The sequence below is a fragment of the Thalassospira alkalitolerans genome (genome assembly GCF_002115745.1).
Lineage (GTDB): Bacteria > Pseudomonadota > Alphaproteobacteria > Rhodospirillales > Thalassospiraceae > Thalassospira > Thalassospira alkalitolerans.
The window spans coordinates 1-115,343 of sequence record NZ_JFKB01000010.1; the positions used below are offsets into that span (position 1 = coordinate 1).

The following is a 115,343-nucleotide window of genomic DNA, read 5'->3' on the forward strand; positions in this document are numbered from 1 at the left end:
CACACCGGTAACGTCAACCGTGAGTTCCTCAACCACAACGGCGGTATCAGTACCGTCCGTTGTGGACACAGAGACTGTCAGATCGAAACTACCGCTAAAGTTTTCGCCCGGCGTGACGGTAAGACCATCCAGATCGCCAGTTTGCAGGGTCCAGGTTCCATCACCGTTATTCGTCCCAGCCGACAGCGTCGCGCCGTCGGGAACACCGGAAATGGTAATCGAGAGGGTTTCGCTGGAATCAAGTAATTCGGTATCGATTGACAGTGCAATCGCGCTGTCTTCAGCGCCACTGGCATTTGAAACATCAAGCGTCGCGCCATCAGAGACGGCATCAACATCCACGGTCAGAGTCGTGGTAGCCGAAGATCGGCTGCCATTGGCCTCTGCGCTGGTTGCTGTCACCGAAAGATCGAAACTGCCGTTATAGTTTTCACCCGGCGTTACGGTCAGGCCCGCAAGCTGATCCGGTCTTAGGGTCCAGGTCCCATTACCATTACTGGTTCCGGCAGACAGGATCGCACCATCCGGAACCCCCGAAATCGTGATCGAGAGGGTTTCATTGCCCCCATCGAGATCACGAAGGGCCGCAGAAATATCAAGCGAGATCGCGCTGTCTTCAGCGCCTGTCGCATTGCCGGCCTGAAGGACCGGCGCATTAGCGATTTTCGGCGCATCGTCTGTTGTGTCAGACACCGCAACATCATCGTCGTCCGCAGAAGCTTCTTCGTTGGCAGCTTCGGCAGAAACAGCGCCAGCCGAGCTGTCTTCAAGCCCACCATCAGAGCCACGGTCAACGTTTAGTTCACGACCGACATCTCCGATATCGCCTTCGCCTGTGCGCGCACCGGGCCCAGTTCTGGCTTGGATATCATAACCTGTCTGAAGGTCCTGAAGAGTGATGTCGTCGCTGCGAAGCGAGAGCGGTTCGCGCTCAATATTGGCCCGAGTCGGATCGACGCTTTCAGAAACCGTATCGATATTTGTCTGGGTTTCAGCCCTTTCGGCTTCGGCCAGGGACTGTTTCTGGACCGCATCGTGTTCAATCGCGTGTTCTTCACGCTGGTCCGATGCGTTACGACGACGGAATTCACGCTGCTGTTCACCCTCCGGATTTTCTGTACGGGTGCCATAGTGAACGGAACTGTACTGTTCATTAGGACGCGGCGCATCATCTACCTGTTCACGATGGAGCTCTACGAGTTCGTCGGAATCATCGGTATTGCTGCCATCACGCAACAGATCATTGTCAGCACCACCAGTCTCGGACTGTTTGCTACCAAGATTGTTCTGTTCGTGTTCCGAGTCGCGTAAATTGTCCGCCATCTAACCCATTCTCCGTGAAATGCGGACAGGGAACCCTGAATCCGCATCTCTATACAAATGTATAGAATTCTCTGAATTACCAGAGAAAAGTGCGGCCAGGCAGTAGAAATGACGATGTCATAACCAGCGGGACCATTATAAAATCAGCGTTCGCTAAATGCCTGATCAAGCGAGACATAAACCGGCTTGAGCAGATATTGCAGCAACGTCCTTTCCCCGGTTTGAATGTCGGCTTGAACCGTCATACCGGGGATAATCGGCTGAGCACGGGCGCCGTCACCAACCAAGTCAGAATCGAGAGCAACACGCCCTTTGTAATACGGACGTCCATCTTCATCAACAAAAGTAGATGCCGATATCGATACCAATTCGCCACTTATACTACCATATCGTATATAGTCAAAGGCACTAACTTTGACCGTGACAGGCTGCCCAAGGTGAACATGGCCGATATCCTCGGTGGAAATCCGAGTTTCCGCGACCAAAACATCATCAGTCGGCACCAGTTCCATCACGACCTGCGCAGGCGCAATGACCCCACCGATGGTGGTAAATTGCAGTCCCTTGATATAGCCTCTGGACGGTGCATGAATTTCAAGGCGTGCCACACGATCCTTGAGCTTGCGTAATGTCTCGCTCGTTTGAGCAATCTCGCCACCAAGACGGCCAAGTTCGCTGAAAGCCTCTTCGCGCTGACTGTTATGCAATTCATTCAGGCGAAGGTTAGCTTCGGCAATGGTTTCACGCGCGCGCGCCATTTCGGCAACAACCCCGGACAAATTCCCCTGTGCCTCGTTCAATTCGCGCTGAATATTCAAGAATAGAACCTTGGAATTCAGCCCCTGTTCGTAGAGCGACCGCCGCATGGTGACTTCCTGATTCAACAGATCGACCGATCGGCGTAACGTGCCTTCCTGCTGCTGTAGTTGGGCCAGTTCCGCATTCCGTTCCTTGATCTGGACCAGAAGGATGGCACGCTGGCTGATATCAAGATCGGTTTTAATCCGATAGATTTCCTGCTGATTTTGCGCCAGTTCCGGATAACGATCCATCAATGCACTAAAATCGGGATCACGCGATTCGGCAAGCGCACGATAACGTTCAGCCTCAAGCCGCAAGCTGGCAAGTCTGGTTTCGACCTGCGACAATTCCGCCTGCGATGCCTCGGGTTTGAGGCGCATCAATACCTGGTTCTTGTCAACCAAATCACCATCACGCACCATGATTTCGGAAATAATACCACCTTCAAGATGCTGGATCTTATTGACTGCACCGGTTGGGATAACCTGACCAAACGTGGTTGCCGTTTCCTTGATCTGTGTTGTCGCGGCCCATGCCACCAATGCAACGAAGCCAACCGACAACATCACCATGGCCGACCGGACAAAGATCGAAATACCGCCTTCTTCAAGCAGGACGGCATGCGACAAATAGCGCGCCATACGACGTGATTGACGAAACCGTTCAATCGCTGTGTTCTGAACTGTGTCACTCATAGGAAACCTCCGTCGATCACTTGTTGCTTGATGCGTGCCGGCGGTGCATCGGCGCGCAACTGCCCGGCTTCAAGAACAATGATGCGATCGGCCAGATCAAGATGACTGGGCCGATGGGTAATTAGAAAAATGGTTGATCCGCCACGCAAACGATTGATCGTATCCTGGAACGCACGGTCCGCCTTTTGATCAAGGCCATTGGTCGGTTCATCAAACAAGATAATTGGTGCCTCGCGAACAAAGGCACGCGCCAGCGCCAATCGCTGTAAGAAACTCGCCGAGAAACGTAACGAATGCTGATCGCCAATACGGGTTTCAAAACCGCTGGGCAGGGCTTCGATGTCGTTCAGAATGCCTGCAGACATACAGGCCATCCGCAATTCATCAGGGGATGCCACCGGATTTGCCAAACGCAAATTCTGGGCAATCGAGCCCCGGAAAAATTCGATATCCTGCGGGACATAGGAAATCGACTGGCGCAAAGTCTGTGGGTCCATCTGGCGGATATCAGCCCCATCAATCAAAACCGCACCGGCCTGTGGTTGATACATGCCGGCAATCAGTTTGATCAGGGATGATTTACCCGCCCCATTCGATCCAACAACGGCAATCACTTGCCCGGCTTTAATATCAAAATTCACCCCTACCAGCGCCGGATCGGAATCCGGGCTATAGCGGAAACTGACGCGCGAGAAGGTTACATTTCCCTCGAACCGGCGTTGCCCGACGGTACGCGGCACAAGATCGCGTTCAGGCGCCAGGGTCATCAAACGGTTAATCTGGTTCACACTGCCACGCAACTGGGCCAAACGCGGCATCCCGACGAACGCCTGGTTGATCGGACCCAGAACGCGCCATGCCAGCATCATCGATGCCACAAGCGCACCGACAGTCATGTTGCCTGCCATCACCTGAGTTGCCCCGACGGCAAGCACCAACGCACCAGCCGAAATCATCAGAATCTGGGCAGATGTATTGATAACGTTATTTACCATCGCCACCCGGAACCCGGCATAAGCGGTATCGGCCGAAATATCGCGGAATCGCGATAACCAGCGATGCTCGGCACCAGTATATTTTAACGCCTGCATCTTGGCGACGGTTTCGACAAGAAATTCCTGCCGGTTAGCGCCATTACGCCCAAGTTCCGAAACCCGGCGAGACACAACAGGAAAGGATACCAGACCGATCAGGGCAAACACCACAATCAACCCGATCGGAATCAGCGCCAGCCAACCGCCAAGGAGTGCCATCGCAATCAGGAAAATCGGCATAAACGGCATTTCCATGATCACAAGTGCCATCGGCCCGGTAAAGAATTCACGCACACTTTCGAAATCGCGAATACGCGAAATCTGCACCCCGACCGGAGCCCGTTCGGTAAAGGCAGGGGGCAAGGACAAAAGCCGTTCGAAGATTGCGCTGCTGACCAGCGTATCAAGCCGTGCGCCAAAATGACTGACCATCTGACTGCGCAGATTACGCAGCACCCAATCCATAATCAGGACAATGCTGATCCCTATGCCAAACTGGATCAGCATGGGAATGGATCGCGTGCCAATCACACGGTCATAAATGCCCATGACAAAGATCGGGCTGGCAAGCGCCATCAGGTTCAGCATTAGCGTGATCAGCAGAAGCTGCCCACCAAGGGCCGAAAACCGGGCGGTTATCCCGCCAAACCAACCACGCTTGTCTTCTTCAAAATACCGCTCGCTACGATCAGCTTGGGTAAACTGGAACAAACGACCAGGCAGATTGCCTGGTTTAATGACCCGTTCACTGCTGGTGCCACCATCAAATACCCGAATACCGATATTTTCCGGCCGGATCACAACCAATGCCGTGCCATTATCAGGCACAAACAGGCAGGGCATCAAACGATCATCAATCTGATCGAACGTGGTATCGATTTCACGCGACCGGTAATTCAGATTGGCCAGGACATTACGGAAATCAGTCAGGTCGAGTGCATCGCTCATATGAGGCAGTGCCTCGGCAACCTGTCGCGGCAAACCGCGCCAGCCAAGCGCCTGCAACAAGGGCCACAGACAGGCATCAAAATCCGACAGGGCATCATTGCTGGCAAGGCCCATACGATAGTTCAGCGCAAAGTCCATATTTTCGATGCTCATGACCGGGCCTCCAGACGCTGTACTTCTTCGGCCTCGATCACCGGTTGAGTTCCGCCGCGCCGCAAAACAGGCACAAGACGTTTCTCGATCAGGCGATATTGCTTATCCGCCAATGCGATCAATGACGGACGATGCGATACCATCACCAAGGTGCAATGTTTGCGTAATTCGATCAGAAGACCGGCCAGAATATTATCGCCCGCAATATCAAGCGAACTGTTGGCTTCATCAAACAAGACAATTCGCGGGTAATCGATCAGAGCACGCGCAATCGCAATGCGCTGTTTGACCCCGCGCGGGAGTGTCTCTGATGCCTGTCCGCCAACCTCGGTATCGTAACCATGCGGCATGCGCATCACAATTTCGTCCAGCCCCAGGCGCTTGGAAATCTCGACCACCCGTTCGCTACCAATTTCCTTACGAAAAGAGGTGATGTTTTCAATGATGGTGCCCTTAAACATCACCCCGTGCTGCGGCAGATAAGCAATCTGGCGGCGAATGGATTCGGACGCGTATTTTTTTGGATCACGACCATCAAGACGCACCGATCCGCTATCGGGACGAAGTGCCCCCATCAAAAGCCACAAAAGCGTGGTTTTACCGGTTCCGTTATCACCGGTAATTGCAACCGATTCACCCGGCTGAATTGCAAGAGTCAGGTTTTCAAATACCGTATCTCCATCCAGATGCGAGAAACTGACATCCTCAAGCTCGATCCGGCCTTCAAGCGGGGGCATCTCGGGGGCATCGTCAGCATCTTCGGGGGGCAAACGGAAAAGTTCGCGGCAACGATCCCGTGCCACGCGGATATTCTGGAATTGAGTCCACAGCCCCATCGCGCGTTGAAGTGGCTGGATCGAGCGCCCGGCCAGCATGGTACAAGCCGCAAGGCCACCAACCGTCAGTTCAGCATTAATCACCAGCAAACTGCCGACACCGGCAACAAGGATCATCGTAAGCATCGAAAAACTGGCGCTGGAATTGATTGCGGCATGAGCACAACGGGCCGCAATCAAATCATCCTCGGAACACTGGATCTGAAGCTGATCATGGCGACGGATCATCATATTTTCCATCGCCATCGCCTTGATGGTGTGAATCCCCGTAAGGGTTTCAATGATGAAGTTGTATCGCCGTTCGTCAGCCTGACTGCGTTCGTCCAGCGCGTGGCGTAACCGACGCCCCAACAGCAGTGCGGTCAACATGAAAGCAACCAAAATACCCAAGGGCACAATCACCAGCTTACCACCAATGATTGCAATCAAGCCAAGGAACAAAACAATGAACGGCAAATCAATAACCGCGCCAATCGCCTGACCAGCATAGAAATCGCGCAGGACATTAAGGCTGTTTAGCCGTTGCAGGTGCAGACCCGGAGCTGTTTTTTCATAATCGGACAGACTGGTCGACAGTAAATGGCCAACCGCCGTCTGAGAGCTTCGATGTTCGAATTTGGCCGCCGATAGCGCAGAAATATAAGCCCGTCCCAAACGCAAAGTCGCCTCAAGCGCCAGCGCACCAAACACACCGAGCACCAAAAGCGTCAAAGTCGAAACCGCATTGTGCGGCAGAACGCGATCATATACCTGCAGCAACGTCACCGGCAGCGCCAGTGACAGCAAATTGATCACAAGCGCCGCAAGCAGGATGGCAAAACGACCAGCACGTAGATGCGACAACGTCCCGATATTCAGGACAGGCTTGCGTTTCATAACGCCATCAATCTCCTAGGCCACACCAAAGTATGGGAACATATACATTGAGATAGTATCAATAGTCCATGCCCATAACATACGCAAGAACAAGCTGAAGATATTACAACCTGTTATTTGGCTATGCGATGTCAGAGATCAATTCAAAGAAACAACTATATTTTAGAAACTATTCATCACTGCGCAACCGATCCGTTGCGCGCCTTTCGGCTTTGGTCGGACGCCCGCTTCCGGAGGAACGCTCTGCAACCGGGGCTGTTCGAATATCTGAAGCTACTTCTTTTTTCGCCATGCGCGGCGGTGAATGATCCGCGTAGAGCAATTGTGCTTCGGGTGCCGGACCACGCCGTTCACCAAGCACAAGAACCTCTACAACGCGCAAATGCGGCCCCTGAAAAAACTGTAACCGGTCACCGGTGACGACCATCACGCTGGCTTTGGATACGGATTTTCCGTTCAGTATAATATGCCCCGCCTGGCAGGCTTTGCTCGCCAAGGAGCGCGTTTTATAGAACCGCGCATACCACAACCATTTATCCATGCGGATCTTGCCGCCAGGCAATTCTTTCGTCATGTATTTATTTTACCATCCAAAACGCAAAACGGCGACCCTGTAAAGGATCGCCGCCGTGCTAAAAATCAGTCGAAATCAACCTTTGGCTGCCAGCATTTCTTTCAGCTTGGCAAACGGTGAATCTTCGTTGATTTGGTTATTCTTGGCTGGATTAGCCGGACGTGCCTGTCCGTTACCCTGACGGTCGCCGCCCTTATTCGGCCCCCCCCGGTTCGGACGTTGACCACCCTTGCCTTTCGGGGCCCCCTTGCCACGTGCTTCCTGACGCGGACCGCGTTGGCCCTTGCCAGCATTACCGCCACCACGTTTGCGACGATCAACACGCACAAAGTATTTGATCTCGACAAATTCCGACTCGGCCTCCCCGTCAGCAGCAGCTTCTGCCGGAGCATCAGCAGCCGCATCAACAGCAACGGCCTCGGCAATGCCTCCTTGCTCCGCCTCTTCTTTAAGAGGGGAAACTTCCGAAGAAGCAGAGGCCACTTCGTCTGTTGCTTTTGCAACTGGCGTAGCAACCGTTTCTGCCGGGGTTTCCACCGAAGTTTCGGCTGGCGCATCAGCAGTCGCCGCAACTTCAGAAGTTACGGCAGCTTCCGGAGCAGGAGCTGCAACAGGTGCATCAGCTGTTTTTACAGCTTCCTTGGCGTCGAGTTCAGCCTTGCTGACCTTGACGACTTCGGCACGCCAGCCAAGGGCGGTAAATACGCCTTCGGCCTGTTCGACCGTGCAGCCCAAAAGCGACAACAGATCAGGGTCCGGTTTTACCTTACCGTCATTTTCACGCGCTTTTTGGCGCAAAAGAGCAGCAAAGCGTTCCAGCATGTCAACACGGGCAGCCAACGGTCCAACCGGCATATAACCGGCCGCCAGATAGAAGCCCTTTGAATTGCTGCGATCATTGGGGACCGAAGTCCGGCCTGCCGGCGGCAGCTCCGGAAGCGCTTCAAGATCGCGGGCAACAGCCCACAAAATGCCGCGCAATTCAACCGGATCAGGTTTCAGCGCGTCAAGCACATGAACCGTTTCAACGCCCAAACGCACACCCAGCTTGGCCAACGCCTTACGATCTTCGTCGCCCAGATCCTTGATCAGACTTTCGAGATCGGAACGGGGTACACAGCCGAGTCCTTCGTTCAACTGGAACAAAAGACCGCGAATCGGACCAGGAAGTTGACAATCGCGCAAGCGAGTCAGCATTTTCAGGCGCGCTTCGATATGGGCATTGATGAAATTCTGAAGCCGGGTCCGCACACGTTCACGAGCTGGACCGTCAAAAAATTCGCTGTCAATGACCTGAATATCGGGGCTAAGGACGGTGTCGCCCTTTTTAAGTCCCCCGACAACTGAACTGTTCCAAAGAACTTCCAGTTGGCCATTCACCGCGAATTTATCGTCTTCATCGGTTTCCAGTTGTTTTACCCGCTGGGCAATCTCGCCAGTCAGCGCACGACGCGCAGCACTGGCAATTGCCTTGCCTTCAAACGCGGCATCCGTTTCATCAGCGATGAAACGGAACCCTTCCAGTCGGCCGACGTATTCACCTTCGACCTGGACTTCACCATTCGCAGTGATGGTAGACATGAGTTCAGACTTGTCCTTGAGACTTTTCAATAAAACCGAGGTTCGTCTATCGACAAACCTTTGGGTCAGGCGTTCGTGTAGCACATCAGAGAGCTTATCCTCAATGGCGCGCGTACGGTCCTGCCAGTGATTGGCATCTTCGAGCCAGTGATGTTTGTGCGATACATATGTCCAGACGCGAATACCCGCCAATCGTGATGATAACTGATCAATATCACCATCATAACGGTCCATGCGCAAGACTTGTTCGCCCAACCAATCAACTGGCAACTTGCTGTTCGGCTTCGCAAGAAAGCGATAGATAGATGTTAGCAGTCTTGGGTGCGTATCGGTATGGATATTTCTAAAGTCCGGAATCTGGCAGACTTCCCACAATAATTGCACCCGATCCGGGGCTGAAGCGATGCGCGCGACGTCCTCGTTTTGGGATAAATGGTCCAGCATCACCTCGTCGACCGGTTCGCGCGTCAAAACAAGCGTTGGATTATCCGAACGTCGGCGCAGCGATTTTTGCAATGCTTCCACCGACCTGAAATCAAGTCGCGCATTACGCCAGAAAACTTTTGCGAGCGGTTCGAACTCGTGGGCTTCGATCTGTTCGATGATATCGGGATCAATGCCCGAAAGATTTCCCGTGACCCCAAAGGTACCGTCATTCATGTGACGCCCGGCTCGTCCGGCGATTTGCGCCATTTCGGCAGCAGAAAGTCCACGATTGAACTGACCATCAAACTTGTGAAGAGCGGCAAAGGCCACATGGTTCAGGTCAAGATTAAGCCCCATACCAATCGCATCGGTCGCAATCAGATGTTCAACTTCGCCATTCTGAAACATTTCGACCTGGGCATTGCGTGTCCGCGGACTTAATGCACCAAGCACCACAGCCGCCCCGCCTTTTTGACGGCGCACCAATTCAGCGACGGCATAAACTTCCTGAGCGGAAAACGTCACGATCGCCGATTGCCCCGGCAGGCGTTGAATCTTTTTCGATCCGTTATAGGCCAGAGTCGAAAATCGTGCGCGCGTGTCAAATTCGACATTATCGATCAGCTTACGGATCACCGGACGGATGGTTTCCGCCCCCATAAACATGGTTTCGCTTAGTCCACGGGCATGCAGCAACCGATCCGTAAACACATGACCACGTTCCGGGTCGGCACACATCTGGATTTCATCAATGCCAAGAAAATCGACCTGTTTGCTAACCGGCATGGCTTCGACCGTACACAGAAAATAACGTGCCGATTTCGGAACAATGCGTTCCTCGCCGGTAATCAGGGCCACAGCCCCCTTGCCAACACGTGCTACGGCACGATCATAGTTTTCGCGCGCCAGAAGACGCAGCGGAAAACCAATCATACCCGATGTATGTGCCAACATCCGTTCCATCGCCAGATGGGTCTTGCCGGTGTTGGTCGGCCCCAATATGGCAAGTATACGGGGACCGGATCGGGTTGAAATCTGCATCAAACTTTTCCATCAGGCATCACGGATGATCTCGCATGCCCATTCATTGCGCCTTTCAACACGCCGCACTGCGCAATGTCAAGCATTCTGCCATATCAACGCCCATGCTCCGGACGCAGTCCTGATGGTTTATGACGTCTTGATTTTACAGTCGTGATCCTGAAATTCGTCAAGTTCAAGCAATCGAGCCCCCGCCCCTTCGACGGCCAGTTGATCTGCCGGATTGCGCAGCGGACAGTCGTCCATGGAGAGGCAGCCGCACCCGATACATTTGCCCAACTGGTTACGCAACAGGGTCAATTGTTCTATCCGCGCATCCAAATCATCACGCCACCGCGACGAAAGCTTTTCCCAATCTTTTGAATTCGGCGCCTTGCTGTGTGGCAAGCTGGCCAAAGCATCGCCGATTTCAGCCAATGGAATGCCAGTGCGCTGTGCCACCTTGATGATCGACACCCGACGCAGCACATCACGATGAAAACGCCGCTGATTGCCATCCGTCCGGATTGATCTGATCAGCCCCTTGCGCTCATAAAAATGGATCGCCGACACTGCAAGGCCGCTTCGTTTCGCAACTTCACCAACGCTGAGATAACGATGCAACACACCGGATTTTGACATTCTCATGCTCTTTCTGTCGCCCCGCACGAACGCTCTGACGTGCCGGAACTTCATTCAAACCTAAACTAATGTTAAGATTTTACAGAATTACCCTTTGTCGCAAAATTATCAAGAAGACAAACAGAAACGGGACGGTCAAATGACCGTCCCGTCGTTTAAATTTCTTGCTTTTACAAACAAGAACTCTAGTGATTTCGCATCCGTTCAGCATATTCCTTAAGCTGGCGGCGCGCAGCCTGATAGCTATTTTTAAGTGCGATATACACATCCTCGTGGGCGTGATCGGCACTATCGCGTTTCACCATGATTTCCTTGCCCGGCACATTGATCCCGAAATGAACTGCAAAGCGATTTTTCGGGGCATGGTGGGATTGGGGCCGTTCAATAATGACATGACAACTTGTCATGCGATCAAAGGTTTCTTCCAGCTTTTCAACCTTGTAGTGAATACGCTCGTCCAGCGCATCCGACTGGTCAACATCACGATAAGTGATAGTAACGGGAACCTTCATAATACGGCCTCCTGGTTTTGCATTTGTCACACACAGGGCATTGCACCCCGCGATTGCCGGAACGATTGCCGCCCCGGAATTCCTTTTGTGAAACCGGTCCTTTGGCCCGAACATTCACATCATTTCAAAACCGTCTTTCTCTATACTTAGGATACAGGGCTTGCGCTGCAAGATGCGTTGACGCATATCAAGCAGGCCTTATGGGTTATCGTTCAATTTGCCGATGATCGGGAATTGGACTTACTGCATTGATACAGAGGAGAAAACAGAGGTCATGACGGAAGAAAAAATGCGGTTCGAGGCCGAAGTCAGCCGCTTGCTCGATATCGTTGTCCATTCGCTTTATTCGAATAAGGATATCTTCCTGCGCGAGCTCATTTCGAATGCGTCGGATGCCTGCGACAAGTTGCGCTATGAAGCCATCGCAAAGCCGGAATTGCTTGCAGGTGATGCCGAATTCAAAGTTCGGCTGTTAACCGATAATGTTCGAAATGTTCTGACGATTGCCGATAACGGGATCGGGATGAACAAGGCCGATCTGATCGAGAATCTGGGCACGATTGCCAATTCGGGCACCGCCAAATTTGTCGAGGCACTGACAAAATCTGACAAAGGCAAGGATGTCGACCTGATTGGCCAGTTTGGTGTCGGGTTCTATTCCGCCTTCATGGTCGCCAACAAAGTCGAGGTCATCACCAAAAAGGCAGGCGAAGATCAGGCGTGGAAATGGTCATCGGACGGCAAGGGTGAATACACGATTGGCGAAGCCGAAATGGAAGGCCGCGGTACGCAGATCACCCTGCATCTAAGCGACGATTTCAAGGAATTCACCGAAGAACAGCGTTTGCGTCACATCGTCAAAACCTATTCCGATCATATCGGCATTCCGGTTGTCCTGATGAAGGCAGATGGCAATGACGAGACATTGAACGAGGCATCAGCGCTTTGGACCCGTTCGAAGTCGGAAATCACCGACGAACAATACAATGAATTCTACAAACACAATTCGCATGCTTTTGATGATCCGTGGAAAACCATTCATTATCGGGCCGAAGGCGCGATTGAATATACTGGCCTGCTTTATCTGCCGACCATGCGCCCGTTCGATCTTTATGATCCGGCCCGCAAGGGGCATCTGAAGCTTTATGTTCGCAAGGTCTTCATTACCGAAGGTGCAGACGAATTGCTGCCGCCTTGGTTGCGCTTTGTATCCGGTGTCGTCGACAGTCAGGATTTGCCGTTAAACATTTCGCGTGAAATGCTGCAGCACAATCCGGTCCTGACCAAAATCAAGAATGGCCTGACCAAAAAAGTGCTGTCGGAACTTGAAACAGCATCGAAGAAGGACAGCAAAGGCTTTGACACCTTCTGGGAAGCCTTTGGTTCAGTGGTCAAGGAGGGCCTGTATGAAGATTACACCAATCGCGACCGTATCCTGAAACTGGCACGTTTCCGGTCAACCCATTCGGATGACTGGACCAGCCTTGCCGATTACATCGAGCGCATGAAGGATGGCCAAAAGGCGATTTATTACATCAGCGGCGAAGATATTGATGCGCTGAAACGCAGCCCGCAACTTGAAGGCTTTGCTGCCAAGGGCATTGAAGTCCTGCTTTTGACCGATCCGGTTGATGAATTCTGGCTGCCGTCTGTTGGCCAGTTCGAGGAAAAAGACTTCAAATCCGTCACCCGTGGCGGTGCCGATCTGAACGACATAAAGTCGGACGACAAGGACGATACCAAGGATGATAAAAAAGACGACGCCGCATCGGATGCATCACTAGATGCCCTCATTGCGTCGATCAAGATCGCCCTTGGGACCAATATCAAGGATGTCCGTGAATCTGATCGCCTGACCAGTTCGGCCTGCTGCCTGATTGCCGATGAAACCGGCATGGATTTGCGGATGGAACGCCTGATGAAACAACACAATCGCGTTGACGAAATCAGCCCGCGCATCCTTGAAATCAATCCAAAGCACAGCCTGATCAAGAAACTTTCCGATGTTGCCATCAAGGATGCCAAGGCACCAATCCTGAACGATGCCGCCCTGTTGCTGCTTGATCAGGCCCGCATCCTCGAAGGTGAAGCCCTGCCCGATCCGGTCAGCTTTGCCCGACGCCTTGATCTGGTGATGGAAAAAGGTTTAGGCAGCTAAACCAAATCTGTTGATCTCCAAATCAAACGGCGCGTCTTCGGATGCGCCGTTTTCTTTTGAAAATCTTGAGAAACTTGCAAATTTAAAACGCTTATTTACCTCCACCCGCCATATTACCACCTTATGCATCAAACCGACTTTGGAAACGGGAAGCCCGAACCGATGATGAACTGGCAAAAACTGCTGTCACCCGCACGCTTGGGAACACAACATTCAAGCATCGGTGCCTTTGGCCGGTCCGATTTCCACAAAGATTACGACCGCATCATCTTTTCGAGCGCATTCCGACGATTACAACGCAAGACCCAGGTCCACCCCCTTCCGGAAAACGACAATGTCCATACCCGCCTGACCCATAGCTTGGAAGTATCGTGTGTTGCGCGCTCGATGGGGTTGATGGTTGGCCACCGCTTGGCCGAAAAAGACCACCTGCCCGCCGGTATTGAACCCGATCATCTGGCCGCCATCGTACAGGCCGCCGCCCTTGCCCATGATATCGGCAACCCACCATTTGGCCATGCCGGGGAATATGCCGTTCGCCAATGGTTCATGGATGCCGATCCAAAATATCTGGCTCCGCTTTCGGATGCCGAACGCGCCGATCTGATCACATTTGAAGGCAATGCACAGGGCTTTCGCCTTTTGACCAACAAGCGCAGCGGCCTTTATGACGGCGGCATGCGCCTGACCTATGCGACGCTGGCAAGTTTTGTGAAATATCCATGGTCCGCAATCGGCAGCCCCTATCCCGAGAAAATGAAATTCGGGGCGTTTCAGCACGAAATGGATTTATTGACCGAAGTCGCCGATGCCACCGGATTGATCCGGACCGGCGCACAGTCATTTTGCCGTCATCCACTGGTTTATCTGGTCGAGGCAGCGGATGATGTTTGTTATGCGCTGATCGATATTGAAGACGGGATCGAGCTGGAGCTGGTTGATTTCAGTGTATTTGAAGACCTTTTAAGGCCATGCATCGCCGATGAACTTCCCGGCGAATATCACCGTGAAACCAATATTCGTCGCAAAATGACTTTCTTGCGCGGCAAGATCATAACCGGAATTCTTGATGCCCTGACGGATACCTTTGTTGACCATGAACACCAATTTCTGGCGGGCGAGGTCCAAAACGACCTTTTGTCCTGTGTCGGAGGCCCGTTCAACGACATGATCGCAACGGCCAAACAGTTCTCGGAAAAACAAATCATCCTGAACCGTCGCAAGGTTCAGATAGAAGTCGGTGCTTTTGCCTGCCTTGAAACCCTGCTGGATACTTTTTGCAGAACCGCGCTGGAAATTCATCAAGCCACAGATGACGCCGCATTGTCCTATCGCACTGGACGGGTCCGTGAATTGGTTGGTAATGATTCGATGCCGGTCGGAGCACCGCTTTACGATCTGTATCTGACGATCCTGGATTATATTTCTGGCATGACGGATGACTTTGCGGCCCGCCTGGCACGCGACATCGGCGGCGGACAACATTAATGTCTGACCATCTGTACCGATTGCTGATTTCGGCGCATTAGGGATCAAACACGATGTGGTTGCTTGCCCCTTTTATCGGTCGATATCGCAGACGCGTCGCCTTTTTGGCCGGTGCGGGTATCGCGGCCGTGATTTATGGCTTGGTCGAACAAAGTACACGTCCCGAAGTCGATGCATGGTATTGGCCCGGTGTTGCCGGTTTTGTGGCCTTTATCATCACACGTTTCACCATATCGCGCCTGATCACACGGTTTGTCGGTGGTGTACGCCGCCACATGCACTGACTAGTCGCCCAACAAAAAAAGACAGGCCCGAAGGCCTGCCTTTCAGATGCAATACGGTTAAACCGCCAATGCGATCAGCACGGATTGGGCATCGCCAGGAATTATTCCTGACCACCGCCCATGGCGTTGCTGATCTTTTTGTCGGTGTTGTATTGGCTCAGCGCATAAGCCGCCCAGATCGCCGCCGGAATCCAGCCCAGAAGCGTAATCTGCAGGATTAGACAGATGATCCCGGCAATTGGCCGCCCGATGGTAAAGAACAACAACCACGGCAACAGAAGTGCGATGAGTAACCGCATATATTCATCCTCTTTGTTATTTCGGCTTACATGCCGTCTTCAAATTTAACCGTCACAACACGGTTGCCCTGTTCGGCCACACCATCAGCAGTCGCGACCGGTACATTGGCCTCGCCACTGATGCTGATGGCAAGCTTGCTTGCCGCAACCCCATGTTCACGCAATACCTTAACCACCGCATCAACACGCGATTTGGCAAGGATGTCGTTATACATCGGATTGCCAGAACGGTCAGCATAGGCGGTCAGGCTGATCATTTTCGGATCATATTTTTCATAGGCAGCAACGATGCCGTCAACCACGGTCATTGCCTTGTCGCTGACAACGGCACTGTCGAACCCAAAATAGATATTCATCGGGTCGGGCATCATCATCGGCATGGCTTTGGCCATCGGTTTTTCTTCAAGTTCGGCCTGAACAATCGCCAGCGCCTGATAGAATGCGGCACGGCAATTGTCTATGTCTGACTGCTGAATGTTTTCTTCAAGTTCCTGCATCCAGCAATCAAAACTTGTCTGGGCACGGGCTGCTGCACTTGCTGCCTTGTCACGGCCACCAGCATCAAAAGCGGACATAAGGTCGGCCCGGGCAACGCTGATTTCCGAAATGCTACCTTCTGGCAAATTACGATCCACCAATGGCTGAGGACCGGCATCCTGACCCATCGCTGCCATTTTGGCACGGTTGGTGAAATAACGCGCATCCGTCCAATCGGCTTCGTCATATTCGGCCTGAGCCAGGTCGGAATAACCCTGATGAAGCCCGGCGTCGAATGCCGAACCTTCGTCGGTCATCCCGCGAACGCCCGGAATATTCATATTCGCACAAGCGCCAAGAAGGGCGGCTGCAGAAATTACGCAAAGCAATTTTACTGTCATTGGTGTTCACTCCGTGTCTGGATGACGACAATCATAATCCCAGTCCCAATCAATCCAGTTTCCGGAAAATCCCCAACACTTTAACCATGACAGGAATTTTCCATTACGGCCGTTCTTTATCTGACGGCCTCAATTATCAGTGACGACGCCCCAATGAAAACAAGACCGGAATGACCCGACCCCGAAACTCATTCCCGATTCAAACAATCCTCTAGAACAGAGACTGCCCCAAGACGACACCTGCCGATCAATAGAATTTTTTCATACCCGCAAGTATATGGAAATAAAATTCCCGAAAAAAAGCAGCACGATAGAGAAAATCACACTTTGGTAATGCATCAAATGACGTTGCTACGGCGCGCACACAACAATTCAGGGCACGCCAAAATAAAAAAAAGAGGGAACGGCAACCGTTCCCTCTGCCAACCCTTTGATCGGGTTGAAACTATCAAAAAATATCTTTTCCAGGCCCGAGTCCCTATTTTGTGGGCGTCGCGCCAAACAGACCTTTTACTGCACCTTCAAGTGCGCCTGCACCGTTCTTAACCGCACCACCTGTACCGACCGCAGCACCACCGATAAGGCCGGTGACACCCTTGCTCAGATCACCAACCCCCTGCAACAGACCATCGACATTCAGGCTGGAAACCGATTTGAAAACAGCAGCATTAAGGGCGGTAATAACTTCTTCGGCCACTTTGGCCGGCGTCGCACCACCTTCAGCCTTGCCGATGTCTTTCAGATGGATTTCCGGCAAACTCGAGGACAGCTTTTTACCCTGAAGCATCGCAGCAGAAACACTAACCTGACCATTGCGGACATAAAGATTGTCGATCACAACCTTGGTACCGGAGCCATCATCAGCAGCGGTATCACCACTATCGCCATCTGCCCCACCGGCACCGGTCGGCCCCGACACACGCTGGACAAAACTTTCGACATTGCGCTGGATAGTTGCGATATTTGATGATCCCTGGCCCAATTCATAAGTCACGCTTGGGGCATCAACAATCACCTCGATCACACGGATGGTGTCACTGGTCAGGGTCGATCCATCCAGCCGAACTGAAATATTGCCCAGCGAGAATGCATAATCGGTTGTAAACCCATCCGGGTTCCCCACAACAAGACCACCAATTGACGCGGTATTCTGGGTCGTTTCGATTTTGACATTATCGACCGTGACATCGGCCAACGTCACACGCGTACCTGCTTCTTCGATGGTGGCTTTGATAATGTTGTCAAGATTGACATAGACATACACAAGACCAGCTACGATCAGCAAAACGATTGCTGTCAACGCGATAAGGATCTTTTTCATTGCCCGTATCCTGCTTTATGTTTCACCGGGGTCAAATTACGTAAGCCCATAGACCTTCTCCCCGGCAGGCTGTTCTATCAAGTCATTTTAGATGAAAAAACAGCAGACCGGATAGTGCCAGCCCGCTGTTCGATCTCAAACCATAACGCGATCACATATTAAATTCGACAATCACTGGTGCGTGGTCGGATGGCTTTTCCCAATCCCGTGCAAGGTCATAGACCGATGCACTTCGAACGGTTCCAGCCATATTCGGGGTCGCCCAGACATGGTCCAGACGGCGGCCCTTGTTGCTTTCACGCCAGTCACGTGAACGGTAGCTCCACCAACTGAACAGTTTTTCCGGCTCTTCAACAATTTCACGAACCGAATCCACGAAATCGCCAGATTTGCGGAATGCCTCAAGCATTTCGACCTCGATCGGGGTGTGGCTAATCACTTTCAGAAGTTTTTTATGCGACCAGACGTCATTTTCCGATGGCGCAATATTGAAATCGCCAACCAAAACCGCCTTGCGATCCGGATCGCTGATGCGGCGGTCCGCCCACCACGCCGTCATTTCATCAAGAAAAGACAGCTTATGGGCAAACTTTTCATTGATGGTGACATCGGGTTCATCCCCCCCGGCCGGAATATAGAAATTGTGCAATTCAACGCCATTTTCGAATTTCGTCATGCAATGACGACGATCTTCCTTGCCGCAGAAATGTTTGATATCGGTTTCAATAAACGGCAAACGCGAAACAATGGCGACACCGTTATACCCCTTCATGCCATGGTTATGGCGATGGGTATAACCGGCGGCCTCAAATGCTTCGTGGGGGAAATGCTCGTCCGGGCATTTCAGTTCCTGCAGGCACAGCGCATCTGGCTGTTGTTCTTGAAGAAAGCGCACCACCTGTTCGATGCGCAAACGCACGGAATTGATATTCCAGCTAACGATTTTCAAAACGGGCTCCGTTTCCTGATCGGGTGAATTGGGTCCTGCCCCTTCATTCCCTGCATGTGAATTCTTAGGTATTATTTCAACGTGACCGACAGGTCCGCAACACCGGCAATCGCCACATCCATCCGATCCCCGCGCACAACCTGCCCGACACCTTCGGGGGTTCCGGTAAACAGCAAATCGCCGGGCTTAAGTTCGATCAGGGTCGACAGATGCACCAGTGCATCGACCATAGGCCAGATCATTTTGGCGGTGGTGTCATCCTGCTTGACCGTACCATTAACCGACAGTTTAAGGTTGGTCGCCTGCGGGTTTCCGGCATTGGCCTTGGGACGGATTGCCGAAATCGCGGCACAATCATCAAACGATTTTGCCATATCCCATGGAAGACGACGGTCTTTAAGGCCCGCCTGCACATCACGGCGCGTCATATCAAGACCGCAGGCATAGCCGAAAATGGCTGCCTCGACGGCAGCGCGATCAAGGTTCTTACCCCCGGCACCAAGGGCAACAACAAGTTCACCCTCGTAATGCAAATCGTCAGTGCCCGACGGATAAGCAAGATCACCATTTCCGACCTTTAAACAATCGGTCGGCTTCATGAAGACACAGGGCGGCGTATCAGCCGGATCGGATCCCATTTCGCGGACATGATCGGCATAATTTTTGCCAATGCAAAAGATGCGATTAACCGGGAAAAGCTGATCGGAATTATGAACCGGAACGGCAACCGGCTCGGCTGCCGGAAAAATGAAACGCATGGTGCCCCCTATGGGAAAATTCTAAAGCTGATGTTGGTAATACTGATACCCAAGCTGTTGATAAATTGAAATGGTCTGCGTTCATAATTCGTGCCCATCCCTGTCAGAAGCTGTCAGGAGGTTTCCGGAACACCAATAAGGATATCAATACAGTCGCATGCTTGACCGCCGATGGAATTAGCGACCTAATTGGCTTTTATCATCGTGTCTTATCGTTACAGGTTACAGAGGTTTCCGTATGTCCGCCCACCATATTCAGCCGATCACGGAAATCCTTGAACATCTGGCGGTTGATCCCGACAAGGGGCTTGCCGAAGCAAAGATCACCGAACGCCGCAAGCAATACGGCAAAAATAGTCTCAGAGACCAAAAGCATGTCTCGTTCTGGTCCATTCTGATCCGGCAATTTACCGGATTGATTGTCTATTTACTGGCCGGTGCCGCAGCCCTGTCTTTTTACTTTGGTGACCTGACCGAAGGCGGCGCCATCGTCGTGGTCCTAATCATCAATGCCGCAATCGGCTTTACATCCGAATTTCGCGCGATCCGATCGATGGAGGCCCTTCGAAAGCTTTCAAGCGTTCAGGCCAAAGTCAAACGGGATGGTCAATTCAACATCGTCGCAGCTCAGGATATCGTGCCGGGCGATATTGTACTGTGTGAAGCTGGCGATATTATTCCCGCTGATGTCCGGTTAATCGAATGCACTAATTTGCAAGCTGATGAATCCACTTTGACGGGGGAATCCGTCCCAACGGACAAAACCATCGAAATACCGACCAATGCGGATGAAGATCTGCCACTTGGCGACCGCACGAACATGATGTTCAAAGGAACCGCAATCACCCGCGGGGACGGTTTGGGCATCTGTGTTGCAACCGGTATGACAACCGAGCTTGGCCACATCGCCGCATTAACAGAAATGGCCGATGCCGAGGCATCCCCCCTTGAAAAACGCCTTGATACACTAGCAGGTCAACTTATCTGGGCCACTCTGGCACTGACTATTTTCATTGCGGTTATTGGCATCTATGTCGGCAAGGACATGGTGATGATGCTTAAGACCGGGATCGCACTTGCGATTGCGGCCGTGCCCGAAGGATTGCCGATTGTCGCAACGGTTGCCTTGGCCCGCGGGATGTGGCGCATGGCCCGGCGCAATGCTTTGATCAAGAATTTGTCGGCGGTGGAAACACTTGGTGCAACAACGATCATCATGACCGATAAAACCGGCACACTTACCGAAAACAAGATGACGGCCGTTGCACTCAGAACATCCGAGACCGCCATTGATCTCAGTGCATCGCCACCCGCCGTACCGCTGCTGCCAAACAGCCCGGAAGAACTGGCAATACGGGTCGCCGTCTTGTGCAATGACGCAATATTGCCTGCCCCAAATAGCACGGACAAACGCATTGGCGATCCGATGGAACTGGCACTTCTGCAAGCTGCACGGCATGTCGGTGTTGAACAGACCGACCAACAAAACGCCTATCATGAAGTTCACAAAGAAGCGTTTAGCGCCCAAACCCGCATGATGGCGACATTTCACCGTCAAAAGGATGATCCCGATACCCTGTTTGTCGCGGTTAAAGGCGCACCTGAACCCGTTATCGAAAACAGTACATATTTCCTTGGTCCTGATGGCCCATGCGACATGGACGCAAAAGCCCGGCAGAACTGGGCCGGTTTTAATGATGAAATGACGCAAAAAGGCCTGCGTGTTCTGGCCCTTGCAATGAAAAACACGCGATCACCTGATGATGCCCCCTATCAAGACCTTACGCTGATTGCGTTAATCGCCCTTTTGGACCCACCGCGCAAAGACGTCCCTGCAGCAATGCAAGCCTGTCACACGGCCGGGGTGCGGGTCATCATGGTGACCGGTGACCATATTGGTACCGCCAGAAACATCGCCGAACAGGTTGGGCTTTGCGATACAAACGCAGCTGCACTTGAAGGAAAAATGCTTCAGGCGATCGACCTGACAGATCAGACTGAGCGTGATCGCATTCTTGCAACCCCGGTTTTTGCCCGGGTCAGTCCCGAGGCCAAGCTTGATCTGGTAGCCCTTCATCAGAAAGCCGGTGCGATTGTTGCCATGACCGGCGACGGTGTGAACGATGCCCCCGCCCTGAAAAAAGCCGATATCGGGATTGCCATGGGCAAAAGGGGCACCGATGTTGCCCGCGAGGCCGCAGACATGGTTCTGCGCGACGACGCCTTTCCATCAATCGTCATGGCAATGCATCAGGGCCGGGTAATTTTTGCCAATATACGGACCTTTGTCCTGTATCTAATGTCCTGCAATCTAAGCGAAATACTTGTAATCGGCCTTGCCGTTCTAAGCGGGCTTCCACTACCGCTTTTACCGTTGCAGATTTTATACCTTAACCTTGTGACTGACGTTTTTCCGGCATTTGCACTTGGTATAGGCGAAGGCGACCGGCATGTTATGGAAAGGCCCCCGCGCAACCCCAAATCCCCGGTTCTGACCAAACAAGACTGGGCCCGTATCTTCTTCTATGGCGCATTAATCACGGTCGGAACTCTTGGTGCTTTCAGCATGGCACTTTATGTCTATGATCTTGGTGATCAGGAAGCATTATCAGTATCGTTCCTGACACTTGCGACCGGGCAATTATTGCATGTATTTAACATGCGTGCCGCGTCTTCCGGATGGATTTCAAATGATGTGACACGCAACCGGTTTGTCTGGATTGCCTTGGCGATTTGTGTGGTTCTAATCGGTCTGACAATTTATATCCCGGCGTTTTCCCGATTGCTAATGATTGCACCGCCAAGTGCTACGGGCTGGTTACTGGTGCTGGGCGGCAGTCTGGTGCCACTGGTTCTGGGGCAAGTGGCAAAGATATTTACAAAGCCCGTTGATCAAAGTGTTTCGTCATAAGGCAAACACGCTTTGAAACGCAATGTGCCGGGCAACATAGCGCCCGGCACAAGAATTCCCAAACAGGTATCAAACCCCATAAAGCACCATCAAGGGGCTTAAAGCAGACCTTCGATGACGCGGTCAGGCGGTGTATGACCATCAACAAAGGTTTTGATGTTAATCAGCACCTTTTCGCCCATATCAACACGGCCTTCAAGTGTTGCCGATCCCATATGGGGCAGCAGAACCGCATTTTGCAATTCCAGAAGTTTCGGGTTTACCGCCGGTTCATGTTCGAACACGTCAAGGCCTGCCCCGGCGATCTCGCGGTCGGCTAACATACGTGTCAGTGCCGGTTCATCAACAATTTCGCCGCGTGCGGTATTAACCAGAATGGCATGTGGCTGCATCAGTTTAAGACGACGTGCAGATAACAAATGGTAGGTCGCTGGTGTATGCGGGCAATTGACTGAAATAACATCCACATGGGCCAGCATCTGATCCAGGCTTTCCCAATAGGTGGCATCAAGCTCTTCCTCGCTATCAGGATGGATGCGTCGGCGGTTATGGTAATGCACCGAAAGCCCAAAACCCTTAGCCCGGCGGGCCAAGGCCCGACCGATGCGCCCCATGCCGACAATGCCAAGCCGTTTGCCCCAAATACGATGCCCCAACATGGAAGTCGGTGCCCATCCGCCCCAATCACCACTGCGGATCATGCGCTCGCCCTCGGCCAGACGGCGAGAAACAGCAAGAATTAACGCCATGGTCATATCAGCGGTGTCCTCGGTCAGGACATCAGGGGTGTTGGTCACGGTGATGCCGCGTGATCGTGCGGTTTGCAGATCAACATGATCCACGCCGGTCCCAAAATTGGCAATCAGGCGCAAATTCTCGCCCGCATGGGCCAAAACGGAAGTATCGATCCGGTCCGTCACTGTTGGAACAAGGACATCTGCCTGTTTGACCGCTTCGATCAGCTCGGCCTTGGACATCGGGATATCGTCGATGTTCAGGCGCGCGTCAAACAGTTCCATCATGCGGGTTTCAATCGCTTCCGGCAGCTTGCGGGTCACGATGACGAGCGGTTTTTTCTTGGTCATCTGCCGTTCCTATCGGTCTTTTAACTCTTTTGCTGACAAGATAGGGTGGATGCGCCAAATGCGCTCTTGCCGCAATGCAGTGATGCCACGGCACAGAGTATTAAAGCAAGTATTTTGACGTCATTTTTGTAATTTTATTTCTTGTAGACTGGGGTTCGCCGGGTTCCGGCAGCAAAAGAAAGAACAGGGAAAACCGTCACAATGCCGCGGATCGTCCGTAAATTCCTTCATTCTTTGATCGCCATGCTGATCCTTGGCAGCATTAGCGCACCGATTGTTGCCAATGCCCAGGAATCCGGTTTGCCAATTCCGCGCTTTGTTGCGTTGCGGTCAGACAAGGTGCATCTGCGTTCTGGCCCGGGTCTGCGGTATCCCAAGGTTTGGATCTATCAACGACGCAATATGCCGATGGAAGTCATTTCGGAATTCGAAACCTGGCGCAAGGTTCGCGATTGGGAAGGCAGCGAAGGCTGGGTCCATCAAAGCCTTTTGATCGGTTCACGTCATGTCATTGTAACAGCCGATACCATCACGCTTTATTCTGCCGCCGATGAAAATGCTCGCAAGATCGCCCTTATTTCCAACAGCGTAATCGGCCGGATTGAAAGTTGTCCCCGCGCTGTCGATTGGTGCCAGTTGCAATTCTCTGATTTCGAAGGCTGGGCACCGCGTCAGGGATATTGGGGTGTCTATGACGGGGAATATATCGAATAACCCAAAGAAAATTCTGGCACCGGATCCGTTACCAAATTTGGTATTCTTATCGATCGACCTGCCATAACGGCAACTTTGGCAATGTCGACGATATCGCCCCTAAATCACGCCTCTATCGAAACGCTCCCCCCGCTACCAGATCTGCTGGACGATCCGGCACCAGACGATGATCCACCAATACCGGTACCACCACCATTGTGATTATATCCGCCAAAGCCGGTGGTGGTCGTCGGCGGGGTATAAGCCGAATTTTGATCATTGGCCGTGAAGTATTCCGGTTCGCTTTGACCGAACGGGTCATTATTGCTCGGGTAATCATTTGGATCATAGGCAAACGGATCGTCACGTTCGGTGACCGGATCGGATTGCTGTTCAGGTCGTGGTTCTGGCAAGCTGATACCGCCCACCGTTATCGTCTGATCCTGCAGACGGGCTGAAACCTCGCCTAGATACCCTTGGAGTGCTTCGGTGATTTGACTGCGCAACTGATCATTGCCATCAGGCTCACTGGCAGCAAGTTGTGCCTGTAAGATATTATCACTGGCTATTTGCGCAACACGGCTGCGATCCGTCGCCCCGGCAATACTTTCCCGATCTGCACGCAGCGATGTTTCACGACTTGATAACGCCCCGCGTGCCGCATCGACAAGATCGCGTGCATTTGTGACAGCCGTATCATCGGACACATCAATCGCCGATAACCCGGTCGCCAAATCATCTGCACCCGATGCATAAAGTTCGACGTTCAACCGGTCACTTGATGTTGTGCGCGTGCCGGTCTGCAAGACAATGGTCTGATCGCTATCAAGCAGATTGCGGCCGTCATAATTGCTATTGGCAGCAATATCGTCGATCTGTTCCAGATAATCCTGAATTTGCGATGAGATAAAGCCGCGCTCGGTCCGCGACAGAGACGGGTTTTCCTCGACACTGGTGACCAGCACATCGATTTCATCAAGTACCGATCCAATCTTTGAAAGATCGTCGACTGCCGTTTTCAAAAGATCGTCTGCACCACCAAGCGACCCACGCAGATTTTGCGAGGCGGAGTTGCTGCTACGCAATGCATCATTGCTGCGTGAAAATGTCGTGGAATTGTTGTTCTGGATGCTGTCGACAGACGCAAGCAAACGGGTCTGCGGCGCAATTGCGCGCGCAGTGTTGGTATAGACCGGAAATGGGCTGCCAACTGCCTGCAATGTCGTTTCCGCACAAACAAGCCGGTAATGCAGCTACTTGCCACGCACCGGTCCAGATCGGTATTGATCCGGAGCCGGGCAAACCATCCTGGACGTCCGGCGGAAAAACCAGACATAAGTATAGCGCATTCTGGATTAAATATTAAGCCAAAACAAACAACTGAAGCGTTTCATCACTCCATTGCATTTCAGGATACTGATTTCAGTCAGACCGCAGGACTTCTGCGCCGCAGCACTGCAAACATTTCCAGATGCGTTGACCACAGGAACTGATCAACCGGCATAACTTCCTGCACTTCGTAACCGCCATTACGCAACATCCGTATATCGCGAGCAAAGGTTGCCGGGTTACAGGATACTGCAAGAACCCATTCAGGCCCATCCACCGCAAGGTTTTCACATTGCGCCAGCGCACCGGCACGCGGCGGATCAAAAAGGACAAGGTCAAGCCCCGAAAGTTCGGATCGATCAAGAGGACGCCGGAACAGATCGCGGTCTACAACCTTGATCGGGCTGGCTGATTGACCAACCGCGTATTGCAAACTGCGAACTGCCCGTGGATCACTTTCAACCGCCAGCACATTGCGCCGATCCCCGCCAAGGGCCAAGGCAAAGGTAAAGCTTCCTATCCCGCAAAACAGGTCTGCAACATGACGGGCTGGAATCTGTTGCAAGGCCGTTTTGATCGCATTGGCCAGAGTTACCTCGCCCGTATGCGTCGCCTGAAGGAACCCCCCCGGCGGCACAGGAACGACAACGCCTTCGAAGGTTACAGTCGGGGTCCGCCGAGCGGCAACCGGTTCATCAATCGCATCGCCAACCTTCCAGCTTAGCCGCGCCAGATCCTGATCTTGGGCAAGCTCGGCCAGATCCTGGCGCATATCAAGCCCCGGTTCTGCACTGGCGTGGATCACCACATCAAGGCCGTTATCAACAAGGGTAACGAAAAGCTCGTTCACGACCTTTGCCGCAGCCAGATCACAGGCACGTAGAAAAGTCGCAAACGCATCGCGAAATGCCATCAGACCTGGATGGAGAACGGCACAATCGGTAATATCAATCACCGTGTGACTGAAACGACCATGAAAACCGACATGCACCCCCGATCCACTGACGTGCACCGCAAACCCGGCTCGGCGGCGCGTGGCCGGTGGCGATATTTCGACCGCCCCGACAAGATTTTCCGCATCATCAGGCTCAATCCCGGCACGTTGCAGGGCGATGACCGCCTTTTGACGTTTCCAGTCACGATATGCCGCGTCATCAAGATGCTGAAGCGCACAGCCACCGCAGCTTTGAAAATGGCTACATCGCGGTTCACTTGCCGGTGCGCTTCGGGTGATAAGCTCGATCAGTTCTGCGCCATATCCGTCGCCGCGCTTCTGGCGCAATGCGACGCGCACTTCGTCACCGGGCAACACACAATCGACATAGGCAATAATATTGGCACCATTTGGTACGGTTACGCTGGCAATCCCATCACCGCGTGCGCCGATTTCGCGAATTGTTGCCGTTGTTTCAAAACCGATCAACGGATCACGACGAGGCGCGGCCTTGCGGCGCCCACCGCGGGCACGGGAATTACGGGGATGTTGTTTCATAAACTCTCTCTTTGGTCGGGCATTTCGGGCGCGCATTGCGGGATGCCGCACCGGGCATCGACATACACCAAATAGACGCTCAGGAACAGACCCGCACGAAGGTACAGATGACAGATCGCTTGAAATCAGCACCTTTGGGCAGAAACTATTCTTCTGAGCAGGTCCTATTTGAAATTTATTCATATTTGGCTGCACGCAAGCCCTTAAAATTGTGCAAGAATACCCACATAAACAACCTAGCGGATTAATTTTGGAATCATGATCCACAGGCGTGCTATTTTTTATCTTTGCAGAAAAGTCGTCTGGTCAAAGTGATGGGTGCTATAGATACTGCTTGGTGCAAGCCTTGCTAACGATCTGAAATGAAAAACAAAATACACGGTGCAACGTTGACGTCGTGCTTGGGGAATATATGGCAGAAGACATCCAGCAATCAGAAGACTCCGCTGTCCGGCGGAAAACCGGCATTCGCAAACAGGCGCTGCTTGCCGGTTTTGCGATAGGCATTGTTCTGGCGCTGGCGACCTTCCTGCTCTGGAGCAACGCGCGGCAGAACCGCGACACCATGTTACTGTCCTCGGCCCGGATCATGTCGACAGGCATCGCACGTCAGATCAAACAGCTTGTCGATAGTAACCTGCATGTCATCGAGAATTTTGCTGATAACTGGCAAAATGGCCCCCCGGTCGAAGAACGCGATTATCTAAGCCTTGCGACCCCATTACAGGCCCGTTTCCCGGCTCTTCAGGCAATCAACTGGGTCACGCCCAACTATATTATCCTGTATGTTGCCCCGATCAAAGGCAATGTCCCGGCAATGGGGGCCGATCTTAAACGCCACCCGATTGCCGGTCCCGTTCTTGATATCGCCCTTGATCAGCGCCGCACCCAGATAACCCCGACCCTTGAATTGCTTCAAGGCGGTCGAGGCTTTGCCGTCTATACCCCGGTGCTTGACCATGAAGGTCAGATTGTCGGCATCATCAATGGCGTGGTTCGAATCCGAACTATGCTGACCTCGGTCATCGATGACGATGGAATCGTCGGATATTCCGTTCGCGTCCGCGAAGGCGATACCGTTCTGTTTGACCTTCAGGGCGAAGGCGACACACTAAATCTGCAACAAACAGCCAATATCGATATCGCCGGTCGCCAATGGCAGATTGATGTGATCGCAGATCCGACCCTGGCCAATCAGGCGATGTTCAGCCCGGAACTGGTTCTGTTCATCGGGGCTGCCATCACCATCATCATGACATTGATCGTGTTTGTTTTGACCAACCGGCAGCCGCGCATGTCAAACCGCATCATTCATCACATGCGCACGCCTGATGATATCAACGACCTGTCGCTGGCGATTACACGTCTGGATGGTCACCTGAAATCAATGACGCCGGAAACTGCGGATTTCTTTGATTTGCGCGAAGAGGATTACGGCTTTATCCGGTTCTATAATCTTGCACCCGAATTCCAGTCAGATGGCACGGCATCACGCCGTGCACAGGAAAAAATGTTGCTCGCGATCAATCGCGGTGATGAAGAGTTTCGCCGCGAATGGGTCGTGCGCAGCGCCGAGGGTGTACATGTCGTCTGCGATCTGTCGATGAAGCCATCCATCGACCACGAAGACAGCGTCGATATCACGCTACATCACAACCCGGCGGCCAATGCTTCGGTCAACCGTCTGCGTTACCTTGCCACCCACGATCCGATGACGGGTCTGCCCAACCGCGCTCTTTTTGACGACCGTCTAAATCAGGCCGTTGCCCACGCCAAGCGCTATGAAAAGCTTTTATCCGTTCTGGTCGTCGACATTGATAATTTCCGGGCCATCAATGACCGGTTCGGATCAGAAATCGGCGATGAAACACTGCGCACGGTTTCAGGTCGCCTGCGGGCGACGGTGCGGGAAAAAGACACCTGCGCACGTTTTTCGGGCGATATGTTTGCCGTCATCGCAACCGATTTATCCGAGGCTGAAGGTGCTGCACTCGTTGCGGAACGCATCGTCGAAGCCATGTCCCAACCGATCCAAAGCGGTGGCAGTGAAGAAATCCGTCTGCATGTCAGTGTCGGTGTTGCCCTTTATCCCAACGATGCCCGTGCACCGTCACAATTGCTGGCCAATGCCGATGCCGCGATGTATCGCGCCCAGAAATCAGCAGAATCGTCTTATTGCTTCTTTGTCGAGACGATGAACAGCGTGATGCATGCGCGTCTGTCGATGGAAACCCAACTGCGCAGGGCCGTAGACGAAAAACGCTTTATTCTGGAATTCCAGCCGCGCTTTCGCACATCAGATCGTGTGCTTACCGGGTTCGAGGCCCTTTTGCGCTGGATCGATGAAAGCGGCAAACGGCGCCTGCCGCCCGACTTCATCGCAGTTGCCGACCGTACCGGATTGTTATCGCCACTTGGGCGATGGATCATTGAAACCGTCTGTGCCCAAATCGCCGCCTGGCGTGACGACGGCTATACCCCGGTTCCAGTGGCATTAAACGTTTCAAGCCGCCAGTTCATTCAGGCCGATCTGATCAAGAACATTGTCGAACTGACCAATGCGCATGAAATCGATCCGGCCATGATTGAAGTCGAAGTGTCCGAGGAAATTGCCATGCGCGATCCCGAACGCGCCCTTGGTCAATTTTACCGCTTTGCCGAGGCAGGCATTGGTTTGACCCTGGATCACTTTGCCGCTGCCAATACGTCGCTGCGTTACCTTAAACGGTTCCCGGTTCAGCGCATCAAGCTGTCAAAAGCCTTGTTTAGCATCGCACTTGATGAACAGCCCGAAAACAGCATCCTTCAACCGGCAATTCGCCTGTGCAAAAGCCTGAACCGCAAGGTTGTCGCCGTCGGAGTCGAGACCGAGGATCAACTTGCGGTCCTGCAAGCTGCCGATTGTGACGAATTGCAGGGCTTCCTGCTTTTGCCGCCGGTTGATGCCTCGGAAACGGCCGCGTTGCTCAACCGCCGAACCCCGGCTGAAAAGCCAATCGTTCACAACTGAGCCCTCAGGAATTTCAGGCTAACGGGTTCCAGGTTCAGAACGAAACATCAAACAAAAAAGCAGGGCACGAACGCCCTGCTTTTTTACATATTACCTGCTTATCTGCGATTACAGCAGAATTACTGCCGCCAATCCCAGAAAGGCAAAGAACCCAACCACATCGGTGATCGTTGTCAAAAATACAGCCGACGATACTGCGGGATCAATTCCGGCCCGTTCCAATCCCAACGGGATCAACGCCCCAAAAAAACCGGCAAACAACAGATTGATCACCATCGCAATACCAATAACACTGCCCAGCAGCACGTCGCCGAACCAGAACCATGTAACCCCGCCTGCCAGAACAGCAAAGGCAACGCCGTTAAGACCACATACCGCCACTTCCTTGCGGACAACACGCCAGGCATTTGTACTGGTCAATTCACGGGTCGCAATCGCACGTACAGCAACCGTCAGGGTCTGGGTGCCCGCATTTCCGCCCATCGAGGCGACAATCGGCATCAGCACAGCCAAGGCAACAAGTTGCTGAATGGTCCCTTCAAAAGCGCCAATTACCATCGATGCCGCAATCGCAGTGCCAAGATTGACCAGCAACCAGGTAAAGCGTGATCGCGTGGTATCAAAAATGGCACTTGAAAGGTCATCTTCCTCGCCGACACCAGCAAGGCGCATCATATCTTCTTCGTATTCTTCATCGATAACATCGACGACGTCATCGACCGTGATGACACCGACCAACCGACCGCTGTCGTCAACCACAGGTGCCGAAATAAGGTCGCGCTGACGGAACAGATGGGCGACATTTTCCTGTTCTTCCGTCACAGCAACGGTGCGCATATTTTCCGCATCCATCACATCACGGATCAGAACCGGACGGTTGGTACGGATTGCACGTGACAGCGGCACAATGCCGACCGGGCTATAGCGCGGATCAACAACGATGATATCGTAAAAATCATCCGGAAGGTTTTTTGCTGAACGCAGGAAATCGATCGTCTGACCAACAGACCAGTAATCCGGGATCGCCACCAGCTCGCGCTGCATAATACGACCGGCGGTATATTCCGGATAGGACAGAGCTTCTTCAACGCGCGCACGTTCAATATCGGAAAGCCCGCCCAGAATTTCCTTCTGGTCTTCTGCTTCCAGATATTCGACGACCTCGACCACGTCATCCGAATCGAGTTCGGAAATCGCTTCGGCCACGGCTTCGGTACCGAGCAGCGAAATGACTTCTTCACGCAGGTCGTCATCAAGTTCGGTCAGAAGTTCCGGATCAAAATCCGGACGGATCAGTTCAACAAGTTTCGCGCGCTGATTGCTGCTTGCCCACCCCAAAAGGTCGGCAATATCGGCAAAGTGCAGCTCGGAAATCAGTTCGTCGGCACGCGCGAAATCATCATCGCCAAGTGCATCAATAATCTCGCGGGCATATTCAGGAGTAAGATCGACATATTCATCGCCAGACGAAGCGTTTTCTGCCGGGCGTTCCAGTTCTTCGACCTGGTCTGTCATTTGCCCCTCCCTGATTTATGTGCTGCGTTACAACCGTACCTGAATTTGACTTAAAAATGCCGTGCCGGACCTGACGCCCGACACGGCTGTTTCTGCGCTATCATCCTTGCCCGGTCAAGGGCCAGGACCACAACACCGACCGCAATCTGCGGTTATTTGTTGTCTTGACTGCGATTAATTGCATCGACCACGGCAACGGCGCTCATATTGACAATACCGCGCACCGTAATCGACGGGCTGACCACATGGGCCGGTTTTGCCGCCCCGACCAAGATCGGACCGACCGGCAAACCATCCCCAAGCATCTTGACCATATTGTATGAGATGTTCGCCGCATCAAGGGTTGGCATCACTAATAGATTGGCCGAACCTTTCAGCATCGAATTTGGGAAAATACGTGCCCGGATTTCTTCGGAAATCGCGGCATCCGCATGCATCTCACCCTCAATCTCAAGATCGGGGGCCAATGTTCGGATCAATTGCAACGCATCACGCATCTTGCAGGCTGATTTGTTTTCATGGCTGCCGAAGTTCGAATGCGAAATCAGGGCGGCTTTTGGCGTGATACCAAAACGTTTGACCACATCAGCGGCCATAATGGCCGTTTCCGCGACATGTTCCGGGGTCGGATCGACCGAAACATAGGTATCGGTCAGGAAGAACGTCCCCTGTTTCATGATCATCATGTTGACGGTCGAGAAATCAGTCACCCCTTTCTGCACGCCAACAAGATTACGCACATAGCGCAGATGACGCAGGAAACCGCCCTGACAACCGCATAGCATTGCATCCACTTCCCCACGACGCAGCATAAGGGCTGCGATCACGGTCGGACGGGTCCGTACGATTGAACGGGCATATTCCGGGTTAATCCCGCGACGCCCCATGATGTTGTGGAAATCCTGCCAGTCCTGTTCGAAATGCGGATTGTCCTCTGGATCATGGATTTCAACCTGTTCGTCCGGAATCAGACGCAAGCCAATCTCGGCAATCCGTTCAAGGATTACATCGCGACGCCCGATCAGAACCGGATGACAAACACCGTCATCAACCAGAACCTGACAGGCCTGAAGAACACGGCGCGATTCACCCTCGGGATAGACAACGCGCTTTTTGTGGGCACGCGCCATATCAAAGACCGGCTTCATCACCAGCCCCGACCGGAAGACGAAACCTTCAAGTTGCTGGCGATAGGCATCGAAATCAGTGATCGGACGTTTGGCAACACCGCTATCCATGGCTGCCTTTGCCACACGTGGCGGGATTTCAAGCATCAGGCGCGGATCAAACGGTTTCGGAATTAAGTATTCCGGTCCGAAACGAAGCTCCTGCCCGCCATAAGCGGCCGCCACGATGTCGGAAACCTCGGCAGTTGCCAAATCGGCAATCGCCTCGACCGCGGCAATTTTCATTTCTTCGTTGATCTCGGTCGCGGCAACATCAAGCGCCCCACGGAACAGGAACGGGAAACACAGGACATTGTTGACCTGGTTCGGATAATCCGTACGCCCAGTCGCCATGACGGCATCCGGGCGGATTTTCTTCACCAGTTCCGGGGAAACTTCCGGGGTTGGGTTAGCCAGCGCCATAATGATCGGACGTTCGCCCATCTTGCGCAACTCTTCCTCGCCCATGATATTTGGTGCGGAAAGCCCCAGGAACACATCAGCCCCTTCGATCACATCACTTAAGGTCCGGGCATTCGTATCGATGGCATATTCCGCTTTCCACGGGTCCATCTCTTCCTTGCGGCCCTTATAAGCCACACCGAAACGGTCCGTGACCGTGATGTTTTCGCGCGGCAGCCCCATCGACACCAAAAGGTTCAGACAGGCAAGTGCCGCCGCACCGGCACCAGACGTCACCAAGCGAACCTTGGTGATGTCCTTGCCAACAACGCGAAGAGCATTTCGAACGGCCGCGGCCACACAAATTGCGGTTCCGTGCTGATCATCATGGAAAATCGGAATGCTACAGCGTTCGCGCAGCGCTTTCTCGATGATGAAGCATTCTGGCGCCTTAATGTCTTCTAGGTTAATACCCCCAAAAGTCGGCTCAAGCGCCGCAACGAGATCGATAAATTTCTGCGGATCCGTTTGATCAACCTCAAGATCGAAGACATCGATATTGGCGAATTTCTTAAACAGAACCGCCTTGCCTTCCATCACCGGCTTGGAAGCCAGCGGGCCAATTGCACCAAGGCCCAGAACGGCTGTACCATTGGTAATCACACCAACCAAATTGCCGCGCGCAGTATATTCGGCTACGGTTTCGGGGTCTTTGACGATTTCTTCACAGGCGAATGCAACGCCCGGCGAATATGCCAGCGCAAGATCACGCTGGTTCGCAAGTGTTGTGGTCGCCGTAACCGACAGCTTTCCCGGGGTGGGATACCGGTGATAGTCCAAAGCTGCTTCGCGCAGCTTGTCATTTCCGTTTTCCATTATAATACCTTTTAATTTCAGGTATTTGAACAAATTTAACCGATTTACGGTTAAGTCCTGAATGTTTTGTCTTTAAGTGGGGCACACAACGTAGAGCACTTTTAGGTTGGTTTGAAGCATTCTGTTCAAATCATTGCTACGGCACAGCATTGCATAAATTTCAAGGCCGCACCGCAACTTTCCACGTTTCATATGGGGATGATCACAAACGAAAAAACCCGCCATCACTGGCGGGTTCTTTTTCGTGACCTTTCCCGAAGGATCAGTCCAGATAATGGTGCGGTCGAGAAGACTCGAACTTCCACGGGGGTTAGCCCACAGCGACCTCAACGCTGCGCGTCTACCAATTCCGCCACGACCGCATATGTCTTGTCGACAAGCCCTTGAGGTAATTTTGTGGGCTTGCTTTGGTGCGGAAAGGGAGATAGCAAAAAGGTTCACCCTGATCAAGGGCTCATTTCACTTATTTGACAGGAAAAATGCAAACCAACGCCCCATCCGCGCAAATCCCCGAATGGCGCACCGCCCCCGGGTTGGTCCCTTATCCCGAAGCACTGGCTGAAATGGAAGCCCGCGCCGAGGCCATACATGATGGCAAAGCCACGGAACTCGTATGGTTTTTGGAACATCCACCGCTTTATACCGCGGGCACCAGCGCCCATATCGAGGATCTCGTCGATCCCGATCGCTTTCCTGTCTATGACGCGGGACGTGGTGGACAATATACCTATCACGGCCCCGGCCAGCGCACAGTTTACCTGATGATGGACCTTAAAAAGCGTGGTCGCGATGTTCGCGCCTATGTTCACAGCCTTGAAGAATGGGTGATTCGCACCTTGGCCGTGCTTGGCATTGCCGGTGAACGCCGCGACGGTCGCGTTGGCATCTGGGTCGTCCGCGATGGTGGACGCGAAGAAAAAATCGCTGCCATCGGCGTCCGCATCCGGCGCTGGGTGACATTTCATGGTATCGCAATCAACGTTAATCCGGACTTAGGCCATTTTGGCGGCATCATCCCCTGTGGCATTTCCGATCACGGGGTGACAAGCCTCGCCGATCTTGGCGTCGATATTTCTATGGTGGAACTCGATAGGCTGCTAAAACAGACCTTTGTCGATGTATTTCCCGGATTCGTTAATGACCGAGAGCCCGAAAAAAGTTGCCACGAATAGCAAATCACCCACCGGAAAAATCCGGAAAATGGGTGAAAGCATCGCCGAGGTTGGTATGGCCGATGCGGAACGCGATATTCTGGCCGAACTCGACAAGGCATTAAGCGAGCATATTTCCCTTATGCTCGGTTGGTGCCGCCATTTGGTCCTGCCCGCAGGAAAACCCGAAACAAGCGTCCATGATCATACCGAAGACCACGATTGCGACTTTGGGGCGTGGTATGCGCTTAATCGCCATAACAGGCTGATCGACCAACCTGCTGTTCATGCACTGGCGGCAACCCATGAACAGCTTCATGCATCAGCCAAGCGGCTTCTGGACGGCTATGACATTGATGGTGATGTCGACGAGGCCGAGTTTGAAATGATGTCGTTGCGCGCTGAATCGTTCTTTGCGCAATTGCGTCGCCTTGAACGTGCCTTTCGCACCGCCCGGTCTGATGTTGATCCGCTTACCGGCACCTATAACCGGCAAACCATGCTGGGCGATCTTAGTAACGAACGCGAACGCTCTGTGCGCACAGATACACCAACCGCCATTGCACTGGTCGATCTGGATCACTTTAAGCTGGTTAATGATACTTATGGCCATCAATCGGGCGATCTTGTGCTGCAATCGGTCGCGGGCATCCTGCAATCGCATGTCCGGCCTTTTGACAAGGTTTATCGTTATGGTGGCGAAGAATTCCTGATCTGCCTGCCCAATGCCGATATGAAACAATGCGCCCGCGTTCTTGAACGCCTGCGCCGCGTGATCGAAGCATCCCCGGTCACACTGACCGATGGCTCCATCCTGCCCGTCACGGCATCTATTGGGGCCGCCCCGATGACCAAAACCCGAACCATAGAACAGATCATCGAAAAAGCGGACCAGGCGCTTTATGCGGCCAAAGAAGGCGGACGCAACAAAATCCGCGTCTGGCGCAATCCGGATAGCAACAAAGCAGTCAAAAGCGATAACGACACGCCAAAGGCCTGAATTGAATTGGGATCCTCGTTATTGCACCAAATCCACTCGTAGGTTGCTGCGCATTGCAAGCCTTTCCCGCCTGAGAACACAAAAAATTTTCCGTACTGCAATCTTGTCTTCACAAGTTGGAAACATATCTACAAACTATAATAATAAAAGGCAGCAAGGTCCGGAGACGGTCCTGAAAAGAGAGAGAAAAAGCGCTGCCCCTGGGAGGGAATTCGGTTCGGACAGAACGGAGGACCCTGATGTCCACTGCAACGGATTTCGTGCCTGGCGATCCCGCCTTGATGCTAACGGTGCTACGCGGCGCCGAAGGCAATCTTGACCATGACGTCTTGCTTGAACGCATTTTATCCCTGTTTTGCACTGATGATGTCGGCAATCAGATCATTGTCGAAGACACGCCGGATCTGCGGCGACGAATCAACAGTGCAGTTTCCCATTTGGAAATTGCCGGTCTGGTGCACAAAACCGCCGATGCCCCCCTGACGATCACATCCCTTGGCCGAGCCATGATGATGGCCTATCCACTGGGGATTGATGACGGGGTATTGTGCTCGTTACCAGCATTTCGCAATCAAATTTATGATGCCAATGCCCCGGTGGTGCATGAACGCCATCTTCCCAACCCGGCCTATGGCTCTGGCTTTTCGGCAGGGCTTGGTGCCCATCGGCTAACCGAAAACCCCTATCCATCCGATAGCCGCGACCATGAAGACTGGCTGATGGGGTGGGACGAGGCGCTTGATCAAAGCAAGCGCGAAGCGGAAACGCTTCTGTCCTAAAAGACCTTGGGGATATCATTCCAACCGTTCAGAACGGTTCGGTATGAATGATTTGCGACCGGCACCATTTGGGGGAACCAGGGCGGTGCCGGGAATTGACCAAACCGGCAACAATGCTGGTCGGCCCGGTTGCCCGCTGATGGCCAAAGACTTGCCCGCCTGTTGTGTTTGGGTACGACCCCGTATCACTTTCACACCAAATGCCGGGCAACGCCCCCTTATCATCCGATTCCCAAAGATAGCCAATATTCCTGCGAACGGCACCCTGTCGCTTAGTCGCACAAGCACGCGTGCTATCAAATTCACATTCGGTGCATCTGCTGTTCCGAATCAAAGCGGTGGCCAAGACGCTTTATTTCAAACAGAACTCAATGAATTAATAGGTCCTGCCCTTAGTCGTTATCAGGTTCTGAATTCGGATTTGCCGCCCGGAAAAAAGACACCACATTACTGGCGTCCGGCTTGACCGCCTTTGATGTCACAGGTTTTGCATCCTTAACTTGATCTACTTCAGGCTTTGGAACTGTGGGGTTTTCCGTCTCGGAACTGTCGGCATTGGGATGTTCGACCTCGGAAGATTTTGATCCAACGGTTTCCGCATCCGGGGCTTCAACATCCACATCCTCCCGAAAATGGCCTTCATGTTCCTTGTCGGCCTTGTGGTCCTCTGCATCCTTTTTGGTGCGTTCACCGCGCGTGCGCCCATGCAGGGACCGATTGGCATCGGCCTGCCTTTCCTTGGCATCGCGTTTTTTCTTTTTGCGTGCCTGACGCAAATTGACGAGATCGCCCACCCGGGCTTCCCCCTGTGATGACGCCCCGAAAAACCGGGCCGTGGAATCGGGTGATGGATTAAGCATAAACACCATCGCCCAAACGATAAACGGGTGCCCTGATCAATCAGGGCACCCGTTCACAACCGTTGATAAAACCGTATGCCGATCACGCCCTAGCGGACGAAGACATGTACCTCGTTGGCCGATACCGAGGCACTGGTCGCATCAGAAACGCGCACCCGTGTGCTTGGCATGCCCATGTCGGTCAGGGAACGTAGAACCGACTGCGCATTACGTTTGGATTTATTGCTGTTCAGCGCAACCTGCGCCGGGGTACCGCGATTGGGCGTCACCGCAACAACGTCAAAGCTGGCCTGCGGGCGACGCTCAAGAACGCGGTTAACCGCGTTATAAAGCGCCTGCTCGTATTTCACGCTAGGACTGTCGAAACGAATCACCACCAACGGGCGATCATTACTCGATGACATGCTGCTTGCCGGAGCAGGGGCAGCCTGCGACTGGAAGACACGCTTGGACAGAGCATCGCCAAAGATCTCGCCATTTTTAACCGCCAGTGCCAGCGCATTGAGGTTTGCACGCTCGTTGCTAACATAGGAAGTCTGACGGGCAAGACCTTCGCTGATTTCATTCAGAAGACGATCAATCAACACCGTCGTGCGATTGGTTTCATCTTCGAGAAGGGCAAGCTGACGATGGTCTTCATCAACTGCGCCGGAAACCTGATAGGCTGAACGAACCGATTCTAACAGGAAAGTCGACAGGGTCGAATCCGCGGCCACATTGTTGGCCAGTGAATTCATCGCCGCAATGTCGTCATTCACACGATCAAGTTCCTGTTGCGCGGTATTCCACTGTTGCACCAGTACCGGGTTGCCCGGAGTGGTGCCAACCTGAAGGCGCGCACTGATTGCTGCCACGGTCCCGTGATATGCCTGCGAGTTCCGCACGGTCTGTGCACGCAACTGCTGCAACTCGTTGTTATGCTCGTTCAATGCCACTTTCAGACGATTGAGTTCCGCCTGCATGTTTTCGACCCTGGAACCAACAAAGGTCCCGGTCTGTGACATGCCAGTCAGCGGCTGGGTGCTGCGTGCGACATCTGATGATGTCGTTGCATCGGCACCACTTGTATCAGCCATCATCGCCGAACTTTCGGTGGCGTCGTTACCTTCGCCAGCCAATGTCGGCCACAGGGCCTCTGAAGAAAAAGAACATCCCCCCAGCAAAAGGGCGGCGCCAATTACGGCGAGATAGGTTTTACGAACGGCCATTTCGATCTAATACCTAAGTAGGAATAAGCGAATCTCCCTGAGCTTGCTTTTTTATGAATTGAAACAAGCCCCTGCTCCCCCGGGATTGAATGCATCTTAGTCCACGACCAATTGTGGAACAAGACGCTTTTGCCCCTTTTTTAGCCATAGTTCACCATAACTGCGTCAAACGCAACAAACCGGGGCAGAACAACGCCCTAGCAGCGTGAAAAAACCTGCTTCTGGAAAAAATACGTTTTTTTGAAATTTACCGCTTGCAATGCCCCGCTCGTTTGCATAAGTTCCGCTCCGCCGACGGGGAGCACTCAACGCAAACCGCCGGAAACCAAGGCAAAGCGCCCGTAGCTCAGCTGGATAGAGTATCTGACTACGAATCAGAGGGCCGGAGGTTCGAATCCTTCCGGGCGCACCATTGAAAGGTCCGACGTTATCGCGTCGGGCCTTTGCCTTTTCCGGACCTTTTTTATAAACGGCACCATCACCACAATAACACTGTGACACCCCTCACAGTCACGGGCGCGCACATTCTGTGTTTTACGCTGAGACCTGAATACCGATGGCATCAGCAGAATCGCCTTAAAAATCACATGCATCCCAACCATGCCCGATGCTATGCTTTGGGCTCTGAACCTGTTGCGGATGCATGATGGAGCCCCAAGGATGAACGCCAATACGCGCATCACCATTTCCTGCACCGACCGTGTCGGTCTGGTTTCCGATATTTCCGGCCGCCTTTTTGATATCGGCACCAATCTTGGCCCGACCAGTTTCGCCCTTGATCAGGGCCGCGCGATTTTCGTCACAACCTGCGAATTGCCCGACACTTGCCCGATCACCGAATGCGAAGCCGCGCTATGCGAATTGCCGATGGAACAAGCCGAAATAGCGGTCGAAGCCATTTATCCTGCTCCGCTTCTAAACCATGCACCGGGCGCAACCCACATCATTGAATGTTCGGGAATCGACCAACCGGGCCTGATCGCACGCTTGTCTGAAATTTTTATCGAATACAGCGCCAATATCGTCCAGCTTGCAGCGTCGGCAACCGACGAAAAAGATGCCCGCATTTATACCACGCGCTTTGCCGTCGCCATCCCGACTGACCGCGCCAGCACCTGCCTTGCAACCCTTGCCAATACAGCCGGATCCATGCGGTTGCTGTTCAAATTCGAAGAACTTTGATCTTTAGGCCCCAAACTGATTAATCCGGGCCGGGCTGGACTAGATTGAGCCGGCTCGGATTAAATCACGACCCGGTTACGTCCTGCCTGTTTGGCGGCATAAAGCTTTTCATCTGCCTGTTTTAAGATCGCCCACGGATCGGTAATGTCATCATTACGTTCTGACAGGCCGACCGAAATCGTCACCGATACGGCCTTGTTCTTATCAGGCGGTGTAATTTTGATTGCAGCAATACGTTCCCGAAGCGCTTCGAGCGGTTCATACGCTTTGTCTACATTCCGCCCGGCAAAAACAACGGTAAATTCTTCACCACCATAGCGGAATGCCTTACCGCCCCCGCCAACACGTGCCAATTCGCGCGATACGCGTCTAAGAACGATATCCCCAACATCATGACCATAGGTATCGTTGAATTTCTTAAAGTGATCGACGTCAAGCATGGCAATCGCATATTGGCTGCCAAGTTCCGCGAGGGCATGTCCAAGCGCACGACGCCCCGGAAGACCGGTCAAGTCATCAACAAAAGCCATCCGCCAGGCTTCTTGCGCCAAGCCGGCCAGAACCACACCTGTCGCCGCCAGATATCCGTATTTGATAAAGCCCGGCCCCATCACAGTCGCCACGGCAATGGCGATGATTGCGGCGGCAAAACTGGTTTCAAGCGGCCGATGCAATATCAGTAAAACACCAACCGAGATGATCGAAAGGATCAGGGCAGGTTGCGGCATATCGGCCATGAAACTGCCAGTATCAATCACTTGGTAATTCAGCACATCAAACAGTGCCGCACCGACATCCGCCTTGCCCGCCAGCATCAACATGACAAAAAGCTGCAACCCCAACACCAGCATCCGCGCGATGCCGCGCGAGTTAAGAACACCGCGTTCTGCAGTAAAACCCAGAACCAGCAGATTGACCGGAATCAGATAAAGGGTGGCAATACGCAGAAATGCCAAACCTTCTGGCGAAAAGCCGCCACCATTCCCCACCAATAACCAGTAACAGACCAAAAGCAGGATCATGACAAAAACCGCGCGCCCGCGGTTGAACCACCAACCGATTGCACTGCCCAATACCGCAAGGATAAAAGGACCATATCGCACAAGCCCCGCCAACTCGCCGGGCACCAGTCCGGGCGACAGGGCAAGCACAAGACAAGCGCCTAAAATCAGAAAGGGCGCCAAACCGGCAGAGACAAATATGGAATAAGCGCGACGCATGGGCGGTTTGGTTCTGCCTGAAAATTCCCCCAAGGACACGGTAACGGGCACGCCCGATCCGCAATATTGCGTGCAATCTAACCTCTGCCTTCTTAAGGGGCCATCGCTTTATGCACAGTTTTTGCGTTTTCCAGACATCAAACAGGATCAAATGCCTGAAATAGCGCCCCCGTTTGGCCAATATAAATGTCTGGTATTCTTTTCTGGTCTCAGTCGATGGTCTTGTCCGCAAAAGGGCTTGCATCTGTTAGCATGCGCACCATAAGTTGGATCAACATCATGTTTTCTCACTGCGACGCACAAGGATCGCAGACCTGAATTTCTGTCACGGCGGCCACGGTACGATCCCGAAAACGGGACAACAGCATTTAACGCCGGAAGCCTGAACCTTATTTCGTTCAAGGCTTCCAAAATGACAGGCTTTGGAGAGACGTTACCATGAGTTTCACTATCCCGACCCCGGCCCCGGCACGCCTGAACCGTTCCGAATTGGCCGTTCCGGGCAGCCGCATCGAACTGTTTGAAAAGGCTGCCAAGTCCAAGGCCGATGCAATCTTCCTCGATCTTGAAGATGCCGTCGCACCAAGTGACAAGGAACAGGCCCGCAAGAACATTATCGCCGCCATCAATGACATTGATTGGGGGAACAAAGTGCTTTCGGTTCGTATCAACGGCCTTGATACACATTATATGTATCGCGATGTTGTTGATGTGCTTGAACAAGCAGGCGACCGTCTTGATCTGATCATGATCCCAAAGGTCGGCACGGCATCTGATGTCTATGCGCTTGATATGATGGCAACCCAGATCGAAGCCGCCAAAGGCCGCAAAAAGCGCATCGGGTTTGAGCTGATCATTGAAACCGCACTCGGCATGCAAAATATCCACGAAATTGCTGCGGCGTCGAAACGCAATGAAAGCCTGCATTTCGGTGTTGCCGATTACGCGGCCTCGACCAAGGCAATGACCACCGGCATTGGCGGACCAAACCCGCATTACGGCGTTCTGACCGACAAGGACGGCGACAATCCTCGCGATTATCACTGGGGTGATATGTGGCACTATGCCATTGCCCGCATGGTGGTGGCAGCACGCGCCAATGGATTGCGCCCAATTGATGGCCCGTTTGGCGACTTCTCCGATCCAGAAGGCTACCGCGCACAGGCCGCGCGCGCCATGGTACTAGGCTGCGAAGGTAAATGGGCGATCCATCCCAGCCAGATCGGCCTTGCCAATGATGTCTATTCCCCGTCGGACGCCGAAGTCACCAAGGCCAAACGCATCCTAGAAGCCATGGCCAAGGCCCAAACCGAAGGGGCCGGTGCAGTGGCACTTGATGGTCGTTTGATCGATATTGCCTCGATCAAACAGGCCGAAGTCATGGTCCGTCAGGCCGAAGTGATTGCAGCGCTTAACGCGGGCTAAAACACCGAACTGTTCGACAGCAAAAGGGGCACCCGACGATGCCCCTTTTGCATTTCATCTCAGATCAGTTCAAACCAGATCAGCCCGGAATACCGTCAAAAGTGATTTTACCAATTGCTTTGCCCGTTTCCAAAAGAGCATGCGCCTTACGCAGGCTTTCAGGCGTCAACGGACCGAAGCTTTCATTGGCGGTGTTCTTTAAGGTTCCAGCATCAATCAAACCGGCAACCGTCGCCAAAATTTTGTGCTGTTCGATCATGTCCGGCGTCTGGAACATCGAGCGGGTGAACATGAATTCATAGGCAAAGCTCGCCGATTTTGCCTTAAGCAAATCGACATTATGATTGTCTTTGGCTTCGGTGATCGTGGCAATACGGCCCTGTGGGGCAATGATTTCAGCCATGACATCGAAATACTGATCGGTTTCCGATGTGCACAGGATGTAATCAACGTTGGCAATATCGATGGCTTTCAACTCTTCATCCAATGGATTGCGATGGTTGATGACCTGATCCGCACCAAGATTTTTGACCCAATCAATCGTTTCCGGGCGTGAAGCAGTTGCGATCACGCGCAAGCCGGCAAGCTTGCCAAGCTGAATAGCAATGGAACCAACGCCACCAGCCCCCCCAATGACCAACAACGTTTTATTGGCGTTGGCGGCGATGTCTTCACGATTGATCATCATGCGATCAAACAGGGCTTCCCACGCGGTAATCGTGGTCAGCGGCAAAGCCGCCGCATCGGCGAAACCAAGCGATTTCGGCTTTTTCGCAACAATGCGTTCATCGACAAGCTGCAATTGGGTGTTTGAACCGGACCGGGTGACATCCCCGGCATACCAAACCTCGTCACCGGGCTGAAACAGGGTGACGTCGTCACCAACGGCTTCGACAACACCGGCCGCATCCCAGCCAAGAATTTTAAAAGTACCATCATCGGCTTTACCCTGACGAACCTTGAAATCGACGGGATTAACCGCAACGCCCTTAACCCGAACCAGAATATCGTGCCCGGTGGCCTGCGGAGTCTCAAGCTCGGCCTGGGCAAACAGACCGTTGGTTTCGACCGAAGCCGCTTTGTAAAGTCCAATAGCTTTCATTGTCAGCATCCTTTGCAAAAAGGTTTGATTTGTGAATGCACTGAACTTAGCTCATAATACCAATATAAGTAAGTACGCACAATTTTGGCATATAGTAACATTTTGTATACTAATGCTGATTTCTGCGGTATTTCGAGAACACAGGAAACAACACAATGGAAAATTGCCTGCCAAATCGCAGTCCCGGCTGCCCGGTTGAAGGGACACTTGGCGTCATTGGTGGTAAATGGAAAGGCGTCGTGCTGTATCATTTGCTGGATGGCAAAAAACGGTTTAACGAATTACGCCGTTTAATGCCGGGCGTGACCCAGCGCATGGTGACCCGGCAATTGCGTGAAATGGAAGCCGATGGCCTGATTCATCGCCAAGTCTATGCCGAAGTCCCGCCGCGCGTGGAATACAGCCTGACCACCAAGGGGGAAACCCTGCGCCCGATTATTCTTGCACTCAAGGATTGGGGTGAAATCCATGTCCCCTATTATGTGATCAAACCAACCACTGACGTCGCCTGATCATCCTGATCTTATTTCATAGAACCAGAAACGATCAATCTGGTCACGAGCCACTTAATCGCCGCGCCATTTTCCAGAATGTAGTGCGTTCAAAACCATCATGGATACCTTCACCTGCAACTTCAAACCCGCGCGATTCAAAAAAGGCAACATTACCGACCAGCTCAATCCGCACATGAAGGCGCATGTTATCCTTACCTGCCTTTTTGGCATAATCGCAGGCTGTTTCGACGAGCAACTTGCCAATCCCGCCCCCCTTTAAGGCCGGATCAACCGCCAGCTTGTAAAGATAGGCATCTTTCCCGACATCTTCGACCCAGATCTGACCAACCACACGCGCCGCAGCATCCTGTGCCAGAAACAGTTGATCGCGGGAAAATCGCCATTTAAGTTCGACAACATCCACCAACTTAGCCGAACTTGGTGGATCGACGATGTCGTCCTGATCGGCAAAGGCCGCTTGAAGAATATCGACAAGACGACCAAATGGCACAAGTGTGGGATCGGAAGGCGTGGTAATCTTGATATTGGTCGCCATGGATTTCCATTTACAAATCTGTCACTGTGCGATGCGATAAAGATGATATTAAACCGTGCAAGGATCGAATTTCTATCCTCTAAGGTCCTCAGCCCTTGACGTAGCAGGTCGATCAACTATGTTCCGCCAAATTGTTTCCCAGCCGGATATGATGCCCTGATGCATAACTTCCTGGATTTTGAAAAGCCGATCGCCGAACTCGAAGGCAAGATCGAAGAATTGCGCCACCTGACCGGCGATGATGAAGTCAACATCACCGATGAAGTGGCACGTCTGCAGGATAAGCTGACCAAACTGCTGCAAGGCACCTATGGCAAGCTGACCGCATGGCAAAAAACGCAGGTCGCCCGTCATCCGGACCGACCACATTTCATCGACTATGTCGAACATCTGTTTGATGACTTTACCCCGCTTGCCGGTGATCGCCTTTTTGGCGAGGACGAAGCCATCATTGGTGGTTTGGCACGTCTGCAAGGTCGCAGCGTGATGGTGATTGGTCATGAAAAGGGCCGCGACACCGAATCCCGTGTGAAACACAATTTCGGCATGGCAAAGCCTGAAGGCTATCGCAAGTCGATCCGCCTGATGCGCATGGCTGAACGTTTTGGCATTCCTGTCGTAACGCTGGTGGATACCGCCGGTGCTTTCCCGGGTGCCGATGCCGAGGCCCGCGGACAATCCGAAGCCATTGCACGGTCGATCGAAACCTGCCTTGATATCAAGGTCCCGCTGATTTCGGTCATCATTGGCGAAGGTGGCTCTGGCGGGGCGATTGCTCTGGCGGTTGCCAATACGGTCCTGATGCTTGAAAACTCGATCTATTCAGTTATCTCGCCGGAAGGCTGTGCCTCTATCCTGTGGCGCTCTGGCGATGAAGCCAAAACAGCCGCCGAAGCATTGCGCCTTACAGCGCAGGATCTTCAGCAGCTTGGCGTGATCGATGATATCATCACAGAACCGCTTGGTGGTGCCCAGCGCGCGCCGGTTGATACCTGCAAACGCGTTGGCGATGCGATCATCAAGGCCCTGCAAGGCATGGATAATATCGAAGGTGGCGTCCTTAAAGCGCGCCGTCGCGACAAATTCCTTGATATGGGCCGCCACGGCCTGAACTGATTTATTTTGCGGGGCGCATTTGCCAGATTGGCTAATTGCGCCCCGTTTGTTTTACCAGCACAAAATGCCCCGTCGTTTTCCACTGGCGCCTCGTTTCCGCAATCAATGGAAACCCGGGATACATACGCTAGACAGGGAAAGTCATTTGACTCAGGAAGCCACAATTAAGCGATCCTCTCTGATCGCAGTTTCCAACTGAATTCAATCATCCATTGATACCAAATCGCAAATGAGAATCGCTGCCCCCGTTTCCCGTCTTGATGCATGACCACGGTCGTTTTCGGCATAATCCGACCTGATGCAATCGTTATCCTGTGGAACCTTGCCCGCCCCTTTATATTTGGGATTATATCGTCTGCATCAAATTTAAAGAAACCACAGACTCGCAGTATGCTCGACTTCGCCTCTGCTGAAATCCTGCGGAATTTATAGGGTTTGTGCATCAAAGCCAGACGATTGGAATATGATTAACGAGATCCCCCATCGTGATGCAAATTCGGCAAACCGCCCCACATGCCTTGTTGAACCAAAGGTCAGATCATTCCTTTAGACGTGAAAATTAGCCTTTTCCACTCAAAGGGGGTGGCTCTTTGGCACAAATCTCGTCTAATCTTTTGACAAAATGTCGGGAGATCGGGGAATGAAGCTTACTTTTGCGGGGACAGGTTCGGCATTCTGCATGGCGGCTGACAACTTTCAGAGCAATATGGTTCTGGAAGTCGAACAGCCCGGCAGCGACCAACCGGCGCGCTTGTTGATTGACTGCGGTTCAGATGCACGGCACTCGCTGCGCAATCTGGGCCACATGCCCAATGACTTTGATGCCGTCTATATCAGCCATCTGCATTCAGACCATATCGGTGGACTCGAATGGATGGCATTTGCCAATTATTTCATTTTCGAAGGCCATCGCGTAAAGCTTCTGGCAGTTCATGAACTGATAGATCCATTATGGGAACACAGCCTGCGCGGCGGATTGGAAATCAGCGACAAGGGCAATAGTTGCCTGTCGTCCTATTTCGATGTTCAATCCCTAACTCCAAAAGACGGTTTCGACTGGCAGGAAATGCATTTCGATGTGATACCTGTTGAACATGTTGTGACGACACAAAACACCATGATGTCCTATGCTTTGTTTGGGCATGGAAAAAATAAAAGCTTTTTCCTGACAACGGATGCGATCTTCAATCGTGATGCCCATATGCCATTGTATCGTAAGGCGGATATCATTTTTCAGGATTGCGAACTTGGCCCACGCCATTCCGGCGTGCATGCCCATTACGAACAACTTGTGACCCTGCCTGCCGAAATCAAAGCCAAAATGTGGCTCTATCACTATCAGGCTTATGCCAAGCCGGATGCGGTTGCCGATGGCTTTTGCGGTTTTATCGAACCGGGCCAAAGTTTCGACCTTGGCTAGGGCAAGACAAGCCGGGTAAGGTTCACGTCAAAACGAGCAATCGGGGTCACAATCATGTGCGCCCGAAAAAAAACGGGACCAGTGAATGCCGAATTCGGTTTTTGCCTATATCTGGCGCCACAGCAGCACCCAGCAAATCATCCTGACCGCAATCACGATGCTTTCATTTCCATTTCTGTACTATTCGCTGGATTTGCCGAAACTGATTGTCAACGAAGCCATCGGTGGCGCGGGCGAACCTTATGACATTCTTGGCATAGAACTGAACCAAATCGAATATCTGTTCACCTTGTCGGGCATTTTTCTGGCATTGGTGTTCGTAAATGGCGGGTTCAAATATTTCATCAACGTCTATGTCGGCGTGATGTCTGAACGGCTGTTGCGTCGGTTGCGCTATACCCTGTTTGAACGAGTTCTGCGTTTTCCATTGCCGCATTTCCGCAAAACCAGCCAAGGCGAAATCGTTTCCATGATCACGGCCGAAGCCGAACCGCTGGGCGGTTTCTTTGGCGAAGCCTTTTCACTGCCTTTGTATCAGGGCGGTATGCTGATCACGATCACGGCCTTTATCTTTATTCAGGACCCATTGATGGGGTTGGCCGCCATTTCATTCTATCCGCTGCAAGGGTATCTGATCCCGAAATTGCAACGCCGAGTTAACCTTCTGGGCAAACAACGCGTTCAGAATGTACGTCGCATGTCCGAACATATCGGCGAAATCGTTGCCGGGGCGACCGACATTCGAGCCCACGAAACCCAAGGATTTGAACTTACCCACTTCACCCAACGTCTGGGCCGGGTGTTTGAAATCCGCAAGGAAATCTATTTCCGCAAATTCTTTATCAAATTTCTGAACAACTTCATCGCCCAGATCACACCATTCTTCTTCTATTCAATTGGTGGCTATCTGGTGATCATTGGCGACCTTAGCTTTGGGGCACTTGTTGCTGCTCTTGCCGCCTACAAGGATATGTCCGCCCCATGGAAAGAACTGCTGGCCTATTATCAGCGTCTTGCCGATGCACGGATCAAATATGACCAATTATACGAACAATTCGAATTACCCGATCTTGATCACGAACATCAACTTTTAGCCCCGCTATCTGATCCGCTAAGCGGTCCGCTGGACGTTGCAGCCCTGTCCTGGGTCGACGACGATGGCACGCGCGTTGTCGAGAACGTATCTTTCAATATGCCATTACCCGGCACGGCCCTTTTGACCGGATCCGCTGACAGTGGGAAATCCCAGCTTGCCCGTTTAATCGCGCGTATCCTGATCCCGACGAATGGGCGCATCCAGTTCCGTGATGCCAATGCCGCTGAAATACCAGCCCCGGTCATTGGTCAGCGCCTCGCCTATATTGGCAGTGACGCCTATCTGTTTAACGGCACCATCGCTGATAACCTGTTTTATGGCCTTAAACATCGCCCGATCATTATTGATCAGACCGATGAACAGAAAGCCGACAAAAAAGACACCGATGGAAAAGACAGTGACGACAGCCAGACATCAAAAGAACTGACCTTGCCGTTACCGAAATTTGTCGAAACCATTGAAATTACCGACCCGACCGAACTGCCCTGGCGCCTGACCCGTGACATGTATGACGAAATCAACCTGTCCGGAAACATCCCGCATGATCCAGCCGCTGAATGGATTGATTACCTGGGTCCGGGATTCCAGTCGATAGACGAGCTTAAGGTCGAATTGATGCAGTTACTCGGTGTTGTGCATCTGGACCGCGACATTTACCGCATCGGCCTGCAGCGCCGGATCAATCCCAAGGAACGTCCGGATCTGGTCGAAGCCGTTCTGGCCGCCCGTCCGAAACTGAAAGAAATTCTGGCCCAGCGCGGTCTGTCCGATCTGGTCGAGCCCTATGACATTGATCGCTATAACGACAATGCACCAGTCGGCGTCAACCTTCTTTTTGGTGCGCCGACCCGGACCGATTTTGAACGAACCGAATTCCTTGCCCATCCCTATATGCAGCAAACTCTGCGCGACACCGGCCTTTATGACGTCATGATCCGTATCGGGCGCGATACGCTTGATCTGATGATCGAACTGTTTACCGGTTTGCCGCCCGGGCATGAATTTTTTGATCGCTACAGCTTTGTCTCGGCAGATGAACTACCTGACGTCAAGGCCATGCTTAAACGTACCGAAGGTCTTTCAGTCGATGACATTCGACAAGAAGATCGCCTGCGCCTGCTTGATATTGCAATGAACTTGACCCCGGCGCGGCACCGTTTGCGGGTGATCGATGATGAATTCCGCCAACTGGTCCTGAAAGCCCGTCCGAAATTCCATGAACGCCTACCCGACGATATTTCCGGCCTCATCGACTTCTTTAAAGTCGATGAATATGCCGCGGCGGCACCTGTGCTGGACAACCTTTTGTTTGGTCGATTTGCCTATGGCCGCGCAAATTCCGAAGAACGCGTTGGCGAAGTCCTGTTTGAAATTGCCCATGACGGTGGATTATACGAAGCCCTTGTCGCACTGGGCCTTGAAAGTCAGGTCGGAGTTGGCGGCAGCCGTATTTCGCAAAGCCTGCGTCAGAAAATCGCACTGGTCCGTGCTCTGATTAAAAACCCGGACCTTGTGATCGTGGACGAAGCCTTATCGGCACTTGACCGTGAGACACGTGAACAAGTGTTGTCCTATCTGACCGAACACGCTGAACAACGCAGCGTCATCTGGGTTGACGATGATAACAGTCATAGCGAACGGTTTGGCACCTACCTGCATATGTCAAATGGCAAGCTGGTCAAACGCCAAAGCCATACCGCAGACGACACCGTCACCGAGGAAATCGAAGAAATCGCAGCTGATTCCAATGAAGTCAGCGATGGTAGCATCGAACAAGAAGTTCGTTTGTTGCGCACCATTCCGCTATTTGCCGGACTGGATGCCAGCGTGGTCAAATTGCTTGCCTTTACCAGCCCGCGTTTGACCTTCAAACGTGGCGAGGTTCTCGTCAAGCAAGGTGATCCGGGGGATGCGGCTTATATCGTGATTTCCGGTCGCGGAGAAATCTGGCTAACCACCGAAGAGGCCAAAACCATTAAACTGCGTGACGTTGAACCCAAGGAAGTCATCGGTGAAATCGCCCTTTTGGTCGATGCACCACGTTCTGCCACCATTCGCGCAGTAGAAGAAATGACGGTTCTTAAACTCGACAAAAACGAATTCCTTGGCCTTGTCCGACAGGATCAGGCGGTTGCCGTTCAGCTGATACGCGTCCTGGCACAACGTGTTGATGCCACAACCAAACAACTTACCAACCGCAATGGCTGATCAATTGAATGTCTCGGACCCGCTATGAATAAAATTGCCTCGATCATTATTGCCGCTGTCTTTGCCATTATCGTACTTGGCGGATTAGCGGCATTGATCGGGGGCGGATTGTTGGGCGCAATTGCGTTTATCATCGGCATTCCGGTTGCCTTCCCGATGTCGACCAGCATTGTTATCCTGTTCTTTGCTGTGGTCATTGTTCGGACCATGATCGAAAAACGTCGCGAACTCCGGGAAATGCGCGCATTTCTGCGCGATGGCGACGATAATTAATCATGTGACCATCCCTATCCGGTATCCGGTGCAGAAGAAATATCCGCTTTTATGCGGCTCCCGCCAAAAAAAACGCATCAAATAGCTCCGAGTTCGGAGACCTCCTCTGCCACCTTGTTGATAGCCTCCTTGCAGTTCAACAAGCGGGCTGACGCCAATCGTGCGGCCCGGTTTCAAGGAGGTTTCCATGACGGCACAACTTAAGGAACAGCGTTGCGTGTCGTTAAGTCAGCTTTCCGATTTACGATTGCTGCGCGAATACGCCTATATCGATGGTCGCTGGTGTTCGGCCGATAATCGTCAGATTATCGAAGTCACCAACCCGTTTGATGGTGCGTTTCTGGGAACCGTTCCCAATATGGGCGCTTCTGAAACCCGTCAGGCCGTTGATGCCGCAAAGGCCGCATTCCCGGCATGGGCCGCCCTTTTGCCACAGGATCGTGCCACACGCCTTCACCGCTGGCATGACCTGTTGATTGAAAACAAAGAAGACCTTGCTCTTCTGATGACGCTTGAACAGGGCAAACCAATTTCGGAATCCCGCGGCGAGATTGATTACGCGGCAAGCTTTGTTGCGTTCTTTGCCGAAGAAGCAAAGCGGATGAATGTCGAAAACATTTCATCCCACCTGCCCAACCGGAACATGAGCCTAAAACGTGAGCCAATTGGCGTGACCGCCGCCGTAACCCCGTGGAACTTCCCCTGTGCAATGATCACGCGCAAAGCAACCGCCGCCCTTGCCGCGGGTTGCACCATGATTGTCCGCCCGGCATCTGAAACACCATTTTCCGCCACGGCCCTGGCCGAACTTGCGGAACGTGCTGGTATTCCGGCCGGGGTCTTTAACGTTGTGACCGGCGACCCTGCCCCGGTGGTTGGCGAACTATGCCGCAACCCAATTGTCCGTGCGCTTTCCTTTACCGGTTCGACAGAGGTAGGACGTTTGCTTTTGTCGCAGGGCGCACAGACGATCAAAAAGATGTCGATGGAATTGGGTGGCCACGCACCGTTCATCCTGTTCCCGGATATCGATCTGGACCAGGCCGTTGAACATGCGGTTGGCGCCAAATTCGCTACCAGCGGACAAGATTGTCTGGCCGCAAACCGCATTTTTGTTCATCGCGATATCTATGATGCCTTTCTGGATAAATATGCCAAAGCGATTAGCGAATTGCATGTCGGAAACGGCTTGGACGAAGGCACTGAAATTGGTCCGCTGATGCATGATCGTGCCGTTGCCAAATGTGCCGAACATGTCGAAGACGCCCGCGCCAAAGGTGCACGTGTTCTAATCGGCGGTACGAAAATGGGTGGATTGTTCTATGCCCCGACCCTTCTTGCAGATGTCACCGAAGACATGAAAATCTATCGCGAGGAAACATTTGGCCCGGTCGCACCAGTCATTCCGTTCGATACCGAAGAAGAAGTCATCAACCGCGCCAATGATAGCGAATATGGCCTTGCTGCTTATGTCTATACCAGCAACCATGATCGCGCAGCGCGGGTATCAAACGCGCTTGAATATGGCATGATCGCGCTGAACTGCGTGAAGATCACCGGTGCCCCGGTCCCGTTTGGCGGGGTCAAACAGTCCGGTCTTGGCCGCGAAGGATCGCGCCACGGCCTCGAAGAATTTACCGAACTTAAATATGTCTGCGCGGCTTTTGCACCCCAGGCCTAGGGCCACCAGGCATTGCCGCGCATCCGACCACCGCATTCAAATGGGAGAAGAAAAATGAATGTCATCAAAAACACCACCGCCGATCTGCAAGAAATGGATCGTGCGCATTTCATGCACCCGTCAACCCATATGCGCCAGCATGCAGCAGGCGAAACGCCAAACCGCATCATCAATGGCGGCAAGGGTATCTATATCCATGACACCGAAGGCAAACAGTCGCTTGATGCCTTTGCGGGCCTGTATTGCGTGAATGTCGGCTATGGCCGTACCGAGATTGCCGATGCAATCTACGCCCAAGCCAAAGAACTGGCCTATTACCATACCTATGTCGGGCATGGTAACGAGCCGATCATCCGTCTGTCGGACCGCATCATCAAATCGGCCCCCGAAGGCATGCAGCGCGTCTATTACGGCATGTCAGGGTCAGATGCGAATGAAACCAACATCAAGCTGATCTGGTACTACAACAATATTCGCGGCCTGCCGCAGAAGAAAAAGATCATCTCGCGCTGGCGCGGATATCATGGTTCAGGGATCATGACCGGCAGCCTGACCGGCTTGGCTGCCTTCCACAACGCGTTTGATCTTCCACGCGCACCGATCCTTCATACCACTTGCCCGCATCATTACTGGAATGCCGAAGCCGGCGAAACCGAGGCCGAATTTGCCAAACGTTGCGCGGATGACCTTGAAAAAATGATCCTGCGCGAAGGCCCGGAAACCGTTGCGGCCTTTATCGGCGAACCGGTCATGGGTACGGGCGGCATCATCACCCCGCCAGAAGGATATTGGGAAGCCATCCAAAACGTCCTTAACAAATATGATGTGCTTTTGGTTGCGGATGAAGTTGTCACCGCGTTTGGCCGTACCGGCAGCTATTTCGGTTCCCAGCATTACGGCATCAAACCGGATCTGATCACGATTGCCAAAGGTGTCACATCCGGTTATCTGCCGCTGTCAGGTGTGATCATCGGTGAACGCGTCTGGAAAGTTCTGGAACAGGGCTCGGACAAAATGGGCCCGATCGGCCATGGCTGGACCTATTCGGCCCACCCGGTCTGTGCCGCGGCGGCAAACGCCAATCTGGATATCGTCGATGGTGAAAACCTGACCGGTAATTCAGCTGAAACCGGTGGCTATTTCCAGAAACGCCTGCGCGAAACCTTTAACGATCATCCGCTGGTTGGCGAAGCACGTGGGGTTGGCCTGATGGCAGCACTGGAATTCGTTGCCGACAAAACCAAAAAAGAGCGTTTTGATCCGAACGCAAAAATCGGTCCGCGCGTTTCCGCGGCCTGCTTTGAACGTGGCATGATCGCACGTGCCATGCCGCATGGCGATATCCTGGGCTTTGCGCCGCCGCTTTGCATCAACAAAGTCGAAATCGACAAGATCATCGACATTGCCAAACAAGCTGTTGATGCCGTTGCAGATGAAGTTGCCGCAGGCAAGTAATTCGACGTCTTTATCCCTTAAAATGACAAAGGCCGGTTTTTGACCGGCCTTTGTTTTTATAACCTCGCAAGAGCGAGATCACGTTTATTGACAGTTGGTTTCGTATTTACCATCTGTGCCTTTGGCCGAGGACACCGTACAACTGGCGGTAACACTGCCAGATGCCGAAACGATATTAAGCTTGATTTCGGCACTGTCCGCGCCATTGGACCACCAGATCGTTCCGGCGGAATCCGAACCTGAAAGGTTCAGATACGGGGTCGCCCCCTTCACTGCGGCAACAATCTGATCATTATCAGCATTGGTAAGGGCAGTCCGTACCGTCACCGCCGCTGTGTCAGGCGACTTTTCGTTCCATTGGGAAGATGACAGCGGCACATCACTTGGGCCCATGACTTCGGCCTGTGCGATGTGGGTTCCACCAATCATCAACACACCAAGAACAAGAATGGAAAGCAGACCATGACATGCTCTGCCCGTCCATCCGGATAGTTTAGAAGTCTTCACGGGAATCTCCTTCTTCAAGAGAGTATCGAAAACGCCAACCAACCAGGCTTTACAGATGCAAAAACACCCGCTGTTTCACAAGGTTGATTGGCTTCCAAATTGACGCCCTGTTCTGTGTGTTGTGATATGCATGACCCAACCGCATCAAGGCTTCCCGCCCAAAAGAAAACCCCGGCAAGGCACACCTTGCAGGGGTTTTCTGTCTCTCACATGCCCAAAAGCACGCAATCTAAAATTACATCGAAGTCCCGAACTCTTTACGCAAAGCTTTCAGCACCTCAGCCGTATCACCACCGACTTCTTTGATAAGGCTATCACCAATACCAGCCGATGCCTTTTTAAACGCGGCACGCTGTTCGTCGCTCAAACGGATGACTTTGATATCCGGTTTGGCTTCCTGAATCCGTGCAAGGGCGGCGGAATTTGCTTTTTCCTGGGCTTCATAAATGAAACCATCCAGCTCGGCTTTCACATCCGCCAACAGTTTTTTACGATCATCTGACAGGCCGTCATAGAACCCGGCATTTGATACGATCGTGGTAGTGTATTGCTGCTGACCGGCATAAATCAGGTAATCGGTAACTTCGTAGAATTTTGCACTTTCAATGAAGAAGATCGGGTTGACCTGTGCGTCAATCACGCTGGTCTGAAGGCCCGAATAAACTTCACCCCATGGCAAGGCCACCGGATCCGCACCGAAAGCCTCATAGCTTTCAATCAGGATCGGCGAGGTCATCACACGGAATTTCACACCATCAAATTCGGACGGTTGGGTAACCGGTTTTTTGGTCGTCCAAACCATCTCGCCTTCTGGATACATGGTATAAAGTTTAAGCCCCTTGGACTCAAAATCCTTGGCCATACCATCATAAATCGTCGGGCTGCTTGACAGAACTTCCTTGTTTACCGCGTTATCTTGCGACAGCAGGTAAGGAACACCGAAGACCTGAATTTCAGGAACGAACGTCCCAAGATGGCCCGGCGACGCATTCGAGAATTGAACCGCACCCGCAGCAGTCAGTTCGGTAATATCGTTTTCAGTACCCAACTGGCCATAGGTGTAGATCGTAACTTCGACCTCACCATTGGTCTTTTCCTCGACCAGGCGCTTGAATTCCTGTGCATACAGGTCCTGTACATCGCCCGGGCTTTCTTCATGCGCGAATTTCCATTCTTCGGCGTGGGCGGCTGTCCCGGCAACCGCAAAAATTGCGGCAGCAGACAGGGTTGCCTTGAAGAGCTTGTTCAAACTCATATCGAAGTCTCCCTTATTATGCCGCGACGACCGGGAATAACCCTAGATCGGCGGCGATTGGTTGGCACATTATATGTCATGAACGCGCAAAGTTTTGAAATGTTCCTGCATCAGGTCAATGTTAGTTTTGTATCATGACAAAATAACATTGACGTCTACACATTTACCCCCAGGTCATGTTAGGCTTCTGAAAAATCCAAGGGTGGAAATCAGTAAAATGTGGTTGCCAAATATTGACCTGAGTGGAGACACCGGGCCGAAATACAAGGCTTTGGTCGAAGCGATCATCACCGATATTGAGGCCGGACGCCTGCGGCACGACGTTCGCATGCCCACCCATCGCGAACTGGCCTATCGTCTGCATGTCAGCGTCCAGACCGTCAGTGCCGCCTATAAGGAAGTCGAACGTCAAGGATACCTTCGATCCGAACGTCGGCGTGGTACATTCGTTCAGGCCCGTATAACTGACCGGGCATCATCCTTTATCCTTGATAACCGCCAGCCCGATCTGATTGATCTGTCAATTGTACGCACCGCTTATACCGATTTCCACAATGACCTGTCTCGTCAGATGCATGCCAAGCTTGCCGAAGAAACCCACCACAATTGGATGGAAAGCTGCCGCCCGGTCGCCGGCTTTGAATATCACCGCGAAATCGGCGGGAAATGGCTAGAGTCGATGGGAATTTTCGCAAACCTTCCCAACATCCTGATTACCAATGGCGCGGCACAGGGCATTTTTACCGCCCTTGCAACCGTCGTCCAACCCGATGATGTCGTCCTGACGGAAAGCCTGACGGATCATGGCGTCATCGGCACCGCCAGCATCCTGCGGTTCAAACTGGGGGCCCTTCCAACCGATGATGAAGGCATCCTGCCCGATGCGTTTGAACGTGAATGCCGTGCGCGCCATATCCGGGCACTGGTCGTAACCCCGATCTATACTAATCCAACTAACTGCCTGATGGGACTGGAACGGCGAAAACGAATCGCCGAGATCGCCGAACATTATGGCGTCTACGTCATCGAGGATGATGTCTATCGCCCGTTACTGGAACAAAACCTGCCGCCGATCACAAGCTTCCTGCCGCGTCTGGGTTTCCATGTTTCCAGCCTGACCAAGATTGTCATGCCGGGGCTTCGCACCGGCTTTCTGGTCGTGCCAAAACATCTTTCAATCCGGGCAAGCAGCGTATTGCGCGTTACCGGCTGGATGGGTACCCCCCTTATGGCCGAGATCGGTGCGCGCTGGATTGCCGATGGCACTGTCGATCAGGCTGTCACGGTTCAGCGTGCCCTGATGCGTGAACGCCAAACCCTTGTAGCCGAGGTTCTGGGCGACGCCGTGGTCCGTCATCACCCAACGTCGCTAAGTGCCTGGGTACGCATTCCACAGCACTGGCAGGAAGAATGGTTTGCCTCTGAACTCAGGAAAAACGGGGTTGCAGTAACCATTTCTGATCCCTTTATGACGGTCAAGGTCCCCCGCCCCAACGCCATTCGCATCTGCATTGGCGGCGCGGTTGATACCCCGTCATTGCATCATGGATTGATGCAAATTCGTCATACAATGGATCAGATGCCTGGTGTGCATGCCTTCGACGTTATGTATTGATTTTTGTGTCATGACAAAAATCTGATTGAACCGTTACAAACCGTTTTTATTCTGACTGTCTGGCGCGAAGCGACGAACGACAAAAAGTGTGGGAGGGAACCATCAACCGCACACAACGTTCAACAAGAATGTCTCGCACGCGCATCATGGAGGTCGTATGTCAGAGTCAACCGGGGAGGCCCCCACGCCGAATGGCGGGGTACTAGCGGTATTAAAACGCCTTGATGACGGTTTGTCCCTCGTCGAGCGTCAATTACTGGGCTGGAGCATTGTGCTCATGGCTGTCAACACAGTCGCCAATGTGATCATGCGTCTGGGTTTCAGTTCGAGCATCTTTTTCTCAGAAGAACTCAATCAGTTCCTAATCATTCTTGTCACATTTGTCGGAATCAGCGAGGCGGCCCGCATGGGGCGCCATATCCGGATGTCGGCGTTTACCGATATGCTTGGCCCTAAATCGAGCAAAGTGATGATGATCATCATTACGCTTGGCACGGCAGCTCTTCTGTTTCTTCTGGCGTGGTATTCAATCGGTTATGTATCATCCCTGATCCAGTCCAATCGCTTAACTCCGGCTCTTCGCATTCCCTATTACTTTACCGTCCTCATCGTGCCCTTTGGCCTTACGGTCACGGGCATTCAGTTCGTATTTGCAGCAGCAACGAACATCTTCAAACCGGGGACGCATCTGTCGTACCAGGTAGAAGATACGTTTTCTGATGCCGACGATCATCATTTGTAAGGGGGGCGGAAAATGGATCTTGGAACCACAATTCTTCTGGTGATGCTTGTTTTACTTGTCCTTGGCTTCCCGATGATGGTGCCACTGACAACCGCCAGTGTCGTTGCTTTTACCTTTTTCATGCCGATTGACCCGAAAATCCTGATCCAACAGATGGTGACGGGGATTAGTCCGGTGGCCCTGATTGCGGTGCCGATGTTTATCTTTGCCGCTGATATCGTGACAAAGGGGCATACTGCCAACCGCCTGATTGACGTTGCAATGACCTTTGTCGGCCATATGCGCGGCGGCCTTGCGGTTACAACCGCCCTTGGCTGTACTCTATTTGGGGCGGTATCCGGTTCGACACAGGCCACCGTCGTTGCCATGGGCGGGCCATTGCGCCCCAAAATGCTACAAGCCGGTTATAAAGACAGCTTTGTCATGGCGTTGATTATCAATGCCAGCGACATCGCCTTTCTGATTCCGCCTTCAATTGGCATGATCGTATTTGGCGTGGTCGGCAAAGTCTCGATCGGGGAACTGTTTCTGGCCGGGATTGGACCAGGCATCCTGATCCTGATCATGTTTTCGGCCTACAGCATGTATTACGCCAAAGTTAATAACATCCCGACCATCCCACGGATGAGCTGGTTAGAACGCGGCAAGGCCATCATCAACGCTGGCCCCGCAATCATGTTCCCGGTTCTGATTGTTGGTGGCATCTATCTGGGTTGGGTAAGCCCAACCGAAGTCGCGGCGGTTTCCGTGGTTTATGCCATCATTCTTGAAGTGCTGATTTTCAAGTCCGTAAAATGGTCAGAACTTCTGGAAGTTGCGCGTTCCACCGGCCTGATCACCGCAGTAGTATTCATCTTGGTCGGGGCTGGCACGACATTCTCGTTCGTGATTTCCTTTGCCCAAATCCCTCAGCACGTCATTGCCGCACTAGGGCTGGAGGACGCGAACAGTTATCTTATTCTGGCCGCCATCTGCATCGCGTTCTTTATTGGCTGTATGTTTGTCGATCCGATTGTCGTGATTTTGGTTCTGACACCGATCTTTATGCCGCTGGTCCGTGATGCCGGTCTTGATCCGGTTCTGGTGGGCACGCTTGTCACCCTTCAGGTTGCCATCGGATCGGCCACCCCCCCATTCGGGTGTGATATCTTTACGGCCATCGCAATCTTCAGACGACCTTATTACGAGGTCATCCGAGGAACACCACCCTTTATCTTCATGCTTCTGCTGGCAGCCGTGATCCTGATCCTTGTGCCACAGATTGCACTGTTCCTGCCTAATCTGGCCTTTCATTAAGACCCGACGGGCACATAGAGAACCAAAAACCGCCACCACCGGCAAGCCGGTACGACCAAACCACATACTAAACAAGGGGTACGGGCATTTTGCCCGACCCCGCCAAGGAGTTCAGGACGATGTCCGTTGCCCCCGCGGTCACGCCAGAGCCGGTAGACCTTTCTTATTTACCCGATCCAATCGCGCCTGCCGGGCGGATCGGGTTGATCACGCTTGCCACCGATTTCAACAGCGAGGACGATCTGCGCCGCATCATCCCGGGTGATGTCGGCCTGTTCACCACGCGAATTGAAAATGCCAATCCGGTTACAGTCGAAAACCTGCGCACCATGGCCGATGACTTGCCGCGCGCCGCCCGCACCCTTTTACCCGGGTACGGCGTTGATGTTGCGATTTTTGGCTGCACATCCGGAACGGCGGTTAATGGGTCAGACAAGATCGAACAGCTAATCCATCAGGGAATGCCCGGCGTTGCTGTCACCAATCCCTTGCTGGCATCCGATATCGCATTACGAACAATCGGGGCGCAAAAAATTGCCGTCGTCACCCCCTATATTGCTGATGTCACACAATCTGTGGCCGATCAGTTGATAGCACGCGGATTTACGGTAACGCGCCTGCTGGGCTTCGGGTTGGACAGGGATCTGGATATGACCGCCCTGCCACCAGATGCATTATTGGCAGCAGCCTTACAGGCCAACAGCCCCGATGCAGATGCCGTGTTTATTTCGTGCACCGCAATCCGGGCGGCTGAAATTGCCGAACGCGCCGAAAAACTTCTGGGCAAACCGGTGATCACCAGCAATCAGGCCCTGATCTGGCACGCGCTGCATCTGATGAAATACGACAAACCGGTCACAGGGTTCGGAACCCTGTTCGACCATGCCCCGCAAACACTGTCATGATCGAGGTTGCCATGAAGGAACCCATCACACTTGGTGATGTGCTTTCTGCCCGCAAAACCATCTCGGGCCACGTGATCCATACGCCATTGCGCCCATCCGCCAGTCTGACGGATAGGATTGGATCACCCGTTTGGCTTAAATGCGAACAGCACCAATATACCGGCAGCTTTAAATTGCGCGGGGCGGCCAATGCCGTTCTGAAGCTGTCACCTGAACAAAAGCAAAAAGGTGTCGTTGGCGTATCAACAGGCAACTACGGTCGGGCACTGGCCTATGCGGCGCGCAATGCCGGGGTGCGGGCCGTCATCTGCATGTCGGAACTGGTGCCCAAAAACAAGGTCGATGGTATCCGCGCCCAAGGCGCAGAAATCTGCATTTCCGGCACGTCACAGGACGAAGCCCAAAAAGAAGTCGACCGCCTGGTCGCTGAACAGGGCATGACCATGCTGCCCCCGTTCGACCATGCAGACATCATCGCCGGTCAAGGCACGCTTGGACTTGAAGTTCTTGAACAACTGCCCGAAGCCAATACGTTGCTGGTCCCCTTATCAGGTGGCGGGCTTTTGGCGGGGGTGGCACTGACGGCAAAATCGATCAATCCAGCCATTCGGGTTGTCGGTATTTCGATGGAACGCGGCTGCGCAATGATCACCAGCCTTCAGGAAGGCAAGCCAACGGCGGTCAAGGAATTGCCGACACTCGCCGATAGCCTTGGTGGGGGGATTGGCGAAAACAACCAATATACATTCGATATGTGCGCTGATCTGGCCGATGACTTTGTACTGGTCAACGAGGCCCAGATCGCAGACGGCATAAGGGCCGCCTATCACGATGATCAGCAGGTGATCGAAGGATCAGGTGCTGTTGGCATTGCCGCCCTTCGTGCAGGCTTAATCGACAATCCGGGCACCACCGTCGTCCTGACCACCGGCTGTAATATCGATATGAGCCTGCATAAACGCATTATCGGCGGCGAAGACGTCGACCTGATGGCGGAGTAACCCCCATGCCCAAAATCAGAATTCTGACCGAAAGCGAGCTTCGCAACGTTATTGACCTTGATACCGATGTCATTGCCTGCATTGAAAATGCATTTCTGGCATTGGCAACCAAAGACGTGCGGATGCCGCCGATCCTGCGGCTTGATATCGACGATTATAACGGCGAAGTCGACGTCAAAACTGCCTATGTCCCGGGGCTGGACAGTTTTGCGATCAAGATCAGTCCGGGCTTTTTCGACAATCCGAAGCTTGGCCTGCCATCCGTAAATGGTCTGATGAATTTATTCTCGGCAAAGACTGGCCTGCTCGAAGCGGTCCTGCTTGATAACGGTTTTCTGACCGATATCCGAACTGCGGCGGCGGGTGGGGTTGCTGCCAAGCATCTGGCACGCAAGGATGCAAAACATGCCGCAATCTTTGGCGCCGGGGTTCAGGCGACATTACAGCTTAAGGCCCTTAGACTGGTACGCGGCATTACATCAGCCACCATCTGGGCGCGCGACATGGCCAAGGCGGAAATCTGTGCCGCGTCCTGCGCCAATGAACTTGGCATTTCGGTAACCGCAACGCCCGATGGCCGGGCTGCGGCGCGGGATGCCGATATTATCGTCACCACTACCCCCGCACGCGAACCGGTCCTGTTATCGGACTGGATCAAACCCGGCACCCATATCACCGCCATGGGGTCGGATGCAGAACATAAAAACGAAATCGACCCGGCCCTGATCGGCCGGGCGGATAACTATGTGTGCGACAGCCTTGCGCAATGCCGAGTTCTTGGCGAACTCCATCACGCTATCAAAGCCAAAATCATTGCCCAAGACCGCATATTTTCAGAACTCGGTCAGGTCATTGCCGGTTCAGCATCGGGACGTCTTTCCGATGATGCAATTACGGTTGCCGATCTGACTGGTACGGGTGTCCAGGACACCGCAATAGCCACCCTCGCCCGGACCCGCTGCGACGCAGCAAAGGCCGGGATCGAGATTACATCTTAATAACAAAGGGAAACAGGGTCAGAAAAAACTGAAACCCCGCCTTTTTTTGGAGGCCTGCGATGAGCCAGGTTGAATTGAATTTCACGCGTGAGGAATATGCCGAGCGTCTGGAAAAAACAAAAAAAGCCATGGTGGAAAAGGGGCTCGATCTTTTGATCGTGACCGATCCGTCAAACATGGCCTGGCTAACCGGCTATGACGGCTGGTCGTTTTATGTTCATCAATGCGTACTTGTCCCGATAGAGGACGACCCGATTTGGTTCGGGCGATCCCAGGATGCCAACGGGGCAAAACGCACGGTCTATATGACCCATGACCGCATCATTCCCTATGCCGATTACTATGTGCAATCGACCACCCATCACCCGATGGATTACCTTTCCGAAGTGATCGAACATCGTGGTTGGGGATCGCGCAAAATCGGCGTGGAAATGGATAACTACTATTTCTCGGCCAAGTGCTTTCTGCAATTACAGACCCATCTGCCCAACGCCAAATTCAGTGATGTCACTGCCTTGGTGAACTGGCAGCGGGCAGTTAAATCCGAGACCGAGATTTTCTATATGCGGCAAGCCGCCCGCATCGTCGAAAACATGCATGAACGTATTTTCGAAGTTGTCGAACCGGGCATGAAGAAAAACGAACTGGTCGCCGAGATTTACCGTTCAGGCATCGTCGGCATTGACGGGATCGGCGGGGATTATCCCGCCATCGTGCCATTGCTGCCATCCGGGGCCGATGCCGGTGCGCCGCATCTGACTTGGGATGACAAACCGATCCCCGGTGATGCCGGAACGTTCTTTGAAATTGCGGGCTGTTACAAACGCTATCATGCGCCGCTATCACGCACCATCTATCTGGGACAGCCCGAACAACGATTCCTTGATGCTGAGAGCGCCCTGATCGAAGGGCTTCAGGCCGGGCTTGAAGCCGCCAAACCGGGTAATGTCTGCGAAGAAATTGCCATTGCCTTCTTTGGCGTGCTGCAAAAATACGGCATCCACAAAGACAGTCGCTGTGGCTATCCGATTGGACTGTCCTATCCACCGGACTGGGGCGAGCGTACCATGAGCCTTCGCCCCGGTGACCGCACCGTGCTTGAACCCGGTATGACGTTCCACTTCATGCCCGGCCTTTGGTTTGATGACTGGGGGATCGAAATCACCGAAAGCATGATGATCACGGAAACCGGCAGCAAGACACTGACCAGCTATCCAAGGCAGCTATTCGTCAAAAACTGACGCAAGCACTGCCGATTAAAATCGCACCGGATATTTAAGATCCAGTGCAGGACCGACACAGCGCGATACCGATGGTCGCGGTATCGCGCATATTGCAAGGAAACGGCCATGACACAGAAATCTCCGATTACGCCAACGATCCCGCTAGATCAGGATGGCGTTCATCACGGCTTTTTAAAACTGCCCTATTCACGTGACGATTCGGCATGGGGCGCGGTCATGATCCCGATCACCGTCATTCGCAACGGTGATGGTCCCACCGCTCTTTTGACCGGTGGCAATCACGGCGATGAATACGAAGGTCTGGTATCGCTGTTCAAGCTGGCAGGCAAACTTTCACCGGCTGAAATTACCGGCCGCGTGATTATCCTGCCCGCGATGAATTTTCCGGCATTTTTGAACGCATCGCGCACGTCACCAATTGATGCGGGCAACCTCAACCGCAGTTTTCCGGGCAAGGCCGATGGCACTGTCACCCAAAAGATCGCTGATTACGTTTTCCGCCATCTGGTATCCGAAGCCGATATCGTTCTTGACCTGCATTCAGGCGGCAAAACGCTGGACTTCATTCCGTTTGCTGCGGTTCATGTCCTTGATGACAAGGAACAAGAGGCACGCTGTGTTGCCGCGATGAAAGCCTTTGCTGCTCCGTATTCGATGATGATGCTGGAACTTGATGCGGTCGGTATGTTCGACACCGTGGTCGAGGAAGCCGGCAAGACCTTTGTCACCACCGAACTTGGCGGCGGTGGATCGACCACCGCAGAACGGGTGGCGATTGCCGACCGCGGGGTTCGCAACCTTTTGATCCACGCCGGTATCCTTTCGGACAAACTAGATATCCCCGATGATAGCGGTGTCATGCTTGATATGCCTGATGGCAATTGCTTTGTCGCATCTGTTTCAAGCGGGCTTTACGAACCCTGCGCCGATCTGGGAACGATGGTTAAACGCGGCGATCTGATTGCACGGGTTTATGATGCCCATCGTACCGGCGGCATCCCGACCGAATACAAGGCTCCGCGCGATGGCATCATGGCATGTCGCCATTTCCCGGGCTTGATCAAAACCGGTGATTGTCTGGCCGTCATTGCCGAGGTCATAACAAAATGATCAGGCTTGATGATCAGGATCTGAAAATCCTGCTCACACTGCAACGCGAAGGGCGCATCACCAAGGTCAAGCTGGCCGAGGCGGTGAACCTTTCGCCAAGCCCGTGCTGGGAACGCCTTAAACGCCTTGAGGACCTTGGCGTCATTTCGGGCTATCACGCGCATATCAACCTTGAAATGCTGGCAAAGCCGACCATGGTCCTGACCGAGGTGACATTGCGCCATCACCAGCACGAGGATTTCACGACGTTCGAGCGCGCTGTTCAGGACATCCCGGAAATCGTCGAATGTTACGCATTAGGTGGCGGGGTCGATTATATGCTTAAAGTCCTGTGCCGCGATGTTGACAGCTATCAACGCCTGATCGACAGCCTGTTGATTGCCGGTATCGGGATTGACCGTTATTTCACTTATATCGTCACAAAAAAGGTCAAAACCACCGACTTTCCCCCGATAGAAACCCTTCTGGACCCACCGGTCCGCAATCGATAACCATTTGGCTTTGCACGGAAACACCATCAGCGATTAAGCTGATTGCCATCCAAATAACACAGAGCAAGGCCGATTGATGATGAAGGATGTGATGGAAAGCTGGCAATTTTGGGCGACAATGGCCGCCTGCTTTGCCGCATTGACCGCGATATTTGCCAAAGTCGGGATTGAAAATATCAATTCCGACTTTGCCACCTTTATCCGTACCGCGATCATTTTCGTGATGGTGTTTGCCATCCTGATGATTGGCGGGCACTGGCAAGACCCGGCAACGGTTTCTGGCAAAACATGGTGGTTCCTGATCCTGTCGGGGCTTGCAACCGGGGCATCCTGGCTGTGTTATTTCCGGGCCCTTAAAATCGGTGAAGCATCCAAAGTCGCCCCCATCGACAAGCTTAGCGTCGTCTTGATTGCCATTTTCGGTGCCGCATTTTTAGGTGAAAAGCTATCGCCGACAAGCTGGGTCGGGGTGGTCATGATCGGAAGCGGTGCGGCCCTTATCGCGTGGAAGGGATAGATCACCGTCCAAGCACAGATCCCCCCTCGAGCATGGCACACACCCGGCAGAAGAAATCCCTCAAAAACATCCCAACCAGCAATTAAACTCTAGGGCGAAACAAAGGCAAAAAGCGGCTAAAAAGCCGCAATCCCCTTGATATCGGCCGTAAATTCGCCCGCAGGACCACGTAACCTTTTTGTCAGATAACAAGGAGGTTTCGTGCGTGCCTGCGACTGTACATAACGAGGAACCTGCGGAAAACAACCGCGGAGACCGTATCTTTTTTGCCGCTTTCATGACCGGAATTGCCGCCATCAGCTTTGGGCTGGGCGCGTTTATCGTGCTGGCGGAAGTGCCGCCCTATCAGTCGATGAAAAACGCCTTCCGCGCCGGAACCGCCCTTTGGGAACAACGCACCAAATATACCGATGTTGAACGACTTGATTTCTGGGCACCTGCACGCACGGAAAAAACTGGCGTCACCATCCATGATGCCAACAAGACCCAACAAGGTCTGACCCTGTATTCATCCGGTGATGGGCCCCATGCAGTGCTAATCGATATGGATGGCAATGTTGTTCATGAATGGCGCATGCCATTTAGTGAAATTCACGACGAAACATCACCGATCCCGAACCCGCAAAAAGATGGCTTCATGCATTGGCATACGGCCAAGATGGCACCGGATGGCGATCTGATCGTGCAATATACCGCAGCGGGTGATACGCCATATGGCTATGGCATGGCCAAAATCGACCGCAATTCAAAACCGGTCTGGAAATACCTGGGCACGGCGCATCATGATTTTTCGATTGCGCCCGATGGCCGGGTTTATGCCCTGACCCAGGAATTTCGATTTAACAAATATGCCAATCGCAAACAGCTAACCCCGCCGCGTCTGGACGATTTCGCCGTGATCCTGTCGCCTGAGGGCAAGGAAATCAAGCGCGTGTCGATCCTCGATGCGATGATCAATTCCAGCTATGCCAATATGGTTGATTTTGCACCGTATTTTTCCAACGAAGACGTCCTGCATACCAACACAATCCAACTGATCACCGAAGAAACGGCAGCAAACTTTGCCCATGGCAAAGCCGGTGATGTCGTACTGTCATTTCGTGACCTGGGCATTATTGCTGTTTTGGATATGGACGTCGAAAAAATCGTCTGGGCAACACGCGGGCCTTGGCTGGGCCAACATGACCCGGATGTATTGCCCAATGGCGATATTCTGCTATTTGACAATCAGGGACAGCTTGCCGATCCCGATGCCGGTCAGTCACGCGTCCTGCAAATTGATCCGAAAACCAATGCGATCACCTGGCAATACAAAGGCACGATTGAGCACAAATTCGACAGTAACATCCGTGCTGACCAACAACGCCTTGCGAACGGCAACACATTAATCACGGAATCGACCGGTGGTCGTTTGCTGGAAGTGACCCCTGACGGCGAAATCGTTTGGGAATACCTCAACCCGGTCCGTCGTGATGATCCGGACAACTCCGGCAAGAAACTGATCCCGATTTTGTCACAGTCCGAGCGCATCAGTGATGACCGTGCGGCCCTGTTTACCGATACCGGTTTTACCCCGCCCTCCAACGATGGAGAACCCCGATGAAATCCAATATGAAAATGCTGTCGCTTGGCACTCTGGCGATTATGGCAGCAACTCTTTTGACTGCAATGCCCGCACAGGCCTATGTCGGTCCCGGTGCTGGACTTAGCCTTCTTTCCGCCCTTTGGGCTGTACTGGCCGCGATTTTTGTTGCTGTTGGTTTCGTTCTTTTGTGGCCAATCCGCAAAATGATGCGCAAACGCAAACGTGCGCGCCAAGAAAAAAGCGAACCGGCCAACACGGCATCGACACCGGTTTCAAATGCCACCGCCGAGCAGCCGAAAGCCTGATCTGGCCAATACCAACGGGAACGACAAAGCATGGGATTACTCGACTGGCCCGCCCCCGCCTTTGACACGTTTGACAGTCTGATGGCCGATGCCATCGGTCCATTTGGCCGCGTCCTTGTCTGGGCGCTGATCTGTGCTGTGATATCAATGCTGCTTTACAAAGCCATGTCACCGCAAACGCGCATCAAGGCAATCAAGGAACGGCTCAAAGAAGCCTGTCTGGCCATGGCCAATGACGATGGCGAGGATTTTGCCGAAGGCATGAAACTGGCCAAGGCACAGCTTGCCCAATCCCTGAAACTGGTTGGCTTTGTTATTGGTCCGGCAGTTGCCGCGTCCCTGCCCGCTCTTGCTCTGATCATCTGGCTGGATGGCCAATATAGCTATAGCTGCCCCGTCCCCGGCCAGCATGTTTCAATCAGTGTACAGCCTGAAAATGCCGCCATCGAACAAGTTGGCATCAATCCGGTAGGATTTCATGACGGTGCTTGCCCCGTTGTGCAGGTTCCCGGCACAACGGATAGTCAAACCTATCTGGTGGCACCAGCCGCCGCCATTCCCGTGATCCAGCAAAGGCAATGGTGGAACTTTGTAATTGGCAACCCCGCGGGCTACCTGCCTGATGACGGGCCGGTCACACAGCTTCGTTTCGATCTGCCGACACAGCAAATCATCAATACCGGCCCGGATTGGGCACGTGGATGGGAACTGACATTTTTCCTTGCCCTTGTTCTGGGATCGTTGGCGATCAAAAAAGGATTTCGCATCGAATGACCGGCCAATTGACGCCCGACCAAGCACGCGCCCCAAAGACCAAAACCAGCGGCGAAGCATTTCATGTATCAGGCTGGGATAACTGGCTAAGCGGGTTGATCGCGCGTCATCCCATGCAATGGATCCGGCTTGGCAATTTCGAAACAAAAATAGCCCGCGACGCGATCGAGGATATCAAAATCGAAAAGCCGGTCTTTGTCGCCGGACTTGCCCGATCTGGCAGCACGATCCTTTTGGAAACGCTTGCCCGTCATCAGGATGCAGCAACCCATCGCTATCGCGACTATCCACCTGTTTTCACACCGTATTTCTGGAACAAATTTGTCGACCTTGCGCCAAAGGGCAAGGAAGTCGCCGTTGAACGCACCCATGCAGATGGCATCAATATCACCCCCGAAAGCCCCGAAGCCTTCGAAGAAATGATCTGGATGGCGTTTTTCCGGCATTTACATGATGTCAATGAAAGCAACGTTCTGGATGGCCAGATCAGCAACCCCGCATTTGAACAGTTTTACCGCGATCACATCCGTAAATTGATCCATATCCGTGGCGGCAAACGCTACATTTCCAAGGCTAATTATCTGGTCACGCGGATGGAATATCTGTTGTCGATCTTCCCCGATGCGCGGTTTGTCCTGCCGGTGCGTGATCCATTATGGCATATTGCGTCCCTTGCCAAACAACATGACCTGTTTTGCAAGGGTGAACAGAATAATCCCCGCGCCATCGCCCATATGCAGCGGGTCGGCCATTATGAATTTGGCCTTGATCGCCGCCCGATTAATACCGGCGATGCACACGCCAGCCGTCAGATCATGAAACACTGGAAAGACGGCGAAGAAATCGCCGGATGGGCCCATTACTGGAGCGACCTGCATCATTACATTGCGGATCGCCTGACCGTGAATAAAGCACTTAAGGACGCAACGCTGGTCGTGCGTTACGAAGATTTCATCGCCGACCCGGCAAATCAGTTGCACCGATTGTTTAACCATGTCGATTTGCCCGATGCAGAACCGATCATCAACGAAGTCGCCCCGACCATCCACGCACCGACCTATTACCGCCCGAAATTCAACGACGATGAAATCGACTTAATCCGTGAGGTTACGGCAATTGCAGCCCGTCGGTTCGGATACTGATAATGAAGTTTTGAAACCGACACCGATATTTCGATGATCTGAATTTCAGTCAGGCGACCATCGCAGGGGCAAGGCAAATCCGGTCTTCCGCATAATAGTTTTCAAGAAACACAAAACTGTTTTCAGGGCGCCCAAACAGGTACCCCTGCAACCCCGTCACGCCGGAGTCACGCAAAGTTTCCGCCGTCTGTAAATCTTCAACACCCTCGGCAACGACACTGATACCGCTGGAACGGGCATGATTAATCAACCAGCGTGCAAAGCAGTTCTCATCTTGTAAGAATGACGGAGATGAGATCAGCAAACGATCAATCTTGATCCCGTCAAAAGCCGAGAAATTTAAAAGCTTTATCGAATTATTTCCTGCGCCAAAATCATCGACAAGAATGTCGATTTTTTTGTCGCGCAACATATTGATGTTTTCCAGGAAAACGGACGATACCGACTTGTCGCTATGTTCCGTGATTTCAACAATAATGTTCACGGACAATTCCCGAAGACGCAATATATGCCCAATCAGTTCATCGACAAATTTCACGTCGCAGATCGAAAACGGCGATACATTCAGGTTCAACCTGATTTCCTTTTTTACCAATTTCGGCACCACCTCAATAAGTCTCCTGATTTCCTCAAGCATTAAAATCGCAAGCTTGCTGACAAGATAATGATCTTCGATGCATGAAATTATGGCTTCGACGTCAAACTGTTCCTGCAATTTCGGAAATCTTGAAAGCATTTCGCCGCCAACAATTTCATATGTCACCGGATCGACAATCGGCTGTATGAAGACGCAATAATCACCACTACTTAATGCCCGGTTCACCTTACCGGGGACCATACTTTGCGCCGATGGGAAGGCACGCGGACCTATGATGCTGCCGTCAAGGGCTGCGATCAATTCATCCGTCGAAACCGGTTTCACAAGCACACGTGATACCATTCCCCGGTTCACCGCCCGTCGCAAGACATCCGGCGACACATATCCCGACAACAACAACCTTGGCACATCAGGGGCAATCTTGTGTGCCATCGTCAGGAATTTAATCCCGTCGATATCGGGCATCATCATATCCACGACAATTGCGTGAACCTCGTGACTATGGTTTTCCAGCCATTCAATCCCGGCTTTCGGTGATGTAAAACGCACCACCGTAAAGCGCCCGGAAAGTGACCTGGAAACTGAATTCAAAAGGTTTTCGTCATCGTCTACAAACAGAACAGTCGGAAGAAAGCCGCACCGATCTTGCATTTCGGTTACCTTTGGTAGGATTTCTCTACGAGAAAGATCTTGCCTGATCCCATTTGTTCAAGATGGGGATGGCAATATCACTATGCTACCGATAGGGGCTGTAATAATCGTAACCATGTAATTGCACTATCTGGGTGCCGTTTCGAGTGCCAAATAAAATCGTCTTATGGCTTTCACAATCGGAATGCTTTACCGCACCGCCACTAGCGTTCATACGGCACAAAATTCCGCCTAGCACTCAATGTATGCTAACGAATAAGGGCCTAAGGCCGATAGGCTAGGGTCACAAGACACTAGTGATGATCGCTTTTACGGCCGGTTGCCATATGCCAAAAATCCCACCCGGCCAGTGCCAAGGTTATACCAACCATGATGCCAAGATCCCAGCGGGTGACATAGCCAAACAGAATGCCGAGAAAGCCAAAGAACACAATATAGGCAAGAAGCGCCATTGCCTGATCGAGGCGTGATTGCGTCATGATGGAGCTCCTTCGGTTTCAGAATTCGTCACATGGTTCACAAGCCAATGTGCTGTGCGTAACAAGCGCGCATCATCGCCGGGCCGCCCAACCAGTTGCACGCCCATCGGCAACCCGTTTTCCGCCCAAAGCAGTGGCAAGGTTATCGCTGGTGTTCCGCACAAGGTCCAAAGCCCGTTAAACACCGGGTTGCCCGTGGTATCCAAACGCCCGGGGGCTGCCCCCGGTGCCGCCGGTGTGATAATCGCATCACAGCGTTGGAACACTTCATCAAGGGCGACATTGTAAAGATCACGCCAATCAAGGGCCGCAAGGTAATCGCGCGCCAGAACCTTATTGCCTTTATCCATGGCTTCCTGAATTTGCGGGGACAACTGATCGCGCCCACGCTTTTCATAGGCGTAATAACATTTGGCCATTTCGGCCAAATGGATCTGCCCACGCAAGTCCGCCGCATCATCAAATGCCTTGGGCAATGGCGCTTCGAAACATTGCTCGCCCAAAACAGCGGTCAATTCACGAAACGCCATAATGGTATCGTCATCAGCGATTGTATCAAATTGCGGCTGACGAACGAATGCCAGTGTTGGTGTCACCAGTGGTGCCGTCATTGCCGTTGCCAGAAGCCGTGGCGTCGGTTGTGGCGTGGTAGCAACATCGCGCGCATCATAGCCAAACAGGATTTCGGCAATCAATGCCGCCCCTTCGATCGACCGGGCGAAGACACCAATGGTATCAAGACTGGGCGATTGGGCCAGAACCCCGGTGCGCGGGATTGCGCCAAATGTTGGCTTAAACCCGACCACCCCACAAAATGATGCAGGTCGAATAACCGATCCACCAGTCTGTGTTCCAACGGCTAACGGAACCATGGCCGCAGCAACCGCCGCCGCCGATCCCGAAGATGACCCACCCGGGGTATGGCTGGTATTGTGCGGATTGCGCGTTTTGGACGGCTGCATAAAGGCCATTTCGGTCGAAACCGTCTTGCCCATAATGATCGCGCCCGCCGCCTTAAGCTTTGCGACGATCACCGCATCCTCGGTCGGAACCCGCCCGGCATCCAAGGGCGTGCCGTTTTCGGTTGGCATATGCGCCGTATCAATGACGTCTTTTAATCCTACCGGCAAACCATGCAACGGCCCAACCGGCATACCCGACTGACGTCGTGCGTCAAGCGCACGAGCCTGTGCAATCACATGATCGCCATCCAGATATGCCCATGCCTGTATTTCCGGCTCCAAGGCCGCAATCCGATCAAGACAGGCTTTGGCATATTCGACAGCACGAACCGCACCGCTTGCCAGCCGGTCACGTAGTTCGACCACATCAAGGGACAGTAATGGGTTGAGTGTCATGAAACCATCCTCCTAACGCGCACCATAAAACAGATCAGGCAGATGGAACACGATCTGCGGGAAGGAATACATCAACACCATGCTGACAACCACCATAAGCAGGAACGGTAGAATTCCCTTGAATATGTCGGTCAGAAGGAGCCCCGGGGGCGCAACCCCCTTAAGATAATAGGCCGACATCGCCATTGGCGGAGTCAGGAACGATGTCTGCAGATTAAGTGCGACAAGAATACCGAAGAACAAAGGATCGATGCCAAACAGAGGCAGCAACGGCAGGAAGATCGGCACAAAGATAATAATGATTTCCGACCATTCCAGCGGCCAACCCAGCAGGAAGATGATCAACTGTGCCAACAACAGGAACTGCAACGGAGTCAGGTCCAGCCCGCCGACAAACTCGGCAATGACATGTTCGCCGCCAAGATACGAGAACACCGACGAGAAGGTATAAGACCCGACAAACAACCAGCAGACCATCGCTGATGTCCGCACTGTCAGATAAACAGATTCCCGCAACCGGTCAAAGGTCAGCGCCCGATAGGCCGCGGCCAAAACCATCCCGCCAAGCGCACCGATTGATGCCGCCTCGGTCGGGGTTGCCAACCCAAACAGGATCGATCCCAGAACAGCAAGGATCAGGAAAGCCAACGGGAAGAAAGACGTCGCCAAAAGCCAAAGAACCTTGGGCAGGGCAACATCAGGAATTTCATCAGATGTTGGGCGTGGTGCGGATTTGGGCTGCAACATTGCGCGCCCGACGACATAAAGCAGATACAACCCGACCAGTGTCAGCCCCGGCAAAAGTGCGCCAGCATAAAGACGTACAATCGATACGCCCGAGGCCGCCGCATAAACAATCAACATGATCGATGGCGGGATCAAAATGCCCAACGTCCCGCCGGCACAGATAATCCCGGCAGCAAAGCTTTTATCGTAACGCGCCTTAAGCATCGCAGGCAGCGCCAGCATCCCCATCAGGGTCACGACCGCACCGACAATCCCGGTTGCCGTTGCAAACAAGGCACAGGTTACCAACGCGGCAACACCAAGCGACCCCGGAACGTTTTTCGCCGCGACATTCAGTGTGGAAAACAGGCGGTTGACGATATTGGCACGTTCAACGATGTACCCCATGAACAGGAACAGCGGAACGGCGGTCAGCACCTCGTTCGACATCACAGTATATGTCTGGTTAACAAACAGATCGAATATGCGGTTGTTAAACGCGCCTTCGACCCAGGTCATGGCCGATGTCAAACTATCGCTATCTTCGGCCAGCCGGTTAAAGGCACGCCACATGCGCCCCGCGTCAAAATACGCGTAATAACCAAAACCAATCCCCAGCGCCATCAGCGTAAACGCAACGGGAAAGCCAAGGAAAACAAGCATAATAAAGATGCCAAGCATCATTAGGGCGACATGTGCGTCAATCACGTTTGCAGCTCCGTTCAGGACCGGTTATCGCGTGTTTCGAATTGGTTAGTTGTCTTTTGCGACATGCTGCTTCATCAGCAATTCTTCAGTTTCTTCGATGTCGTCATCGGCACCACGCCAATATCCTTCGCGGATACACATGATACAGCGCATGATTTGGGCAATACCCTGAACAAACAGCAAGATACCGGCCGCGACCATGATGGTCTTGAACTGGAAAATCGGAACGCCCGCCGGGCTGTTCACACTGACCTCGCCGTATCCCCAGGAGCGCACCGAATATTTCCAGCCCGACAGAATCAGGGCCGTAACGCCAGGGAAGAAAAAGAAGATGTAAAGCACAAGGTCAACACTTGCCTGCGTCTTTGGCTTCCACAGACGGTAAAGGAAATCGCCCCGAACATGGCCACCACGCGAAAGCGTATAGGCCCCGCCCATCATGAACAGCGAGCCATACATGATAAAGGAAACATCCAGCGACCAGGTCGTCGGTGCGTTGAAAACATAACGCGCCAAAACCTCATAGCTCATCCCCAGCGTCATTAAAATAATGAGCCAGCCAAAAGCCTTGCCAAACCATGCCGAAAGCTTATCTGCGAATTCGATAAAACTGATCATGAAGTCTTTTCCGTTATCGTAGCAACCACCCCGGAAACCGTAGAATGGCACCGGGGTGGCCTTTGCGTCAGACAAACAGAATGAAACCACCGGGTTTCATTACAGTTTCAGTTTGCCCGGGAAGTAGTGGTCATAGGCCAGCTCATAATCCGGCGAATTCATGATTTCATAATAGGTGACGCGCTCAACCCAGGCACGCTGACTATCAAGAACCCTTTTCATGAATGGATCTTCTTCAAGAACCGGAATGAGTTTGTCCCAAGCGTCAAGCTGAGCTGCCAGGATTTCCTTCGGTGTGCGGTGAACCGCAACACCTTCGTCCTTAAGTTTCTGCAGATCGGACGAATAGTTATCCATCGCCAGTGCCGTGTTCGATGTCGATGCGGCCTCAACCCCGTGACGCAGGATTGCCTGAAGATCAGGATCAAGATCTTCCAGCATCGCGCGGTTAAACAGGAATTCAAAGCTTTCCGACGCCTGATGATAAGACGACAGATAGTAGTTTTTCGCGACATCCTGTGCGCCGAAACGCATATCCGATGACGGATTGTTGAATTCGAACGCGTCAATCACGCCGCGTTCCATCGCCGGAACGATTTCACCGCCCGGAAGCTGTGCAACCGACATACCCATTGATTGCAACAAGTCCGCAGCAAGGCCAACCGTACGGTATTTGAAGCCCTGAATATCGGCAACACTGCCAATGGTTTGCTTGAACCAGCCGAACGGCTGTGCAGGCATCGGGAAGCCAAGAAGCCCGACAACATCAAGTCCCATCACGTCCTGTGTCAGTTCGCGATAGAATTCTTCACCGCCACCGGCATAGAACCAGCTCAGCATGGTGGTTGCAGAACCGCCAAACACCGGTCCGGTACCGAACAGTGACGCAGCCTTGTTCTTGCCATACCAGTAAACCGGCACAGAATGGGCAATATCGATAATGCCATCATTCACGCCATCCAGAACCTGGAATGCAGCAACAACTGCACCGGCTGGCAGAAGGTCGATTTTCAGACGACCACCAGACATGGCTTCGACACGATCAACATATTGCTTGGCAAACGTCATCCAAATGTCGGATGACGGCCAGGATGTCTGCATTTTCAGCACCATCGGTGCGGGCTGTGCATGAACAGCAGGTGCCGCAAACAAGCCAGAGGCCGCGGCAGCAGCACCACCGGCGACAACACCAGTCGCACCTTTGGTAAGGAACGAACGGCGGGACACTTGCTTGGACGTCACGTCTTCAGGCGTAGATATCTTTTTCATTACTTCCTCCCAGAATTATCGCCGAAACCGACAACTTTTTGGCGGAAAATAGGCGATGATTTTCAGCCTTACATAGCCCCTGACCCAATACAAGAAACATCGATTATTGTATCTTCCACCATGTGGAAAACTTCTTTTGGTTGTTCTTTTGGGACGTCGATAAATCGTAAATTATTATTATAATTTTTATTGGTGCAGCCCTTAGGCCACACGATCCTGCGGTTCACCGCCGGAAAACAAGGCATCAAGATTATCAAGCGCCCGAAACCCCATGGCATCGCGCGTTTCCTCGGTTGCTGAACCGATATGAGGCAATAGAAAAACATTTTCCAATGCCGCCAAATCGGGATTCCCGCCCGGCTCAGTGCAGAAAACATCCAACCCCGCAGCAAACAGTTTCCCCTGTCTAAGGGCTGCAATCAATGCTGGCTCATCAACCAGATTTCCGCGCGCGGTATTGACCAAAATGGCGCGATCCGGCAGCAGCGCAATCGTCTTTTCATTGATAATACCAGTCGTTGCCGCTGTTGCAGGGCAATGTAGCGACAACACATCGGAAACCGCCAAAAGCCCCTCGACCGTATCGTGAAACACCGCACCCTTTTCCAGATGATCAGGTAACCGGGTCCGATTGTGATAATGGACAGTCATGCCAAAACCGCGCGCGCGGTCTGCGGCCACCTGTCCGACACGCCCCATTCCCAAAACACCGAACCGTTTGCCCGTCACCTGACGACCAACCATAAAGGCCGGTGACCAGAAATCCCATTTTCCGGCCCGGACCATGGCATCACCTTTGGCCCCGTAACGTGCCGCACCCAACATGCACAACATGGCGATTTCAGCCGTGGCATCCGACAACACATCAGGAGTATTGGTAACAACGATCCCGGCTTTTTTGGCAGCATTCAGATCAACGTGATCAACGCCAACCGAATGATTGGCAATGATCCGCAACCGGTCACCAAGGGCTGCAATAACATCAGCACTGAAATGTTCGGAATGACAGGGAAGAACGGCGTCAACATCCTGACAGCGCGCAATCAATTCATCATGCGAAAAGACGCGATCCTCTTCATTGAGGATCACCTGATAGTCACGCGCAGCCCGCGCTTGAACAACATCGGTCAAACGCCGGGTAATCAGTAGTACTGGCTTGCCTGCCATCGCCTACTCCCTGTCTTCTGCATGATTTGCAGTTTTCTTTATTTTTTTATGAAACACCTTTGCGACATAAACAACAATAGGCGATCAACCCAGCAGGGATGTTTTTTCCACCAGATGGAATACCAGAAAACAACACATCGCACACAAAACCCCGAAGCCCCCGTTTCCGTAACGGCAACCGGCAGGCAACAAAAACAGGCGGCCGATCACAAGGATCGCCGCCCGTCTTTTCTTTTGATGTTTCGATGCATGCCGCCGACTGTTTCTGCCCGCGAGCAGAAACCTAGATGCTGACCCAGACAGCACCGCGCTGGCTGGAACGGACGACGGCCTCGACAAACTTCATGCCTTTGACACCTTCATCGATCCCCGGGATCAGCATTGATGCCGGATCTGCCGTGGTATTGGTAATACGTGCAATCAATTGATCAGCAAAATCGGTATAGAGATTGGCAAAGCCTTCAAGGTAACCTTCGGGATGGCCCGGCGGCACGCGCACACCGTGCAGCCCCGCCGTTCCAATACCGGCCCCGCCGCGCGTCATCAATTCCGGCCGACCGTCAAGGGGGCGGAAATGCAGATGGTTGGGATGTTCCTGCGCCCATTCAATCCCGCCCTTATCGCCATAAACCCGCAATCGCAGGCCATTTTCATGACCGACGGCAATCTGACTGGCCCACAACATGCCACGCGCACCGTTTTCATAACGCAGCAGAATATTGACGTTATCGTCAAGCTTGCGGCCCGGCACAATGGCGTCGATATCAGCACATAATTCCGATATTTCAAGCCCACTGACAAAATTGGCAAGGTTATGGGCATGTGTGCCGATATCCCCCAGCGCCCCGCCCATACCAGCCTTGGCCGGATCGGCGCGCCAATGGGCCTGCTTGTTATCGGTATCTTCGACACGTGTCGCCATCCAGCCCTGCGGATATTCGACCTGCACCAGACGAATATCGCCCAGTTTGCCATCGCGCACCAATTGGCGGGCTTCGCGCACCATCGGATATGCGGTGTAATTATGCGTCAAGGCAAACAAAAGTCCGGTTTCACGCACCTTGTCCGCCAACAATTCGGCTTCTTCGACATTCAAACAAAGCGGTTTGTCACAAATCACATGAATACCGGCATCAAGCATCGCCATGGCGGCGGGAAAATGCAGATGATTTGGTGTCACAATCGCACAGACATCAATGCCATCTTCGCGGGCGGCTTCTTGTTTGGCCATCTCTGCAAAACTGTCATAGGACCGGTCCGGCGCAATAAACAGTTCGGCAGCTGAAGCACGCGCCACATCGGGCTTGGATGACAGAGCACCCGCCACCAGTTCGTAGCGGTCATCAAGCCGCGCCGCAATGCGATGTACCGCTCCGATAAACGCCCCTTGCCCGCCGCCAACCATGCCTAGGCGGATGCGCCGTGCCGGTTTATTCGTCTCGCTCATTTTCGTCTCCGTCCTGTCTGGTTCGCCCTGCATCCGATGTAGACCTTAATCAAGGCCCAGCAAACGCCGGTTGGTGGCCTCATCCGTGCCACCATCGGCGAAATCATCAAATGCCTTTTCAGTAACACGAATAATGTGATCGCGAATAAAATCCGCACCTTCACGTGCGCCGTCTTCGGGATGTTTCAACGCGCATTCCCATTCCAGCACAGCCCAACCATCAAAATCAATTGCCGCAAGCTTGGAAAAAATCGCGCCAAAGTCCACCTGCCCGTCTCCAAGCGAACGGAACCGCCCTGCCCGCCCGGCCCAGCTCTGATATCCGGAATAAATGCCCTGTCGCCCGGTCGGATTGAATTCCGCATCCTTAACGTGGAACATCTTGATCCGGTCGGCATAAATATCGATGAAATCAAGGTAATCAAGCTGCTGCAGGACAAAGTGGCTCGGGTCATAAAGAATGTTGCAACGCGGGTGATTTTGAACCCGTTCAAGGAACATCTCGAACGTCACGCCATCAAACAAATCCTCGCCCGGATGAATTTCGTAACACAGGTTCACACCGGATTCTTCCGCCGCATCAAGGATCGGCAGCCAGCGTTTGGCAAGCTCATCAAAGGCTGTTTCAATCAACCCCGCCGGACGTTGGGGCCACGGATAAACATAAGGCCATGCCAACGCACCGGAAAATGTCGCATGATCGGAAATGCCCAAATGGCGCGATGCCTTGATCGCCGCCTTAACCTGATTGACCGCCCATTCCTGTCGTGCCTTCGGGTTACCACGCACCTCGGGGGCTGCAAAACCATCAAACATTTCATCATAGGCGGGATGAACGGCAACCAGTTGCCCCTGAATATGGGTGGAAAGCTCGGTAATCTCGATCCCGTATTCACCCAGAATACCTTTAACCTCGTCACAATACGTCTTGCTTTCGGCCGCCTTTTCAACATCGAACAGGCGTTTGTCCCAACTGGGGATCTGTACGCCTTTATATCCAAGCGACGACGCCCAACGCCCGATATTGGAAAGGCTGTCAAACGGGGCCTCATCCCCGGTAAACTGGGCAAGAAAAATAGCCGGTCCCTTAAGCGTTCTCATTACAGCCTCGTATGGTTTTTCCGGGTGGTTCGGAAATTATGCACGATAAAATAAGAAGCCCCGCCTCGCCTGACTGACGCGGCGGGGCTCTGTTACTTACGTATGTCGATGCACTTGGCACCAGACACATCCGTCAAACCGCTTAGAACGGCGAATCCGGGAAATAGAAGTTCTTGGCATTTTCCTCGGTTACGACAGTCGCGCCCAGAATATAACGGCCTTCGACCGCGCCATTGGAAACGAACTTCAACACCGTGATATCCATCGCGGTTGCAATCATTGATGGCGGATACAGAACATCAATCGGGGTCAGCTTGTCACCATCCATCACGCGTTTGATGATGTCCTTCATGCCAGCTCCGCCGACGATGAACATTTCATCGGTACGATCCGCCTGTTTGATGGCTTCGATCACGCCAAGCGTAATATCGTCATCCTGCGCCCAGACCGCATCAATTTTCGGAAAGCGTGACAGGAAATCCTGCATGACTTCATAACCGTCATCACGATTCCAATTGGCGTGCTTCATATCAAGGACCTCGATATCCGATCCCTCTATTTCTTTCAGGAAACCTTCAACACGCTCTTCATCCACCACGGTTGGAATGCCGCGTAGAATGACAATCTTGCCTTTGCCATCAAGGCGCTTCTTGATGTATTCACCTGAAACGCGGCCCAGTTCCGGGTTGTTACCCGCAACATAGACATCCTCGATCCCCGGCAGGGAAAGACCACGGTCAACCACGGTCACGAACTTGCCTGCTTGCTTGACCTGCTGAACCGGAACGGTCAGCGGATCGGATTCAAACGGCAAAACCACCAGCGCATCGATATTTTGCACCGACACCAGATCTTCAAGGTCGTTGGCCTGTTCGGTCGCACCTTTGGCGGTGGCAATGATCACATCGATGTTGGGATATGCTGCCTCGATCCGTTTCTCAGCCTCGGCCGCGTGATAGTTCAAACCACCGGCCCAGCCATGGGTCGCAGCCGGGATTGAAACCCCGATTTTGATCTTTTCCTGTGCCATTGCACTACCGGATGCCAGACCAAGGCCCATAATACAGGCCGCGCCGAGAAACTTTGTAAACGTTTTCATTTAAGCTTCCTCCTGATCAAAAAATGATTCTGTTCGTCATCTTTAAGCCGGACGTTGATCGCCGGTTATTTGCTTTTCTTGCGTCGCCAATCCCCGCGCTGCAGGAAAACGGCAACGATAATGATCAGCCCCTGAACAGCCCCGTTCAGGTAATTACTGATCGCATCGGTAAGGTTTAAAATATTGCCAATCGTGGTCAGCATAATCGCACCGATCACCGTGCCCCATATCCGCCCGTAACCACCCTTAAGCATGGTGCCGCCGATAATCACGGCTGCGATGGCTTCAAGTTCCCAAAGAACACCGGTTGAACTCGATGCCGACCCCAGACGCGGCACATAGATAATCGTCGCAACCGAGACACAAATCCCCTGAATGACATAGGTCATGGTCTTGACCCGGTCGACATGGATCGCGGAATAGCGCGCCACCTGTTCGTTCGAACCAATGGCAAAACATTTGCGCCCGAACGGCGTCATATTCAGCAAAACATACCCGGCAACCGCCACCGCCAGAAACACCAGAACCGGCACCGGAATGCCAAGCAGATCCCCGTAATAAACCGGCCGATACGTCCCGCGTATTTCGAAGTCCAGCGACAACGTCCCACCATCGGCCATATAGGTTACAAGCGAGCGATAAATACCCATGGTACCAAGTGTCACAATAAAGGCTTCGATCTTGCCTTTTGTACTCACCAGACCATTAATCGCCCCGGCGCCAATACCCAAAACAATGCTGAGCACGACACCGATCAAAACGGTTTCAAGCCCCGGCCCCAAAGTTTCAACCAACCCGTTCATCACGACAATCATCGCGCCGGAAATAAAGGCTGCCATCGATCCGACCGACAGATCAATTCCCCCAGCGGTAATCACGAATGTTGCGCCTACGGCAATGATGCCGATAAAGGCCGAGCGGGTAAAAATGTTGGAAAGGTTGCCGCTGCTCAGGAATGCGTCATTGATCGAAGTCCCCAGAATAAACAGCAGAACAAGGGCCAGAAACGGGCCAAGCGCCTTGAAATCGATTGAAAAACGGGACGATGCATTTTGCCCGCTACGTTCAAGTCCGCTCATGAACAGACACTCCCTCTTGGCCTGAAATTCCTGTCGCATGCCGCATGATTTCATGTTCGTTGCGGTCGTTTCCTTCAAGAATGCCGGTAATGCGCCCCGCCGCCATGACCGCAATACGATCCGACAGACCCAGCATTTCTGGCATTTCCGACGACAGTAAAATGACGGATTTTCCGCGATCGGTCAGATCGCCGATAAAATGATAAATCTGGCTTTTTGTGCCAATATCGATGCCGCGCGTTGGCTCGTCGATAATGACAATATCGGGATCGGTTTCCATGACCTTGGCCAGCAAAAGCTTTTGCTGGTTGCCACCTGAAAAATCACCAACCTTGGCTTTGCGATCCGCCGCCCGGATATCAAAGGCGGCAATTGCCCGCTCAAGAGCGGCTTCTTCGGCTTTGCGATCAAGGATCACACGCCCGAACTTTTCAAGCGCCAACAAAGTCAGGTTTGGCCGCATATCCATATTCAGCAACAACCCGCTGCCTTTACGGTCCTTGGTCAAATAGGCAATGCCACAATCCTTGGCATCTTGCAGGCTGGAAATCCGGACCGGTTTGCCATTACGCTCAATCACACCCGATGATTTTTCGCGCAGGCCAATGATCGCTTCCATCAATGCCGTTCGCCCCGCACCAACGATCCCGGCGAAACCAAGCACTTCACCCTTGTGAAGATCAAAACTCGCATCGCGCACCTGACCGGCAAGCGATAGATCGCGGACCGAAAGAACAATCGGTGCACTGGTATCAGAAACCCGATCCGGGAACATTTGCGTGATATCGCGCCCAACCATCAAACGCGCCATGTCATCCTTTGTCAGTTCGGCAACCGGCTCGGTAATGATATGGCGGCCATCGCGTAACACGGTGACCCGGTCCGCAATGGCTTTGATTTCATCAAGCTTGTGGGAAATATAAAGGATCGCAACACCCTGCTCGCGCAGGCGCCTGATCTGATCAAACAGGATATCGACCTCGCGCCCGGTCAGAACCGCTGTTGGTTCATCAAGGATCAGGATGTCGGCCTTCTTGCTCAGCGCCTTGGCGATTTCGACCATCTGGCGATCAGATACCGCAAGATCACGGATCCGCGCACGGGGATCAACGTTGCATTGCAATTGGCTCAGCAACCGTTTGGCTTCAGCGCGCATTGCGACTTTATCAAGGAACCAGCCGCGCTTGATCTCGCGGCCCAAAAAGATGTTTTCCTCGACCGTCAATTGCTCGGCCAGATTAAGTTCCTGATGGATCAGGATTACACCATGGGCTTCGCCCACCGCACTATCAGCAAAACTGACATTGGCACCATCAAGGACAAGCTCACCTTCGGTCGGTTGGTGATAACCCGACAGGATTTTAACCAAAGTCGATTTACCTGCGCCGTTTTCCCCCAAAAGCGCATGGACTTCACCAGCTCGCAAATCGATGGAAACATCAAAAAGCACCTGGGCAGGCCCAAAAGATTTGCAAATCTTCCGCCCGGAAAGGCGCAATTCGCCCCCGATACCGGGATCAACGGCATCACCAGCCGTATCCGTCATGAATGTAACCTCCCTCGCGTCGCATTAATGCGATCAACTTTTGATTGCCTTTTGTGTAAACGTTTTCATTATTTATGTAAACCTTTACATTTACAATCTGGTGACCAAAATCACACCACCCGTTATAGGAATTCATTCGGATATCGCGGGGCATCAATGCCGCTAGACAGCCCATCAGCGGCAGAGTAGGAAGAACAATGATCGAAAAAACCGCGACGATTGAAGATGTTGCCGAACATGCCGGGGTATCGATTGCCACCGTCAGCCGCGCATTGCACAAACCGCAAGTCGTTTCCGAAAAAACGCGTGAAAAAGTACAAACCGCCATTGCCGTGACGGGTTACACTGCCAATGTCATGGCGCGAAATCTGCGTCTGAACCGGTCTGGCATGATCCTTTTGCTGGTGCCAGACATCGGAAACCCTTTCTTTTCGGCGATTCTATCGGGCATTGAACAAGGTGCCAGCAAAGCCGGATACAACGTGTTGATTGGCGACACCCAAAACGAACCCGAACGCGAAGCAACCTATGCCGCGTATCTGCGCAGCAATCAGGCAGATGGGATGATCCTGCTGAATGGGCGCCTGCCCGCGCCACTTGCCAACACACCGCGCGGGATAACACCGCCGGTCGTCATTGCCTGCGAACGCATTCCGGGCTGCAATTTACCGACTGTCATTATCGACAACGAAAAAGCTGCCTATATTGCAACCCGCCATCTGCGGGAATTCGGCCATACACGAATTGCCCATATTGCGGGCCCCGCCAGCAATATCCTGACAACAGATCGCGCCGCGGGCTATCAACGCGCACTCGCAGAAGCAAACATAAAAACCAATTCTTCGCTGGTTTATGGTGCAGACTTTTCAATAGAAGCAGGCATCAAAGCCGCAAGAGCCTTGCTAAACGATGCGCCAAACCGCCCGACCGCATTTTTCTGTGCGTCTGACGGCATGGCCATCGGGGTCATTGTTGCAGCCAAGGAAATCGGCCTGCGCGTGCCCGAAGATATTTCTGTCGTCGGATTTGACGACATTTACCTAGCCGCCAATTACGACCCACCCCTTACCACCGTGCGCCAACCCCAGCGCCGCCTTGGCGAACAGGCAATATCCCTGTTACTCGCCGGGCTGGATAAAACCGAGACACAGACCGTGCCGACGGAAAATCCGGTGATTGTTCCGACGGAACTGATTGTCCGAAAAAGCTCTGGCCCTTGTCCAACCTGACACTATCAACAACCTGTCCCCGGCCCTATTCCCCTTGGACAGCCTGCGTAACGGCAATCATCGGTTGGCGATCTTTTTCCATTCCTCGTAAACTGCACGGGCCCGGTCTGTATGATCATCGCTTGATTTGGGCTTTTCAGATGCGAATATTTCAAATCGAATACCATTTGGATCACGAATGAACAGACGGCGCGATGTTCCATCATCCTCGTTATGATAAACGACCTTGTTCTGAAACAAATGGTTTTGCCAGGCAATGACATCGCGCGGCGCATCACAACGCAACCCGATATGAAACACCTCATCGGGCATATCAGAGGCATCAGGATAAGGCCCCGTATCAGCAGGCCAGTCAAAAAATGACAGGCGCGTCCCATCGGACAGCGCAAAGGTAATCAACAGATAATCGCTTTTCCAGGATGGACTGTAACCGCTTTCGGCGTGGACAAGTCTGGCCTTCAAAACGCGCGAATAAAAATCATCCGTTGCCGCAAGGTCGCGGGTTGGAAAGGCCAAGTGATCGACACGAACGGGTGCAGGCATGGAAGCCTCCTCATTTGTCGCTTTGGACAATGCAATTCACTATAAAACTTAGTCACCACATGCCAAGGGTCAAGTCGTGGGAACCACATCATTTAAGTCGTACGATTATGCAAAAGCCGACATTTAATGATACTGTTACCTGATGTCTTGATCAGCACTTCCATGCGCGATGTTGATACACACTTTGACGCGGCCCAAGTTTCATGAAACCGCAATCTGTTACTGACGACTGTTGATACCCACATAGAATCAAGTCATTAACGGCACTTGGGGCTTAATACGGACATGCCGCAACCGGCCGCGCAAACAACATAAACATGCGTAAAATGGACATAGTGTTGACCACAATGTTCCTCGCTGCTATTGGGGCGCGGCGCATGCGATAAAGATACCAAATACCGTTGCATCGATGGTGTTAAATACGTCGGCAAAAATCGGACTTGAACGCCGAATTTTCGGGGAATGTTTACCGGTCAACGGACGTTTTCCGCATTGTCTTTTCGGTCCCTGAAAACAGGGCCCTTGGTCAAGGAACCAGAACACGATGGCGCATACGCCCTATTATTTGATCGATAAATCGAAACTTCTGCGCAACATGGAAAAGATCGCCTATGTGCGCGAACATTCCGGCGCAAAGGCGTTGCTGGCATTGAAATGTTTTGCGACCTGGTCGGTCTTTGATTTCATGTCGGACTATATGGATGGCACGACGTCATCGTCACTTTACGAAGTGAAACTTGGCCGCGCCAAATTCGGCAAGGAAACCCATGCCTATAGCGTCGCTTATTCCGATGACGAAATCAAAGAAGTCATCGAAAACGCCGACAAGATCATTTTCAATTCTATCAGTCAGCTGACCCGCTTTGCCGATGCCGCATCGGGCATTGTGCGCGGTCTTCGCCTTAACCCACAGGTTTCGACATCGAGCTTTGATCTGGCCGATCCGGCACGCCCGTTTTCACGCCTTGGCGAATGGGACGTTGCCAAGGTCGAAGCCGTCATGGATCGCATTTCCGGCTTTATGATTCACAATAACTGTGAAAACAGCGATTTCGACCTGTTTGATAAAATGCTGACCGATATCGAAGACAAATTCAGATCGCTGCTATCGCGTGTTGAATGGGTCAGTCTGGGCGGCGGCATCCATTTCACCGGCGAAAACTATCCGATTGATAAATTCTGTGCCCGCCTGCGTGCATTTTCAGAAAAATATGGCGTTCAGGTTTATCTGGAACCGGGCGAAGCCTCGATCACCAAAAGCACAACGCTTGAGGTTACGGTCCTTGATACCCTGTTCAATGGCAAAAACCTTGCCATCGTTGATAGCTCAATCGAAGCCCATATGCTTGATCTGCTGATTTATCGCGAACCGGCAAAAATTGAACCGAACACGGGCAATCATCCCTATATGATCTGTGGCAAATCCTGTCTTGCCGGTGATGTTTTTGGCGAGTTTTCATTCGAGAACGCGATCAAGGTCGGTGACCGGATTTCGATCCAGGATGCGGCCGGATATACCATGGTCAAAAAGAACTGGTTTAACGGTGTTGGTATGCCGTCCATTGTGATCAAGGAACTTGACGGCAGCGAACGCGTTATTCGTGAATTCACTTTCGACGACTATGTATCGAGCCTTTCCTAACAAAGGCACTTTGGGTTTCATCTATTCAAAAAAGGGAGTTTTTGGCCCGAGATGAAGAAGAACGTTCTGATTATCGGCGCAGGTGGCGTCGCACAGGTGGTCGCGCACAAATGTGCACAGCATAATGATGTGCTTGGCGATATCCATATTGCGTCGCGCACGGCGGAAAAATGCCAAAACATCATCAATAGCATCCATGAAAAGAAAAGCCTGAAAAACCCAGGCATTCTTGAAGGTCACGCGCTTGACGCGACCGATGTCGATGCCACGGCTGCATTGATCAAAAAGACCGGTTGCGAAATCGTCATTAATGTTGGTTCGCCCTTCGTCAATATGCCGGTTATGTCGGCATGTATCAAAACCGGTGTCGCCTATCTTGATACCGCCATCCACGAAGAGCAGGATAAAATCTGCGAAACGCCGCCATGGTATGCGAACTATGAGTGGAAGCGCCGCGAAGAATGCGAAAAAGCCGGGATCACCGCGATCCTTGGCATCGGTTTTGATCCGGGTGTTGTGAATGCCTATGCCAAGCTGGCCGTCGAAGACTATTTCGACAAAATTGACTCGATTGACATCATCGACATCAATGCCGGTAGCCATGGCAAATATTTTGCCACCAATTTCGACCCGGAAATCAATTTCCGCGAATTCACCGGCACGGTCTATTCCTGGCAAGACAGTGAATGGAAATCGAACAAAATGTTCGAGATCAAAAAAGTCTGGGACATGCCGGTCGTTGGTGAAAGCCAGACCTTCATGACCGGCCATGACGAGGTTCACTCTCTATCGCAGAACCTTGATGTGCCCAATGTTCGTTTCTGGATGGGCTTTGGTGATCACTACGTCAATGTGTTCACGGTTCTAAACAGCATTGGCCTTCTTTCTGAAAAACCCGTCACCACGGCCGAGGGACTTGAAGTCGTACCGCTTAAGGTCGTAAAGGCCTGCCTGCCCGATCCAAGCTCGCTGGCACCAAATTACACCGGCAAAACCTGCATCGGTGATTTGGTCAAGGGCACCAAGGACGGCAAGGAAACCGAGGTCCTGATCTATAACGTTGCGGATCACAAGGATGCCTATAACGAAGTCGGCAGCCAAGGCATTTCCTATACCGCTGGTGTGCCGCCGGTTGCGGCCGCCATGTTGATCGCAACTGGCGAATGGGATGTTAAAAAGATGGCCAATGTCGAAGACTTGCCATCCAAACCGTTCCTGAACCTTTTGAACGGCATGGGTCTTCCGACCCGCATCAAAGATGCCAACGGCGACCGGGCACTTGATTTCGCGTAAATCGCGACCCCACGCGATCCAATGACAAACGGCGGGCATGATGCCCGCCATTTTTATTTAAGCGATCCCAGAACCGCCAGACTTTCATACCGCTTGATATAAGGTTCGTGAAACACGCGCTCGACGAATTCGCTATATTCATCCATATCGGCAACCTGAATGCGCAAAACAAAATCATGCGCCCCGGTCACGTGATGGCACTGAACGACTTCAGGCATTTTGGCGAAAGCCTCGCGCATCAGGATATAACGATCCGGTCGGTCACGTTCCATGGTCAGCAACACAATGATCATCATGCGCTTGCCAAATGCTTTGGGGGAAACGACGGCAACATCGCGTTCAATCACGCCCGTTTCACGCAGGCGCTGCACCCGGCGCAAACAGGCTGCAGATGACAATCCCACCTGTGTCGACAGCTCGCTCCCGGTCAGGCGGCTGTTTTCCTGCAGAAGTTCCAGCAGGCGATAATCGAATTTATCAAGTTCGGTCAAAATTCCCCCAGCCGCAAATCTGCATTAATCACATCCCCGCACAATGACCGAAGCGGTCCGAGAAGAAAAATCGTTTTTACGTAAAATTTGCGGAAATTTCGCACGCATTTACGATCTTTGCGCACCGAAGTCATTTGATGCGGGCTAATTTCAACCTGTGTTCGGAAGTGATTTCGGACCCTCATTAGAAAAAGCAAACTAGCGAGCCAGCATCATGTCAGCACAAATCACGACACACTCCCTCGTCGCCACCACCAATGCTGCGCCGACGTCAAAATCGGCATTCGGCGCAGTTGTCTGGCGCTGGCTCGTCCTTTCTGCGCAGCATGTGGCAAAGCGTCACAAGATCGCACGTGACACCGCATGGCTTCGCGAAAGCCCGGAATTTGTCCTTAGGGATGTTGGGCTTGACCGCAACATGGTCGAACGGGCCTGTCTGACGGGCAAAGCATCATCAAACGACTAGGACTGGAATCTGATCCTCTAGCGTGGACAAAGATCAGGATGGGCGCGTGCAAACGCGTCCATCGCAAGACAACGTTCGGCAATGCGATTAACCGCATTAAGCCCGCCAATATCAACGCCCCACCGTTTGGCATTGAAAACCTGTGGAATTAAGCAGATATCGGCCATTGACGGCCGATCTCCGTGGCAAAAACCACCGGAATTGGCGGGATCAAGAAGCCGCTCGAATGCATTAAGCCCCTCGGCGATATATTTCCGCATCCACGCCAAACGTATTTCCGTCGGATCATCACCGTGCGCCTCGGCCATCTTCATCACATTGCCGACCACGCCCAGATTGCAAACAGGGTGAATATCCATCGCAATCACATGCGACAATGCACGTACATGCTGCCTTCCCACGGCATCGTTCGGCAGGAAATCCGCCCCTTTGTGGGTTTCATCCAGATATTCGATGATCGCCAATGACTGGGTTAACAAAACCCCGTCGATCTGAAGAGCCGGCACCAATCCTTGCGGATTGCGTTCCCGGAACTCAGGGGATTTATGCATCCCTGCCACAAGATCAATCGGCTCGGTCCGATACGGGATACCCAAAAGGCAAAGCGCGATCCGGACCCGATAGGATGCCGATGACCGCCAATAGTCATATAATATGACCTCATTCATGGCCATTCATTCCGCGCGATTATATTGTATGACTTTTTGATCGATGGCCCCGAAAATCGACTGACCATCACCGTCCAGCATCTCAATCCGGACCTGATCACCAAACTGCAGAAACGGCGTTTCAGGTTTGCCGTTTTCAATGGTTTCAATCATACGGATTTCCGCAATACAGGAATATCCCGCACCGCCCTGATCAACCGGTTTGCCCGCAGCACCATCAAGTTTGTTGGAAACCGTCCCCGACCCGATGATTGACCCGGCACATAAAGGCCGGGTTTTTGCCGCATGGGCAACCAATTGGGCAAAATCGAACGTCATATCGACACCGGCATTGGCGCGCCCAAATGGCTTGCCATTCAAATCAACACAAAGAGGCAAGTGGACTTTTCCCCCGTCCCAAGCATCGCCCAATTCGTCGGGCGTGACCGCGACTGGCGAAAAAGCCGAAGACGGCTTGGACTGGAAAAAGCCAAACCCCTTGGCCAGTTCGCCCGGTATTAACCCGCGCAACGAAACATCATTGACCAACATAATCAGACGAATACCATCACGGGCCTGTTCAAGGCTGGCCCCCATGGGGACATCACCGGTAATCACCGCGATTTCGCCTTCCATATCGATACCCCATGCCGTATCGGCCAGACGGATATCGTCACGCGGACCAAGGAAACTGTCCGATCCACCCTGATACATCAGCGGATCGGTCCAGAACGTTTCCGGCATTTCCGCACCGCGTGCCTTGCGCACAAGTTCAACATGATTGACATAGGCAGACCCATCCGCCCACTGAAACGCACGCGGCAGCGGCGAATGCAGTTTTGTCGCATCCAATTTCATAAGCGTTGCAACAGTCGATCCGGCGGCGATTTCAGCGGCCAACTCGGTCAGACGCGGTTCAATAACGCCCCAGTTATCAAGGGCTGCTTGCAGGGTCGGCGCGATTGCGCTGGCATCGACATAATGCGAAAGATCGCCTGTCACCAGTATAAGCTGTCCGTCACGGGTGCCGTTTTTAAGAGTTGCGAGTTTCATCGGTTTTATGCCTCCGGCATTCTTGTCGTTAGATCCTGAAGTTTTCTTGTTATGGATCGGCCGTTACGGCCGACCTTCGGGAGTCCCGTCAAATTTGCGTTCCAGCCCATCCCAACATTCAAGATAGTCATCCTGAAGCGTGTCGAGTTCAGCGGCAAATTTCGTCAATTGCTGGGGAAACTGCGTTTCGAACATAAAGGCCATAGTGCCATCAAGTTTCTGCGGCCCCAGATTGCTGTTTGAGGCTTTTTCAAAGCCGAACGCATCAGGACCATGGGCCAGCATCATGTTATGCAAGCTCATGCCACCGGGAACGAAGCCTTCTTCCTTGGCGTCATATTGACCGCAGATCAGGCCCATGAATTCCGACATGATATTGCGATGATACCAAGGGGGCCGGAATGTGTTTTCCGCCACCATCCAGCGCGGTGGGAAAATCACGAAATCAATATTCGCGGTTCCGGCTTCCCCCGATGGGGCGGTTAAAACCGTAAAGATTGACGGATCAGGATGGTCAAACAGGATCGCCCCAACCGGTGAAAACGTGCGCAGGTCATATTTGAACGGCGTGTAATTGCCGTGCCATGCCACAACGTCCAGCGGCGAATGACCAATGCCGGTTTCATGGAACTGCCCGCACCATTTGATCAGAATGCGACACGGGGTTTCCTTGTCCTCATAAGCCGCGACCGGCGTTTTGAAATCGCGCGGATTTGCAAGACAGTTGGCCCCGATTGGCCCCCGTTCTGGCAGGGTGAATTTTGCGCCGTAATTTTCACAAACATAGCCACGCGCACCGCCGTCAATCCCGGCCTTGGTGATCGCGACCTTAAACATCATGCCACGCGGGATCAGGGCAATTTCAAGCGGCTCAACATCCATGATGCCAAGCTCTGTAAAGATACGAAGTGTGCCACTTTCAGGCACGATCAGCATCTCGCCATCGGCGTTAAAGAAATAATCGTCCACCATGTCGGTGTTACAGACATAGACATGGCTTGCCATGCCCGTCAGGGTCATGGCATCGCCCGCCGTGGTAATGGTCCGCATACCCGATATGAAATCAGTCGGGTTATTTGGCATCGGCACCGGGTCCCAGCGCAACTGACCAAGTGCCAAACTGTGATCATTCACGCAAGGTGCCGTTTTCCATTCCGGCAGGGCAAAGGATTTAAACCGGCCATTATGACGCACACTGGGTCGCATACGATAAAGCCAGGACCGTTCATTGGTGCCACGTGGCGCGGTAAAAGGTGACCCTGAAAGCTGTTCGGCATAAAGGCCATAGGCACATTTTTGCGGGCTATTTTGCCCCTGTGGCAGGGCACCGGGCAGGCTTTCGGTTTCAAAATCATTGCCGAAACCGGGCATGTAACGCAAATCGCCCACAAGGCTGTTCTCAGCGGTTCTGGTGGTAACAATGTGATCTGTCATTGCCTTTTTCCTTACAATCCCTCATATAGTTACATTCGTAACTATAATTTTTGTAACTATCAAACAGCCTTTTAAAACCATGAAATCTGAATTTGATTTACACAGCTTTCTGCCGTTTTTAATGCATCACGCCAGCGAGAAGATCAGCCTTGGTTTTCGCGATATCTATCGCGACCGATACCGTATGACCCGATCGGAATGGCGCGTCCTGGCGACCCTTGGCCAATATGGCGCACTAACGGCGACTGAAATCATTGCCCATACGGGCCTGCATAAAACCAAAGTATCGCGCGCGGTTTTTTCCATCGAACAACGCCGCTGGCTAAAGCGTGGCCAGGATGAAAATGACAAGCGCATCCATCGGCTTGAACTGACATCACAGGGCAATTCCGCCTTTAATGCACTCTGTGACGCGGGTGCTGCCTATAACCAAAAAGTTCATGATTTTCTGGGCGCAGATGATTTCAAACGTCTTTCCGGCCTCCTGGAAAAGCTGAACGATCTTTAAGGCCGGGATTGTCAGCCTTATCGTCTTCATCGCGCGGCTTTCCGCCCCAACTTTGGGTGAAATCGGCAATCGCGCGCAGAAAAACGTCAAAGGCCGGTTGGCCGGGCTGAAAGTAATTTGCCTTGGGGTTCATCAGCGTGACACAGCACGCCACCGCCCCGTCCAGATTGTAAACCGGCGCACTGATTGCCGACAAACCCGGCACAATATCGCCTTCAATCACAGCCGCACCGCGTTCGCGGGTTTCAACAATCAAACGATCCACCGTTGCATCATCCCAATGCAGAATATCCTGTTCTGCGCGAATGACATGCTCGATCGCGTTATGGGGCATGGTCGATAAAAACGCTTGGCCCGTGGCAGACCGCAATAACGGCATCACGGTTCCAAGCCCCATGGTCGATATGATCGGCGGACCGCCATGCTCGGTCCGGATCAGAACCGGTCCGCGTTCGCCCCAAATCGCCAAATGCCCCGATGATCGCAACTCAATCGCCAGATTGCGCAAAAGTCGCCCGGCCCGCATGACAACATCATTGCGTTCAATTGCCGAAATTCCCATTCGCAAGGCCATCGGCCCCAAACCATAAAGCCCGGTCAGGTCATCCTGCCAGGCAAGACCTATGCGCACCAAACTGGCGAGATAGCGATGCACCTTGGCGGGTGGCATACCCACCGCCGCCGCCAAATCCTTAAGCGGCACCGGAAATTTGAAATCACATAATGCGGCAATAATAACGCCGCTGACCTCAACCGATTGGATGCCTTTGCGCGTATCCGCAACATCAACCGCATCAGTGATATCGGAGCCATCACTGCCTACTGAAGGATTATTTGATGGGACTCTAACCAAAATTAACCTGCATAAATTTCATATTGCGTAATTCATTATATATATCATAATTATAATTCAAAAGAAAAATTGCTTCAACATCCGATCAAAAGCCACCGATCAGATGCGCCCTCGTTTGCCGCATCGCACCAACAGGACCGACCACGGTCACAATACGTCATTAAACCGACATCCGAAATCAAAGGGCATCCTTGGCCCCGAACCAAACGTCAAACCAATGATCAAAAAAAACAGGGAGAGGAACGTGAAATCCATGAAATTTCGTAAAACGCTAATAGGCCTTTTGGCCGGAGCAACAATTCTGACAAGTGCGGGCATTGCCCAAGCTGCCGAGATCACCCTTAAAGTCAGTCATTATCTGCCACCAAGCCACGGCTTCCAGAAAGACTTCCTTGAAAACTGGGGCAAGGAACTTTCGGAAAAGACCAATGGCAAGGTTGAAGTCAAAGTCTTTGACGCAACATCCGCCTTTGGCAAGATCGACCGCCAAGCCGATCAGGTCCGGGCTGGTGTGATGGACATGGCTGTTGGTCTGAACGGCATCCCGCGCGACCGTTATCCGGCCGCCTCGGTTATTGAAATGCCATTCCTTGTGAAATATGCCGATTCCGGGTCCGAAACCCTGTGGCAACTTTACAAAGAAGGCCTTCTGGGCAGTGATTATAACGACTTCAAAGTGCTTGGCTTGTTCACCCACGAAGGCGGCCTGATCCATACGCTTGATACGCCGGTTCGTTCGCTCGAAGACCTTAAAGGCCTTCGCCTCAGAACGCCAAGCCCGGCGGTTTCGGCAATGCTTGAATCCTTTGGTGCGTCGCCGGTTGGCCTGCCACCCTCGGCCATTTATGAAAACCTGCAAAAGGGTAATATCGAAGGTCTGGTAACGACCTGGGATCTGGTTAATGCGGTAAAAGCCAACGAACTTTTGAAATATCATACCGATGCAGCGGCCTATACCGCCGGGTTCTATTTCGTGATGAACCAGAAGAAATACGACAGCCTGCCCGAAGATGTCCGTGCCGCAATTGACGAAATTTCCGGCGATACGCTGGTTGGAAAATTCGGTGACTGGTGGAACAAATGGGAAGCAGCTGGCAAAGCCAATGCCCAAAAGCATGGCAATGAAATCATCGAAATCGACGATGCGACCCGCGCAAAATGGCAGGCATCTGTCCAGCCAATGATTGCAGAATACCTTGCCGGTCTGAAGGACAAAGGCGTTACCGATCCCGAAGCGATTTACAAACGCGCACAGGAATTGGTCGCCGAATTTGACGCCAAATATCACGCTGGCGACAAATGACCCAACGGGCTGAAAAATCGGATGGATCGCGGCTTTATGCCGCGGTTCACCAGCTTGACCGATTTATGAACAGACTGACCGACATTCTGGCATTTATCGGAATGGCGGCCCTGATCGGGGCAATCGGCATTGTAGTTGTCGATATTATCTGGCGGCGGATTGGCGGGCAATCATTGGTCGGCGCGGTTGATCTGACACAGTTCTGCGTGATGGCAGCAGCATCATGGGCGATCCCCTATGCCTTTAGCGCACATGCCCATGTCACCGTCGATTTGATCGGCAAGAATCATTTCCGCGCCGTTTTCAGGATCATAGATACATTGATACCGGCTTTATGCGCCGGATTGATGGCATTCTTGCTGTATCTGTCCTGGGGGCGGGCCATGGAACAATGGAATTACGGTGATGTTTCGCAGAATCTTGCGATCCCGATGATCCTGTTCTGGGGTTTCCTGCTGAGCGGCATGGCCATATCAATGCTGGTCTGTCTGGTCCATTTTCTTAAATTGCTTCTTACAAACGAGAACATCTGATGGCGACAGAATGGGCAGGATTAATCGGGTTTGTTGCCGCCTTGGCGCTGGCCCTGCTGCGTGTGCCGGTCGCAGTTGCAATGGCGGTTGTCGGCATTGGCGGAACCCTACTTTTAACCGATTGGATGTCAGCAAGCTATGTGATGGCCAGCCTGCCGTTCGAAGCAATCTTTCCCTATGGCCTTTCGGTTGTCCCACTGTTCATTTTCATGGGGGTCTTTGCGTCCCATTCCGGCCTGTCGGGCAATCTGTTTCGCGGGATTACCGCCTTTTCCGGGCACCGACCGGGCGGATTGGCCGCATCTAGTATCGGGGCAAGTGCTGTATTTGGGGCGATTTGCGGATCGTCACTGGCAACTTGCGCCACCATGGGGCGCGTTGCACTTCCTGAAATGCGCGAACGTGGATATGCAAAAAGTCTGGCCGGGGCATCGATTGCTGCGGGCGGGACGTTGGGCGTTCTGATCCCGCCATCGATCCTTCTTGTGATCTATGCCTTGATGACCGAACAATCGATTGGCGCCCTGTTTGCCGGGGCAATGATCCCGGGGCTTTTGGCGACAGTACTTTATATCACGTCCATTCGCCTGCAGGTCATGCGCAACCCGTCACTGGCCCCGGTCAGCGACTATGTGCCTTGGTCCAAACGCTGGGGGGCGTTGCTGCGCATGTGGGACGCCATTGTTTTGATCGTGCTGGTCATCGGTGGCATTTATGCCGGGCTGTTTTCCCCGACAGAGGCCGCCGCCGTTGGGGCCGGTGGTGCACTTTTGTTTGCCTTCCTTCGCAAACGGCTGAGCTGGTCTGTTTTGCGGAGCGGCATTCGCGAAACGGCAGGCATGACCGGGATGATCTTCCTGATTCTGATCGGGGCGTCACTTTTCAACTTTTTCATCGAAACCAGTGGCCTGACCCAAACACTCGTCGACTGGATTACCACCCGTGGCTATTCACCGCTTACGGTGCTTATCGCCCTTTTGGTGTTTTATGTCGTACTTGGATGTTTCATGGACAGCCTGTCGATGATCCTGCTGACTGTGGTGCCGGCATTCAATGTCATTACAGGGGTTGGATATGATCCGGTATGGTTCGGTGTCGTTTTGGTATCGGTCGTTGAAATCGGCTTAATTACCCCACCGATCGGGATGAACCTGTTTATCATTCAGGGCGTATCATCGGACATGACAATCACCACCCTGTCGCGTGGTATTTTGCCATTTTTGGCTGCCGATTTTATACGTTTAATTCTGATGGTTGCCATTCCCGGTCTGGTACTTTGGCTGCCGCATCTTTTGGGGTTTGGTGCTTACTGACCATCATAAACAGGCCCAGCTCAAACAGCCCGGAACAGCATCATCTGTTCCGGGCTGTTTTGCTCGCCAATTGCGTCAACCGCTATTCGGCGGCATCGACTTTCAACACACCCCGGCGAATCTGGTCTTCTTCGATGCTTTCAAACAGCGCACGGAAATTACCTTCACCAAAGCCTTCATCGCCTTTACGCTGGATAAACTCGAAAAATATCGGGCCGATCACCGTTTTGGAGAATATCTGAAGCAGAATCTTGGTCATGCCACCGTCAACAACGCCTTCGCCATCGATCAAAATGCCATGCCTTTTCATCCGCTCAATCGGTTCATCATGCCCATGAACACGGTCGCGGGATTTTTCATAATAGGTATCAGGTGGGCCGGGCATAAATTTCAAATCATTGGCGGCAAGCTTGTCCGTGGCATCATAGATGCCATCGGTACCGACCGCGATATGCTGAATGCCTTCGCCGTTATATTTGCGTAAGTATTCCTCGATCTGACTTTTATCGTCAGTCGACTCATTTAACGGGATACGGATTTTACCGCATGGTGATGTAATAGCCCGACTGACCAACCCCGTGATTTTACCGGCGATGTCAAAGAAATGGATTTGTTTGAAATTGAACAGATCACGATAGAAATCCCACCATTTATCCATATTGCCGCGATAAACGTTGTGGGTCAGGTGATCCAGATAATAGAAACCAACGCCTTCGGGCCTCGGATCGCGTTCACCCAACCAATCGAATTCCGCGTCATAGGCCGAACCTGTTTCGCCGTAAGTATCAATGAAATACAAAAGTGACCCGCCAATACCGACAACCGCAGGAACATCAAGAACCTTGTCATTGCCAAGATAAGGTTCTGCGCCCTTGGACACGGCATGATCAAAAGCATGTTTGGCATCAACAACACGCCACGCCATCGACGGCGCACAAGGGCCGTGCTGTGCAACAAACCGCATGCCGTGTGACCCGGTTTCCGCATTCAGGACATAGTTGATATCCCCCTGACGCCAGATCGTGATATTTTTCAGTTTGTGTTTCGCGACCGGGACATATCCCATGCGCGTAAACAGAATTTCAAGTTTCCCGGCTTCTTCATGGGCAAACTCGACAAATTCGAAACCATCCGTTCCGGCGGGGTTATCGGCGGTGATGGTGGCACGGGGGGCGTCATGCGGGAACGGTCCCATCGAAGTCTCCTTGATCCGAATTAGAACAATTATTGTTATGTTCCATGTTGCGCCAAACCGGGCGCAATGTGCGTGCATTCAAGGTTGATTTCCCGTAACTCATACACATATCATGCAACAAATAATCAAATGGTGCATGAATGACGCAATTGGACAAACTTGATCTGAAATTGCTTGCGGAATTACAGCGTGATGGACGACTGACCAATAATGATTTGTCCGAACGCATCGCTTTGTCACCGTCGCAATGCTCGCGCCGCCGCGCCCGGCTAGAGGCCGATGGCTTCATCCGTGGATACCGTGCCGATATCGACCGTCAAAAGATGGGGCTTGGCCTGATGGTGGTGATTTCGGTGACACTTGCAACGCATAACCGTGACAACGCCAAACGGTTTTCCGATTTACTGGCGAATTTGCCCGAAGTTCTGGAAGCTTATTCACTAACCGGAGAAATGGATTATCACCTGAAGGTGGTGACCAAAGACTTGGCCGCGCTATCGCATTTCGTCAACGAGGTTTTGCTACCGCACGATTCAGTGCAGCATGTCAAAACATCGATTGTTTTGAACGTCCTAAAAGACTTTGAAGGGCTCGCCATCAAAGCGCATTAACGTTGCGCCCAGTTCGGCCAAACGACGCGTTCCTTCGGCCAAATCAAACACCGCCAGCAACCCGTTCTGATAATCGACCAATATCAGCGACCGGCCATCCGGGGTCACGGCAATATTACGCACCCCGCCACCAGAACTATCGCCCTGACCCGGACTTCCCAATGCGCGACCAAAGATCAGATTTCCATTTTTGGGATCGCGATGCCACAAATCGATCAGATCGCCCCCACGCCCCGATACAAACACCCGATCCCCGCCCGCCGAAATCGCCACACCAAAGGCCCCGCCGGTCACCCGGCCATTGCGCAGGCGATCTTCGCTGCCACGGTCAAACACAAGTTTTCCGGATGCAGCGTCGCGATGGAAAACACATAAATCCCCGCGCCCATGCCCAACGACCAACACGGACAGGCCGTCAGACGACACCGCAACATCCTCGGTCCCTTCAAGGCCGCGCACATCATCAACCCCGTCTTCCAGCAATTGCGAAAGATGGAAAGTATCACCGGTCAATGACCGCTCGAACACACCAAGCACGGTGCCGTTATAGGCCGTCACATAAAACCCGTTGCCATCGGGGGCAAACGCCACGCTTTGCGGAATACGCAACCCTTCACACTTTTCCAGCTCGGACTTTAACGACTGCGAAAAGGTAAACCTTCCGCTTGTCTGGTCGCGGTTAAAGACTAACAGATTGGCTTCAAGGAACTCTGTCACGCCGACCAGCAACTGATTGCCATCTGGCGAAAAGCAAAGATTAAACGGTTCCTGCAATCCGACGGCATTGCCCTGTTCGTCTGAAATTCTATATTCCGGATCAAGTGCGCCGCTGCTTTGATCGCGCCGGAAAAACACCAAGGCATCATGCCAGCGATCCGCAACCACGACGGAATTTCCATCGGGCGAAACAGCGACACCATGGGGTTCACGCATCCGGTCAATCCCGGCATCATCATGATGCAAAACATCCATCAAACGGATTGATCCCGATGCCGGATCACGATCAAAGATTAAAAGAGCAGATGCCTGGCCGGACGTCACATATATTGATCGTCCGTCCGATGAAATCGCCAAACCATTAGCCCCGTCAAGATCGGGAATGCTGTGGGACGAAAAGTTCTGAACCGAATGGTCGGAGTGATGTGTATCCAAAAGAGCCGCACGGTTACGTTCCGCAACATGATCACGCAAACGAAGGCGCGCCTGTTCGTCACCTTCGATATCGCCGGCCTCAAAAACCTCTGCTTCGCGTTCGCACCAATCCAACGACCGCCGATAGGCCGATGCAATCAGTTTATGAGACTTGCTTAATGAATGTGCCATGACGCCTTGCGTCCTTCTGCCCAATCATGTCGCCCCCATATGAAAGGATACGCCCACAGACCCCGTAATAGAATCTGTCCTGACCGATCATTATATTGCGCTGTTTTCAATATTTTAGGCATGGGCACCCGCATAGTCGACGACCGAATATTCAAGCAACCAGCGTTCGTAATCGCGATTGACCGATAAATCAACACATGCTCGTTTTTTTGCGTTTTGTCGCACTCAATCATGCGCCGACAGGCATTAATTTTGCCCAAACCAAACCAACCGCGCAAAACATAATCGCCCATCAATGCCCCCAAGACTTGAAGCAAGCGTCAAATGTCCCAAATCCGTCGTTTTTGATTTTTTCTTTAATTTAGAACATCATGATATGACCATCACGCCATGTCAATTTTTGAACGTGCCATCCCACCCAGTAATGGCACGTTTTAGCCCTCTGTCACGAAAAATTATAAAAAAGACCGCGCACATGGCGCGGCCTTTTCCAACCCCGGTATACCCTTACCAGTGATGCTGGGATTCCCCCCCCCAATTAAATGGAAACCGTCAGATTGCCAGATACTGATCACGCAGTTCTGCATCATCAAGAACGGCCTGTGCCGTTCCATCAAACACAATCTGGCCGCTATCCATGATAATCGCGCGATCGGCAAGCTTAAGTGCCGCAATCGCGTTTTGTTCAACAATGATGGTGGTGATACCAAGCTTCTTGACGTTTTGAAGCGTCTTTTCAATTTCCTGAACAATGACGGGCGCCAACCCCTCGTAAGGTTCATCAAGAAGTAGCAATTTGATATCGCGTGCCAATGCCCGCCCGATTGCCAGCATCTGTTGCTCGCCCCCGGAAAGGGTTATGGCTTCTTGTTCGGCGCGTTCACCAAGACGCGGGAACAATTCGTAAATACGCTGGATCGACCAGCCAAGTGGTTCGGAAATCTGGGCCAATTCCAGATTCTGCTGCACAGTCATTCCCGGAATAATCCGGCGATCTTCGGGCACCAACTGCAAACCAAGACGCGCGGCCTGCCATGCCTTCATCGTATGAAGCGGCTTGTGATCAAGCCAGATTTCACCGTGTTTGAGCTCCGGATCATCCATCCGCGCAAGCGCGCGAAGCGTTGATGTTTTACCCGCACCATTACGCCCCAAAAGGGCAAGAATTTCACCCTCGCGAATATTAAAGCTAACACCCTGAACGATATAGCTTTCGCCATAATAGGCGTGCAGATCATAGACCGAGAAAAAGGCCGGATCGCCGCCCTGTCTGGTAACCGGTTTGGTTGTCGGGACTGCGTTCATATGGTTTCCCCTCCGAGATAGGCTTCCTTGACCTTGGGATCATTCCGCACCTCTTCGGGTGTTCCTTCGGCAATGATGGCGCCCTGCGCCAGAACGCTGATGCGATCGGCCAGACTGAACACAACATGCATGTCATGTTCGATAATCACCTTGGTCATACCGCGTGCCTTGATCCGTTTCAGCAGATCAATCGTGCGATTGGTGTCATGACGTGACATGCCTGCCGTTGGCTCATCCAACAGGAAAAGCTTTGGCTGCTGACTAAGGCACATCGCCAGTTCAAGACGGCGTTTATCGCCGCGTGACATAGATCCAGCAAGGTGATCCTTGTGTTCAATCAACCCGACGTCTTCAAGCATATGTTCTGCCTGATCGAGAATATCACGCTCAGAAAACAGACTTTTCAAAAAGCTAAGATTGAACTCGCCATCACGCTTGGCCAAAGCCGGTACCATCACGTTCTGTAATAGGGACAGTTCCGGAAAAATCTCTGGCGTCTGAAAAACACGCGCAACACCAAGCTGATTGATTTCATAGGGTTGCTTGCCGGTCAGAACCTCATCGCCAAGCAACACCCGGCCACGGTTTGGTGCAAGTCGCCCGACAATCACGTTAAGCAGCGTCGATTTCCCGGCCCCGTTCGGGCCGATAATGGCATGAACGGTGCCTTTCTTGACCCGAAGGTTAATATCGGACAGCGCCCGAAGGCCGCCGAAATTCTTGTCGACGTCAGTGACATCAAGAATGTAGTCGGACATCGATCAGACCTCCCTTGTCGAAGGTTGTTGTTCTTTTTCATCTTTATCAAGCGACTTCGAACGATTGCGAACCAACCGCCACAGCCGCGTGATGCCTTCCATTACGCCACCGGGCAGGAAGATCACAATCAGCATAAAGACCAGCCCCAGCGTCAGGTGCCAGCCTTCGCCAACAAACAGACCGACAATCGAGGCAAACACATGCGCCAGCCAATCTGGCAGGAAAGAAAACGCATTCAGCAGAACCTGATCGTTAAAGGCCGAGAAGATGTTTTCGAAATACTTGATGATCCCGGCGCCAAGAAGCGGCCCGATCAGCGTGCCCGCACCGCCAAGAATGGTGATCAGGACAACTTCGCCCGATGCCGTCCATTGCATGCGTTCAGCCCCAGCCAGCGGATCGGTTACCGCCAGCAACGAACCGGCCAACCCGGCATACATGCCCGAGATAACAAAAGCCGTCATCAAATAGGGGCGCGTATTGTAGCCAGTGTAATTCATGCGGTTCTGGTTCGATTTTATCGCACGGAGCTTCAGACCGAAAGGCGACCGGAAAATACGCAGATAGATAAAGAACGACACAATCAACAGAGCAGCACAGATATAAAACCCGGAATAACCGGTACCTTCGATACCAAACAAATTGGGTGTTGGCAGGCTTGTGGTTGCTTCGATCCCCGACATACGGTCAAGAACACGGGCATCCCCCTGGGTCAGTTGCAAACCGGTTTCACCATTGGTGATCGGCGTCAGAACTGAATAGGCCAGATTGTAGGACATCTGTGCGAAAGCCAGTGTCAGGATAGAGAAGTAAATTCCCGAACGACGCAAGGACACAAAGCCGATCAAAAGAGCAAACAGCCCGGAAAGAATGACAGCGAAAATCATCGCCGGGATGACATTCATCGACAACAGTTTGAAACACCAAACAGCGGTATAGGAACCAACCCCCAGAAACGCCGCATGGCCAAAGGATAGATAGCCCGTCAGGCCAAACAGAATGTTATATCCAATGGCAAAAATGCCAAAGATCATGAATTTCTGCATCAGATCAGGATAGGCCGCGCCGAAAGGCTGTAACCAGAGCGGCATGGTCAGGACCACTGCTGAAAGTACCAGCATGTAAATCAGGTCCTGTTTGGGCGAAGCAATTTGAGTATTTGACATATCAGCTCTCCATCACGCCCCGTCGACCCATCAGACCGCGCGGACGGGTCAATAGAATCACAACGGCAACGAGGTAGATGATGATCTGGTCAATGCCCGGAAAGATGTCTTTCACTTCGGTCATCGACGAGAAGGATTGCAAAATGCCAAGCAGGAAGCCTGCAAGCACCGCACCGGGAAGGGACCCCATGCCGCCAACAACGACGACGACGAAGGACAGAACCAGGAAGTCCATACCCAAATGATAATCGGGTGGCAGTACGGGTGTGTACATCACACCTGCCAGCCCCGCGACCACGGCAGCCATACCAAACACAATGGTAAAGCGGCGTTCGATATTGATGCCAAGCAGTTCGACTGTTTCACGATCAGCCATACCCGCGCGCACCACCATCCCATAGGTCGTGAAATGCAGGAATGAGAACACCAGACCGATGATAATCGCCGAGAACAACAGATAAATCAGACGCCACCAAGGATAAACCACAGATTCCCCAAGGCCAAACCACGCCCCGATATTGGCGGAACCAGCAACAATTTCCGGCGCCCCCTGCGGGATCGGATTGGCCCCAAAAAAGGTCCTCATCAGTTCCTGAACAACAATGGCAAGGCCAAAGGTGACAAGAATCTGTTCTGCATGCGACCGCTTGTAAAAATGGCGGATCAGCAGGCGTTCCATGGCAACCCCCAGCAACAACATCACCGGAATAGCCAAAATGATTGAAAACGGTACAGACCAGTCAATGATCGCCTTACCGGTATCGCCAAACCAAACTTCAAGGTAAGGCGTTTCCTTGTAGGCATCAAAAAATGTAACGGATTCGTCTTTGACACGAACCGAAATTGTCAGGATTTTTTCCAGCGTCACCGCACAAAAGGCGCCGACCATAAAGATGGCACCATGAGCAAAGTTCACCACGCCAAGCGTGCCAAACACCAGAGTCAAACCAAGGGCAATCAGCGCATAGGCGCCGCCCTTGTCCAGACCATTCAGGATTTGAAGAAATAAAGCGTCCATTGATTATCCGCCGCGTGTTCAAAAGGACTTAACGAACAAAGAGCCAAAGCACCTGTGAGGAACAAGTGCTGGTCAGGGCAGTTGGGCCGACCGTCAAATGACAGTCGGCCCAGCCTGTTACGTTGTGAAGGGGATCAGACCTTGTACGGGCCGAGTTCCCCACCGAACATATCGGCCGGATATTCGACCTGTGCGCGCGGAACCTCTTTGACCACTTCGAGAAGGTCAAAGTTGGACTGCGGGTTTTCTTTACCACGCACAACCAAAACATCCTTGAAGCACTGGTGATCTTCGGCACGATAAAGGGTCGGGCCGTTGCCCGCGCCATCGAACTCGAAACCTTCAAGTTGCTTGATGACTTCCCATGGTGCGAAAGTACCAGCCATTTCGCAGGCATTTGCATACAGCAATGTCTGAACATAGCAGGTGTGAGCGGCCTGTGACGGCGGGAAGCCGTATTCCTGACCGAACGATTTCACAAAGGCCTGCGACCCGGCATCCTGCAGCGACCAATGCCAGTTCGTGGTACCCAGAATGCCTTTGGCAGCATCACCGGCACCCTGTGCCATCAGGCGCGAATACAGCGGAACAACGATTTCGAAGTTCTTGCCGTTTACTTGCTTGTCGCGCAGACCAAACTGAACAGCCTGTGTCAGCGAGTTGACCATATCCTTGCCATAGTGGTTCAGGATCAGGACATCTGCGCCAGAGTTCAGCACCGGCGTGATATATTGCGAGAAGTCACCCGCACCAACCGGAGTACGGACGGTATTAACGGTTTCCCAACCGATATTCTCGGTTGCGGCTTTGATCGATTCTTCCTGAGTCCAACCCCAAGTGTAATCGGCCGTCAGGTGATATGCACGACGATCCGTGCCGTATTCTTCCTTCAGGATCGGCGCAATCGCCTGACCGGACATATAAGCGTTAAAGAAATGGCGGAAACCATAACGCTTTTTGTCCTTACCCGTGGTGTCGTTGGAATGCGTCAGACCGGCCATGAAGATCACGCCCATTTCCTGACACAGACCCTGAACAGCCACAGCCACACCCGACGACGAACCGCCGGTGATCATTGCAACATTGTCTTTTTCGATCATGCGCTTGGCCGAAGCACGTGCTGCATCGGATTTGGTCTGGGTATCGCCGGTCACGAATTCGACCTTTTTACCCAGAACGCCGTTCCCCTTAAGCTCCAGCGGCTTGATGGTATTAAGCATACCGCCATCGCCTTCACCGTTAAGGTGTTTTACAGCCAGTTGATAGGCACGCAATTCATCAGCACCTTCATCAGCATACGGGCCCGACTGCGGCACGTTAAAACCGAATTTGACACTGCCTGAGCTACCCGGATCGCCCCGGAAAGTCTGGGCGTGGGCGTCTTTGATGAAATGCATCGGGATCGATGCGCCAATCAGCGCCGCACCGGTTGTCGCAGCCGTTCCTTTAAGGACCGTACGACGGGATACATTTCGAGCGTTCTTGGTCTCCGACATGGATTTCCTCCCCAATGTCTTGGGATGCGTTTCAGAAAAATCTGAGGTCGCGTTTTTGGTTAATGTTTTTCTCGACCTGTCATAACAATGGGGATCAATTGAAAATGAATCAATATGTTATTGAATAAGAAGGGTTTTTTTGTAAATATATGGATGGACGAACTGAAAATTTGTAAATTTTGTCAAGAAAAGGGCGCGCTATGTCTCGCCAGGCACCCATCGGACATCGCATTCGCGGACGGCGAAAAGACATCGGGCTAACGCAAAATGCCCTGGCCAAGGCGGCTGGTATTTCGCCATCCTATCTGAACCTGATCGAGCACAATCGTCGCGCAATTGGCGGCGCACTTCTTTTGCGCCTGGCGGGTGTTCTTGAAATTCAACCCCATGCTCTGTCCGGTTCCGAAGAAAGCCGATTGCTTGCCGACCTTGGCGAAGCCGCGACGGACCCCGTTTTTCGTGAAACACCACTGGCCCAGCGCGATTTTCCGGCAATGATCGCCGCCGCACCGGGCATGATTTCAGCCTTTCTTACGCTTTACCGGGCGTATCGCAGCGGGCTTGAGGAAATAAATAATCTGTCCGAACGGCTTAGCCACGATCCATTCCTGGCCGAGGCCAGCCATTCGATCCTGACGCGGATTACATCAATCCGCACGGTCGCCGAGATTTTTGACGATTATGATGATCTTCCGGCAGAACAGCGTGCGCGGTTTAACGCAACACTGGTGCGTGAATCACAGCGACTGGCCGAATCCGCGACCGAAATTTTCAACTTTCTGGAACGCGGTGATGCTGGTCGCCCGGCCGCAAGCCCGGCCGAAGAAGTTGATGATCTTCTGTATGACAACGCCAACCATTTTCCGACGCTTGAAGAGCGCGCTGAAAATATGCGCACTGCAATCGATCCGACAGGCGGTCTGTTCCTGACCGATTTGATCAAACATCTGGAACGTCGCCACAGCATTAAAGTGGATCGCCTGCCGCCTGAAGATTTATCCGTAACAGGCTTTGACTGGAACCGGGAAACCGCAACATTGCGGTTTTCGCGCGCCATGCCGATCACATCGGCTCGCTTTCAGGCCGCCCGCATGATTTGCCGCCTTGAAGGCGAAGACGCGGTCAATGACGTTCTGAATCGCGCCAATCTTGGTACGGATGCCGCGCGCCTTCGGGCTGGCGACGCACTGATGTCCTATTTTGCCGCCGCCATGTTGTTTCCCTATGACGATTTCCGGGCCGAGGCGCAAACGCTTCGACATGATATCGAACTGTTGCAACAACGTTTTGCCGCCAGCTGGGAACAAATTTGCCACCGCCTGACAACGTTGCGCCGACCAGGGAATGAAGGCATTCCGTTCCATTTCATGCGCACCGATATCGCAGGCAATATTTCCAAACGTTTCTCGGCATCGGGTTTGCAATTGCCGCGTTACAGTGGCGCCTGCCCACGCTGGGTCGTACACGAAGCCTATCTGACCCCAGAACGGGTCATCCCACAATTTGTCCGTCTGCCCGATGACAGTGAATACCTGTTTATCGCACGTGCTGTTCGAACCGGCCGCGGGGGTTACCGCGTGCCACAATCGGTTCATTCTGTCATGATTGGTTGCGACACCGCCTTTGCCCGTGACATCGTTTATGCTGACGGGTTGCCACTTGATACCCCGCAAGCCGCCGTTCCGGTTGGTATTGGATGTCGGCAATGCCCGCGTGCCGATTGCCTGCAACGTGCCTATGCCGCATCTGATACGACAAACCCATAGCCGCCCAAAAACCACCTAACCGATTGCGTTAGCCATACCACCCCAAAGTAGCATTAAATCTCGTTCAATAACCGGTTAGGATCACATATATAATAATTCGAATATTGGGGAGAACGTCTGTGACCGAGAGACCAAGGGTCCTGATTGCCGAGGACGAGGAGACAATTGTCGAATCCCTTAGCTTTCTGATGGAAAAGGAAGGCTATGAGGTTAGCGTTGCAACCGATGGCCAGACCGCGATTGCCATGATCGCCCGCGACCTGCCCGATATGGTTTTGCTTGATGTTATGATGCCCGGCTGCGACGGCTTTGAAGTTGTACGTGCAGTCCGCGACAATCCGCAAACCCGTCCGATTCCGATCATGATGCTGACGGCAAAAACCCGCGAGGTTGATCGCCGCAAGGGACTTGAACTTGGCGTCGATGACTTTGTCACCAAACCTTTTTCCACCCGCGATGTGGTTTCACGCGTCAAGGCCATGCTGGCTGGTGAACGAAACTGAACACATAAGGCGGGAAACGGCCAATGACCCCACCCCGAAAACTGACCGAACGCGCCTTTACCCTTGCCCTTGTTGCGTTCTTTGCCTGGATCCCCCCACTGGTCGGGGTTTTCTCGCTTAAGGGCAGCATTTTCGGGTTGCCGATCCTGTTTATCTATTTCTTTGCCGGTTGGGCATTTCTGATTGGCTGTTGCGCCCTGATTAACCGTGCCCTTCGTCATAGTATCCAGACCGAGGAAACGGATTAGCCATGCTATCATCCGAACTCGTCATTACGGTTTCACTGGCCTATGTCGGATTGCTGTATGCGATTGCCTGGTGGGGGGACAAACGCGCACGCGATGGCCGATCCTGGGTACGCAACCCAACCGTTTATACCCTGTCGATTGCGGTTTATTGCACATCATGGACATTTTACGGAGCCGTCGGATCGGCTGCGCGAAACGGACTTGAATATCTGACAATCTATCTAGGCCCGACGGTGATCTTTCTGGGCTGGTGGTTTTTGCTGCGCAAAATGCTGCGTATTTCCAAGGCGCATCGCATCACCTCCATCGCCGATTTCATTTCATCACGCTACGGCAAAAGCACGCAATTATCGATGCTGGTCACCCTGATTACCGTGATCGGCACAACGCCCTATATTGCGCTTCAACTCAAAGCAATCGCCACCAGCTATACGGTTCTGACCGTCTGGGGCAATGCCATGGCCGCCCCCATCCAAAATCAGGTCCACATTTTTGGCGATAGCGGCTTTTGGGCAGCACTTGGTCTTGCCCTGTTTGGCATTTTGTTTGGCACGCGTTTTATCGATGCCGATGAACATCACGAAGGCATGGTTGCCGCCATTGCGTTCGAAAGCCTGGTCAAGATGTTCGCGCTTCTGGCCGTGGGCATTTTTGTCTGCTTCTTCATGTATGCCGGGATTGGCGATCTGTTTGAACAGGCAGCATCAAACCCGCAAACAGCCCCGCTTTTGCAATTGCCGGAAAATGGCAGTGCGCGCTGGATGACATTAATGATGCTCTCCATGGCCGCCATTTTGACATTGCCACGCCAGTTTCAGGTCATCATTGTCGAAAATGTCGATGAACGCCATCTGGCAACCGCAAGCTGGGCCTTCCCGCTTTATCTTCTGGCGATGAACCTGTTTGTCTTGCCAATTGCACTGACCGGACTTGGTGTTTTGCCAAGCTGGGCTGATCCCGACTTTTTCGTAATCTCAGTCCCCCTGTTCGAAGGGCATTCGCTTTTGGCACTGGTAGCCTATGTCGGTGGATTATCGGCCAGCACCAGCATGGTGATTGTGGCGACCATTGCGCTTTCGACCATGGTTTGTAACGACCTTGTCGTGCCTGCCTTGTTGCGCATTCGCTGGTTGCGGGTCACAGAACGTGATGATTTGACCGGGCTTCTGATTTTCATCCGACGCGCATCGATTGTTCTGGTCGTGTTTATGGGCTTTGCCTATTACAGATCTGCCGGGGCCAGTGATGCGCTGGCGGAAATCGGCCTGATTTCCTTTGCCTCAACGGCACAATTCATTCCGATCATGATTGGCGGATTATATTGGAAGGGCGGCACCAAAACCGGCGCGCAAGTTGGCCTTGTGATCGGCTTTGTCATCTGGGCCTATACGCTTTTGCTACCGTCACTTGCCGATAGTGGCTGGATGGACCCGGGATTAATCGAACATGGCGCATTTGGCCATCCGTGGCTGCGGCCTGAAAGCTTGTTCGGACTAACGGGGTTTGAGCCGCTAACCCATGCGCTGATCTGGTCAATTACGCTTAACACCGCGACCTATGTTTTGATCAGCTTGTTTACATCCCCCAGCGCGCTTGAACGTATTCAGGCCACCCTGTTTGTCGATGCCTTTTTACGCAAAGGTCAGGAAACCGTGATCTGGCGGTCATCGGCAACGATTGATGACCTGTATGAACTGGTCGAACGGTTTCTGGGCCGTGAACGTGCCTTTCATTCGTTTCGCGATTTTGGCTGGACCCGTGGAACTCCCTGGCGGGGCAAGGGCGAAGCCAATACCGATATGATTGCCTTTACCGAACGATTACTTGCTGGCTCCATCGGGGCGGCATCCGCACGTGTGATGGTATCTTCGGTCGCAAAGGGGGAAATGGTCAGCCTTGATGAAGTCCTTGAGATCCTTGAGGAAACATCACATGTGATCGAATATTCCCAAAGTCTTGAACAGAAATCCCATGAACTTGAACGCGCCGCATCGGAATTGCGCGCCGCAAATAACCGGCTTAAGGAACTGGACCGGCTTAAAGATGAATTTCTGACCATGGTCAGCCATGAATTTCGCACCCCGCTGACCTCGATCCGGTCCTTTTCGGAAATTCTGGTCGATACACCCGAACTTGATCCCGAACGCGCCGAACATTTCATGAGCATCATCGTGCGTGAAAGCGAACGCCTGACGCGATTGATTGATGATCACCTTGATCTGGCGCGACTTGAAGCCGGTCATTCCGACTGGCGCCCGGAAAATATCGATCCACGGTCGGTCCTTAATGAAAGTGTCGAGGCGATCAAAGGCCTGCTCGACAACAAGGGCGTCACGCTTGATCTTGATCTGACACCTGAAACGGTGACCCTGCATGTTGACCGGGATCGTTTGACGCAGGTCTTTATCAATCTGTTGTCAAACGCAGCCAAATTTTCGGCGATTGATGATCCTCACGTAAAAGTCCGCGGCGAGGTGATGGATGGCGGTTACCTTGTATCGATCAGCGATAATGGCAACGGCATCGCCAAGGATGAACAGGCGGTGATCTTTGACAAATTTGCCCGCGGCGGAAAATACCCCGACGACAAACCCCGCCCGTCGGGGTCCGGCCTTGGCCTTGCGATTGCCAAACATGTTGTTGAACATTGCAAAGGCAAAATCTGGGTTGAAAGTCAGGAAGGTCACGGCGCAACATTCCGAGTTTTTATCCCCGCAGGATAACCCGCTGATGCGTTTGAAAAATGCCACATAGACACCCGGCTCTTTTTTATACACCTCCCCTTAATTCCGTTCATTTTTGCCCCACATAAGCACTGCGAACCGTTGATATGATGCCCCCGCAAAATGGCATCACATCTGCGCCGGGGGTGCGTTTACCCATCGGTTACCCCCGGACATCGGAAGATAAATCATAATTTATCGAGAGAGATGAGGCGGCCATGCAGTATCAGCTAAAAATAAACGGAGAATCCCGCACCATTGACGCAGAACCCGGCACCCCGCTTTTGTGGGTTCTGCGTGATGGATTGGAACTTACCGGCACCAAATTTGGATGTGGTGTTGCGTATTGCGGTGCTTGCACCGTGCATATTGACGGCGAACCGACCCGATCCTGCCAGACCTTTGTCGAGGATGCCGTCGATAGTGAAATTACCACCATTGAAGGCGCAAAAGACAAAATCGCCCAGGCCGTTCAGGCCGCTTGGCAGGAAAAAGACGTCGTTCAATGTGGCTGGTGTCAGTCAGGACAGATCATGTCGGCCATTGGCCTTCTAAGCGAAAACCCGAAACCGACGGACGCGGAAATCAAGGATTACATGCAGGGCAATGCGTGCCGCTGTGCCACCTATGTCCGCATTAACGAAGCCATCAAGCTGGCATCTGAAAAGCTGGAGGCATAAGTCATGAATATCAATGTTTCCCGTCGTGGATTTCTTATGGGCTCGGCCGCAGGTACGGCCGCCCTTTTGGTCGGTGTCAATGCCAATGGCGTACTTGCCGCGGGCAGTGTTGCTGCTGCAACTGACCTTAATCCGTTTGTCAAAATCGATGCTGACGGCACCGTAACAGTCATTATCAAACACTTTGAAATGGGTCAGGGAACAACAACTGGCCTGACGACGCTGGTCGCCGAGGAACTTGATGCCGACTGGAGCACAGTTCAAACAGCCTTCGCCCCGGCCGACAATGAACGATATTCTAACCTGTTCTTCCATGCGCAGGGGACTGGTGGCTCGACGTCCATTGCAAATTCCTTCATGCAGTATCGCGAAGCCGGTGCTGCTGCACGCGACCTTCTGGTTCGTGCGGCCGCCCAAAGCTGGGATGTGGATGCCAGCAGCATTGCCGTTGACAACGGCATACTGACATCCGGTGGCAATTCCGGCCACTTTGGCGAATTTATCGCGATTGCGGCAACCCTTGAAGCCGTTGAAAAACCAACCGTGAAAACCCCGGATCAGTTCAAGCTGATTGGCAGCGACAAACTTCATCGCAAGGACAATTCCGGCAAGACCAACGGCACGGCAATGTTCGCTATGGATGTCAATCTGCCGGGCATGATCTATGCTGCAATCATGCGCAGCCCGAAATTCGGGGGCACGGTCGTTTCTTTTGACGATAGTGCCGCCAAAGACGTTGGCGGCTTCATTGCTGCGCAAGTTTTGCCAAACAAAGCCGGCGTTGTGGCATTTGGCAAAAACACCTGGGCGGCCTTTCAGTCCCGTGATGCCCTATCTGTACAATGGGACTTCAGCCAAGCCGAAACACGCAGTACCGACACCATGATTGCCGATCACAAGGCGTTGCTTGATGCGCCACAGTTCGACGCCAATCACGAAGTACCGCTGGCATCCCTTGAGCCGGTTCTGGCCCGTGCCGCCAAAACCATTGATGCGGAGTTTACCTTCCCGTTCCTGGCCCATGCCCCGCTGGAATCGGAAAACTGCGTCATCGAACCGACAAAAAATGGTGTCCGCGTTCATGATGGGTGCCAATTCCCGACCTTTACCCGGCCAATGGTTGCAGCGGCACTTGAACTAGACCCTTCACAAGTCGAAATCAGAACACTTTATGCAGGCGGATCATTTGGTCGCCGGGCCAATGCAACATCGGACTACAACACAGAAGCTGCCATGGCTTTTGCCGTTTCCGGTCGGAAAGTTCCGGTCAAACTTATTTGGAGCCGCGAAGACGATATTCGCGGCGGCTATTACCGACCAATGTCGGCACATCGTGCCAAAATCGGCCTGGATGCCGATGGCAAGATCACCGGTTGGGATCACCGTATTGCAATCAAGTCCATCGTAAAAGGTACGCCCTTTGCCGGTATGGTTCAGGGCGATATCGATCCGACCTCTGTCGAAGGAGTGTCAGAAAGCCTGTATAACGTACCGAATTTCGGCGTGGGTCTTAGCGATTTTCAAACCCCTGTTCCAATCAACTGGTGGCGTTCAGTCGGGCATACCCATACCGGCTTTGTTATGGAAACCCTGATGGATATGCTGGCGACCGAAACAGATCAGGATCCTATCGAAATGCGCCTTGCGATGCTGGACCCGGCGGGTGCCAATCAGGCTCGCATGATCGAAGCCATCAAACAGGTGCGTGAGATTTCCGGATGGAAGAAAGGCGACAAACGCGGCTTTGCATCACACTTCTCGTTCAACACCTGTGTTGCAGTTGTTGCTGATGTCACCGTCGAAGACACCAGTGTGCATGTAAACAAGCTGTTTATGGCGGTTGAGTGCGGGGTTGCCGTTAACCCTGATGTCATTCGTGCCCAGATGGAAGGCGGTGCCGGTTACGCGCTAAGTGCCATCTTCCGCAACGAAATCACCCTGACCGACGGGGAAGTCGATCAATCCAACTTCCCCGATTACGAACTGCTTCGAAATCATGAAATGCCTGCCATCGAAGTGGCAATTGTTCAATCGAACAATGCCCCTACCGGCGTTGGCGAGCCGGGCGTCCCCCCGACCGCCCCGGCTGTTGCCAACGCCATCTTTGCCAAAACCGGAAAGCGGATCACGGATCTTCCGATGACCAAAGCCGGTTTCGACTTCGTGTAAGGCATGTTGTCCGGGGGACATTTAGGGTCCCCACCCGTCCCCCGGACAGCCCCTTTGGGCAGGAGAAGATCATGAGCAACCAATTATCGGCAATGCTGCGCGCCTGGCGCGATGGCAAACAAAACACCGAATGGGTTCTGGGCACGGTATATCGCACCGAAGGATCGGCCTATCGCAAGGCCGGGGCGATGATGCTGATCAATGGACAGGGACAGCAATTTGGCCTGCTAAGCGGCGGCTGTCTTGAAGCCGACATTATCCGCAATGCACGGCGCGCGATGGTCACCGGCAAAACCGTGATGCTGGTCTATGATGGCAATGACGAAGACGATCTGTCGTTCCGGCTGGGTGTCGGATGCGGCGGCAAGGTCTTTATCATGCTGCAACCCCTTGATCAGAAAAACGACCTTGGTCTTTCAGATTTGTCCAAGGCCCTGACCGAACGTCAAAGCGGTTTGTATTTCCAAAAAATCGGCGATATCGCCGGATATTTCAAACGTGCCGACCACACCGTGCAGCGCAGCGCCCATATCGAAAACCGTTCGGATGGTGACTGGCTTGTCACCCCGATTGTGCCCGAACCGCATATCCTGATTGTCGGTGGTGGTCTTGATGCCCGCCCGGTCGTCAACATCGCCCATGAAATGGGCTGGAAAACCACACTGGTTGATCCGCGCGTGGCAAATGCACGACCGGAACATTTCCCCAAGGCCGATATGATCCTGCGCAAGATTGACAGATCACTTGCTGGTCATGTGGCGCAGCATCGTGTTGATGCGGCAATCTTGATGTCACACAGCATCGGAATTGATGCCGATGCGCTATGCGCGCTGCACAATAGCCGGCTGCGTCATCTGTCCATGTTGGGGCCACGACATCGCTTTGCTGATGTCCTTGATCGTGCGGGTTTGTCTGAACATGCACTTTCCTTCCCGGTAGCAAGTCCGGCTGGCATTGATATCGGAGGCCAATTGCCCGAAAGCATCGCGCTTTCGATGTTGTCGGGTATTCATGCGGCCCTTTACAAATACAATGTGGCCCCCGCACTTGCACAGGCAGCCGAATAATGAAGATTGCCGGATTGATCCTTGCGGCGGGTGAAAGCACCCGATTTGGCGGGCGCAAACAACTGGCCAAAATTGATGGCAAACCAATGCTTGGTCATGCCATCGATCAGCTTTCCCCGATTTTTGGTGATGACCTTTTTGTTGTTCTGGGGGCCTTTCGCGATGAAATCACGTCCATCATTGGCGATCAGGCCAAAATCATTGCCAATGACAATTGGCAATTTGGCATGGGATCATCAATTGCCTGTGGCATTGCCGGTATCTGCGCAAACGGCACCTATGACGGGGTCATGATTGCGCTGGGCGATCAGGTCGGCCTTCAAGGCCGCGATTATAAAAAACTGATAAGTGCGTTCAATGGCAGCCACATCATCGCATCGCGCTATAACGAGATGAACGGTGTTCCCGCCGC

The 115,343-nt window shown here is 52.7% G+C and carries 99 protein-coding genes and 2 tRNA genes (1 of these 101 running past the window's edge); 50 read left to right on the top strand and 51 right to left on the bottom strand.

Annotated elements, in window-relative coordinates; translation table 11 throughout:
• From TALK_RS14630 to TALK_RS14665, 8 genes are all read right to left on the bottom strand, one after another.
• Positions 1 to 1,323, bottom strand: a 1,323-nt coding sequence (locus tag TALK_RS14630; RefSeq protein ID WP_139833847.1) for an Ig-like domain-containing protein, incomplete at its 3' end; no start/stop codon positions are given.
• A 143-nt stretch (positions 1,324 to 1,466) separates the two neighbouring features.
• Positions 1,467 to 2,819 (bottom strand): HlyD family type I secretion periplasmic adaptor subunit, encoded by a 1,353-nt coding sequence (locus TALK_RS14635; RefSeq protein ID WP_085619891.1) that lies wholly within the window; start codon positions 2,817 to 2,819, stop codon positions 1,467 to 1,469.
• Complete coding sequence (locus tag TALK_RS14640) at positions 2,816 to 4,954, bottom strand: peptidase domain-containing ABC transporter (RefSeq protein ID WP_085619892.1); 2,139 nt, start codon at positions 4,952 to 4,954, stop codon at positions 2,816 to 2,818. The genes TALK_RS14635 and TALK_RS14640 overlap by 4 nt, the downstream gene beginning before the upstream one ends.
• Positions 4,951 to 6,666: a peptidase domain-containing ABC transporter gene (locus tag TALK_RS14645; protein WP_085619893.1), complete on the bottom strand. Its 1,716-nt coding sequence runs from the start codon at positions 6,664 to 6,666 to the stop codon at positions 4,951 to 4,953. The genes TALK_RS14640 and TALK_RS14645 overlap by 4 nt, the downstream gene beginning before the upstream one ends.
• Positions 6,667 to 6,835: 169 nt before the next feature.
• The gene (locus TALK_RS14650; RefSeq protein ID WP_085619894.1) at positions 6,836 to 7,240 is read right to left on the bottom strand and encodes an RNA-binding S4 domain-containing protein; all 405 of its coding nucleotides are present in this window, start codon (positions 7,238 to 7,240) and stop codon (positions 6,836 to 6,838) included.
• A gap of 75 nt (positions 7,241 to 7,315) precedes the next feature.
• Entirely contained in the window at positions 7,316 to 10,288 is a 2,973-nt protein-coding gene (locus TALK_RS14655; RefSeq protein WP_085619895.1) for a helicase-related protein, read from the bottom strand.
• 129 nt (positions 10,289 to 10,417) lie between these two features.
• Positions 10,418 to 10,909, bottom strand: a complete 492-nt coding sequence (soxR, locus tag TALK_RS14660; RefSeq protein ID WP_085619896.1) for a redox-sensitive transcriptional activator SoxR — start codon at positions 10,907 to 10,909, stop codon at positions 10,418 to 10,420.
• A gap of 185 nt (positions 10,910 to 11,094) precedes the next feature.
• Positions 11,095 to 11,421: an HPF/RaiA family ribosome-associated protein gene (locus TALK_RS14665; protein WP_085619897.1), complete on the bottom strand. Its 327-nt coding sequence runs from the start codon at positions 11,419 to 11,421 to the stop codon at positions 11,095 to 11,097.
• 274 nt (positions 11,422 to 11,695) lie between these two features.
• On the opposite strand from TALK_RS14665, the gene htpG reads away from it, so the two are divergent.
• The 3 genes from htpG (at position 11,696) to TALK_RS14680 (ending at position 15,351) form a co-directional block, all read left to right on the top strand.
• Positions 11,696 to 13,579 carry a molecular chaperone HtpG gene (gene htpG, locus TALK_RS14670; protein ID WP_085619898.1) on the top strand — a complete coding sequence of 628 codons (1,884 nt, stop codon included), beginning with the start codon at positions 11,696 to 11,698 and terminating at the stop codon, positions 13,577 to 13,579.
• A gap of 162 nt (positions 13,580 to 13,741) precedes the next feature.
• Positions 13,742 to 15,067, top strand: a complete 1,326-nt coding sequence (locus TALK_RS14675; RefSeq protein ID WP_085619899.1) for a deoxyguanosinetriphosphate triphosphohydrolase — start codon at positions 13,742 to 13,744, stop codon at positions 15,065 to 15,067.
• 53 nt (positions 15,068 to 15,120) lie between these two features.
• Positions 15,121 to 15,351 (top strand): hypothetical protein, encoded by a 231-nt coding sequence (locus TALK_RS14680; RefSeq protein WP_085619900.1) that lies wholly within the window; start codon positions 15,121 to 15,123, stop codon positions 15,349 to 15,351.
• Positions 15,352 to 15,452: 101 nt separating this feature from the next.
• Here the strand turns inward: TALK_RS14680 and TALK_RS14685 are convergent, their stop codons facing one another.
• The 5 genes from TALK_RS14685 to TALK_RS14705 all read right to left on the bottom strand — a co-directional run bounded on the left by TALK_RS14685 (position 15,453) and on the right by TALK_RS14705 (position 19,556).
• The gene (locus TALK_RS14685) at positions 15,453 to 15,650 is read right to left on the bottom strand and encodes a YqaE/Pmp3 family membrane protein (protein WP_085619901.1); all 198 of its coding nucleotides are present in this window, start codon (positions 15,648 to 15,650) and stop codon (positions 15,453 to 15,455) included.
• A gap of 26 nt (positions 15,651 to 15,676) precedes the next feature.
• Complete coding sequence (locus TALK_RS14690) at positions 15,677 to 16,528, bottom strand: OmpA family protein (protein ID WP_085619902.1); 852 nt, start codon at positions 16,526 to 16,528, stop codon at positions 15,677 to 15,679.
• Positions 16,529 to 17,006: 478 nt separating this feature from the next.
• A complete protein-coding gene (locus TALK_RS14695) occupies positions 17,007 to 17,849 on the bottom strand; it encodes an AsmA family protein (protein ID WP_085619903.1) in 843 nt (280 codons plus the stop codon).
• 151 nt (positions 17,850 to 18,000) lie between these two features.
• The gene (xth, locus tag TALK_RS14700; RefSeq protein WP_085619904.1) at positions 18,001 to 18,798 is read right to left on the bottom strand and encodes an exodeoxyribonuclease III; all 798 of its coding nucleotides are present in this window, start codon (positions 18,796 to 18,798) and stop codon (positions 18,001 to 18,003) included.
• A gap of 71 nt (positions 18,799 to 18,869) precedes the next feature.
• Positions 18,870 to 19,556, bottom strand: coding sequence for a fumarylacetoacetate hydrolase family protein (locus TALK_RS14705; RefSeq protein WP_085619905.1), 687 nt, complete (start codon positions 19,554 to 19,556; stop codon positions 18,870 to 18,872).
• A 238-nt stretch (positions 19,557 to 19,794) separates the two neighbouring features.
• On the opposite strand from TALK_RS14705, the gene TALK_RS14710 reads away from it, so the two are divergent.
• A complete protein-coding gene (locus TALK_RS14710) occupies positions 19,795 to 22,467 on the top strand; it encodes a cation-translocating P-type ATPase (RefSeq protein ID WP_085619906.1) in 2,673 nt (890 codons plus the stop codon).
• Positions 22,468 to 22,565: 98 nt separating this feature from the next.
• On the opposite strand, the gene TALK_RS14715 is transcribed toward TALK_RS14710, so the two are convergent.
• On the bottom strand, positions 22,566 to 23,552 hold the full coding sequence (locus tag TALK_RS14715) for a 2-hydroxyacid dehydrogenase (RefSeq protein WP_085619907.1): 987 nt from the start codon (positions 23,550 to 23,552) through the stop codon (positions 22,566 to 22,568).
• 201 nt (positions 23,553 to 23,753) lie between these two features.
• Between TALK_RS14715 and TALK_RS14720 the strand changes: the two genes are divergently transcribed.
• A complete protein-coding gene (locus tag TALK_RS14720; protein ID WP_085619908.1) occupies positions 23,754 to 24,266 on the top strand; it encodes an SH3 domain-containing protein in 513 nt (170 codons plus the stop codon).
• A 104-nt stretch (positions 24,267 to 24,370) separates the two neighbouring features.
• Here TALK_RS14720 and TALK_RS14725 read toward each other — a convergent pair whose 3' ends face one another.
• Both TALK_RS14725 and TALK_RS14730 read right to left on the bottom strand, forming a co-directional pair.
• The gene (locus tag TALK_RS14725) at positions 24,371 to 25,465 is read right to left on the bottom strand and encodes a flagellin N-terminal helical domain-containing protein (RefSeq protein WP_085619909.1); all 1,095 of its coding nucleotides are present in this window, start codon (positions 25,463 to 25,465) and stop codon (positions 24,371 to 24,373) included.
• A 206-nt stretch (positions 25,466 to 25,671) separates the two neighbouring features.
• The gene (locus TALK_RS14730) at positions 25,672 to 27,066 is read right to left on the bottom strand and encodes a class I SAM-dependent RNA methyltransferase (RefSeq protein ID WP_085619910.1); all 1,395 of its coding nucleotides are present in this window, start codon (positions 27,064 to 27,066) and stop codon (positions 25,672 to 25,674) included.
• 412 nt (positions 27,067 to 27,478) lie between these two features.
• Here TALK_RS14730 and TALK_RS14735 point away from each other — a divergent pair, with 412 nt between their 5' ends.
• Complete coding sequence (locus TALK_RS14735; protein ID WP_085619911.1) at positions 27,479 to 30,076, top strand: bifunctional diguanylate cyclase/phosphodiesterase; 2,598 nt, start codon at positions 27,479 to 27,481, stop codon at positions 30,074 to 30,076.
• Between the two features lie 108 nt (positions 30,077 to 30,184).
• On the opposite strand, the gene mgtE is transcribed toward TALK_RS14735, so the two are convergent.
• The 3 genes from mgtE to TALK_RS14750 form a co-directional block, all read right to left on the bottom strand.
• Positions 30,185 to 31,591, bottom strand: a complete 1,407-nt coding sequence (gene mgtE / locus TALK_RS14740; RefSeq protein ID WP_085619912.1) for a magnesium transporter — start codon at positions 31,589 to 31,591, stop codon at positions 30,185 to 30,187.
• A 152-nt stretch (positions 31,592 to 31,743) separates the two neighbouring features.
• Complete coding sequence (locus TALK_RS14745) at positions 31,744 to 34,035, bottom strand: NADP-dependent malic enzyme (RefSeq protein ID WP_085619913.1); 2,292 nt, start codon at positions 34,033 to 34,035, stop codon at positions 31,744 to 31,746.
• Between the two features lie 275 nt (positions 34,036 to 34,310).
• Positions 34,311 to 34,397: transfer RNA gene (locus tag TALK_RS14750), tRNA-Leu, on the bottom strand.
• Between the two features lie 117 nt (positions 34,398 to 34,514).
• Between TALK_RS14750 and lipB the strand changes: the two genes are divergently transcribed.
• The 3 genes from lipB to TALK_RS14765 all read left to right on the top strand — a co-directional run bounded on the left by lipB (position 34,515) and on the right by TALK_RS14765 (position 36,965).
• On the top strand, positions 34,515 to 35,207 hold the full coding sequence (gene lipB / locus TALK_RS14755) for a lipoyl(octanoyl) transferase LipB (protein ID WP_085619914.1): 693 nt from the start codon (positions 34,515 to 34,517) through the stop codon (positions 35,205 to 35,207).
• A 28-nt stretch (positions 35,208 to 35,235) separates the two neighbouring features.
• The gene (locus TALK_RS14760; protein ID WP_245829938.1) at positions 35,236 to 36,186 is read left to right on the top strand and encodes a diguanylate cyclase; all 951 of its coding nucleotides are present in this window, start codon (positions 35,236 to 35,238) and stop codon (positions 36,184 to 36,186) included.
• A gap of 239 nt (positions 36,187 to 36,425) precedes the next feature.
• Positions 36,426 to 36,965 carry a hypothetical protein gene (locus TALK_RS14765; RefSeq protein WP_085619916.1) on the top strand — a complete coding sequence of 180 codons (540 nt, stop codon included), beginning with the start codon at positions 36,426 to 36,428 and terminating at the stop codon, positions 36,963 to 36,965.
• Positions 36,966 to 37,357: 392 nt separating this feature from the next.
• Here TALK_RS14765 and TALK_RS14775 read toward each other — a convergent pair whose 3' ends face one another.
• Both TALK_RS14775 and TALK_RS14780 read right to left on the bottom strand, forming a co-directional pair.
• Positions 37,358 to 37,825, bottom strand: a complete 468-nt coding sequence (locus TALK_RS14775; protein ID WP_211274829.1) for a DUF4169 family protein — start codon at positions 37,823 to 37,825, stop codon at positions 37,358 to 37,360.
• 89 nt (positions 37,826 to 37,914) lie between these two features.
• A complete protein-coding gene (locus TALK_RS14780; protein ID WP_085619918.1) occupies positions 37,915 to 39,033 on the bottom strand; it encodes a hypothetical protein in 1,119 nt (372 codons plus the stop codon).
• Positions 39,034 to 39,368: 335 nt separating this feature from the next.
• Between TALK_RS14780 and TALK_RS14785 the strand changes: the two genes are divergently transcribed.
• Positions 39,369 to 39,445 (top strand) — tRNA-Arg (locus tag TALK_RS14785).
• 248 nt (positions 39,446 to 39,693) lie between these two features.
• Positions 39,694 to 40,215, top strand: coding sequence for a glycine cleavage system transcriptional repressor (locus TALK_RS14795; protein WP_085619920.1), 522 nt, complete (start codon positions 39,694 to 39,696; stop codon positions 40,213 to 40,215).
• A gap of 59 nt (positions 40,216 to 40,274) precedes the next feature.
• Here the strand turns inward: TALK_RS14795 and TALK_RS14800 are convergent, their stop codons facing one another.
• The gene (locus TALK_RS14800; RefSeq protein ID WP_085619921.1) at positions 40,275 to 41,435 is read right to left on the bottom strand and encodes a GGDEF domain-containing protein; all 1,161 of its coding nucleotides are present in this window, start codon (positions 41,433 to 41,435) and stop codon (positions 40,275 to 40,277) included.
• Positions 41,436 to 41,873: 438 nt separating this feature from the next.
• Here TALK_RS14800 and TALK_RS14805 point away from each other — a divergent pair, with 438 nt between their 5' ends.
• A complete protein-coding gene (locus TALK_RS14805) occupies positions 41,874 to 42,860 on the top strand; it encodes an HpcH/HpaI aldolase/citrate lyase family protein (RefSeq protein WP_085619922.1) in 987 nt (328 codons plus the stop codon).
• Positions 42,861 to 42,939: 79 nt separating this feature from the next.
• Here TALK_RS14805 and TALK_RS14810 read toward each other — a convergent pair whose 3' ends face one another.
• Positions 42,940 to 43,962, bottom strand: a complete 1,023-nt coding sequence (locus TALK_RS14810) for a zinc-binding alcohol dehydrogenase family protein (RefSeq protein WP_085619923.1) — start codon at positions 43,960 to 43,962, stop codon at positions 42,940 to 42,942.
• A gap of 155 nt (positions 43,963 to 44,117) precedes the next feature.
• On the opposite strand from TALK_RS14810, the gene TALK_RS14815 reads away from it, so the two are divergent.
• Positions 44,118 to 44,474 (top strand): winged helix-turn-helix transcriptional regulator, encoded by a 357-nt coding sequence (locus TALK_RS14815; RefSeq protein WP_085619924.1) that lies wholly within the window; start codon positions 44,118 to 44,120, stop codon positions 44,472 to 44,474.
• 43 nt (positions 44,475 to 44,517) lie between these two features.
• Here TALK_RS14815 and TALK_RS14820 read toward each other — a convergent pair whose 3' ends face one another.
• Entirely contained in the window at positions 44,518 to 45,012 is a 495-nt protein-coding gene (locus TALK_RS14820; protein ID WP_085619925.1) for a GNAT family N-acetyltransferase, read from the bottom strand.
• A 159-nt stretch (positions 45,013 to 45,171) separates the two neighbouring features.
• On the opposite strand from TALK_RS14820, the gene TALK_RS14825 reads away from it, so the two are divergent.
• From TALK_RS14825 to TALK_RS14855, 6 genes are all read left to right on the top strand, one after another.
• Positions 45,172 to 46,128 carry an acetyl-CoA carboxylase carboxyltransferase subunit alpha gene (locus tag TALK_RS14825; RefSeq protein WP_085619926.1) on the top strand — a complete coding sequence of 319 codons (957 nt, stop codon included), beginning with the start codon at positions 45,172 to 45,174 and terminating at the stop codon, positions 46,126 to 46,128.
• A 640-nt stretch (positions 46,129 to 46,768) separates the two neighbouring features.
• Entirely contained in the window at positions 46,769 to 47,548 is a 780-nt protein-coding gene (locus tag TALK_RS14835) for an MBL fold metallo-hydrolase (RefSeq protein ID WP_085619928.1), read from the top strand.
• Between the two features lie 85 nt (positions 47,549 to 47,633).
• Positions 47,634 to 50,852: an ABC transporter transmembrane domain-containing protein gene (locus TALK_RS14840; protein WP_085619929.1), complete on the top strand. Its 3,219-nt coding sequence runs from the start codon at positions 47,634 to 47,636 to the stop codon at positions 50,850 to 50,852.
• Between the two features lie 24 nt (positions 50,853 to 50,876).
• Positions 50,877 to 51,125, top strand: coding sequence for a hypothetical protein (locus TALK_RS14845; RefSeq protein WP_085619930.1), 249 nt, complete (start codon positions 50,877 to 50,879; stop codon positions 51,123 to 51,125).
• 187 nt (positions 51,126 to 51,312) lie between these two features.
• A complete protein-coding gene (locus TALK_RS14850) occupies positions 51,313 to 52,806 on the top strand; it encodes an NAD-dependent succinate-semialdehyde dehydrogenase (protein WP_085619931.1) in 1,494 nt (497 codons plus the stop codon).
• Positions 52,807 to 52,860: 54 nt separating this feature from the next.
• Positions 52,861 to 54,261 (top strand): aspartate aminotransferase family protein, encoded by a 1,401-nt coding sequence (locus tag TALK_RS14855; RefSeq protein ID WP_085619932.1) that lies wholly within the window; start codon positions 52,861 to 52,863, stop codon positions 54,259 to 54,261.
• Positions 54,262 to 54,345: 84 nt separating this feature from the next.
• On the opposite strand, the gene TALK_RS14860 is transcribed toward TALK_RS14855, so the two are convergent.
• Entirely contained in the window at positions 54,346 to 54,768 is a 423-nt protein-coding gene (locus TALK_RS14860) for a hypothetical protein (RefSeq protein WP_085619933.1), read from the bottom strand.
• 235 nt (positions 54,769 to 55,003) lie between these two features.
• Positions 55,004 to 56,023 (bottom strand): TRAP transporter substrate-binding protein, encoded by a 1,020-nt coding sequence (locus TALK_RS14865; protein WP_085619934.1) that lies wholly within the window; start codon positions 56,021 to 56,023, stop codon positions 55,004 to 55,006.
• A gap of 217 nt (positions 56,024 to 56,240) precedes the next feature.
• On the opposite strand from TALK_RS14865, the gene ehuR reads away from it, so the two are divergent.
• The 14 genes from ehuR to TALK_RS14935 all read left to right on the top strand — a co-directional run bounded on the left by ehuR (position 56,241) and on the right by TALK_RS14935 (position 69,748).
• Entirely contained in the window at positions 56,241 to 57,638 is a 1,398-nt protein-coding gene (ehuR, locus tag TALK_RS14870) for a MocR-like ectoine utilization transcription factor EhuR (protein WP_085619935.1), read from the top strand.
• A 157-nt stretch (positions 57,639 to 57,795) separates the two neighbouring features.
• The gene (locus tag TALK_RS14875; RefSeq protein WP_245829940.1) at positions 57,796 to 58,380 is read left to right on the top strand and encodes a TRAP transporter small permease; all 585 of its coding nucleotides are present in this window, start codon (positions 57,796 to 57,798) and stop codon (positions 58,378 to 58,380) included.
• Positions 58,381 to 58,392: 12 nt separating this feature from the next.
• Positions 58,393 to 59,676 carry a TRAP transporter large permease gene (locus TALK_RS14880; protein WP_085619937.1) on the top strand — a complete coding sequence of 428 codons (1,284 nt, stop codon included), beginning with the start codon at positions 58,393 to 58,395 and terminating at the stop codon, positions 59,674 to 59,676.
• Positions 59,677 to 59,795: 119 nt separating this feature from the next.
• Entirely contained in the window at positions 59,796 to 60,581 is a 786-nt protein-coding gene (locus tag TALK_RS14885) for a maleate cis-trans isomerase family protein (RefSeq protein ID WP_085619938.1), read from the top strand.
• A gap of 11 nt (positions 60,582 to 60,592) precedes the next feature.
• Positions 60,593 to 61,582 (top strand): hydroxyectoine utilization dehydratase EutB, encoded by a 990-nt coding sequence (eutB, locus tag TALK_RS14890; protein WP_085620037.1) that lies wholly within the window; start codon positions 60,593 to 60,595, stop codon positions 61,580 to 61,582.
• A 5-nt stretch (positions 61,583 to 61,587) separates the two neighbouring features.
• Complete coding sequence (gene eutC, locus TALK_RS14895) at positions 61,588 to 62,580, top strand: ectoine utilization protein EutC (protein WP_085619939.1); 993 nt, start codon at positions 61,588 to 61,590, stop codon at positions 62,578 to 62,580.
• Between the two features lie 59 nt (positions 62,581 to 62,639).
• Positions 62,640 to 63,821 (top strand): ectoine hydrolase DoeA, encoded by a 1,182-nt coding sequence (doeA, locus tag TALK_RS14900; protein ID WP_085619940.1) that lies wholly within the window; start codon positions 62,640 to 62,642, stop codon positions 63,819 to 63,821.
• 108 nt (positions 63,822 to 63,929) lie between these two features.
• On the top strand, positions 63,930 to 64,934 hold the full coding sequence (gene doeB / locus TALK_RS14905) for a N(2)-acetyl-L-2,4-diaminobutanoate deacetylase DoeB (protein ID WP_085619941.1): 1,005 nt from the start codon (positions 63,930 to 63,932) through the stop codon (positions 64,932 to 64,934).
• Positions 64,931 to 65,425 (top strand): Lrp/AsnC family transcriptional regulator, encoded by a 495-nt coding sequence (locus TALK_RS14910; RefSeq protein WP_085619942.1) that lies wholly within the window; start codon positions 64,931 to 64,933, stop codon positions 65,423 to 65,425. Before doeB ends, TALK_RS14910 begins: the two co-directional genes overlap by 4 nt.
• 76 nt (positions 65,426 to 65,501) lie before the next feature.
• Complete coding sequence (locus TALK_RS14915; RefSeq protein WP_211274830.1) at positions 65,502 to 65,942, top strand: EamA family transporter; 441 nt, start codon at positions 65,502 to 65,504, stop codon at positions 65,940 to 65,942.
• A gap of 205 nt (positions 65,943 to 66,147) precedes the next feature.
• Positions 66,148 to 67,545: an arylsulfotransferase family protein gene (locus TALK_RS14920; RefSeq protein ID WP_245829942.1), complete on the top strand. Its 1,398-nt coding sequence runs from the start codon at positions 66,148 to 66,150 to the stop codon at positions 67,543 to 67,545.
• A complete protein-coding gene (locus tag TALK_RS14925) occupies positions 67,542 to 67,832 on the top strand; it encodes a cytochrome c oxidase subunit II (protein WP_085619943.1) in 291 nt (96 codons plus the stop codon). Before TALK_RS14920 ends, TALK_RS14925 begins: the two co-directional genes overlap by 4 nt.
• Positions 67,833 to 67,862: 30 nt before the next feature.
• Positions 67,863 to 68,606, top strand: a complete 744-nt coding sequence (locus tag TALK_RS14930) for a hypothetical protein (protein ID WP_085619944.1) — start codon at positions 67,863 to 67,865, stop codon at positions 68,604 to 68,606.
• The gene (locus TALK_RS14935) at positions 68,603 to 69,748 is read left to right on the top strand and encodes a sulfotransferase family protein (RefSeq protein WP_085619945.1); all 1,146 of its coding nucleotides are present in this window, start codon (positions 68,603 to 68,605) and stop codon (positions 69,746 to 69,748) included. The genes TALK_RS14930 and TALK_RS14935 overlap by 4 nt, the downstream gene beginning before the upstream one ends.
• A gap of 49 nt (positions 69,749 to 69,797) precedes the next feature.
• Here TALK_RS14935 and TALK_RS14940 read toward each other — a convergent pair whose 3' ends face one another.
• The 12 genes from TALK_RS14940 to TALK_RS14995 form a co-directional block, all read right to left on the bottom strand.
• Positions 69,798 to 70,997, bottom strand: a complete 1,200-nt coding sequence (locus TALK_RS14940) for an EAL domain-containing response regulator (protein WP_085619946.1) — start codon at positions 70,995 to 70,997, stop codon at positions 69,798 to 69,800.
• Positions 70,998 to 71,290: 293 nt separating this feature from the next.
• Positions 71,291 to 71,476 (bottom strand): hypothetical protein, encoded by a 186-nt coding sequence (locus TALK_RS14945; protein ID WP_085619947.1) that lies wholly within the window; start codon positions 71,474 to 71,476, stop codon positions 71,291 to 71,293.
• Positions 71,473 to 72,834 (bottom strand): amidase, encoded by a 1,362-nt coding sequence (locus tag TALK_RS14950; protein WP_085619948.1) that lies wholly within the window; start codon positions 72,832 to 72,834, stop codon positions 71,473 to 71,475. Before TALK_RS14950 ends, TALK_RS14945 begins: the two co-directional genes overlap by 4 nt.
• 12 nt (positions 72,835 to 72,846) lie before the next feature.
• Entirely contained in the window at positions 72,847 to 74,268 is a 1,422-nt protein-coding gene (locus TALK_RS14955; protein ID WP_085619949.1) for a TRAP transporter large permease, read from the bottom strand.
• Positions 74,269 to 74,313: 45 nt separating this feature from the next.
• Positions 74,314 to 74,886, bottom strand: a complete 573-nt coding sequence (locus TALK_RS14960) for a TRAP transporter small permease subunit (RefSeq protein WP_085619950.1) — start codon at positions 74,884 to 74,886, stop codon at positions 74,314 to 74,316.
• Between the two features lie 99 nt (positions 74,887 to 74,985).
• The gene (locus TALK_RS14965) at positions 74,986 to 76,155 is read right to left on the bottom strand and encodes a TRAP transporter substrate-binding protein (RefSeq protein ID WP_139833849.1); all 1,170 of its coding nucleotides are present in this window, start codon (positions 76,153 to 76,155) and stop codon (positions 74,986 to 74,988) included.
• A 201-nt stretch (positions 76,156 to 76,356) separates the two neighbouring features.
• Positions 76,357 to 77,322 (bottom strand): 2-hydroxyacid dehydrogenase, encoded by a 966-nt coding sequence (locus TALK_RS14970; protein ID WP_085619951.1) that lies wholly within the window; start codon positions 77,320 to 77,322, stop codon positions 76,357 to 76,359.
• Between the two features lie 283 nt (positions 77,323 to 77,605).
• Positions 77,606 to 78,769, bottom strand: coding sequence for a Gfo/Idh/MocA family protein (locus tag TALK_RS14975; protein ID WP_139833850.1), 1,164 nt, complete (start codon positions 78,767 to 78,769; stop codon positions 77,606 to 77,608).
• Positions 78,770 to 78,814: 45 nt separating this feature from the next.
• Complete coding sequence (locus TALK_RS14980) at positions 78,815 to 79,870, bottom strand: sugar phosphate isomerase/epimerase family protein (protein WP_085619953.1); 1,056 nt, start codon at positions 79,868 to 79,870, stop codon at positions 78,815 to 78,817.
• Between the two features lie 142 nt (positions 79,871 to 80,012).
• Entirely contained in the window at positions 80,013 to 80,969 is a 957-nt protein-coding gene (locus TALK_RS14985) for an ABC transporter substrate-binding protein (protein ID WP_085619954.1), read from the bottom strand.
• Positions 80,970 to 81,034: 65 nt separating this feature from the next.
• A complete protein-coding gene (locus TALK_RS14990; RefSeq protein ID WP_085619955.1) occupies positions 81,035 to 82,048 on the bottom strand; it encodes an ABC transporter permease in 1,014 nt (337 codons plus the stop codon).
• Positions 82,035 to 83,594: a sugar ABC transporter ATP-binding protein gene (locus TALK_RS14995; protein WP_085619956.1), complete on the bottom strand. Its 1,560-nt coding sequence runs from the start codon at positions 83,592 to 83,594 to the stop codon at positions 82,035 to 82,037. The genes TALK_RS14990 and TALK_RS14995 overlap by 14 nt, the downstream gene beginning before the upstream one ends.
• Positions 83,595 to 83,791: 197 nt before the next feature.
• Here TALK_RS14995 and TALK_RS15000 point away from each other — a divergent pair, with 197 nt between their 5' ends.
• Positions 83,792 to 84,823 (top strand): LacI family DNA-binding transcriptional regulator, encoded by a 1,032-nt coding sequence (locus tag TALK_RS15000; RefSeq protein ID WP_085619957.1) that lies wholly within the window; start codon positions 83,792 to 83,794, stop codon positions 84,821 to 84,823.
• A 57-nt stretch (positions 84,824 to 84,880) separates the two neighbouring features.
• Here the strand turns inward: TALK_RS15000 and TALK_RS15005 are convergent, their stop codons facing one another.
• Entirely contained in the window at positions 84,881 to 85,366 is a 486-nt protein-coding gene (locus tag TALK_RS15005) for a VOC family protein (RefSeq protein WP_085619958.1), read from the bottom strand.
• Between the two features lie 544 nt (positions 85,367 to 85,910).
• Here TALK_RS15005 and nspC point away from each other — a divergent pair.
• Positions 85,911 to 87,008: a carboxynorspermidine decarboxylase gene (gene nspC, locus TALK_RS15010; protein WP_085619959.1), complete on the top strand. Its 1,098-nt coding sequence runs from the start codon at positions 85,911 to 85,913 to the stop codon at positions 87,006 to 87,008.
• Positions 87,009 to 87,059: 51 nt separating this feature from the next.
• The gene (locus TALK_RS15015; protein WP_085619960.1) at positions 87,060 to 88,301 is read left to right on the top strand and encodes a saccharopine dehydrogenase family protein; all 1,242 of its coding nucleotides are present in this window, start codon (positions 87,060 to 87,062) and stop codon (positions 88,299 to 88,301) included.
• Between the two features lie 53 nt (positions 88,302 to 88,354).
• Here the strand turns inward: TALK_RS15015 and TALK_RS15020 are convergent, their stop codons facing one another.
• Positions 88,355 to 88,792 (bottom strand): Lrp/AsnC family transcriptional regulator, encoded by a 438-nt coding sequence (locus TALK_RS15020; RefSeq protein WP_085619961.1) that lies wholly within the window; start codon positions 88,790 to 88,792, stop codon positions 88,355 to 88,357.
• Positions 88,793 to 89,006: 214 nt separating this feature from the next.
• Between TALK_RS15020 and TALK_RS15025 the strand changes: the two genes are divergently transcribed.
• Complete coding sequence (locus TALK_RS15025) at positions 89,007 to 89,258, top strand: hypothetical protein (protein WP_085619962.1); 252 nt, start codon at positions 89,007 to 89,009, stop codon at positions 89,256 to 89,258.
• A 17-nt stretch (positions 89,259 to 89,275) separates the two neighbouring features.
• Here TALK_RS15025 and maiA read toward each other — a convergent pair whose 3' ends face one another.
• From maiA to hmgA, 3 genes are all read right to left on the bottom strand, one after another.
• Positions 89,276 to 89,926, bottom strand: coding sequence for a maleylacetoacetate isomerase (maiA, locus tag TALK_RS15030; protein ID WP_085620041.1), 651 nt, complete (start codon positions 89,924 to 89,926; stop codon positions 89,276 to 89,278).
• 6 nt (positions 89,927 to 89,932) lie between these two features.
• Positions 89,933 to 90,958 carry a fumarylacetoacetate hydrolase family protein gene (locus TALK_RS15035; RefSeq protein WP_085619963.1) on the bottom strand — a complete coding sequence of 342 codons (1,026 nt, stop codon included), beginning with the start codon at positions 90,956 to 90,958 and terminating at the stop codon, positions 89,933 to 89,935.
• A 63-nt stretch (positions 90,959 to 91,021) separates the two neighbouring features.
• The gene (gene hmgA, locus TALK_RS15040; protein WP_085619964.1) at positions 91,022 to 92,392 is read right to left on the bottom strand and encodes a homogentisate 1,2-dioxygenase; all 1,371 of its coding nucleotides are present in this window, start codon (positions 92,390 to 92,392) and stop codon (positions 91,022 to 91,024) included.
• Between the two features lie 79 nt (positions 92,393 to 92,471).
• Here hmgA and TALK_RS15045 point away from each other — a divergent pair, with 79 nt between their 5' ends.
• Positions 92,472 to 92,900, top strand: a complete 429-nt coding sequence (locus TALK_RS15045) for a MarR family winged helix-turn-helix transcriptional regulator (RefSeq protein WP_085619965.1) — start codon at positions 92,472 to 92,474, stop codon at positions 92,898 to 92,900.
• Here the strand turns inward: TALK_RS15045 and TALK_RS15050 are convergent.
• Complete coding sequence (locus TALK_RS15050; protein ID WP_085619966.1) at positions 92,857 to 93,753, bottom strand: IclR family transcriptional regulator; 897 nt, start codon at positions 93,751 to 93,753, stop codon at positions 92,857 to 92,859. The genes TALK_RS15045 and TALK_RS15050 overlap by 44 nt on opposite strands.
• A gap of 253 nt (positions 93,754 to 94,006) precedes the next feature.
• Here TALK_RS15050 and TALK_RS15055 point away from each other — a divergent pair, with 253 nt between their 5' ends.
• Genes TALK_RS15055 through TALK_RS15065 form a run of 3 tightly spaced genes read left to right on the top strand, consistent with a single transcriptional unit; the run spans position 94,007 to position 96,902 of the window.
• Complete coding sequence (locus TALK_RS15055) at positions 94,007 to 95,056, top strand: TRAP transporter substrate-binding protein (RefSeq protein WP_139833851.1); 1,050 nt, start codon at positions 94,007 to 94,009, stop codon at positions 95,054 to 95,056.
• The gene (locus TALK_RS15060) at positions 95,053 to 95,589 is read left to right on the top strand and encodes a TRAP transporter small permease (protein WP_085619967.1); all 537 of its coding nucleotides are present in this window, start codon (positions 95,053 to 95,055) and stop codon (positions 95,587 to 95,589) included. Before TALK_RS15055 ends, TALK_RS15060 begins: the two co-directional genes overlap by 4 nt.
• Entirely contained in the window at positions 95,589 to 96,902 is a 1,314-nt protein-coding gene (locus tag TALK_RS15065; RefSeq protein ID WP_085619968.1) for a TRAP transporter large permease, read from the top strand. The genes TALK_RS15060 and TALK_RS15065 overlap by 1 nt, the downstream gene beginning before the upstream one ends.
• A gap of 82 nt (positions 96,903 to 96,984) precedes the next feature.
• Here TALK_RS15065 and hppD read toward each other — a convergent pair whose 3' ends face one another.
• Entirely contained in the window at positions 96,985 to 98,097 is a 1,113-nt protein-coding gene (gene hppD / locus TALK_RS15070; RefSeq protein ID WP_085619969.1) for a 4-hydroxyphenylpyruvate dioxygenase, read from the bottom strand.
• Between the two features lie 140 nt (positions 98,098 to 98,237).
• Here hppD and TALK_RS15075 point away from each other — a divergent pair, with 140 nt between their 5' ends.
• Complete coding sequence (locus tag TALK_RS15075; RefSeq protein ID WP_085619970.1) at positions 98,238 to 98,708, top strand: Lrp/AsnC family transcriptional regulator; 471 nt, start codon at positions 98,238 to 98,240, stop codon at positions 98,706 to 98,708.
• On the opposite strand, the gene TALK_RS15080 is transcribed toward TALK_RS15075, so the two are convergent.
• The 6 genes from TALK_RS15080 to TALK_RS15105 form a co-directional block, all read right to left on the bottom strand.
• The gene (locus TALK_RS15080) at positions 98,670 to 100,031 is read right to left on the bottom strand and encodes a beta-propeller fold lactonase family protein (RefSeq protein ID WP_085619971.1); all 1,362 of its coding nucleotides are present in this window, start codon (positions 100,029 to 100,031) and stop codon (positions 98,670 to 98,672) included. The two genes, TALK_RS15075 and TALK_RS15080, sit on opposite strands and share 39 nt — an antisense overlap.
• Before the next feature lie 552 nt (positions 100,032 to 100,583).
• Positions 100,584 to 101,336 (bottom strand): ABC transporter ATP-binding protein, encoded by a 753-nt coding sequence (locus TALK_RS15085; RefSeq protein WP_085619972.1) that lies wholly within the window; start codon positions 101,334 to 101,336, stop codon positions 100,584 to 100,586.
• On the bottom strand, positions 101,333 to 102,094 hold the full coding sequence (locus TALK_RS15090; protein WP_085619973.1) for an ABC transporter ATP-binding protein: 762 nt from the start codon (positions 102,092 to 102,094) through the stop codon (positions 101,333 to 101,335). Before TALK_RS15090 ends, TALK_RS15085 begins: the two co-directional genes overlap by 4 nt.
• Positions 102,095 to 102,097: 3 nt before the next feature.
• Entirely contained in the window at positions 102,098 to 103,261 is a 1,164-nt protein-coding gene (locus TALK_RS15095; protein WP_085619974.1) for a branched-chain amino acid ABC transporter permease, read from the bottom strand.
• A gap of 1 nt (position 103,262) precedes the next feature.
• The gene (locus tag TALK_RS15100) at positions 103,263 to 104,279 is read right to left on the bottom strand and encodes a branched-chain amino acid ABC transporter permease (RefSeq protein WP_085619975.1); all 1,017 of its coding nucleotides are present in this window, start codon (positions 104,277 to 104,279) and stop codon (positions 103,263 to 103,265) included.
• A gap of 134 nt (positions 104,280 to 104,413) precedes the next feature.
• Positions 104,414 to 105,775 (bottom strand): ABC transporter substrate-binding protein, encoded by a 1,362-nt coding sequence (locus TALK_RS15105; RefSeq protein ID WP_085619976.1) that lies wholly within the window; start codon positions 105,773 to 105,775, stop codon positions 104,414 to 104,416.
• Positions 105,776 to 105,975: 200 nt separating this feature from the next.
• On the opposite strand from TALK_RS15105, the gene TALK_RS15110 reads away from it, so the two are divergent.
• From TALK_RS15110 to TALK_RS15145, 8 genes are all read left to right on the top strand, one after another.
• Positions 105,976 to 107,541: a helix-turn-helix domain-containing protein gene (locus TALK_RS15110; RefSeq protein WP_085619977.1), complete on the top strand. Its 1,566-nt coding sequence runs from the start codon at positions 105,976 to 105,978 to the stop codon at positions 107,539 to 107,541.
• 119 nt (positions 107,542 to 107,660) lie between these two features.
• Positions 107,661 to 108,044 carry a response regulator gene (locus TALK_RS15115; RefSeq protein WP_245829944.1) on the top strand — a complete coding sequence of 128 codons (384 nt, stop codon included), beginning with the start codon at positions 107,661 to 107,663 and terminating at the stop codon, positions 108,042 to 108,044.
• A gap of 23 nt (positions 108,045 to 108,067) precedes the next feature.
• Entirely contained in the window at positions 108,068 to 108,292 is a 225-nt protein-coding gene (locus TALK_RS15120; RefSeq protein WP_085619978.1) for a hypothetical protein, read from the top strand.
• A 2-nt stretch (positions 108,293 to 108,294) separates the two neighbouring features.
• Positions 108,295 to 111,015, top strand: coding sequence for a sensor histidine kinase (locus tag TALK_RS15125; RefSeq protein ID WP_085619979.1), 2,721 nt, complete (start codon positions 108,295 to 108,297; stop codon positions 111,013 to 111,015).
• Positions 111,016 to 111,233: 218 nt separating this feature from the next.
• A complete protein-coding gene (locus TALK_RS15130) occupies positions 111,234 to 111,695 on the top strand; it encodes a (2Fe-2S)-binding protein (RefSeq protein ID WP_085619980.1) in 462 nt (153 codons plus the stop codon).
• Positions 111,696 to 111,698: 3 nt separating this feature from the next.
• Positions 111,699 to 113,864, top strand: coding sequence for a xanthine dehydrogenase family protein molybdopterin-binding subunit (locus TALK_RS15135; protein ID WP_085619981.1), 2,166 nt, complete (start codon positions 111,699 to 111,701; stop codon positions 113,862 to 113,864).
• A 71-nt stretch (positions 113,865 to 113,935) separates the two neighbouring features.
• On the top strand, positions 113,936 to 114,931 hold the full coding sequence (locus tag TALK_RS15140; RefSeq protein ID WP_085619982.1) for an XdhC family protein: 996 nt from the start codon (positions 113,936 to 113,938) through the stop codon (positions 114,929 to 114,931).
• On the top strand, positions 114,931 to 115,343 hold the 5' portion of the coding sequence (locus tag TALK_RS15145; protein WP_245829946.1) for a nucleotidyltransferase family protein. The gene runs 220 nt beyond the window's last position; the window shows 413 of its 633 coding nt (coding positions 1-413); the start codon lies at positions 114,931 to 114,933; the stop codon falls past the right edge of the window. Before TALK_RS15140 ends, TALK_RS15145 begins: the two co-directional genes overlap by 1 nt.

Excerpts from the sequence above, each read along its gene's own strand:
- TALK_RS14635 (WP_085619891.1), bottom strand. The coding sequence starts at position 2,819 with ATGAGTGACACAGTTCAGAACACAGCGATTGAACGGTTTCGTCAATCA.
- TALK_RS14640 (WP_085619892.1), bottom strand. The coding sequence starts at position 4,954 with ATGAGCATCGAAAATATGGACTTTGCGCTGAACTATCGTATGGGCCTT.
- TALK_RS14645 (WP_085619893.1), bottom strand. The coding sequence starts at position 6,666 with ATGAAACGCAAGCCTGTCCTGAATATCGGGACGTTGTCGCATCTACGT.
- TALK_RS14650 (WP_085619894.1), bottom strand. The coding sequence starts at position 7,240 with ATGACGAAAGAATTGCCTGGCGGCAAGATCCGCATGGATAAATGGTTG.
- TALK_RS14655 (WP_085619895.1), bottom strand. The coding sequence starts at position 10,288 with ATGCAGATTTCAACCCGATCCGGTCCCCGTATACTTGCCATATTGGGG.
- soxR (WP_085619896.1), bottom strand. The coding sequence starts at position 10,909 with ATGTCAAAATCCGGTGTGTTGCATCGTTATCTCAGCGTTGGTGAAGTT.
- TALK_RS14665 (WP_085619897.1), bottom strand. The coding sequence starts at position 11,421 with ATGAAGGTTCCCGTTACTATCACTTATCGTGATGTTGACCAGTCGGAT.
- htpG (WP_085619898.1), top strand. The coding sequence starts at position 11,696 with ATGACGGAAGAAAAAATGCGGTTCGAGGCCGAAGTCAGCCGCTTGCTC.
- TALK_RS14675 (WP_085619899.1), top strand. The coding sequence starts at position 13,742 with ATGATGAACTGGCAAAAACTGCTGTCACCCGCACGCTTGGGAACACAA.
- TALK_RS14680 (WP_085619900.1), top strand. The coding sequence starts at position 15,121 with ATGTGGTTGCTTGCCCCTTTTATCGGTCGATATCGCAGACGCGTCGCC.
- TALK_RS14685 (WP_085619901.1), bottom strand. The coding sequence starts at position 15,650 with ATGCGGTTACTCATCGCACTTCTGTTGCCGTGGTTGTTGTTCTTTACC.
- TALK_RS14690 (WP_085619902.1), bottom strand. The coding sequence starts at position 16,528 with ATGACAGTAAAATTGCTTTGCGTAATTTCTGCAGCCGCCCTTCTTGGC.
- TALK_RS14695 (WP_085619903.1), bottom strand. The coding sequence starts at position 17,849 with ATGAAAAAGATCCTTATCGCGTTGACAGCAATCGTTTTGCTGATCGTA.
- TALK_RS14705 (WP_085619905.1), bottom strand. The coding sequence starts at position 19,556 with ATGCGTTTCATTTTTCCGGCAGCCGAGCCGGTTGCCGTTCCGGTTCAT.
- TALK_RS14710 (WP_085619906.1), top strand. The coding sequence starts at position 19,795 with ATGTCCGCCCACCATATTCAGCCGATCACGGAAATCCTTGAACATCTG.
- TALK_RS14715 (WP_085619907.1), bottom strand. The coding sequence starts at position 23,552 with ATGACCAAGAAAAAACCGCTCGTCATCGTGACCCGCAAGCTGCCGGAA.
- TALK_RS14720 (WP_085619908.1), top strand. The coding sequence starts at position 23,754 with ATGCCGCGGATCGTCCGTAAATTCCTTCATTCTTTGATCGCCATGCTG.
- TALK_RS14730 (WP_085619910.1), bottom strand. The coding sequence starts at position 27,066 with ATGAAACAACATCCCCGTAATTCCCGTGCCCGCGGTGGGCGCCGCAAG.
- TALK_RS14735 (WP_085619911.1), top strand. The coding sequence starts at position 27,479 with ATGGCAGAAGACATCCAGCAATCAGAAGACTCCGCTGTCCGGCGGAAA.
- mgtE (WP_085619912.1), bottom strand. The coding sequence starts at position 31,591 with ATGACAGACCAGGTCGAAGAACTGGAACGCCCGGCAGAAAACGCTTCG.
- TALK_RS14745 (WP_085619913.1), bottom strand. The coding sequence starts at position 34,035 with ATGGAAAACGGAAATGACAAGCTGCGCGAAGCAGCTTTGGACTATCAC.
- lipB (WP_085619914.1), top strand. The coding sequence starts at position 34,515 with ATGCAAACCAACGCCCCATCCGCGCAAATCCCCGAATGGCGCACCGCC.
- TALK_RS14760 (WP_245829938.1), top strand. The coding sequence starts at position 35,236 with ATGGGTGAAAGCATCGCCGAGGTTGGTATGGCCGATGCGGAACGCGAT.
- TALK_RS14765 (WP_085619916.1), top strand. The coding sequence starts at position 36,426 with ATGTCCACTGCAACGGATTTCGTGCCTGGCGATCCCGCCTTGATGCTA.
- TALK_RS14775 (WP_211274829.1), bottom strand. The coding sequence starts at position 37,825 with ATGCTTAATCCATCACCCGATTCCACGGCCCGGTTTTTCGGGGCGTCA.
- TALK_RS14780 (WP_085619918.1), bottom strand. The coding sequence starts at position 39,033 with ATGGCCGTTCGTAAAACCTATCTCGCCGTAATTGGCGCCGCCCTTTTG.
- TALK_RS14795 (WP_085619920.1), top strand. The coding sequence starts at position 39,694 with ATGAACGCCAATACGCGCATCACCATTTCCTGCACCGACCGTGTCGGT.
- TALK_RS14800 (WP_085619921.1), bottom strand. The coding sequence starts at position 41,435 with ATGCGTCGCGCTTATTCCATATTTGTCTCTGCCGGTTTGGCGCCCTTT.
- TALK_RS14805 (WP_085619922.1), top strand. The coding sequence starts at position 41,874 with ATGAGTTTCACTATCCCGACCCCGGCCCCGGCACGCCTGAACCGTTCC.
- TALK_RS14810 (WP_085619923.1), bottom strand. The coding sequence starts at position 43,962 with ATGAAAGCTATTGGACTTTACAAAGCGGCTTCGGTCGAAACCAACGGT.
- TALK_RS14815 (WP_085619924.1), top strand. The coding sequence starts at position 44,118 with ATGGAAAATTGCCTGCCAAATCGCAGTCCCGGCTGCCCGGTTGAAGGG.
- TALK_RS14820 (WP_085619925.1), bottom strand. The coding sequence starts at position 45,012 with ATGGCGACCAATATCAAGATTACCACGCCTTCCGATCCCACACTTGTG.
- TALK_RS14825 (WP_085619926.1), top strand. The coding sequence starts at position 45,172 with ATGCATAACTTCCTGGATTTTGAAAAGCCGATCGCCGAACTCGAAGGC.
- TALK_RS14835 (WP_085619928.1), top strand. The coding sequence starts at position 46,769 with ATGAAGCTTACTTTTGCGGGGACAGGTTCGGCATTCTGCATGGCGGCT.
- TALK_RS14840 (WP_085619929.1), top strand. The coding sequence starts at position 47,634 with ATGCCGAATTCGGTTTTTGCCTATATCTGGCGCCACAGCAGCACCCAG.
- TALK_RS14845 (WP_085619930.1), top strand. The coding sequence starts at position 50,877 with ATGAATAAAATTGCCTCGATCATTATTGCCGCTGTCTTTGCCATTATC.
- TALK_RS14850 (WP_085619931.1), top strand. The coding sequence starts at position 51,313 with ATGACGGCACAACTTAAGGAACAGCGTTGCGTGTCGTTAAGTCAGCTT.
- TALK_RS14855 (WP_085619932.1), top strand. The coding sequence starts at position 52,861 with ATGAATGTCATCAAAAACACCACCGCCGATCTGCAAGAAATGGATCGT.
- TALK_RS14865 (WP_085619934.1), bottom strand. The coding sequence starts at position 56,023 with ATGAGTTTGAACAAGCTCTTCAAGGCAACCCTGTCTGCTGCCGCAATT.
- ehuR (WP_085619935.1), top strand. The coding sequence starts at position 56,241 with ATGTGGTTGCCAAATATTGACCTGAGTGGAGACACCGGGCCGAAATAC.
- TALK_RS14875 (WP_245829940.1), top strand. The coding sequence starts at position 57,796 with ATGTCAGAGTCAACCGGGGAGGCCCCCACGCCGAATGGCGGGGTACTA.
- TALK_RS14880 (WP_085619937.1), top strand. The coding sequence starts at position 58,393 with ATGGATCTTGGAACCACAATTCTTCTGGTGATGCTTGTTTTACTTGTC.
- TALK_RS14885 (WP_085619938.1), top strand. The coding sequence starts at position 59,796 with ATGTCCGTTGCCCCCGCGGTCACGCCAGAGCCGGTAGACCTTTCTTAT.
- eutB (WP_085620037.1), top strand. The coding sequence starts at position 60,593 with ATGAAGGAACCCATCACACTTGGTGATGTGCTTTCTGCCCGCAAAACC.
- eutC (WP_085619939.1), top strand. The coding sequence starts at position 61,588 with ATGCCCAAAATCAGAATTCTGACCGAAAGCGAGCTTCGCAACGTTATT.
- doeA (WP_085619940.1), top strand. The coding sequence starts at position 62,640 with ATGAGCCAGGTTGAATTGAATTTCACGCGTGAGGAATATGCCGAGCGT.
- doeB (WP_085619941.1), top strand. The coding sequence starts at position 63,930 with ATGACACAGAAATCTCCGATTACGCCAACGATCCCGCTAGATCAGGAT.
- TALK_RS14910 (WP_085619942.1), top strand. The coding sequence starts at position 64,931 with ATGATCAGGCTTGATGATCAGGATCTGAAAATCCTGCTCACACTGCAA.
- TALK_RS14915 (WP_211274830.1), top strand. The coding sequence starts at position 65,502 with ATGATGAAGGATGTGATGGAAAGCTGGCAATTTTGGGCGACAATGGCC.
- TALK_RS14925 (WP_085619943.1), top strand. The coding sequence starts at position 67,542 with ATGAAATCCAATATGAAAATGCTGTCGCTTGGCACTCTGGCGATTATG.
- TALK_RS14930 (WP_085619944.1), top strand. The coding sequence starts at position 67,863 with ATGGGATTACTCGACTGGCCCGCCCCCGCCTTTGACACGTTTGACAGT.
- TALK_RS14935 (WP_085619945.1), top strand. The coding sequence starts at position 68,603 with ATGACCGGCCAATTGACGCCCGACCAAGCACGCGCCCCAAAGACCAAA.
- TALK_RS14940 (WP_085619946.1), bottom strand. The coding sequence starts at position 70,997 with ATGCAAGATCGGTGCGGCTTTCTTCCGACTGTTCTGTTTGTAGACGAT.
- TALK_RS14945 (WP_085619947.1), bottom strand. The coding sequence starts at position 71,476 with ATGACGCAATCACGCCTCGATCAGGCAATGGCGCTTCTTGCCTATATT.
- TALK_RS14950 (WP_085619948.1), bottom strand. The coding sequence starts at position 72,834 with ATGACACTCAACCCATTACTGTCCCTTGATGTGGTCGAACTACGTGAC.
- TALK_RS14960 (WP_085619950.1), bottom strand. The coding sequence starts at position 74,886 with ATGATCAGTTTTATCGAATTCGCAGATAAGCTTTCGGCATGGTTTGGC.
- TALK_RS14965 (WP_139833849.1), bottom strand. The coding sequence starts at position 76,155 with ATGAAAAAGATATCTACGCCTGAAGACGTGACGTCCAAGCAAGTGTCC.
- TALK_RS14970 (WP_085619951.1), bottom strand. The coding sequence starts at position 77,322 with ATGGCAGGCAAGCCAGTACTACTGATTACCCGGCGTTTGACCGATGTT.
- TALK_RS14975 (WP_139833850.1), bottom strand. The coding sequence starts at position 78,769 with ATGAGCGAGACGAATAAACCGGCACGGCGCATCCGCCTAGGCATGGTT.
- TALK_RS14980 (WP_085619953.1), bottom strand. The coding sequence starts at position 79,870 with ATGAGAACGCTTAAGGGACCGGCTATTTTTCTTGCCCAGTTTACCGGG.
- TALK_RS14985 (WP_085619954.1), bottom strand. The coding sequence starts at position 80,969 with ATGAAAACGTTTACAAAGTTTCTCGGCGCGGCCTGTATTATGGGCCTT.
- TALK_RS14990 (WP_085619955.1), bottom strand. The coding sequence starts at position 82,048 with ATGAGCGGACTTGAACGTAGCGGGCAAAATGCATCGTCCCGTTTTTCA.
- TALK_RS14995 (WP_085619956.1), bottom strand. The coding sequence starts at position 83,594 with ATGACGGATACGGCTGGTGATGCCGTTGATCCCGGTATCGGGGGCGAA.
- TALK_RS15000 (WP_085619957.1), top strand. The coding sequence starts at position 83,792 with ATGATCGAAAAAACCGCGACGATTGAAGATGTTGCCGAACATGCCGGG.
- TALK_RS15005 (WP_085619958.1), bottom strand. The coding sequence starts at position 85,366 with ATGCCTGCACCCGTTCGTGTCGATCACTTGGCCTTTCCAACCCGCGAC.
- nspC (WP_085619959.1), top strand. The coding sequence starts at position 85,911 with ATGGCGCATACGCCCTATTATTTGATCGATAAATCGAAACTTCTGCGC.
- TALK_RS15015 (WP_085619960.1), top strand. The coding sequence starts at position 87,060 with ATGAAGAAGAACGTTCTGATTATCGGCGCAGGTGGCGTCGCACAGGTG.
- TALK_RS15025 (WP_085619962.1), top strand. The coding sequence starts at position 89,007 with ATGTCAGCACAAATCACGACACACTCCCTCGTCGCCACCACCAATGCT.
- maiA (WP_085620041.1), bottom strand. The coding sequence starts at position 89,926 with ATGAATGAGGTCATATTATATGACTATTGGCGGTCATCGGCATCCTAT.
- TALK_RS15035 (WP_085619963.1), bottom strand. The coding sequence starts at position 90,958 with ATGAAACTCGCAACTCTTAAAAACGGCACCCGTGACGGACAGCTTATA.
- hmgA (WP_085619964.1), bottom strand. The coding sequence starts at position 92,392 with ATGACAGATCACATTGTTACCACCAGAACCGCTGAGAACAGCCTTGTG.
- TALK_RS15045 (WP_085619965.1), top strand. The coding sequence starts at position 92,472 with ATGAAATCTGAATTTGATTTACACAGCTTTCTGCCGTTTTTAATGCAT.
- TALK_RS15055 (WP_139833851.1), top strand. The coding sequence starts at position 94,007 with ATGAAATTTCGTAAAACGCTAATAGGCCTTTTGGCCGGAGCAACAATT.
- TALK_RS15060 (WP_085619967.1), top strand. The coding sequence starts at position 95,053 with ATGACCCAACGGGCTGAAAAATCGGATGGATCGCGGCTTTATGCCGCG.
- TALK_RS15065 (WP_085619968.1), top strand. The coding sequence starts at position 95,589 with ATGGCGACAGAATGGGCAGGATTAATCGGGTTTGTTGCCGCCTTGGCG.
- hppD (WP_085619969.1), bottom strand. The coding sequence starts at position 98,097 with ATGGGACCGTTCCCGCATGACGCCCCCCGTGCCACCATCACCGCCGAT.
- TALK_RS15075 (WP_085619970.1), top strand. The coding sequence starts at position 98,238 with ATGACGCAATTGGACAAACTTGATCTGAAATTGCTTGCGGAATTACAG.
- TALK_RS15080 (WP_085619971.1), bottom strand. The coding sequence starts at position 100,031 with ATGGCACATTCATTAAGCAAGTCTCATAAACTGATTGCATCGGCCTAT.
- TALK_RS15085 (WP_085619972.1), bottom strand. The coding sequence starts at position 101,336 with ATGAACGCAGTCCCGACAACCAAACCGGTTACCAGACAGGGCGGCGAT.
- TALK_RS15090 (WP_085619973.1), bottom strand. The coding sequence starts at position 102,094 with ATGTCCGACTACATTCTTGATGTCACTGACGTCGACAAGAATTTCGGC.
- TALK_RS15095 (WP_085619974.1), bottom strand. The coding sequence starts at position 103,261 with ATGTCAAATACTCAAATTGCTTCGCCCAAACAGGACCTGATTTACATG.
- TALK_RS15100 (WP_085619975.1), bottom strand. The coding sequence starts at position 104,279 with ATGGACGCTTTATTTCTTCAAATCCTGAATGGTCTGGACAAGGGCGGC.
- TALK_RS15105 (WP_085619976.1), bottom strand. The coding sequence starts at position 105,775 with ATGTCGGAGACCAAGAACGCTCGAAATGTATCCCGTCGTACGGTCCTT.
- TALK_RS15110 (WP_085619977.1), top strand. The coding sequence starts at position 105,976 with ATGTCTCGCCAGGCACCCATCGGACATCGCATTCGCGGACGGCGAAAA.
- TALK_RS15120 (WP_085619978.1), top strand. The coding sequence starts at position 108,068 with ATGACCCCACCCCGAAAACTGACCGAACGCGCCTTTACCCTTGCCCTT.
- TALK_RS15125 (WP_085619979.1), top strand. The coding sequence starts at position 108,295 with ATGCTATCATCCGAACTCGTCATTACGGTTTCACTGGCCTATGTCGGA.
- TALK_RS15130 (WP_085619980.1), top strand. The coding sequence starts at position 111,234 with ATGCAGTATCAGCTAAAAATAAACGGAGAATCCCGCACCATTGACGCA.
- TALK_RS15135 (WP_085619981.1), top strand. The coding sequence starts at position 111,699 with ATGAATATCAATGTTTCCCGTCGTGGATTTCTTATGGGCTCGGCCGCA.
- TALK_RS15140 (WP_085619982.1), top strand. The coding sequence starts at position 113,936 with ATGAGCAACCAATTATCGGCAATGCTGCGCGCCTGGCGCGATGGCAAA.